Annotated in this window: 83 protein-coding genes, 23 tRNA genes, 2 rRNA genes and 1 other annotated feature; of the genes, 18 read left to right on the top strand and 90 right to left on the bottom strand. The window is 47.9% G+C overall.

Translation table 11 applies throughout. From position 1 onward, the window contains the following. Nucleotide 1: 1 nt before the first annotated feature. Nucleotides 2-115, bottom strand: a sequence feature (23S ribosomal RNA rRNA prediction is too short). Nucleotides 116-353: 238 nt separating this feature from the next. The 10 genes from GCWU000182_RS08280 to GCWU000182_RS10410 form a co-directional block, all read right to left on the bottom strand. After that, nucleotides 354-426 (bottom strand) — tRNA-Ala (locus GCWU000182_RS08280). A gap of 26 nt (nucleotides 427-452) precedes the next feature. Next, a tRNA-Ile gene (locus GCWU000182_RS08285) sits at nucleotides 453-526 on the bottom strand. 89 nt (nucleotides 527-615) lie between these two features. Beyond that, nucleotides 616-2,170: ribosomal RNA gene (locus tag GCWU000182_RS08290) — 16S ribosomal RNA — on the bottom strand. A gap of 365 nt (nucleotides 2,171-2,535) precedes the next feature. Then, nucleotides 2,536-4,464 carry a DUF2207 domain-containing protein gene (locus GCWU000182_RS08295; RefSeq protein ID WP_035364824.1) on the bottom strand — a complete coding sequence of 643 codons (1,929 nt, stop codon included), beginning with the start codon at nucleotides 4,462-4,464 and terminating at the stop codon, nucleotides 2,536-2,538. 14 nt (nucleotides 4,465-4,478) lie between these two features. After that, nucleotides 4,479-5,333 (bottom strand): two-component system regulatory protein YycI, encoded by an 855-nt coding sequence (gene yycI / locus GCWU000182_RS08300; RefSeq protein ID WP_023392371.1) that lies wholly within the window; start codon nucleotides 5,331-5,333, stop codon nucleotides 4,479-4,481. Further along, the gene (gene yycH / locus GCWU000182_RS08305; protein WP_023392372.1) at nucleotides 5,333-6,742 is read right to left on the bottom strand and encodes a two-component system activity regulator YycH; all 1,410 of its coding nucleotides are present in this window, start codon (nucleotides 6,740-6,742) and stop codon (nucleotides 5,333-5,335) included. The genes yycI and yycH overlap by 1 nt, the downstream gene beginning before the upstream one ends. Then, the gene (gene walK / locus GCWU000182_RS08310) at nucleotides 6,742-8,592 is read right to left on the bottom strand and encodes a cell wall metabolism sensor histidine kinase WalK (RefSeq protein ID WP_023392373.1); all 1,851 of its coding nucleotides are present in this window, start codon (nucleotides 8,590-8,592) and stop codon (nucleotides 6,742-6,744) included. Before walK ends, yycH begins: the two co-directional genes overlap by 1 nt. A gap of 13 nt (nucleotides 8,593-8,605) precedes the next feature. Beyond that, nucleotides 8,606-9,310, bottom strand: a complete 705-nt coding sequence (gene yycF / locus GCWU000182_RS08315; protein WP_035364826.1) for a response regulator YycF — start codon at nucleotides 9,308-9,310, stop codon at nucleotides 8,606-8,608. Nucleotides 9,311-9,545: 235 nt separating this feature from the next. Further along, complete coding sequence (locus GCWU000182_RS08320) at nucleotides 9,546-10,925, bottom strand: L,D-transpeptidase family protein (protein ID WP_023392375.1); 1,380 nt, start codon at nucleotides 10,923-10,925, stop codon at nucleotides 9,546-9,548. Nucleotides 10,926-11,006: 81 nt separating this feature from the next. Beyond that, on the bottom strand, nucleotides 11,007-12,695 hold the full coding sequence (locus GCWU000182_RS10410; RefSeq protein WP_023392376.1) for a Cof-type HAD-IIB family hydrolase: 1,689 nt from the start codon (nucleotides 12,693-12,695) through the stop codon (nucleotides 11,007-11,009). 151 nt (nucleotides 12,696-12,846) lie between these two features. Here GCWU000182_RS10410 and GCWU000182_RS08330 point away from each other — a divergent pair, with 151 nt between their 5' ends. Together GCWU000182_RS08330 and GCWU000182_RS08335 are read left to right on the top strand one after the other, a co-directional pair. After that, complete coding sequence (locus GCWU000182_RS08330; protein WP_023392377.1) at nucleotides 12,847-13,224, top strand: nuclease-related domain-containing protein; 378 nt, start codon at nucleotides 12,847-12,849, stop codon at nucleotides 13,222-13,224. An 11-nt stretch (nucleotides 13,225-13,235) separates the two neighbouring features. After that, nucleotides 13,236-13,784, top strand: a complete 549-nt coding sequence (locus GCWU000182_RS08335) for a hypothetical protein (protein WP_023392378.1) — start codon at nucleotides 13,236-13,238, stop codon at nucleotides 13,782-13,784. A gap of 445 nt (nucleotides 13,785-14,229) precedes the next feature. On the opposite strand, the gene GCWU000182_RS08340 is transcribed toward GCWU000182_RS08335, so the two are convergent. Next, nucleotides 14,230-16,902 (bottom strand): cation-translocating P-type ATPase, encoded by a 2,673-nt coding sequence (locus GCWU000182_RS08340; protein WP_023392379.1) that lies wholly within the window; start codon nucleotides 16,900-16,902, stop codon nucleotides 14,230-14,232. A 330-nt stretch (nucleotides 16,903-17,232) separates the two neighbouring features. Between GCWU000182_RS08340 and GCWU000182_RS08345 the strand changes: the two genes are divergently transcribed. After that, nucleotides 17,233-17,643: a (deoxy)nucleoside triphosphate pyrophosphohydrolase gene (locus GCWU000182_RS08345; protein WP_035364828.1), complete on the top strand. Its 411-nt coding sequence runs from the start codon at nucleotides 17,233-17,235 to the stop codon at nucleotides 17,641-17,643. A 49-nt stretch (nucleotides 17,644-17,692) separates the two neighbouring features. Here GCWU000182_RS08345 and GCWU000182_RS08350 read toward each other — a convergent pair whose 3' ends face one another. The 10 genes from GCWU000182_RS08350 to GCWU000182_RS08395 form a co-directional block, all read right to left on the bottom strand. Beyond that, nucleotides 17,693-18,355, bottom strand: a complete 663-nt coding sequence (locus GCWU000182_RS08350) for a redox-sensing transcriptional repressor Rex (protein ID WP_035364830.1) — start codon at nucleotides 18,353-18,355, stop codon at nucleotides 17,693-17,695. Between the two features lie 311 nt (nucleotides 18,356-18,666). Then, nucleotides 18,667-19,695, bottom strand: a complete 1,029-nt coding sequence (locus tag GCWU000182_RS08355; protein WP_023392382.1) for a MupG family TIM beta-alpha barrel fold protein — start codon at nucleotides 19,693-19,695, stop codon at nucleotides 18,667-18,669. Continuing rightward, nucleotides 19,692-21,113 carry a PTS transporter subunit EIIC gene (locus GCWU000182_RS08360; protein ID WP_023392383.1) on the bottom strand — a complete coding sequence of 474 codons (1,422 nt, stop codon included), beginning with the start codon at nucleotides 21,111-21,113 and terminating at the stop codon, nucleotides 19,692-19,694. The genes GCWU000182_RS08355 and GCWU000182_RS08360 overlap by 4 nt, the downstream gene beginning before the upstream one ends. Before the next feature lie 17 nt (nucleotides 21,114-21,130). Continuing rightward, nucleotides 21,131-22,051, bottom strand: a complete 921-nt coding sequence (gene murQ / locus GCWU000182_RS08365; RefSeq protein ID WP_023392384.1) for an N-acetylmuramic acid 6-phosphate etherase — start codon at nucleotides 22,049-22,051, stop codon at nucleotides 21,131-21,133. Nucleotides 22,052-22,223: 172 nt separating this feature from the next. Then, the gene (locus tag GCWU000182_RS08370; RefSeq protein ID WP_023392385.1) at nucleotides 22,224-23,072 is read right to left on the bottom strand and encodes a formylglycine-generating enzyme family protein; all 849 of its coding nucleotides are present in this window, start codon (nucleotides 23,070-23,072) and stop codon (nucleotides 22,224-22,226) included. 2 nt (nucleotides 23,073-23,074) lie between these two features. After that, on the bottom strand, nucleotides 23,075-24,574 hold the full coding sequence (locus GCWU000182_RS08375; RefSeq protein ID WP_023392386.1) for a manganese-dependent arylsulfatase: 1,500 nt from the start codon (nucleotides 24,572-24,574) through the stop codon (nucleotides 23,075-23,077). 205 nt (nucleotides 24,575-24,779) lie between these two features. Further along, nucleotides 24,780-25,277 (bottom strand): hypothetical protein, encoded by a 498-nt coding sequence (locus GCWU000182_RS08380; RefSeq protein ID WP_023392387.1) that lies wholly within the window; start codon nucleotides 25,275-25,277, stop codon nucleotides 24,780-24,782. Next, nucleotides 25,267-25,791: a hypothetical protein gene (locus GCWU000182_RS08385; protein WP_023392388.1), complete on the bottom strand. Its 525-nt coding sequence runs from the start codon at nucleotides 25,789-25,791 to the stop codon at nucleotides 25,267-25,269. Before GCWU000182_RS08385 ends, GCWU000182_RS08380 begins: the two co-directional genes overlap by 11 nt. A 5-nt stretch (nucleotides 25,792-25,796) precedes the next feature. Next, nucleotides 25,797-26,315 (bottom strand): hypothetical protein, encoded by a 519-nt coding sequence (locus GCWU000182_RS08390; protein ID WP_023392389.1) that lies wholly within the window; start codon nucleotides 26,313-26,315, stop codon nucleotides 25,797-25,799. A gap of 125 nt (nucleotides 26,316-26,440) precedes the next feature. Next, nucleotides 26,441-26,953 carry a hypothetical protein gene (locus GCWU000182_RS08395; protein WP_023392390.1) on the bottom strand — a complete coding sequence of 171 codons (513 nt, stop codon included), beginning with the start codon at nucleotides 26,951-26,953 and terminating at the stop codon, nucleotides 26,441-26,443. Between the two features lie 200 nt (nucleotides 26,954-27,153). Between GCWU000182_RS08395 and GCWU000182_RS08400 the strand changes: the two genes are divergently transcribed. From GCWU000182_RS08400 to GCWU000182_RS08410, 3 genes are all read left to right on the top strand, one after another. Continuing rightward, complete coding sequence (locus GCWU000182_RS08400; RefSeq protein WP_023392391.1) at nucleotides 27,154-27,921, top strand: DM13 domain-containing protein; 768 nt, start codon at nucleotides 27,154-27,156, stop codon at nucleotides 27,919-27,921. Between the two features lie 172 nt (nucleotides 27,922-28,093). Continuing rightward, nucleotides 28,094-28,789 (top strand): response regulator transcription factor, encoded by a 696-nt coding sequence (locus tag GCWU000182_RS08405; protein ID WP_023392392.1) that lies wholly within the window; start codon nucleotides 28,094-28,096, stop codon nucleotides 28,787-28,789. Continuing rightward, entirely contained in the window at nucleotides 28,786-29,829 is a 1,044-nt protein-coding gene (locus tag GCWU000182_RS08410; RefSeq protein WP_023392393.1) for a sensor histidine kinase, read from the top strand. The genes GCWU000182_RS08405 and GCWU000182_RS08410 overlap by 4 nt, the downstream gene beginning before the upstream one ends. 31 nt (nucleotides 29,830-29,860) lie before the next feature. Here GCWU000182_RS08410 and GCWU000182_RS08415 read toward each other — a convergent pair whose 3' ends face one another. The 3 genes from GCWU000182_RS08415 to GCWU000182_RS08425 form a co-directional block, all read right to left on the bottom strand. Next, entirely contained in the window at nucleotides 29,861-30,934 is a 1,074-nt protein-coding gene (locus GCWU000182_RS08415; protein WP_023392394.1) for a hypothetical protein, read from the bottom strand. A gap of 124 nt (nucleotides 30,935-31,058) precedes the next feature. After that, nucleotides 31,059-32,816 (bottom strand): alpha/beta hydrolase family protein, encoded by a 1,758-nt coding sequence (locus GCWU000182_RS08420; RefSeq protein WP_023392395.1) that lies wholly within the window; start codon nucleotides 32,814-32,816, stop codon nucleotides 31,059-31,061. Between the two features lie 51 nt (nucleotides 32,817-32,867). Continuing rightward, nucleotides 32,868-33,551: an NAD(P)H-dependent oxidoreductase gene (locus GCWU000182_RS08425; protein WP_035364833.1), complete on the bottom strand. Its 684-nt coding sequence runs from the start codon at nucleotides 33,549-33,551 to the stop codon at nucleotides 32,868-32,870. 146 nt (nucleotides 33,552-33,697) lie between these two features. Here GCWU000182_RS08425 and GCWU000182_RS08430 point away from each other — a divergent pair, with 146 nt between their 5' ends. Both GCWU000182_RS08430 and GCWU000182_RS08435 read left to right on the top strand, forming a co-directional pair. Beyond that, on the top strand, nucleotides 33,698-34,717 hold the full coding sequence (locus GCWU000182_RS08430) for a YeiH family protein (RefSeq protein WP_023392397.1): 1,020 nt from the start codon (nucleotides 33,698-33,700) through the stop codon (nucleotides 34,715-34,717). Between the two features lie 25 nt (nucleotides 34,718-34,742). Then, nucleotides 34,743-35,330 (top strand): hypothetical protein, encoded by a 588-nt coding sequence (locus GCWU000182_RS08435; protein WP_023392398.1) that lies wholly within the window; start codon nucleotides 34,743-34,745, stop codon nucleotides 35,328-35,330. A gap of 45 nt (nucleotides 35,331-35,375) precedes the next feature. Here GCWU000182_RS08435 and thrB read toward each other — a convergent pair whose 3' ends face one another. Together thrB and GCWU000182_RS08445 are read right to left on the bottom strand one after the other, a co-directional pair. Next, a complete protein-coding gene (gene thrB, locus GCWU000182_RS08440) occupies nucleotides 35,376-36,260 on the bottom strand; it encodes a homoserine kinase (RefSeq protein WP_023392399.1) in 885 nt (294 codons plus the stop codon). A 12-nt stretch (nucleotides 36,261-36,272) separates the two neighbouring features. Next, complete coding sequence (locus GCWU000182_RS08445; protein WP_035364835.1) at nucleotides 36,273-37,469, bottom strand: homoserine dehydrogenase; 1,197 nt, start codon at nucleotides 37,467-37,469, stop codon at nucleotides 36,273-36,275. A gap of 159 nt (nucleotides 37,470-37,628) precedes the next feature. Here GCWU000182_RS08445 and GCWU000182_RS08450 point away from each other — a divergent pair, with 159 nt between their 5' ends. Continuing rightward, a complete protein-coding gene (locus GCWU000182_RS08450; RefSeq protein WP_023392401.1) occupies nucleotides 37,629-39,077 on the top strand; it encodes an aspartate kinase in 1,449 nt (482 codons plus the stop codon). A gap of 399 nt (nucleotides 39,078-39,476) precedes the next feature. Here GCWU000182_RS08450 and GCWU000182_RS08455 read toward each other — a convergent pair whose 3' ends face one another. From GCWU000182_RS08455 to GCWU000182_RS08475, 5 genes are all read right to left on the bottom strand, one after another. After that, nucleotides 39,477-41,819, bottom strand: a complete 2,343-nt coding sequence (locus GCWU000182_RS08455) for a glycoside hydrolase family 31 protein (protein WP_023392402.1) — start codon at nucleotides 41,817-41,819, stop codon at nucleotides 39,477-39,479. Next, nucleotides 41,812-42,852 (bottom strand): LacI family DNA-binding transcriptional regulator, encoded by a 1,041-nt coding sequence (locus GCWU000182_RS08460; RefSeq protein ID WP_023392403.1) that lies wholly within the window; start codon nucleotides 42,850-42,852, stop codon nucleotides 41,812-41,814. The genes GCWU000182_RS08455 and GCWU000182_RS08460 overlap by 8 nt, the downstream gene beginning before the upstream one ends. A gap of 23 nt (nucleotides 42,853-42,875) precedes the next feature. Further along, nucleotides 42,876-43,697, bottom strand: coding sequence for a carbohydrate ABC transporter permease (locus GCWU000182_RS08465; RefSeq protein WP_023392404.1), 822 nt, complete (start codon nucleotides 43,695-43,697; stop codon nucleotides 42,876-42,878). After that, on the bottom strand, nucleotides 43,694-44,563 hold the full coding sequence (locus tag GCWU000182_RS08470) for a carbohydrate ABC transporter permease (protein ID WP_035364837.1): 870 nt from the start codon (nucleotides 44,561-44,563) through the stop codon (nucleotides 43,694-43,696). Before GCWU000182_RS08470 ends, GCWU000182_RS08465 begins: the two co-directional genes overlap by 4 nt. A 108-nt stretch (nucleotides 44,564-44,671) precedes the next feature. Continuing rightward, on the bottom strand, nucleotides 44,672-46,000 hold the full coding sequence (locus GCWU000182_RS08475) for an extracellular solute-binding protein (RefSeq protein ID WP_023392406.1): 1,329 nt from the start codon (nucleotides 45,998-46,000) through the stop codon (nucleotides 44,672-44,674). 1,157 nt (nucleotides 46,001-47,157) lie between these two features. Between GCWU000182_RS08475 and GCWU000182_RS08490 the strand changes: the two genes are divergently transcribed. The 5 genes from GCWU000182_RS08490 to GCWU000182_RS08505 are packed head-to-tail and all read left to right on the top strand — an operon-like array spanning nucleotide 47,158 to nucleotide 49,668. Beyond that, nucleotides 47,158-48,444, top strand: a complete 1,287-nt coding sequence (locus tag GCWU000182_RS08490; RefSeq protein WP_035364841.1) for a PTS sugar transporter subunit IIC — start codon at nucleotides 47,158-47,160, stop codon at nucleotides 48,442-48,444. Nucleotides 48,445-48,462: 18 nt separating this feature from the next. Beyond that, the gene (locus GCWU000182_RS08495; protein ID WP_023392410.1) at nucleotides 48,463-48,765 is read left to right on the top strand and encodes a PTS sugar transporter subunit IIB; all 303 of its coding nucleotides are present in this window, start codon (nucleotides 48,463-48,465) and stop codon (nucleotides 48,763-48,765) included. A 1-nt stretch (nucleotide 48,766) separates the two neighbouring features. Next, on the top strand, nucleotides 48,767-49,075 hold the full coding sequence (locus GCWU000182_RS08500) for a PTS lactose/cellobiose transporter subunit IIA (protein WP_035364843.1): 309 nt from the start codon (nucleotides 48,767-48,769) through the stop codon (nucleotides 49,073-49,075). Then, nucleotides 49,075-49,242, top strand: a complete 168-nt coding sequence (locus tag GCWU000182_RS10355; protein WP_023392412.1) for a DUF6050 family protein — start codon at nucleotides 49,075-49,077, stop codon at nucleotides 49,240-49,242. Before GCWU000182_RS08500 ends, GCWU000182_RS10355 begins: the two co-directional genes overlap by 1 nt. A 21-nt stretch (nucleotides 49,243-49,263) precedes the next feature. Continuing rightward, entirely contained in the window at nucleotides 49,264-49,668 is a 405-nt protein-coding gene (locus GCWU000182_RS08505) for a nuclear transport factor 2 family protein (RefSeq protein WP_023392413.1), read from the top strand. Nucleotides 49,669-50,020: 352 nt separating this feature from the next. On the opposite strand, the gene GCWU000182_RS08510 is transcribed toward GCWU000182_RS08505, so the two are convergent. The 22 genes from GCWU000182_RS08510 to GCWU000182_RS08620 all read right to left on the bottom strand — a co-directional run bounded on the left by GCWU000182_RS08510 (nucleotide 50,021) and on the right by GCWU000182_RS08620 (nucleotide 78,705). Beyond that, the gene (locus GCWU000182_RS08510) at nucleotides 50,021-51,049 is read right to left on the bottom strand and encodes a hypothetical protein (protein WP_023392414.1); all 1,029 of its coding nucleotides are present in this window, start codon (nucleotides 51,047-51,049) and stop codon (nucleotides 50,021-50,023) included. Nucleotides 51,050-51,358: 309 nt separating this feature from the next. Continuing rightward, nucleotides 51,359-52,603, bottom strand: coding sequence for a DNA (cytosine-5-)-methyltransferase (dcm, locus tag GCWU000182_RS08515; protein WP_023392416.1), 1,245 nt, complete (start codon nucleotides 52,601-52,603; stop codon nucleotides 51,359-51,361). 41 nt (nucleotides 52,604-52,644) lie between these two features. Then, a complete protein-coding gene (locus GCWU000182_RS08520) occupies nucleotides 52,645-53,628 on the bottom strand; it encodes a phospholipase D family protein (protein ID WP_023392417.1) in 984 nt (327 codons plus the stop codon). Further along, nucleotides 53,629-54,327 (bottom strand): hypothetical protein, encoded by a 699-nt coding sequence (locus GCWU000182_RS08525; protein WP_023392418.1) that lies wholly within the window; start codon nucleotides 54,325-54,327, stop codon nucleotides 53,629-53,631. It abuts the gene before it with no gap. After that, nucleotides 54,320-55,264: a hypothetical protein gene (locus GCWU000182_RS08530; RefSeq protein WP_023392419.1), complete on the bottom strand. Its 945-nt coding sequence runs from the start codon at nucleotides 55,262-55,264 to the stop codon at nucleotides 54,320-54,322. Before GCWU000182_RS08530 ends, GCWU000182_RS08525 begins: the two co-directional genes overlap by 8 nt. Before the next feature lie 11 nt (nucleotides 55,265-55,275). Then, nucleotides 55,276-57,252: a hypothetical protein gene (locus GCWU000182_RS08535; protein WP_051372960.1), complete on the bottom strand. Its 1,977-nt coding sequence runs from the start codon at nucleotides 57,250-57,252 to the stop codon at nucleotides 55,276-55,278. Continuing rightward, nucleotides 57,239-59,968 (bottom strand): Z1 domain-containing protein, encoded by a 2,730-nt coding sequence (locus tag GCWU000182_RS08540; protein WP_023392421.1) that lies wholly within the window; start codon nucleotides 59,966-59,968, stop codon nucleotides 57,239-57,241. The genes GCWU000182_RS08535 and GCWU000182_RS08540 overlap by 14 nt, the downstream gene beginning before the upstream one ends. 191 nt (nucleotides 59,969-60,159) lie before the next feature. Then, nucleotides 60,160-61,479 (bottom strand): phospholipase D-like domain-containing protein, encoded by a 1,320-nt coding sequence (locus GCWU000182_RS08545; RefSeq protein ID WP_023392422.1) that lies wholly within the window; start codon nucleotides 61,477-61,479, stop codon nucleotides 60,160-60,162. 12 nt (nucleotides 61,480-61,491) lie between these two features. Continuing rightward, nucleotides 61,492-62,712, bottom strand: a complete 1,221-nt coding sequence (gene dcm, locus GCWU000182_RS08550) for a DNA cytosine methyltransferase (protein ID WP_023392423.1) — start codon at nucleotides 62,710-62,712, stop codon at nucleotides 61,492-61,494. A gap of 223 nt (nucleotides 62,713-62,935) precedes the next feature. Then, nucleotides 62,936-63,616, bottom strand: a complete 681-nt coding sequence (locus GCWU000182_RS10360; protein WP_023392424.1) for a CHAP domain-containing protein — start codon at nucleotides 63,614-63,616, stop codon at nucleotides 62,936-62,938. Between the two features lie 76 nt (nucleotides 63,617-63,692). Beyond that, nucleotides 63,693-63,926: a phage holin gene (locus tag GCWU000182_RS08560; RefSeq protein ID WP_023392425.1), complete on the bottom strand. Its 234-nt coding sequence runs from the start codon at nucleotides 63,924-63,926 to the stop codon at nucleotides 63,693-63,695. A gap of 48 nt (nucleotides 63,927-63,974) precedes the next feature. Then, nucleotides 63,975-64,334, bottom strand: a complete 360-nt coding sequence (locus tag GCWU000182_RS08565) for a hypothetical protein (RefSeq protein WP_023392426.1) — start codon at nucleotides 64,332-64,334, stop codon at nucleotides 63,975-63,977. Between the two features lie 450 nt (nucleotides 64,335-64,784). Next, complete coding sequence (locus tag GCWU000182_RS08570; protein ID WP_023392428.1) at nucleotides 64,785-65,501, bottom strand: transaldolase; 717 nt, start codon at nucleotides 65,499-65,501, stop codon at nucleotides 64,785-64,787. Nucleotides 65,502-65,505: 4 nt separating this feature from the next. Then, on the bottom strand, nucleotides 65,506-66,885 hold the full coding sequence (locus GCWU000182_RS08575; protein WP_023392429.1) for a PTS ascorbate transporter subunit IIC: 1,380 nt from the start codon (nucleotides 66,883-66,885) through the stop codon (nucleotides 65,506-65,508). A gap of 32 nt (nucleotides 66,886-66,917) precedes the next feature. Further along, on the bottom strand, nucleotides 66,918-67,199 hold the full coding sequence (locus GCWU000182_RS08580) for a PTS sugar transporter subunit IIB (protein ID WP_023392430.1): 282 nt from the start codon (nucleotides 67,197-67,199) through the stop codon (nucleotides 66,918-66,920). Nucleotide 67,200: 1 nt separating this feature from the next. Then, a complete protein-coding gene (locus tag GCWU000182_RS08585) occupies nucleotides 67,201-69,252 on the bottom strand; it encodes a BglG family transcription antiterminator (RefSeq protein ID WP_023392431.1) in 2,052 nt (683 codons plus the stop codon). Between the two features lie 661 nt (nucleotides 69,253-69,913). Further along, complete coding sequence (locus tag GCWU000182_RS08590; protein ID WP_035364845.1) at nucleotides 69,914-71,008, bottom strand: AbiH family protein; 1,095 nt, start codon at nucleotides 71,006-71,008, stop codon at nucleotides 69,914-69,916. Nucleotides 71,009-71,057: 49 nt separating this feature from the next. Continuing rightward, entirely contained in the window at nucleotides 71,058-71,840 is a 783-nt protein-coding gene (locus GCWU000182_RS08595) for a hypothetical protein (protein ID WP_035364849.1), read from the bottom strand. A 777-nt stretch (nucleotides 71,841-72,617) separates the two neighbouring features. Then, complete coding sequence (locus tag GCWU000182_RS08605) at nucleotides 72,618-75,641, bottom strand: glycoside hydrolase family 2 TIM barrel-domain containing protein (protein ID WP_023392435.1); 3,024 nt, start codon at nucleotides 75,639-75,641, stop codon at nucleotides 72,618-72,620. 17 nt (nucleotides 75,642-75,658) lie between these two features. Beyond that, the gene (locus tag GCWU000182_RS08610) at nucleotides 75,659-76,483 is read right to left on the bottom strand and encodes a carbohydrate ABC transporter permease (RefSeq protein ID WP_023392436.1); all 825 of its coding nucleotides are present in this window, start codon (nucleotides 76,481-76,483) and stop codon (nucleotides 75,659-75,661) included. Continuing rightward, nucleotides 76,470-77,357: a carbohydrate ABC transporter permease gene (locus tag GCWU000182_RS08615; RefSeq protein ID WP_023392437.1), complete on the bottom strand. Its 888-nt coding sequence runs from the start codon at nucleotides 77,355-77,357 to the stop codon at nucleotides 76,470-76,472. Before GCWU000182_RS08615 ends, GCWU000182_RS08610 begins: the two co-directional genes overlap by 14 nt. Nucleotides 77,358-77,424: 67 nt before the next feature. Beyond that, on the bottom strand, nucleotides 77,425-78,705 hold the full coding sequence (locus tag GCWU000182_RS08620) for an ABC transporter substrate-binding protein (RefSeq protein WP_023392438.1): 1,281 nt from the start codon (nucleotides 78,703-78,705) through the stop codon (nucleotides 77,425-77,427). 198 nt (nucleotides 78,706-78,903) lie between these two features. On the opposite strand from GCWU000182_RS08620, the gene GCWU000182_RS08625 reads away from it, so the two are divergent. Beyond that, nucleotides 78,904-79,752: a helix-turn-helix transcriptional regulator gene (locus GCWU000182_RS08625; RefSeq protein ID WP_023392439.1), complete on the top strand. Its 849-nt coding sequence runs from the start codon at nucleotides 78,904-78,906 to the stop codon at nucleotides 79,750-79,752. Nucleotides 79,753-80,315: 563 nt separating this feature from the next. Here GCWU000182_RS08625 and GCWU000182_RS10115 read toward each other — a convergent pair. From GCWU000182_RS10115 to GCWU000182_RS08640, 4 genes are all read right to left on the bottom strand, one after another. Further along, nucleotides 80,316-80,420, bottom strand: coding sequence for a putative holin-like toxin (locus GCWU000182_RS10115; protein ID WP_246269769.1), 105 nt, complete (start codon nucleotides 80,418-80,420; stop codon nucleotides 80,316-80,318). A 256-nt stretch (nucleotides 80,421-80,676) separates the two neighbouring features. Continuing rightward, entirely contained in the window at nucleotides 80,677-85,041 is a 4,365-nt protein-coding gene (locus tag GCWU000182_RS08630) for an Eco57I restriction-modification methylase domain-containing protein (protein ID WP_035364927.1), read from the bottom strand. 8 nt (nucleotides 85,042-85,049) lie between these two features. Next, nucleotides 85,050-85,736 (bottom strand): DNA methyltransferase family protein, encoded by a 687-nt coding sequence (locus tag GCWU000182_RS08635; protein ID WP_035364853.1) that lies wholly within the window; start codon nucleotides 85,734-85,736, stop codon nucleotides 85,050-85,052. A gap of 127 nt (nucleotides 85,737-85,863) precedes the next feature. Beyond that, nucleotides 85,864-86,466, bottom strand: a complete 603-nt coding sequence (locus GCWU000182_RS08640; protein WP_035364854.1) for a recombinase family protein — start codon at nucleotides 86,464-86,466, stop codon at nucleotides 85,864-85,866. Between the two features lie 120 nt (nucleotides 86,467-86,586). Here GCWU000182_RS08640 and GCWU000182_RS08645 point away from each other — a divergent pair, with 120 nt between their 5' ends. Next, nucleotides 86,587-88,233: a DUF2075 domain-containing protein gene (locus GCWU000182_RS08645; RefSeq protein ID WP_023392446.1), complete on the top strand. Its 1,647-nt coding sequence runs from the start codon at nucleotides 86,587-86,589 to the stop codon at nucleotides 88,231-88,233. 14 nt (nucleotides 88,234-88,247) lie between these two features. Continuing rightward, a complete protein-coding gene (locus tag GCWU000182_RS08650) occupies nucleotides 88,248-88,535 on the top strand; it encodes a nucleotide pyrophosphohydrolase (RefSeq protein ID WP_156905306.1) in 288 nt (95 codons plus the stop codon). A 279-nt stretch (nucleotides 88,536-88,814) separates the two neighbouring features. On the opposite strand, the gene GCWU000182_RS08655 is transcribed toward GCWU000182_RS08650, so the two are convergent. Beyond that, a complete protein-coding gene (locus GCWU000182_RS08655; protein ID WP_023392448.1) occupies nucleotides 88,815-89,993 on the bottom strand; it encodes an iron-containing alcohol dehydrogenase in 1,179 nt (392 codons plus the stop codon). 71 nt (nucleotides 89,994-90,064) lie between these two features. After that, complete coding sequence (locus tag GCWU000182_RS08660; protein WP_051372961.1) at nucleotides 90,065-91,156, bottom strand: aldose epimerase family protein; 1,092 nt, start codon at nucleotides 91,154-91,156, stop codon at nucleotides 90,065-90,067. Between the two features lie 227 nt (nucleotides 91,157-91,383). Between GCWU000182_RS08660 and GCWU000182_RS08665 the strand changes: the two genes are divergently transcribed. Continuing rightward, nucleotides 91,384-92,199 carry a helix-turn-helix domain-containing protein gene (locus tag GCWU000182_RS08665; RefSeq protein WP_023392450.1) on the top strand — a complete coding sequence of 272 codons (816 nt, stop codon included), beginning with the start codon at nucleotides 91,384-91,386 and terminating at the stop codon, nucleotides 92,197-92,199. 106 nt (nucleotides 92,200-92,305) lie between these two features. On the opposite strand, the gene GCWU000182_RS08670 is transcribed toward GCWU000182_RS08665, so the two are convergent. The 31 genes from GCWU000182_RS08670 to rrf all read right to left on the bottom strand — a co-directional run bounded on the left by GCWU000182_RS08670 (nucleotide 92,306) and on the right by rrf (nucleotide 105,506). Next, entirely contained in the window at nucleotides 92,306-93,553 is a 1,248-nt protein-coding gene (locus tag GCWU000182_RS08670) for an NAD(P)H-dependent oxidoreductase (RefSeq protein ID WP_023392451.1), read from the bottom strand. A 27-nt stretch (nucleotides 93,554-93,580) separates the two neighbouring features. Beyond that, nucleotides 93,581-94,189 carry an NADPH-dependent FMN reductase gene (locus tag GCWU000182_RS08675; RefSeq protein ID WP_023392452.1) on the bottom strand — a complete coding sequence of 203 codons (609 nt, stop codon included), beginning with the start codon at nucleotides 94,187-94,189 and terminating at the stop codon, nucleotides 93,581-93,583. A gap of 27 nt (nucleotides 94,190-94,216) precedes the next feature. Further along, on the bottom strand, nucleotides 94,217-95,137 hold the full coding sequence (locus GCWU000182_RS08680; protein ID WP_172863482.1) for an FAD:protein FMN transferase: 921 nt from the start codon (nucleotides 95,135-95,137) through the stop codon (nucleotides 94,217-94,219). Between the two features lie 305 nt (nucleotides 95,138-95,442). After that, nucleotides 95,443-96,057 carry an SAP domain-containing protein gene (locus GCWU000182_RS08685; RefSeq protein WP_023392454.1) on the bottom strand — a complete coding sequence of 205 codons (615 nt, stop codon included), beginning with the start codon at nucleotides 96,055-96,057 and terminating at the stop codon, nucleotides 95,443-95,445. Between the two features lie 79 nt (nucleotides 96,058-96,136). After that, nucleotides 96,137-97,435: a sensor histidine kinase gene (locus GCWU000182_RS08690; protein ID WP_023392455.1), complete on the bottom strand. Its 1,299-nt coding sequence runs from the start codon at nucleotides 97,433-97,435 to the stop codon at nucleotides 96,137-96,139. A gap of 2 nt (nucleotides 97,436-97,437) precedes the next feature. Beyond that, nucleotides 97,438-98,151: a response regulator transcription factor gene (locus GCWU000182_RS08695; RefSeq protein WP_023392456.1), complete on the bottom strand. Its 714-nt coding sequence runs from the start codon at nucleotides 98,149-98,151 to the stop codon at nucleotides 97,438-97,440. Beyond that, nucleotides 98,132-98,773 carry a GTP pyrophosphokinase gene (locus GCWU000182_RS08700; protein ID WP_023392457.1) on the bottom strand — a complete coding sequence of 214 codons (642 nt, stop codon included), beginning with the start codon at nucleotides 98,771-98,773 and terminating at the stop codon, nucleotides 98,132-98,134. The genes GCWU000182_RS08695 and GCWU000182_RS08700 overlap by 20 nt, the downstream gene beginning before the upstream one ends. Before the next feature lie 926 nt (nucleotides 98,774-99,699). After that, nucleotides 99,700-101,571, bottom strand: a complete 1,872-nt coding sequence (locus tag GCWU000182_RS08705; RefSeq protein WP_023392459.1) for an ABC transporter ATP-binding protein — start codon at nucleotides 101,569-101,571, stop codon at nucleotides 99,700-99,702. Further along, a complete protein-coding gene (locus GCWU000182_RS08710) occupies nucleotides 101,561-103,309 on the bottom strand; it encodes an ABC transporter ATP-binding protein (protein ID WP_023392460.1) in 1,749 nt (582 codons plus the stop codon). The genes GCWU000182_RS08705 and GCWU000182_RS08710 overlap by 11 nt, the downstream gene beginning before the upstream one ends. Nucleotides 103,310-103,490: 181 nt before the next feature. Continuing rightward, nucleotides 103,491-103,561, bottom strand: a tRNA-Gly gene (locus GCWU000182_RS08715). 1 nt (nucleotide 103,562) lies between these two features. Next, nucleotides 103,563-103,638: transfer RNA gene (locus GCWU000182_RS08720), tRNA-Asp, on the bottom strand. Between the two features lie 2 nt (nucleotides 103,639-103,640). After that, nucleotides 103,641-103,713, bottom strand: a tRNA-Met gene (locus GCWU000182_RS08725). 9 nt (nucleotides 103,714-103,722) lie between these two features. Then, nucleotides 103,723-103,812: transfer RNA gene (locus GCWU000182_RS08730), tRNA-Ser, on the bottom strand. A 12-nt stretch (nucleotides 103,813-103,824) separates the two neighbouring features. Continuing rightward, nucleotides 103,825-103,896 (bottom strand) — tRNA-Glu (locus GCWU000182_RS08735). A gap of 25 nt (nucleotides 103,897-103,921) precedes the next feature. After that, nucleotides 103,922-104,010: transfer RNA gene (locus tag GCWU000182_RS08740), tRNA-Ser, on the bottom strand. Nucleotides 104,011-104,033: 23 nt separating this feature from the next. After that, nucleotides 104,034-104,107, bottom strand: a tRNA-Ile gene (locus GCWU000182_RS08745). 17 nt (nucleotides 104,108-104,124) lie between these two features. Beyond that, nucleotides 104,125-104,195, bottom strand: a tRNA-Gly gene (locus GCWU000182_RS08750). A 4-nt stretch (nucleotides 104,196-104,199) separates the two neighbouring features. Next, a tRNA-Met gene (locus GCWU000182_RS08755) sits at nucleotides 104,200-104,272 on the bottom strand. Between the two features lie 9 nt (nucleotides 104,273-104,281). Beyond that, nucleotides 104,282-104,371 (bottom strand) — tRNA-Ser (locus GCWU000182_RS08760). Between the two features lie 24 nt (nucleotides 104,372-104,395). Continuing rightward, nucleotides 104,396-104,469 (bottom strand) — tRNA-Ile (locus GCWU000182_RS08765). A gap of 7 nt (nucleotides 104,470-104,476) precedes the next feature. Continuing rightward, a tRNA-Met gene (locus GCWU000182_RS08770) sits at nucleotides 104,477-104,550 on the bottom strand. A gap of 14 nt (nucleotides 104,551-104,564) precedes the next feature. Next, a tRNA-Ala gene (locus GCWU000182_RS08775) sits at nucleotides 104,565-104,637 on the bottom strand. A 10-nt stretch (nucleotides 104,638-104,647) separates the two neighbouring features. Next, nucleotides 104,648-104,721: transfer RNA gene (locus GCWU000182_RS08780), tRNA-Pro, on the bottom strand. Nucleotides 104,722-104,730: 9 nt separating this feature from the next. Beyond that, nucleotides 104,731-104,804 (bottom strand) — tRNA-Arg (locus tag GCWU000182_RS08785). A gap of 31 nt (nucleotides 104,805-104,835) precedes the next feature. Further along, nucleotides 104,836-104,921: transfer RNA gene (locus GCWU000182_RS08790), tRNA-Leu, on the bottom strand. A gap of 18 nt (nucleotides 104,922-104,939) precedes the next feature. Continuing rightward, a tRNA-Gly gene (locus GCWU000182_RS08795) sits at nucleotides 104,940-105,011 on the bottom strand. Between the two features lies 1 nt (nucleotide 105,012). Next, nucleotides 105,013-105,088, bottom strand: a tRNA-Thr gene (locus GCWU000182_RS08800). A 14-nt stretch (nucleotides 105,089-105,102) separates the two neighbouring features. Then, nucleotides 105,103-105,184, bottom strand: a tRNA-Leu gene (locus GCWU000182_RS08805). A 37-nt stretch (nucleotides 105,185-105,221) separates the two neighbouring features. Next, nucleotides 105,222-105,294 (bottom strand) — tRNA-Lys (locus GCWU000182_RS08810). Nucleotide 105,295: 1 nt separating this feature from the next. Further along, nucleotides 105,296-105,371 (bottom strand) — tRNA-Val (locus GCWU000182_RS08815). 19 nt (nucleotides 105,372-105,390) lie between these two features. Further along, nucleotides 105,391-105,506, bottom strand: a 5S ribosomal RNA gene (gene rrf / locus GCWU000182_RS08820). Nucleotides 105,507-105,603 lie beyond the last annotated feature (97 nt).

Here is a 105,603-nt window from a genome sequence, read left to right on the forward strand (position 1 = left end):
CCCTTAGGTGTGACTAGCCATTACGCTAGCCGGGTTCCCCCATTCGGATATCTCTGGATCTTAGCTCACTTACAGCTCCCCAAAGCATTTCGTCGTTCGTCACGTCCTTCTTCGGCTCCTAGTGCCAAGGCATTCACCGTGCGCCCTTTGTTTCTTAACCACGATCATACTTGATGCATGATACTTTCGCGCTATTTTTTTCTTACTCTGTAATTTCTTACAGACTCGGTCAATTCTCGGTTCATTATTTTAGAAATAATGTGTTTTACCATCCATCCTGTCGGATGATAAAACGGTTTGTTTGGTTATTCAGTTTTCAATGTGCAAGTTCGCTTACCATGAATGATAAGCTATGGAGAATAGCGGGATCGAACCGCTGACCTCCTGCGTGCAAAGCAGGCGCTCTCCCAGCTGAGCTAATCCCCCGTAGCTGGATATTTAATTGTATCCAATGGGCCTAAATGGACTCGAACCATCGACCTCACCCTTATCAGGGGTGCGCTCTAACCAGCTGAGCTATAGGCCCGGATTATTTAAACCCTTATGAGTTTGCTATAGTAGCACACTCAAAACTAAACAAAGATGCAAGCTCTGTGAGGTTCCGTTACTCCTTAGAAAGGAGGTGATCCAGCCGCACCTTCCGATACGGCTACCTTGTTACGACTTCACCCCAATCATCTATCCCACCTTCGACGGCTCCCTCCTAAAAGGTTAGGCCACCGGCTTCGGGTGTTACAAACTCTCGTGGTGTGACGGGCGGTGTGTACAAGACCCGGGAACGTATTCACCGCGGCGTGCTGATCCGCGATTACTAGCGATTCCGGCTTCATGTAGTCGAGTTGCAGACTACAATCCGAACTGAGAATGGCTTTTAGAGATTCGCTTACCCTCGCGAGTTCGCTGCTCGTTGTACCATCCATTGTAGCACGTGTGTAGCCCAGGTCATAAGGGGCATGATGATTTGACGTCATCCCCACCTTCCTCCGGTTTGTCACCGGCAGTCTAACTAGAGTCCCCATCTCAATGCTGGCAACTAGTTATAGGGGTTGCGCTCGTTGCGGGACTTAACCCAACATCTCACGACACGAGCTGACGACAACCATGCACCACCTGTCACCGACGTTCCGAAGAAAAACTCTATCTCTAGAGCGGTCGTCGGGATGTCAAGACCTGGTAAGGTTCTTCGCGTTGCTTCGAATTAAACCACATGCTCCACCGCTTGTGCGGGTCCCCGTCAATTCCTTTGAGTTTCAGCCTTGCGGCCGTACTCCCCAGGCGGAGTGCTTATTGCGTTAACTCCAGCACTGAAGGGTGGAACCCCTCCAACACTTAGCACTCATCGTTTACGGCGTGGACTACCAGGGTATCTAATCCTGTTTGCTCCCCACGCTTTCGAGCCTCAGCGTCAGTTACAGACCAGAGAGCCGCCTTCGCCACTGGTGTTCCTCCATATATCTACGCATTTCACCGCTACACATGGAATTCCGCTCTCCTCTTCTGCACTCAAGTCTCCCAGTTTCCAATGACCCTCCACGGTTGAGCCGTGGGCTTTCACATCAGACTTAAAAGACCGCCTACACTCCCTTTACGCCCAATAAATCCGGACAACGCTCGCCACCTACGTATTACCGCGGCTGCTGGCACGTAGTTAGCCGTGGCTTTCTGGTTAGATACCGTCACACGCATAGCAGTTACTCTATGCGCTGTTCTTCTCTAACAACAGAGCTTTACGATCCGAAGACCTTCTTCACTCACGCGGCGTTGCTCCGTCAGACTTGCGTCCATTGCGGAAGATTCCCTACTGCTGCCTCCCGTAGGAGTTTGGGCCGTGTCTCAGTCCCAATGTGGCCGATCACCCTCTCAGGTCGGCTATGCATCATCGCCTTGGTAGGCCCTTACCCTACCAACTAGCTAATGCACCGCGGGTCCATCTCTTAGCGATAGCTTGCGCCACCTTTCCTCACAGAATCATGTGATCCCATGTCCTATGCGGTATTAGCAGTCGTTTCCGACTGTTATCCCCCACTATGAGGTAGGTTACCCACGTGTTACTCACCCGTTCGCCACTCACCTTGACCAAGTGCAAGCACTCAGTCGCGGTTCGTTCGACTTGCATGTATTAGGCACGCCGCCAGCGTTCGTCCTGAGCCAGGATCAAACTCTCATGAAAAATTTCATAAGTCTACTTGACTCATTTCTTTACTAGCTTGTTTTTTACCCAGCTTGTCTGCTGCCGAATTGTTGGTTGTTCATCAAGTTTCCTCGATGACCCTCACATTCTTGGTGTGTCTTTGTTTAGTTTTCAATGTGCTCCTTGCCACTACGTGACAACTTTTATATCTTACCATCCTCTATTTGAGAAGTCAACACTTTTTTTCGACTTTCTCAAATATTTTTTTGGATAGTTGGTCTGTCTTTTTCAGACGAACATTAATATATCACGCCACTTAGTCAGCGTCAAGTCCAAATAGTAAGAAATTTTCATAAGTTACAAAATCAAAAAAAGACCGGGACAAAGTCCCAGTCTTTGATCTATTAGAATCCACTTGCGCCGCCGCCACCACCGGAACCACCGGAGGAGCCACCACTGAAGCCACCACCGAAACCACCGGAGTTACTACCGGAGTAAGAGTGGTCTTGGCTATAAGCGGAAGCCGAGCTCACGTTAGATGAGATGGATTGGCTGAGCACATGGCTGTAGAGGCCTGTATTATAGTACATTGGATAGTAGGTCATACCTTCTACCAATTCTGCTTGAGTGAATTGAACCTTGAGGGCATCCAAGACCTTATCCGCTATCCCAAAGGCAATGGCATAAACTAGGTATTCTTCCCAAAGAGCTAGGGAAGCAATGTCTCGCATATTCATTTGCCCCACATCTTCTAGCATCTTGGCAAAGCCATGCCACTCTTGATAGAGTTGGTCTTCCTCTGCCGTCCGGAGTGGTCGGACAGAGACAGTAATCATAAAGATCACATTAAGGACGATTTCCAAGAGGGCTAGGCCCAGTGCAATCCAACCTACTTGTTGTAGGAAGGGATGATTGGTGGCCATAAAGCCTGCAAAGAGGGCTGCCCCACCTAAGATGACATTAAGGATAATGGCCCCAATAGCTTGGAAACGTAGGCTATTATTCTTGTCTCGTGCCGATTCCACTAATTGTGATCCGGCGATGCTAGCACGGCTTTGGAAGTTTTCGTAGGCTGCCAAGCGCTTCTTGGCAAAATGCCGGTTCTTCTTCATGCGTTTTTCCAAGTCTTCTAGGGTGACACTGGTTTCATCATCTGGGAAGAGGAAGGTCAAGACTGCCCGTTCATGACCTTGAAGCGGATAGTCGGCTACCTCGTCTGTCAGCTTGGTGACACGCGCGGTCATGGAACTATTGCTGAAGATACCACGATTTTCACGGCGTTCTTCCTCTAACTCCAAGTACCCCTTACGGGCTAAGTCCGCAACCGTTGCAGAGAAGTCATCGGGATTAGGTTCCCCACTAGACCGGAAAACAGCAGAAGTGACAACTGCTGGTGCCGTATGTGAGGGCAAGTTGTAGTTGTGAATTGGCAATTGAACCGGATTCGGATTCAACTCGCGACGTAACTTAAAGTATTTACGCCAGAGGTGAAAGGGAAGCAAGGACATGAGAATCATAGCGCCCCACTGGACTGCGCTAGTGGTATACTTCTGGCTTTCATAGGCCTTGCGGTCTGCCTCAGCTTGGGCAGCTTCCTTAGATTCAATTTCTGCCTTCATATTCTGATTGACGACATTGGTGTTATGTGGCGTCAAGGACGTTGGGAAAATGGTATGCACTTCGACAAAGCGATTGGCTGGTGTTCCATTAGACTTAAGAATCACGACAGAGCGCCCATTTTCTTGGCCCAGTTCTACTGTCCCGCTTCCGGTCCCACCATGGGCCCAGGCTTTAAAACTATCCTTATCGGTAATTTGGCCTGGTGGCAAAATAACTTTGGCGGTGACATCGGTTTTGAAGTCAATGCCTTCCCCAATTAACTTGCGGTTGAATTCCGCCGTATCGGCATAGTTGGTTACGATGTGGTTGAGGGTATACTCGGCCACAAAGGTGACCTTCTTATTGCTGACCGGGTAATAAGCCTTGAAGGTTTTGACATCACGGTTGGATTGGATGTGGAAGGTCTTAGGCCGCTTAGAGTCCAACTTATCCTCAGTGAACTCTTCTAGTTTGTCGCCATTTTCAACACCGACCTTGTAGGCACCTAATTCGAAGCCACCTGTATCCACCTTGAGGAGGGCACCATTCATGAAACTGGCATCAAAGACCCATTTCTGGGTAAATTTGACATTCCCTTCAGCCGTAATTTCGGCAGTGACATCTTGATTGGTAATCTTATAAGATACTTCGGCAGCACGTATCTGGCTAATGGGTCCCGCAAGCGAGAGCACTAGGGCCATCAATGCTAACCAAAAGAATGAGCGTCGCTTCATCTTATTTTCCTCCTTTATGGGCTTGTGACGTTGGTATTGGGCTTGGTCACGACTTGATGTTCCACCGCGTCGACCAAGACAGTACGGCTACTTGCTTCATCTTGACTATAGGTAATCTCCCAAACAGGCGTATAGACATCAAAGTCCTGCAAATTAACCGTACGATAGTAACCTAGGCTAATTTGTTGGATGGTCGAGCCATCCGGAATGTAGGTATCAACCCGGGTCTCCAGAAGTTTGAGGGCATCCTTGACACTAATCAGCGCAATGGGTTGGTCCAAGACCTTAAAATCACTCTGATAGGTCTGGGTGTATTCCCGCAATTGGAAATCCGCATTAAAGCTCAGTCGCAACTCAGAACTCCCATCCAAGACAGGGTAGCCATCATAAGCCACCATGTAGAAGGTTAGAGTCCGAGATTCTGGACTGAAGGACCAGACCGTATATTCTGCCCCCCGAACAAAATATTCGGGCCGGTCCAGGAAATTACGGCGAATGTCTTCTACCTGCTCCTGGGTCAAGGTCTTGCTATCGCGATCAAGTCCGAGACCCAAATCCAGTGGCTGATCAAAGGTCGATTGTAAGACCCCATTATTATAACGGGCGGTCTGACCTTGGAGGGTGCCACGCTCCTTGTCGAGGACTTGGCTAGTTTCCGTCTTAACAACGGGTAGTTGATAGCTTTCGTTAGATAGGGTCTGGTTGATTTTGATGTTACGGTTTTTGAGCTGGGTCTCAATGCTGACATTGGTGACTTGCGCACTATTGGTCTGTCTGACCTGCTGCTTGGTAATCAGGGTAAAGGCCAGATAGGCATCGAAGAAGATGAAGAAGATTAATAGCAAAATCTGGGTTCGTTTAAAATCCATTATTCTTGGCCCCCTTCATCTAGGGTATCTACACCTTGTGGGCTGGTCCCCTCGCTACTTGCTGCATCTGAACTTGAGGCATCCTGGTTATGTCGCAACTCACCACGGTTAAGGCGTTCCAAGGAGATATAGCGTCCCTTGTATTCGACATAGTACTTAGGAATAAAGGTCACCAATTGGAAGTTCTCCATATTGGCCTGCCATTCATAGGCCACAAAAATCTGGTCTAAATCAGTCGTCACCATACCTTGTTCATGTAGCTGGGAGACCAAGCCACTTGCTGAATCTAGGTCGGTTGCTTTACTCTTGTCGTCAATATGCGAGCGCAGGCTCAGGAAGGAGCCGGAAAAGCGTGTCACCTTGGGCGACAAATTAAATTGCAGGCCTAAGTAATAAGGTGAGGCATCCGACATGAGCGGATAGCCGTCTAGATAGCGCTGGTAATAGAGCGTGTTGGTACTATTATTGGTGGTCAAACGCAGGCCTTGGGTCCAGACTCCGTATTTCTTCATTTCGGTAAATGAATCCATGATAATCTGGTCGCGATGGACCGAACTGCGGTTCTGAACGGCTTCGCTCCGCGCAGTGTAGACATGACTATCAGAGTTGACATCGAGTTCTAAGTCCAAGGTCTTGTATTTTTTCTCCCCACTCTCCCCACTATCCGTAATGGAGTAGTTGTCCGAACCGAAGAAGAGACCAATCAGATTGGCTTCTGATTCTTTCTTGAGGGTATAGACCTGACTTGGCAGACTAAAGGCTTCCGTCCGAATCAGGGCCTTGCCCTTGGCTAAAGGCACTTGGGACATGGCCGTCCAAGTACTCAAGTCTTGGATCAGGCTCTGATAGAGGCTAGCAAAGTCCCAGCCATTGAGGGGCACCCGGACATAGGTCTCATCTACCTGATTAACTAAGTAGAGAGCTTGGGGCTCCTCTTTCAAGAGCCAGATTTGGTCAGCTTCAAAATCGAGTGGCGGGCCGTCCTTAGACTTGAACCATTGTCCCCACAAGGAGACTGGCAAGCGGTCAGCAAAACGCAGAATCAAACGAGGACTGGTCGACATGTTAGCAAAAGTCGTTGAAGACTCTACCACATCAAAGTCGCCCCCTAGTTCACTCGGTGTCTGAGCTAAGGCTGCCGTCACCTGGTCCAGATGACTGGCACTAGCCTCCCAGTAACCGCCTGCTTCATAGGCATCTAGGGCTACAGGGGCTAGCACATCGGTTAACTTCATGCCGGCTACTTGCCGATTGAGACTATCCACTTGCTCATTACGAACGGTTTGTTGTGGCGTTTGCGAATTAGCACCATAGAGAAAATCAGGGTTGGTTAGAAGCAACCAAGAAAGGACCCCGCTGGTTAGGACAGCCAGAATTAAAGTAATAGGAATAAAGAGACGGCGAATCATCAATCATCCCACCCTTCATCGTCAAAGTCCATTTGCAGATAAGGGAGATCAAAGCCAAAGGTCGAACCCTTGCCTTCCACACTGGTCGCCCAGATTTTCCCACCATGCAGTTCAATGATTTCCTTGGAAATAGCCAGGCCAAGCCCAGTCCCCCCCTGCTCACGTGACCGTGCCTTATCAACACGGTAGAAGCGTTGGAAGAGATGTGGGATATCCTTCTGCGGAATCCCTAGCCCCTGGTCCTTAATGGACAAGTGGACATGGGAATGGGAGTCTTCAATCTTGACGACGATGACACCCCCATCAGGAGAATACTTGATGGCGTTGTTTAAGATATTATCAATCACTTGGGTCACGCGGTCCTGGTCAATTTCCAGGTAAATTTCCCGTGAGGTGAAATCCCGCTTAAGCTTGAATTTCTTCTGGTCAGGATTCTGTTCCAACATAAATTCAAAGCGGTCCAGAATATGACTGACCATGCGTTTAAAGTCGATGTATTCTAGGTTGAGTTTATATTGACCTTCATGAATCTTGGATAGATCCAGCAGATTACCAATCATCCGCATCATACGGTCGGTCTCCAACTGAATAACGTTGAGGAACTGAGGCGCAATGACCTCGTCCTGCCATGCCCCTTCGCGCAGGGCTTCGGTATAGGACTTAATGGAAGTCAAAGGCGTCCGCAATTCGTGGGAGACGTTGGACACAAAGTCCCGTCGCTCTTGCTCGGTCTTCTCTTGTTCGGTGACGTCTGTTAAGACACAGACAACCCCGGTAACGAAGCCGGTCTCACGGCGAATAACAGAGAATTCCCCCTTGAGGATGGAATACTCCCCGTGGTCTACCCAATCCATAAGGATTTCCCGGTCATCACCTAGCAAATCGGTCAAGGTATATTGATCCTTGAGCCGCAAGAGGCGAATAATGGAAATCCCGATGGCGGATTGTTGGTCGATACCCAAGAGTTGTAGGGCGCGCTCATTGACCAGCAGGACATTACCGCGCCGGTCGGTCGCAATCACCCCGTCGGTCATATAACGAAGAATCCCGTCCAAACGTTGACGTTCGGATTCAATCAATTCTTGGGAGTCCTTAACCTTAACCGATAATTCATTAAGGGTCTTGGCCAGTTCGCCCAACTCGTCATTCCCAAAAATCTTGGCCGGGTAGTTATAAATCCCCTCCGAAATCCGCAGGGCTTGTTGACGCATGTTTTCAATGGGCATGGTTAAGCCTTGAGAGAGCACCAAGGCTAAGATAAAGCTCCCCACAATGGCAATGACAGCCGACTGGATGAAGACACTCATGACACTCTGGGTCTGCTCATAGACCCGGTTCATATTGGCCGTTACTCGGACCGCCCCTACCACCGTATTATTCGACTGACTCAAAATCGGCTTAATCGTGGTGTAGGTATGACGCTTGTTATTGACATCATACTCTGAAAACTTAGAAGAGCGTTGGCTAACCAACGCTTCCCTCACATTATTATCATTGGTCTTGGCCAGTGCTTCTGACTGGTCCAAGGCGTTATTTGACGCGATAATCCCATCCTTGGTATTGATGATTTGGATACGGGTCAAATTACTATTTGAGAAGGTATCAATGACCTGAGTCAGACGGGCGCGTTCATCCGTCTCACTCAAGCGTTCTTCTAAGATCGGCGTCACATTGTTAACCAAGAACTCTACCTGGGTATCAATCTGATCCTGGTAGTTCTTGAGCGTACGACTCTCGTATTGGTTAACGAAGTAGACCCCCACGAATTGGAAAGCAATCAGCAGAATAATAATGATTTGAATCGGAATTTTAAAATGGATCGATTGAAATAATCGTCTGATTCGCTTCATATGCTAGAACTTCCTATTCTTGATCTGGATTCTTCAAGAGGTAGCCGACCCCACGACGAGTCACAATATAAGTTGGGTGGCTTGGAATATCTTCAATTTTCTCCCGCAGACGACGGATGGTCACGTCGACCGTCCGCACATCCCCGAAGTAATCATAGTCCCAAACAGTCTCAAGGAGATGTTCCCGGGTCATGACTTGGCCAATATGTCGGGCTAGGTAGTGGAGTAATTCGAACTCCCGGTGGGTCAGTTCAATTTCTTCCCCATGCTTGGAGATAATGTAGGCATCTTGGTGAATAACCAAATCCCCTACTACAATCTCGTTCTTGTTGACTTCTTGTGGCTCAGGTTCCTTGACTAGATTGCGGCGTAAGTTGGCCTTAACGCGGGCAATGAGTTCACGGTTAGAGAATGGCTTGGTGACATAGTCATCTGCCCCTAACTCTAAACCTAAGACCTTGTCAATCTCTGAATCTTTGGCGGTTAACATGATAACTGGCACAGCGGATTGTTTGCGAATTTCACGACAAACTTCCAAACCGTCCATCTTTGGTAACATGAGGTCTAAAATCACTAAGTCTGGTTGACTCTTCTCGAATACCTTTAATGCTTGTTCACCATCATAAGCTTTTTCAATGGCATAGCCTTCGTTTTCTAAGTTAAAAGAAATAATATCAGAGATTGGCTTTTCATCATCTACGACTAGAATCTTCTTCATATGGTTCATCCTTTCTCATGACGTTCTAGGTTCAAATGGGTGAGCCTTCCCCTTAAGGTCTCACTCCTTTATTATAGCGGGTTTTGCGGGAATATTAAAGCCCTTACGCTCAAGTTTTCTACTTATGTCAAAGCTTGCTCGGACTTGTAATCTAATAGACAAGTATTTGAAAAGAAACCTTAAACAAAAGGTAGGGCCTTTTGTTTAAGGTTTCCAAATTAAAGGCGTTCAATCATTAGAAGATAATAACTGGCATCCCGACTTCCACTAATTGGTAAACTTCTGCCATGGTACCTGGTGGCGTGTTGATACAGCCTAAAGAACCATTAGACAGGTAGGCTTCGCCCCCGAAGGAAGCTTGCCAGTTGGCATCGTGAATCCCTTGGCCAGTGTCATCAAATGGAATCCAGTAATCAACCGGTTGTTGATATTCCTTCTGAGTATGTGGGTTGTAACCCTTGAGGGTTGAAGGAGACTCCTTATTCCAAGAAGCGTAGGCCCCGGGGATAGTGGTCGTCCCAGGGCGACCGGTTACGACTGGTGTTTCCAGTACCTTCTTACCATCCTTGTAAATAAACATCATTTGGTGGGCAATGTCGACTTCGACATAGCTTGGACCGATATCATTTTCCTTGTCGGCATAACCCGTCCCAACAACCGTTGGTTCACGCTTGATGGTGCCACCCTTGTTAAGGTCTGCTACAATCTTCTCTGCCTCTGCCTCAGAGTCAATGGACCAACCTAGGGTCCCTGGTTGCACATCGACCACCCCAGATAAGGTTGAAGCAAATTTACGCGTTTTATTGATGGTCGCGTATTTGGTGTTGAGTTCCTTGACATAGTCTTGGACCTTGCTTTGGTCTACTACCAAGTTATTAGACTCATCGAATTGAATCCAGTCATTAATTTTATCTTTAGGAACGACTTCTTCCTTGCCTGAGATAGTCAAGGTAATTTTGGTATCAGCGACCTTGTTAATTTGATCCATGACTTGGGTAATCTTAGGATCATCACTCTTGATTTTTGGCTCTTGGTAGGCCGAATTGATTTCAACCGAGGTGTTACCTGATTGCACTTGAGAAACAATCAGTTCCTTAACCTTGGCTACATCTAATTGGTTCCCGTCCTTTTCAGGCGTGACATGGTAACCTTGACCGTTAGAATACTCGATCTTAGCATCTTCAGCCGCTGTCCGGTTTTGGTTGTTCAAGCCAAAGCCATCCAAGGTCTTGCTAAGGTTTTCGTCGTTAAAGGCCACGTGATTGAGCAAGACATTCTTATATTCGGTCGTATTGAAGAAGCTACCTACCCAACCAGTTGGGTCTTGTGAATTATAGGCTGATTCCAAAGCCTTGTTGGCATCTACTTGGACACCTGCTTGTTCTAAGGTAAAGCGACCTACTTCCTTACCATTTTCCAGAATGGTCACTTCCTTCTGGTTAAGGTCTTTACCAATCTTATCCTCTGCTTCCGCTAAGGTTAAGTTGGAAATATCCAAGGAGCCAAATTTAGTATTGGCCTGGAATTTCTGGGCGTAGAAGCCTACACCGGCACTGTAGCCCAAACCAGCTAATAATAAAACTGTTGTCGAGCCAATGATCAATCCCTTTTTCATGATTTCTCGTCCTCACTTTTTCTCTTATTCAAATACAGATTTTAGCATCGAATTGTGAATTTTCTTTGACCCTTCCATTAATTATTCTATATGATTTTGTTTCTTTTGTAATATGAGGGTCTCAATGGCATGTGAAACACCGTCTTCTTCATTGGTTAAAGTCACAAAGTCAGCCTTGGCTTTGAGGTCTTCCGAAGCATTACCCATGGCTACGGCGCAACCAGCAAAATCTAACATCTCGGCATCATTGGCCGCATCGCCTAGAGCCATGACTTGCTCAGGACGCAGACCTAAGTGGCGGGTCAGCTGATCTAATCCACTGGCCTTAGAAACACCAACCGGTAGAAATTCTAGGATGACTTTCTGGCTCCGCACCATAGACAAGGCCTGCCAGTCGGTCGCCTCAATAGTCGGAATCCAAGCATCCAAGACTGCTTCCGGCGCCAGAATCATGGCCTTATTGAGCTGGCTATTGGCTAGGAAGTCTGCTTGGGAGATTGGCGTCACGTCTGTTTTAAGAAACTCGGCGTCGCGGGCTACCAAGGCATTAGGTGTGGGATCCCCTACTAGGTAGAGATGGTCGCGGTCAAAGGCCACTAGCTGGGCCCCCTGGTCCTTGAGGGGCGCCACTAGTTCCAGCGCCCGTTGCCGCGCCGCTTGGGTCAAGAAGCGTTGGAAGACCGATTGGAAAGGCGCTTGGGCCGACAAGGTTTGCGCCCCATTTTGCAGAATCATAAAGTCCGACGCAGTTAAGAAAGGCAGCTCTGGCACATAGAAATCCACCCCTGGTAGGGTCCGGCCGGTACAAATGACAATCTTAATGCCGGCCTGGTGCGCTCGAGCCAGAGTGGCGACGTTGGTGGCACTAATGGTCTTTTGGTTGGTCAGGAGGGTGCCATCTAGGTCAATGGCGATTAAGCCAATATCCTGAGCTAGTTCTTGGCCAGATTCCTTGCTGTCTTCTATTTGTTCGGCGGCCATTTGTTGGAACTCGTTAAGGGCAGGCGCCGCCGCTTGGCGTTTGGTCTCGGCTTTTGCTGCTACTTGTTGGCACCAGGTCTTATCCCATTGGGTGGCTAGGAAGTCTTCTACCTCTATTTCCTTTTCCTTGCGGACCATGAGCAGTCCATCGCCTAAAGGCAGGAGGCAGGCCCGTTGGTCTTGATCGGTCAAGACGGCTTGGAAGAGTTCATTGAGCTTGCGATGAATCTTGCGCACCCGCTTAGGCCGAGTGTCTAAGGCATCCATGATGGTGCCCGCTTGCAGGACATCATCAATGAGCAGGACGCCCCCCATCTTAAGCAGACGCATGCAGTAAGGATAGAACTCCAGGTACTTGGCCTTGGCGCTATCCATAAAAATCAAATCATAGTGATTAGCCGGTAAGGTAGGCAGAATATCGGCCGCATCCCCTTCTAGGACCGTCACCTTATCCGCCAGACCAGCCTGTTCAAAGTTAGACTTAGCCCGTTCAAACATGAGGGCGTAGCGGTCAATCGTGGTTAAGTGGCCGTCAGATGCTAGGTGCTGGGCCATGAGACTAGCCGAAAAGCCAATGGCGGTCCCGATTTCCAGGATTTGTTGAGGCTGGGTCGTGGCACAGAAAAAGTCCAAGAACTTGGCAGTCTCGTGAGGCACCACCGGAATCCCATTGGCATTAGCAAAGGCCTCCAACTGACCTACGATTCCTTCAAAAGGAACTTGCCCCTCCCGCATCAAGTCGATTACTTTCTGCATGACCACTGGCCGGTGCATCATCTCATTCAACATAGTCCTGTCTCCTTCTCCTGACTTATTCACTGTCTATTATAATGGAAAAGACTTAAAAGCAAAAGACCCAGCCTTCTCATCAAACTTTTAGGTCTGGATTTGGTGCGAGGAGGAGCCTTTTAGGGTATTTATATAAGAAGGAGGAAGTGCCATGTATCATCAAGAGGCAAGATTTTATCAGCTGGTCAAGCAAAGAGGCCACTTATCCCAGGAGGACGAATCAGACTACCTGCGTCTCCTAACTGGCCTAGAGGGCGAGGCGAGGCTTGCCCAAGTGATTCAAGACCTGGGGCTGTCTACTTTTTATCTGACTGATTTGTGGATCCCCCTGGGAAAGGGCGCACAAATCGACGGGCTTTTGCTGGTGCCCCAGGGACTCTATCTAGTAGAAATCAAGCATTATGGTGGGCATTTTCTCTACCAGGGATTTGCCTCCAGACTCAATGGGCGGCCTTATCAACATGACTTGCTAGGACAAGTGGCCCGAGCCCAGAGCTTGTTGCAGCAATTTCTAAGGACCAGCAATTAGATTGCCAGCTAGTGCCCAAGCTGATTTTCAGTCAGGACCATTTGCAGGTTGAGGGCTTAGATGCGGGGCAATATCTACTGTGGCCGCAGGCGCTAGCCTGGCTTCAGGGGCTGGCCGACCAGATGGCAGGTCAGACTTGCAGTCTACGCCAGCAGCTAGTCTTGGATTTACTGAGACCACTCCAGCATGCCAGCCCCTATCGGCCGCGCCAACTGACTTCCATCGAGCGCCAAACTCTGCTAAGTGGTATTGGCTGCCCCCGTTGTTTGCGGCTGGGCATGACCTGCAGTCGTTATAAGGTCTCCTGCCCGCATTGTGGGTTTGGGGAAGATAAGGCAGCCGCCTGTTTGCGTAGCGCCTGTGAGTGGGCCTTGTTAAATCATGACCTGCCACTGAGTCGCTCGGCAATTTCCCACTATATGGGAAGCAAGCAATTGGACCGCACCCTGCAACGCCAACTAGCTAAATACTTCCACCCACTCCATAAAGGTCACCACGCCTGCTACCAAAATGATTATGCCACCGTTTATCAGTGCCTGTCACAGTATGATGGAGTCTAGCGTGTGGGAGCCATGTCGCGTTGGAGGTCCAACGCGACATGGCGGGGGCCCAATGCGACGTGGCGCGCTCTTTTTGCTCCTTTTTGGGGAGTTTTGGACCCTTTGAGCTAGAGCCACGTCGCGTTGGAGGTTCAACACGACATGGCGGGGACCCAATGCGACGTGGTGCGCTCTTTCGGCTCACTTTTGGGCTGTTTTGCCACCTTGGAGGCGGAGCCACGTCGTGTTGGAGGTCCAACGTGACATGGCGCACTCCCAATGCGACGTGGCGCGCTCGTTTTGCTCCCTTTTTGAGTGATTTGGTGCCTTTGGGGTGGAGCCACGTCGTGTTGGAGCCCCAACGCGACATGGTGCACTCCCAATGCGACGTGACGCGCCTTTTTCTGGGTACTTCAACACATAAAAAGCCACCTCTGAGCTAAGTCAGAGGTGGCAGGCCTAATGCTTATTTGCTTTCTTGTTTGCTTAACTTGTCAGCTAGGCCACTAGCGCGTAGGCCCCACTTAATGAGTTCAACTAGCACGATGATGCTGAAGGATACAGCGAGTACCAAGCCCCATTGTGGCAAGGTAGGCGCGGTCACGTCGAAGAAGTCGTTGATGCCTGGAACAACGATAACGCCTAGTAACATGACAGCCGACAAGAGGGCTGCGCCGTTAAGGAATTTGTTATCGAAGGCTTTCCCTGTGAAGAGAGAAGTGAAGACATACTTGACGTTGAAAGCGTGGAAGAGTTGAATCAAACCTAAGGTCGCAAAGGCCATGGTTTCGGCCAAGTTTTCTTGGTGGTACCATTGACCGGCTAACCAGTAGATGAAGAGGGTCAAAGCACTTTCCAAGACCCCTTGATAGAGGATACTTGGCAAGATGCCGTTAGATAGGAAGCTAGACTCCTTGGTACGTGGCGGACGATTCATCACATCTGGCTCGGCTTTTTCCATCCCCAAAGCGATGGCTGGGAAGACGTCAGTCACTAAGTTTATCCATAAAATATGAACAGGTTGCAAGATAGTCCAACCTAATAAGGTGGCTACGAAGAGGGTAATGACCTCACCCAAGTTAGCTGACAAGAGATATTGGACAGCCTTCTGGATGTTGGCGAAGACCTTACGCCCTTCTTCTACTGCCACGACGATGGTTTCGAAGTTATCGTCAGCTAGGACCATATCAGAGGCACCCTTGGACACTTCGGTCCCGGTAATCCCCATGCCGACCCCGATATCTGCTTGCTTGAGGGAAGGCGCATCGTTGACCCCGTCCCCAGTCATGGACACGGTCTTACCTTTAGACTGCCAAGCCTTGATAATGCGCACCTTGTGCTCAGGCGATACGCGGGCGTAGACTGACAAGTCTTGAACACGCGCTTCTAATTCGTGATCAGAAATAGCATCGAGTTCTGCCCCAGTCATAACGTGATGGTGGTTGTCTTCGTTTGGATTCAAGATGCCCAGACGTTCCGCAATGGCTTGCGCGGTTTCGGCGTGGTCACCGGTAATCATGACGGTCCGCATGCCGGCCCCTTTGGCTACAGCAATAGCATCCGCGGCTTCTTGACGCTCAGGGTCAATCATACCGACTAAACCAGCAAAGATTAAGTCATGTTCTAATTCCTCAGATTCGAACTTGCTAGGCAATTGATCAATAATCTTATAAGCCCCTGCCAAGACACGTAAGGCTTGACGCGCCATGCCTGTATTTTCGGTCAAGATGGCTTGGCGATCAACATCGGTCAAGTCGGTCACTTGGCCACCAAAGTCCTTATGAAGGCAGCGTTTGAGCAATTGGTCTGGCGCCCCTTTGGTGGCTACCAGGTAGCGACCATCCGCTAGCGGGTGGACTGTCGTCATCAATTTACGGGTAGAGTCAAATGGAATCTCGCCCACCCGTGGGAAGCTAGCCAAGCGTTCAGCCAAAGGATAGCCCTTGTCTAAGGCAAACTTAACCATGGCAGTTTCGGTTGGATCCCCAATCAAATTACCTTCGGCGTCCACTTCCGTGTCGTTAGCCAAAACAATGGAACGTAAGAGCGGTAAATCTAAATCTAAGTCTTCAGAGGCATTGTGGAGAACCCCATCATAGTAGGCTTTTTCAATGGTCATCTTGTTAAGGGTCAAGGTCCCCGTCTTATCGGAACAGATAATTTGGGTCCCACCCAAGGTCTCAACGGCAGGCAAGGTCCGAACCAAGGCCTTACGGTCTGCCATAGTTTGAGTCCCGATAGAGAGGATAATGGTTGAAATGGCTGGCAAGCCTTCAGGGATGGCAGCCACGGCCAAGGAGATAGACACTAAGAGCATGTCGGGAATCTGACGGCCACGCAACAAACCAACGATGAAGGTCACAGCCGCAATGACTAAGATCATAATAGTCAAGGTCTTACCCAAACGGTCTTGGTCGCGTTGCAATGGGGTCTTGGTTTTCTCAGCACTGGCTAACATGCTAGCGATATGGCCGACTTCGGTATTCATCCCGGTTGCCGTTACAATGGCTAAGGCACGACCGTAAGTCACATTGGTGCTAGAGAAGACCATGTTATGGCGGTCCCCAATCCCGGCACCTTCTTCTGCAATCACGCTGATGTCCTTATCAACTGGCACCGATTCCCCAGTCAAGGCTGCTTCTTCAACCTTGAGTGAGTTGGCTTCAATCAAACGCATATCCGCTGGTACAATATCTCCAGCTTCCAATAAGACGATGTCGCCTGGCACCAAGTCATGAGACTTAACGGTCATGACATTGCCATCACGGCGGACACGGGCGTCAGGTGAGGCCATTTCCTTGAGGGCGTCAATGGCTTCTTCAGCCTTGGCTTCTTGGACTACCCCCATAATGGCGTTAAGCACCACCACTAGGAGAATGATGACCGCGTCGTGCCACTCGTGGCTGGCCACGAAGGAGACAGCCGCCGCAATCAAGAGGATGATAATCATGAAGTCCTTGAATTGCTCAATAAACTTCTGCAAGAGGGTTGAATGAGCTTCGGCCTTGAGTTCATTAGGGCCGAACTCTTCCAAGCGTTGCGCAGCCACTGCAGCTGTCAAGCCCGTCTCAACATGGCTTTCTAAGCTGTCAATGACGGCTTGCGCCTCTTGGTTATAGGCTGATAATTTTGTTGACATAGTAACCTCCTATTTGATCCATTTCCTCATACTGGCTAGCCCAGCTTGTAAAAAAAGACCTATGCCGCCACCCAACGAGTGAATCAGCATAAGTCTCACTATTTCAGTCAGTACCAGCAGCAGATGCTACATATTTGTTGATACCAACGAGCTAGGCTCTAGTTACTCCCTTATGAAGTCAATGGTTATATTACTCTTACTATTATAGAGATAAGCTGCAAAAAAAGCAAGAAAAAAACACTTGCTTTTTTGGCTCTGACAAGTGCAGCGATCTTGACGATTGAGGTCGGACGCGCTAGGATAGGAGTGAAGAAACGAGGAGGGATTGACATGACAAAGACAGGCAAAATCATTCGTGTAGTAGGTGCCGCCATTATCCAGGATGGCCAGGTCCTCTGCCTACAGCGTGGCCAAGAAATGAGCCTAGCCGGACTCTGGGAATTTCCCGGTGGTAAGTTAGAAGTTGGCGAGATAGAAGCCCAAGCTCTGGCGCGGGAAATTAAGGAAGAACTGACCCTCGAAATTGAAGTGGGTGACTGGGTAACGACAGCAGAGTACGCCTATGAATTCGCCACAATCCAGCTGGCGGTCTACAAGGCTAAGATCCTATCTGGCAGTCTGACCCTGCTCGAGCACCAGGCTAGCCGTTGGGTCCAGCCCCAAGACCTCATGAGCCTAGACTGGGCACCCGTCGATATTCCGGCGGCTCAGCTCTTGGCCCAAGAAGGATCCTCCCTATAAAGATAGACAAGACAAAGGCGACCAGGAACCAGTCCTAGTCGCCTTTATTTTAATGTCTGCGGAAATCAACAAAGTCATCATGCTGATGCATGTTGCTGTCGATGAAATAAATCAAGGTTTGCAGCTCATTGGTTAAGTCCACGTGTTGCATACGAACATGACTTGGCACATCGAAACGCAATGGCGTGAAGTTGAGAATCCCTTTGATGCCTGCTGCTACTAAACGTTCCACCGCAATTGGTGCCTCTTCTTGTGGCACCGTTAAGAGGGCAATTTCAATGCCTTGGGCTTCTAATTGCTCTTCCAACTCATCAATGGAATAAACTGGCACACCTGATTGAATGGTCCCAATCAATTTAGGGTCTACTTCGAAGGCTGCCCCAATCCGCACATTATTGTTCTTGCGGAAGTTATAATGCAGGAGCGCATTCCCTAGATTCCCTACCCCGATTAGGGCCACAGAAGTCAGACGGTCTTGGTTCAGGGTCTTGGTGAAGAAGTCTAATAAGTAATCAACATCATAGCCATAGCCCCGTTTACCCAAGGCGCCAAAGTATGAGAAGTCACGACGAATAGTCGCGCTATCCACTTTCACCGCATCACTGAGTTCAGTAGACGAAATCCGCTTTTTGCCGGCATTCTGTAAGAATCGTAAGTAACGATGGTAAATTGGAAGCCGGTTCACAGTTGCTTTTGGTATTTCTCTACGCATTTGATCACTTCTTTCACATAAAAATATTTCGCTTATTCTCCGGTCGATATCTTTAGTATACCACCTTACTAGGTCAGACTCCATTATTTAGGGGTGAACTTAATACAATTATTATAGTTCAGTAACAATTGTCGTACTCCTGCCTTACCACGCTTTCATTTACGTGATAGCACGAACTTCTCTAGGTGGTTTTTATGTGACGAAGGGAACGATGAGAGTCTTTCTCATAGAGCAAACCTTTTCACTTTGGCATTTTTCCTTAAATATTCAACCCCCATTATGGCCTTATGCTAGCCACAATGGGGGTTGTTTTATTCGCTCAGTGACAAACGAAAGCGAGACCAGTCGCCCCGAATATAGTCCAGGAGGCCTAAATCTGAGCTAGCCACCTGACCGACAATGGCTTGACGATCATCCACTGGCAAGTCTGTCAGGCAAATTTCCAGTTCATTGGCATAGCTGCCATAGTTGGCCCGGCCCAGGACTAGGTCCCCTCGCTGGCGAGGGCCAGGCTGCCCCACCACTTCTTGCCCGCGCAAGGCTTGGCGGGTTTCCGAGGCCCGAATGACCCAATCACTGGCATCCGGACGATTGGACCAGACCTGATCTAGCAAGGCTTGCGGCGCATGGGCCCGCAGGTCCACCAAGCCAACATTGAGGCTGGCCAGACGTCTTAGTTGATCTTGGCTGACATCACAATCCCCTATGTAGACCCGGTCAACCTGGCATTGTGACAGGAGATAAAGAGCTGCCTGCTGACTTGGCCAATGGCGGGTCTGCTCGACTGTACAGAGGCCATCAAAGTAAGGCCCCCTAGCCACCTGGCCACTGATAAAGGCCAGGCAGGGAATGCCTAAGGCATGCAGTCTTTGATTTTGAGCCAGGACATAGGACTGGCTGAGGCCACTATAGATCTTGGGATAATAGTTATGGGCGGCCCAAACCCGGCCCAAATCGACCCCTGATTGAGCTAATTCTTCTAGTAAGGGCTCCGTAAGGGTCGAAGCATTAAGGACCAAGTGACTGGCCTGGCTGAGGACGGCCATTTGCTGGGGACTTAGTCCAGCATCCACCCGTAAGGAGCCGAAGCCCCAGACTTGCAGGCGGTCCAGGCCATAGCGATCCAGACTGGCTTCATTAATGTCCGCCATGACCTGGATTCCTTTTTCATGGCAGTCCGCCATAATTAGGTCAAGCTCAACCGGCTTATACTGTGGGGCCAGGTTAAGACTGGTAAAGGCATGGCCAAAGCCCTGCTGACTAAAACGGTCAATCCGCGCCAGATTATCGTCTAGGGACTGATTACTATAGAAGGAAAAGCCGACTACTTGTCCTTTCATTGACTATCGCCACCATAGACTTGAGCAATCCGAGCTTCATCCACCCCGAAGAACCAGGTTAAGACAAAGCCACCTAGATAAGCGCCTAACATGGCGATGACATAGGAGATTTGTGTACCCGGCACCATAATCAGCAAGCCGAAGAGGCCGGATACCCCTTGGGAGACAGCCCCTAGATGGAAGAGGACTGCCAGGACACCCCCCAGACCTGAACCCAAGCAGGCCGTAATAAAAGGTTTGCCTAGTGGCAGGGTCACGGCGTACATCATGGGTTCGCCGATTCCGAGAATGCCGACTGGCAAGGAGTCGCGAGTCAATTGTCTCAGACGTTTGTTGCGTGATTTGAGGTAGAGGGCCAGACCCGCGCCAACCTGACCACCCCCTGCCATCATCAGAATTGGCAAGAGATAGTTGACCCCGGCCGTTGGTCCTTCCGGATTATTCAACATGGTATGAATTGGCGTTAAGGCTTGGTGGAGGCCCACAGAAACCAGTGGCAAGAAGCCAACAGACAGGATGAAACCACCGAGGGCACCCAATTGGGTATAGAAATAATCTAGGCTAGTATAAATCCCGTCCGTAACCAGAGCTGCCAGCGGTTGAATGACAATAACCGATACTAGCACCCCGACTACGACGGTCAGGAGTGGCGTGAAGAAGGTGTCTAGCAGATCGGGCATGATACGACGAATGGCCCGCTCTAGGTAGGCGAAGAAAATCCCCATAAAGAGAGCTGCTAGGAGCCCTCCAGCCCCTGGTGAGAAGGCCTTATTGGTTATTGGAAGAAGAATTGGTGCATCTGCCACCTTAGCCAAGAGGGGCATGCTTGGAACTACCACGGACAAGGCACCGGCCATGCCACCCAGCACCGCACTACCCTTGAATTCTTTGGCTGCATTCATCCCCACATAAATTGGCAAGAAGGCAAAGAGGGCCCAGCCCATGGTCCGAATGGCTTGGAACCACCATTCGCCGGCCCAGGCATTCTGGTTGGAGACATTGATCACATTAGCAATCCCGTTGATCATACCAGCGGCAATAATCCCCGGTAATAAAGGAATGAAGATATTGGCGATCCGTTGCAAGAAACGTTGCAGGGGCTTGTCATACTTAGCCTTTTGTTGGGCCTTATTAGCCTTAGCCACTTGGTCGGCCGCCAGCTCTTCATAGCCCAGACTGAGACCTGTTAGTTGGGCAAAGGCTGAACCGACCTGGTTGACCTTGCCCGGTCCTAAGATAACTTGCACTTGGTCTTGGACAACTAGGCCCATAACTCCTTCCACTTGCCTGAGGGCCTCTTGGTCCACTAAGGACAGGTCGCGCAGGGTCAGACGTAGACGTGTCATACAGGTTGCATTAGCAAGGACATTGTCCTTGCCTCCCACTAGGGATAGAATTCGACTTGCTAATTCATTCATGGTAATACCTCCTTAAGTTAATCTTGCTTATTTACTGATTGCTGGCTGGCTTGAATGGCTTGGGCAATGTGGTCTTGATTGTCAGCCAAGAGGGCTAGGGCGCCCGCCAAATCACAACCCGTTAGGGCCATCAGAATAGCGCATTTGACCTGACCCTGGGCTGCTTGATAATAAGTCGCTGCCTGCCCCAAGGATAGGTCCGCGGTGGCAGCAATAATACGATGGGCACGGTCAATCAACTTCTGGTTGGTGGCCTGGACATCGACCATGTAACCTTGGTAGACCTTGCCTAATTGAATCATAGCAGTGGTAGAAATCATGTTGAGCACCAACTTTTGCGCCGTCCCCGCCTTAAGTCGGCTAGAGCCGGTAATAATTTCTGGCCCCACTAGGACTTCAATGGGATAGTCGGCCCACTGGCTAATTTCAGCCGCCTCCACACAGGCTAGGCTGGCCGTCAAGGCTCCCTGCTCCTGGGCATAACGTAAACCGGCCACGACATAGGGAGTGCGACCAGAGGCGGCGATACCGACTAAGGCATCTTTGTCAGACAGCTTAAGGGCGGCTAGGTCCTGGACGGCTGCCCCTTGATCGTCTTCGGCTCCTTCAATAGCCTGGGATATAGCTTCAAGGCCACCCGCTATCAGGCCTTGGACACGATCCGAACTGACGCCAAAGGTTGGGGGACATTCCGAGGCATCCAAGAGACCTAGCCGGCCTGAAGTCCCGGCCCCCATATAAAAGAGACGACCGCCTTGGGCCATGACTGGCACCAAAGCTTCTATGAAGGCATTAATCTCTGGCAAGGCTTGCCTAACGGCTAGGGGGACACCCTGGTCTTCCTGATTCATGCGCTGAGTAATTTCGGCTACTGACAGGGTCTCAATAGCCTGCGACAGGGGATTGGCTTGTTCAGTTGCTAACTTACCAAGTTCCATCTTCCTCCCTCCTTCCTACAAGCTCATTATACTCCTTATGTAAGCGCATTACAATATGCTTTGGATATTTTTGGTACGACATTTCTTGTGCTATAACAATTGTCTTCCTGTTCTATATTTGGAAAACAAAAAAGCCACAAGACCCCCTTCAACTTAGAGGTCTTGTGGCAGCTTATTTGATAGAGCGGAAACCAATATGGCTGGCCGTCACCAAGGCGTCAGCCCCATTGCGGGCGCCTAGGCGATAGCGTTGGCAGTAGGAAGCGTGACAGAGGAAGGAACCGCCGCGAATGGCGTACTCCCCTTTCAAGTCAGCTAGGCTTGGAAGAGGCTGAGCCTGCTTAAAGTCCTGCAAAAGTTGATAGCGGGGATTGGCGCACCATTCCCAGACATTGCCGATGACCTGATAGAGACCCCAGTCATTAGGGGCGTAGGTCTTGACCGGCGCCGTGCCTAGGTAGCCATCCGCCTGGCTATTCAAGCGAGGAAAGTCCCCCTGCCAGGTATTGGCGTGATAGATTCCATCGGCTTCTAGTTCCTGACCCCACGGAAAGGTCGTGGTCCGGCCAGCCCGAGCCGCATACTCCCACTGGGCTTCAGTAGGCAAACTCACTCCCGCCCACTGACAGTAGGCTAAGGCATCGGCCAAGGAGACATGGACCACCGGGTGGTCAGCCAAGGCGTCTGTGGCAAGGGGGCCCTCAGGCCCAAAGGGATGCAGCCAGTCGGCGCCCGCCACTACCCGCCACCAAGGCGTGCCCGGCACTCGCGGGGCCTTGGCTTGTAAGTCTTCAGACAGGAGGGCCTCAAAAACCAAGGAGCCTCCCGTCCGACTAGCAATGGTCTCATAGCCCGTCGCCGCCACAAATTCAGCAAACTCTTGGTTGGTAACAGGCGTAGTAGCCGCAGAGAAGGCCGCTACCTGCATGGAGACGGCAGGTGCCTCATAGTCTTCTACAAAACCTTGTCCTAGGGGCGCCCCCATTTGGAAGTGCCCTTTTGGTAAATCAACCCATTCCATAATTAGACCTCCTGCCGTGGATAACCCATGACATCCCCACGTCGGGCGGCTGACAAGGTGGTCACTAGGGCTGACAAGGGCCGCGCCACTAGGCGCCCATCCTCAACAAAGCCCTCTTCACGATTGGCTAAGTATGCCACTAGCTTCTGAGTCAATTCCAAGACGACGGGCGCATAGTCGGCCTGGTCATAGAGATTGACCTGCTCATGAGGATCGGCCACATAGTCGAAGAGCTGATAACGATTCTGAACTGGATACCAGATTAACTTATAGCGCTCATTGAGGACAAATTGACTGGAATCTTGGCCTAGAACATGTTCCCCATGGATATCGGTCCGCCAGCCGTCAATTTGACCTAGCAAGAGCTGGCGTACGCTGCGCCCGTCTGTGGCCACTTGCTGGCCCAAGACCAGGTCCACCAAGGATGGGAAGATGTCTTGAATCTTAACCAGCTGCGGAATGGTGTGATGGTGGGCCGCAAGCAGATGGCCAGGGTCATAGATAAAGGAAGGAATTTGGATGCTGCCCTGATAAGGATAGCCTTTGCGGAGGAGGTCATGCTCCCCTAGTTGGTCGCCATGGTCGGAGACAAACCAGAAGAGAGTGTCCTGGGCATGGCCGAACTCTTCCAAGGCCGTCAGGAAACGACTAATTTGATGGTCCAGATGGGTCACCAAACCATAGTAACCCGCCAGCAAGCGCCGTTGATCGTCGGGCTTGAGGCGCCCTTTCTTACTATCAATGCTAGGCACGGCATCCACCAGCTGCTCCCAGTCGCCTAAGTGGCGGTCCCAGTCTTGACCCAGAAGTTGATAGTACATATCAAAGTAGTACTGAGGCGGATTAAAAGGTGAATGTGGCTTCTCAAAGGACAACTTGAGGAAGAAAGGCACGGTTGGATCCTTGGTCTTGAGGAATTCAATGGCTTCGGTCACCAGCCAGTTGCTTGGATGGAGAGCCTCTGCATAAGGCCAAGGCCGGGCCATCCAGGAATTACAATTGAGGCCGTCGTCCATGAGATCGGCTTGAGGACCCAACTGGGCCTTAAGGAATTTGAGGTAGTCACTGGATTGCTCAAAAGAAGCCCCATAAGCCCCATCATAGTGGCGATCCACGTGCAGATAGCCGTCATGCAGGGTCACATGATCAAAGCCCAGACGCTTGCGAGCTGGGTAGACGTGCATCTTGCCGATACATTGGGTTTGGTAGCCGGCATCCCGGAAGGTTTGGGGCAGGGTCTGGGTGAAATTCCAAGGCATTTGGTCTTCGTAGCCCACCCGTCCTGAATTGGCCTGGTCCAAGCCAGTGAGAAGCGCCGCTCGTGCGGGCACGCAGGACGGCACCGGCGAATAGGCATTGACGAAATTGTAGCCTTGGCTGGCCATCATATCTAAGGTTGGGGTCGAGAGAAAATCAGGCCCCTGGTTAATGCCTAAGGCGTCGGCCCGCATCTGGTCGACGACAATAAGCACCACATTGGGGCGTTGCTTGCTGTTGGTCATGGTAGTGGAGTCCCTCCTCGTTCGGTCGCATGATCAACGACCTGTCTTCGCTTTCATTATACACCCTATGGCATCAAATTGCCTATCTTCTACTAAAAAAGATGAGAATATTAACAAAAATTATAAAGCAGGGCCAAACTTGAACCCGTCTTGACCCTAAGAATTAAACCAAGCAAAAAGCCTGACTCTGGATCAGGCTCTCATCTTAAGATTTTGCTTTTTTTAACTTAGCTTGCATATAGGCTTCCAAATCACTGAGAGGAGCTAGGGGCTGGTCCTTGGTCAAGCGGAAAGAGCGGCTTTCAAAGACTAAGATTAAGTCCACGCTGACCAACTTACCCCGATTGGTGGTTCGATCCAAACGCACCTTGCGCAGGCTAGACCAGGGCAAGAGATAGTGACGGCTGCCCAGCTCAATCCGAACCTTATCTCCCAAATCTTCTATGGTGACGGTTCGTGTCCAGAGAAAATTATAGAAGGCATTGGCCAGGAAAAATAGTAGGAGCAGTAACACAACGAACAATAAGGGTCCATATTGATTATCGCGCGGGTAGAGGTCCAAGTCCAACAAGAAATTGACAAGGTCCTTGATGCCTAGTTGTGCTAGACCTAGTAAGACCAGAATAGAGAGCAGGCGTTGGCCGACAAAGCGACTGACCCTTAGCTTGACTTTATTCAGTAGATACTTGTTTTTACTTGTCATTTTGGCCTAGGCCTCCTTTTTGGGCTCGCTTCAGACCCTTTTCTAAATATTGTATCAGCCACTCTAGCTTAGCTACCTGGTCATCTGAGGTCAGGTAGAAGCTGCGGCCATGAAATTTGAGGACTGCCGTCTTGCTGAAGATTCCACCATGACGTTTGGGTGCGATGAAAGTCTTGACACGACGCAGGCTAGTCCAATCATAGCGATAGAGCTTGTGGTTAATCAGGATTTCCAGGCTTTGGCCCCGATCGTAGATGGTGACTGAGCGTTTCCATAGGCTATTGTAGAGCAACCAGCCCAAAATGACTGCCCCTAGGAAGACCAAAAGAGCTAGCCAACTCCTAGGGTTCAAGTTGAGTCTCTTGGCCAAGTCTAGACTCACAGGCGTCAAGATAGAGTAGACGAGAAGGAAGGATAGGGCCTTAGCGCCCCAAAAATAAGACACCCGACAATCCAAGGTCATGACCAGGTCTTCTTGGCCTGGTGCCAAGGGCTTGCTTTTAGCAATAATCATACAAGTTAGTCCCCTCTCTGATCTAAATAAACCTGTAACTCTTGCCCCAGCTCACTTAGAGCGCCCATGGTCTTATCGGATGAAGACAAGCGGTAGGTGCGTTCCTCAAAGACCAAGACTAGGCTAACCACGACTAGGCGACGTGATTTATTGCGAAGCTGGGAGGGCTTGACGCGGCGGAGCTCCCGCCAGTCATAGCAATCCACTCGGCTACCTACTTGCACCAAGACTTGAGTCCCCAAGTCCACAATACGCACCGTCCGCTTCCAGATCCAATCATAGAGCCAGAAACCTAAGCCCAAGCTCAGAAGTGCTGTCACTAGCACATAGGCAAGGCTCCATTTCTGCAAATCCCGATTCAATAGTCCCCAAGTAACTAGCCAATGTATGCCATAGGCAAATAAGAAGGCCATGAGGATGGCGATGACAACACCGCTATAGAAGCGTAGGCCAAATAAATGGCTGACCCGAAGCTTTCCCTCAAAGAGTAGCTTTTCCTCTCTATTCGAATTTCGATATTGCATCTTATCACCCTTCCTTACCTTCTCATTATAACTTAGCTAACGCCGCTTGAGAAGCCTAGCCCTACTTGGAAAGAATCCCATAAGAAAAGGCCAGGCACAAGGCCTGACCTGCTACTTCTAATGGCTTATCCCTGCTTTAGATAGGCCTGGAGGGCTTGACCTAGCTCGCTCAGGGCCACCATACTCTTATCCGATGAAGAGAAACGGTAGGTGCGACCCTCAAAGACCAAGACTAGGTTATAGGTGCTGACCTGTCCACGTCTAGAGTAGAAGCGATAGGCTCTGACCTTACGGAGGGTCTGCCACTTATAGTAGGCCTGGTCACGGCCGACTTGTAAGCAGACTTGGTCGCCTAGGTCCAAGATACGAACTGATCGCTCCCACAACTTATTGTGGAGCCAGTCACCCAGCATCCAAATCAAGATACCCGAGATGATGAAGGAAGCCACGCTCCAACCTTTCAGGTCCTCCTGCCACAAGCCCACTGCTTGCAAGAAATGTAGGCTGAGGATAAAACCACCGAACATGACCAAGGCCATGAGGAGGCCGCCTAAGAAGCGCACCCCAAAGATATGGCTGACCCGCACCTTGCCTTCAAATAGTAAGTGATTGGCTTCGTCATTCTGTCTAACTTGCATGCTTTCACCCTTTCTAGTCCTTTCATTATAACTTAGCAAGGAGCCCTTGAAAAGCCTGGTTCTATTTACCTAGCCGTCAAGGCGCTCAAATTTAATAAATAGTTAGCGACAAGTTAAGAAAGACTTAATAGTTGTTTCAAAAAGTCTTCAGTTTCACCCTCTATAGTAAGGTCATCAAATAAATCCAAGGAGTGATTTCCATGTCAACCAAACACACACTAACCAAACTCAGCCTTGTTGCCTTACTAAGCCTAGGGCTCGGGGCCGGCAGCTTATCCCAAGTGGTCTTAGCTGAGGAAAGCAGCGCAAGCTCTAGCCAAATGCCAGAAGATAAGCAAAAAGACGAAATGAATCAAGCCCTTGTCGGCCAATTAATGGGTCAAGGAAAACACAAGGTCATGGGTATGGCCAAGGTTACCGCTAAGGAAGTCGTGCTGACTGGTTTTTCAAGTGATGAAGCCCCTGACCTCAATGCCTACCTAACCAAGGATGGCGATGTAGAACATGGCCTCAAATTAGGCAAGGTCGATGCCAAGGGTGCCATCCAAGGCTACAAACTGGACAAAGTCGACCTCAGTCAATACAACACCCTCACCATCCACTGCGACAAAGTCAATGAAACCTTCGGTTCTGCCATGTTGACTAAGTTTTCTGACGGGGCTATGGACCAAGCCATGAAACGTATGGGCGACCTCATGGGCGCCAATGGCAAGATGGTCATGGGTTCTGTTAGCATCGAGAAGAACCAACTCAAACTCAGCAACTTCAAGAGCGACAAGGCACCTGACCTCCACGTCCTCCTTAGCAAAGACGGCAAATTAGAGACAGCCGTTGAAGTCGGTGCGGTAGACAGTGACATGATGGAACAAAGCTACGACCTGAATGGTTTGAAGGCAGACGGCTACAACAAGGTCTTAATCTACTGTGTTGAAGCGCATGAAGTCTTCGGTCAAGCTGACCTTAAATAAGCTTTCGAGCATCCCAACCACCTGAAGTCCTTTCAGGTGGTTGAAGTGCTTTGGGCTCAAGGTCTGCAAGCGTCACTGACCCCTTCCCCTCTCAAGCTATGCTATAATGGCATTGCCCCTGCCTCTATCAGGTAGGTTTTGATTTCAGTCATTAATCGAAAGGAGGGTCCTTATGACCCACATCCTCCTAGTTGACGACGAGCCAGCCATCCTGGATATCGTCACCCGCTACTTAAGTAAGGAAGGCTATCAAGTCACGACCGCTACGAATGGTCAGGAAGCCTTAGACCACTACCGGGCTCAAGCCGTTGATCTGATTATCACGGACATTATGATGCCCCAAATGGATGGTTATGACTTCATTGATGCCGTCTTGCAATTACGCGAAGACCAGCCTTTTATCTTCATCACGGCCAAGGATCAGGCGGTCGATCGCATCTATTCCCTGACCCTAGGAGCCGACGACTACCTAACCAAACCCTTTAGCCCTCGGGAGCTCACCTTGCGGGTCAAGAATCTCTTGCGTCGCATCCAGCCCAAGAAAGCGGGACAGTCGGTCTTAAGCTATGCGCCCTTTGCCATCGATGAAGGCCAGCATCGCGTCACACTCTACGACCAACCCTTGCAACTCTCACTCAAGGAATTCCAGCTCCTGGCCCTCTTCCTTAAAAATCCCGGCCGGGTCTTTGCTAAATCAGAACTCTTCCTTAAGATTTGGGAGACCGATTATATGGAAGATGCCAATACCCTTAATGTCCATATCCACTCCTTGCGCGATAAATTAGCTAAGCTGGCGGGGCAGCGTCCCTATCCTAAGATTGAGACAGTCTGGGGATTGGGCTACCGCTTAGGAGGTGGTGACTCATGAAACTCCGTTCGCTAGTCTTCCTGGCCTTTCTTACTTCCACACTCTGCGCCCTCCTGCTAGTCTGGTGGGGCCTGCAACAAATGTTAGTCTCCCCGAACGTGGCCTATATCATTATCTGGATGACCTTAGGGGCTAATTTGCTAGGGGCCTTAGTGGGCTTCTGCCTACTTCAGCCCAGCGTCAAATCCCTCCAGCAACTGAGCCGAGATGTGAGACGGGTGGCCGACCAGGATTTCCAGCCCGTTCAGACCATCCCATCACCGGCTGAACTGGCCTCGCTGACGGCTAACATCAACCTCATGATTCAAGACCTCAACCAAAGTTTCCAGGCTCTCAGCCAGAGTGAGCAGGACAAGACCCAGCTCATGGCTAGCCTAGGTCACGATATTAAGACGCCCCTAACCGCTCTCCAGCATCAAGTTGAAGCGCTAGAAGATCAGATGGTGTCAGAAGATGAAATGCAAGCCCTTTGGCAGGCCATGGCCCATCAAATCGACCGACTCAAGACCCTGACCCAGCAACTTATGGAAGTTGGCCTCATGGAGAAGCAAGCCAATCAGCAAACTAGTCAAATCCAGGTTCAGACCCTCCAACTGGATGATTTTCTCATTCATCTGCTAACTAGCATCCAACCCCATTGCCAGCAAAAGAAACAAGAACTTGAGCTTAAGCTAGCGCCAGAGCTGGAGACCATCCAGACAGATGGTGACAAACTATCTCGTATCCTCCTCAATCTCTTGGAGAACGCCAGCAAGTACTCGCCAGAGCAGAGTCATATTCAACTCCATATCCAAAAAGAAGGCCAAGGAATCGGCTTCCATATCATTGATCAAGGCATGGGCATTCCCGCCCAGGACCTGCCTCATATCTTTGACCGTCTCTACCGTGTCGAACAGTCCCGTAATCGGGAGACAGGTGGCGCTGGCCTGGGACTCTATATCAGCCAAACTCTGGCCCAACAATTGGGGGGCCAGATTGAGGTCTCCAGTCAAGTCAAGCAAGGCAGCCACTTCAGCTTATGGCTCCCTCTCAAAGCATAGTAAAAAGACCAGGCTTAGCCTGGTCTTTTTCTTATGGTCTAAATAGTTGATGAGCCCGCCAGGTCAAGTGGCTAGAGAGGCGACTGACCGGCTCCCAAGTCAGCCATTTGAGTGAGACTAGCTCATAGACGCCATCTTGGGCATAAGCAAGAAGTGAGCTCCAAGCCTTGTGATCATGGTCATGGTAGACAGCACCAGGCGGCAGGGGTCGGTTTTCTCCAGAAGACTCGGACTCCCGCTGCTGACGGGATTCGGTCTCGTCAGAGGAAGACGGGTCTTGCTGGCTAGAGCCAGATAGTTCACTATCTAGCTCAGCGCCCTCAGGCAAGCGGAAATCTGCAGACTCTAATTGATTATAGCCAAAGAATTCAAATTGGCCCTGCACCTCACCGGACGGATCCAGGCAACGATAATTGAGACTGGTCATTTGGAAGTCGTCCTTGCTGAAGCGAACTTCCATATAGTTATAGATATCTTCTACTGGGGTGTCTTCAGGTACTAAGGTGATTCCCAAAGTCTTAGACGTAAAGTCTGACAAGTCAAAGTTACGTTCTAGGACCTTAAGACGATAATCGTGGGGCCCTTCTTCAAACTGGAAGTCGGCCTCATGGTCCAGAATCCAGTCTAGCATGAGACGGTAGTTAGGTCGCAAGCGAAAATCCTCGGGCATCTGGATGGCAGACCATTTGTTGGTCCGCTCTGAATAGAGATGATACTTGTGGTTGGTATCTCCTAGATAGTAGACCTCCATATGGTTAATCCCCTGACTATAATCCAAATAACCCTGGAGGACCTTGCCAGTCTTGGCTTCATAACGATAGGCTGCTTGATAGCTTGACTGGCTTCTTCGATCGCCAGAGACTCCCTTGAGGGCTACCGAGGTCAAAAGGTCCCGGCTTTTACGTACTTGATTGAGGACATCCTTGCGGTCTAACTGTGCACAATCATGATTCTGCCATTCTTCAGAGGTCTCTTCATGCCCTGATTCCTGGCTACTAGCAGATTCCAGACTGACAGTCGCCTGCCCTTGGAAGCCTGGCCAGCTTAAGGCCAAGGCATTAGCAGTCAGAGCCGAGACCAGCAGGTATTTGAGACTTTTCTTCACGTCACTTCCTCCTTCATCCGAATCTAATCGACTTACTTCTTGTCCCTTCTATTATAACAAAGCGGTCAAGACGACACAAACCCCTGGGGTCAGTCACTCGCTGATTCCAGGGGTTGCTTAATACTTAGTTGGCGTCTAGGGCTACAATTTCTTGCACCCATTGGATGAAGTTAGCCGACGCATGGCCGGTCCGTTCAGCTGTGGTATTACCTTGCCCCCAAACCGTGGCAAAGTCCACTGATTTGACAGTCCCATTAGCTTGATTCTCTAGGGCTAGGGCCAGGTTGGTTTCCACCGTTAAGGCCGTGTCTCCTTGGCTAAGGCCGGAACGAATCCGCCAGTGAGGTGCTGGTTTAGAGGTTTGGTAGCCAGAATAAGCGGACGTCAGATAGAACATTGGATTGTAGAGGTCCTGACGTTCTGCAATGGTCTTACCCAGACTATCGGTCTTAGCCAAGTCAGACTCAAAATCCGTCACATACTGGCTGTTCCAGTCGGTCAAACTCTCATACTTGGCCTGATTGTTCTTGAGCAGGCGAGCCACTAGCTGGTCAAAGTGAAGCTCATTGGCATCCGCTACCCCGAAGACCGCATTCTCCGCTAGACTACGGTCCAAGGCATCGAAGGCAGGCACAGACTTGCTGGCCGTCTTAACATACTTGGCGAAATCCGCCAGGCTGGAAATCTTGGCGGTATTAGTGGCCGCATCATAAGTCACCCATTGGGTCTCAGCATTCAAGCTATCAATATAGGCTTGAGCCGTCTCATAGGTGACAGATTCTGTCGATCCACCCGGACCAGCACCATCGCTGGTATAAGGGAAGCTGGTATCGGCTAGGAAGTTATTGAGGGATTGATTGACGACCCCTTCTAGATAAGTGGCATAGGAGCCTTGGGTATAAATCCCCTCACTAGATTCTGTCAGGGTCAAGGCTTGGCCTTCATGTTTGAGGCCTAGCTGATTGATATAGTTGGCATATTCCTTAGCCAAGTCTTGGGATAAGGCCTGAGTAAAGGTACCCTCTGCCCGCGTATTGCTGTCAGCGAACTGACCCAGGTTCCATTCATAGGCAGCATCCGCATAATCCAAGCTGGTAATGGGACTCCAAGTCATAGTCCCATAAGGTGCATCGGAAATTGGGTTGCCTTCCTTGTCCTTCATGGCTGCCCCTAAGGCTTCCAAGTAAGGATTGTAGAGGGTCGAATCCCCACTAGCCCCTAGGACAGCAGACTGAGCCCCACCGCCACTATGGCCAAAACTCACAATCTTGTCGGTGTCACCTGGCAGAACATCCTTGTTATAACGAACATAACGGATAGCGGCCTTAAGGTCGGTGACACCCCATGGTGCACCGCCCACTACTTCTTGGCCCTGGCTATCGGTGGTGTTGTCGCGGCCACGAATACCAGGTTGCAGATAAATCATCCCGGCCTGGGTATAGTTGGCAATGCCGTCAGCAAGCCAGGTTGGTGCCTGAGAGGCATTAAAACCCGGCGTGTTAACCGGTAGGACATAAGGAGCAGTCGCAGCGGTAAATTGGCCCACTTGGGCGTCAGACTTGACGCTGGCAGTATAGGTCCCATCGCCATTGGCAGTTGCCTCTAAATAGGCACCCGGCACATAAATACCCAGGGTCTCATAGTCCAAGGAAGCAGGGTTGGCGACATAGACCACGCCGACTTGCCAGTAGATATCATTAGCCTCATCGTATTGCCAAGCCGCATTGTCAAAGGCCAAGCTGTATTGGCCGACAGTAGCCCTTTCTTGGCTAGATGAGGCTTGGTCATTGGCCTCTTGGGCTAGCACAGGCGCTTGGCTAGCCAGCAGATTGGCACAAAGTAAGGTCAGGGCGCTTAGTTTCATTTTTCTCGATAGGGTCATATCATTCAGTCCTTTCACTTATTAAGGGCTGGAGAAAATTCATGGGGGGATTTACTTGTCACCCAGCCAGCAAATGACTTCCTGGCGCGGCTTACGTCTACGGGGGTGTTTAGGATCCTTGAGACGGTAACCTAGGGACAACATGCTAGCCACCCCTTCGCGCTCCGGATCCAACCAACCTTTGGCAGCTAGCAAGGCATTGACCGCCTCATAATCGAAGCCTTCGATTGGGCAGGAATCAATGCCCAGCAAGCTAGCACTCAACATCATATTGGCTAGGGCGATATAGGTCTGCTTACCCGTCCAATCAAAGAGGGCCCGCGGACTATCTAGACGCATGTGTTGGGTTTGGAAGGTTTCATAGAGGGGCAAACGACTATTAAGATCCTGGTCAGAAGTCAGGCCGCGACGAATAAGGCTGGCCCGCATAGAAGGACCGTCATAACGGGCGTTCTTCTCCGCTAGGAGGATAACAAAGTGGCTGGCGGTATCCAATTGCGGTTGGGCACCCCAGGCTAGGGGTTGGAGGTCAGGCCGGATGGCTTGAATTTGGTCCCGGTCCAATACCAAAAAGCGCCAACCTTCCAGGCCAACTGAAGAAGGGCTGAGCCAGGCAGCGTCTAGAATGACGTCCATATCCTGGCGGGAAATATCGCGATTTTCATCATAAACCCGCACGGCTACCCGATGGTCCAGGGCTTGACGAATCTGTTCTTGAATGGCTTCTTGTGTCATGGCATTCATCCTCTCTAGGCTTTTGTTTTAGTATAGTCCACTGGTCCCCTTAAGTCTAGACAAACGCTTTCTTCTAGCCCTGACCCAACTAGCGCGCGGGGCGGGACTATGTTATACTAGAGGATGACAAAGGAGCGATATCAACCATGACATTTTCTAAGTTTTCTGACAGCAACTGGGCCTGCTGGGCCAAGATTCTGATTATCACTGCCCTGGCCTATGCCATTGAAAGCCTGGTGCCAGCCCTGGGGGCTTCCATACTGGCCATTCTGCTGGGCATGGCCCTGTCCGCCTGGCGACCCCCTGCCTCGACCAAACCAGCCAAGCAAATTAGCGGCCAACTGCTCAAAATCGGCATTGTCTTTTTAGGCTTTGGCTTGTCCTTTGCTAAACTGCAAGCAGTGGGCCTCAAGGTCTACTTGGTCTTGATTCCCGTCGTGGCGGTGGCCCTTTTGAGCGCCCGCTACCTAGGCCGCTGGATGGGCATTGGGTCGCGCTCAGCCCTCTTAGTGGGTATGGGGACGGCCATTTGTGGTGGCTCGGCCATTGCCGCTGCTGCGCCTATTGTGGAAGCTGAGGACTCAGAGATTGCCTTCGCCATCACCACCATCTTCCTCTATAACACCCTGGCCCTTTTCCTCTTCCCTCTCTTAGGGGCTTGGTTGGGCTATGGCGACCAAAGCTTCGGCCTCTTCGCCGGGGCCGCCATTAACGATACCTCTTCGGTCGTGGCCGCTGGCTTCGCCTTTAGTGAGGCCGCCGGCACCACCGCCACTATCGTCAAGATGGCCCGGACCCTACTCATTGTGCCGGTCTGCCTAGGCCTGGTTGGCGCCCGCTATAAGCAGACAAGCGCGCAATTGGCTGACGGCCAAGGGGCTCAAGTCAGCTTGTGGACACAAGCCCGCCGCCTCTTTCCTAGTTTCATCGCCTACTTCCTCTTGGCGGTCCTGGCTAGCTCCCTCCTGCCCCTTCCAACTTGGCTGCTAGACAGCTTCAAGTTGCTGGCCCGCCTGACCATGATTGCGGCCCTAGCTGGGGTGGGCTTGGCCGTTGATCTCAGACAGTTGCGCCGGGCCGGTAGCCAGTCCATTATCTTGGGTGGCCTCTCTTGGGCCCTGGTCATTGTCACTGCTAGCCTAGCCATTCATTTCTTCTATTCTTAAGACAAGCAGCGAAAGGAAGAGGACCTTGAAGCATCGCGATAAAGTCGACATCTTCTTAACCCTACTAGCCGGCCTGCCCCTCCTGGCCAGTGGCCTTTTCGGCCTTACTTATATCACCAGCCTCATGCTAAGTGACTATCAGCATGCCCTCTGGATTGCCCAGGCCATGTCAGTCCTACTCATTTGGATTGGGGGCTACTTCTGCTATTATGCTTGGCGCAAAAGACGACGCATCTTGAGCGACTATGATATCCTCTACCGCCACTATCCCGAACTGGCCGACGACTGGAGCCGCTTAGGCCAAGAGGCCCAAGCCGGGAATTCCGATCTAGGCCTCTATTGCTACAAGGACCACCTGGTCATCACCGCCCAAGGCCTCTACATTTGCCCCCTCAAGCAAATCGCCGCCGTGGGCTACCAGGTGCAAAAGGTCCCCGTCAGCCGCCACCTCAAGGAAGCCCATCTCCTAGTCTACTGCCGCGACCTGGCTAGTCACAAGGAAATGCGGGACCTAGGCCGACAGACAGGCGACCGCGAACGTGCCTTAGCTAGCTTCTTAACCGACCTTAAGGCGCTTGCGCCCCAGGTCCAAGATGTCAGTCACAAAAAATAAGTTCACACAAGAAAGAGCCCAGCTGAGCTGGACTCTTTTTTCATATTATTTGTCTGCCAAGGCTGGCAGAACCGACACCACTTGGTGCTGACAGTCCACCGAAGCTTCAAGCGCCGCTAGAATGTCGGCCACTCGCTCCTGAGGACAGAGGGTCAAAATGCTAGGACCCGCTCCCGAAATGACGGTGGCATAGGCGCCCTTTTCAAGAGCCGTGGCCTTAACCGCCGGGAACTCTGCAATTAGAGACTGACGGTAAGGTTCATGGAACTTGTCTTGCATCATGAGTTGACCCATGGTCGGGTAATCGCCCTGCATCATGGCCATTAACATGACACTGGTCAGGGCATTCTGGGCAATGGAATCCGGCTTGGAGTAGACCTCAGGCAAGACACTGCGGGCTGCCGCCGTCGACAACTCATAGGCTGGGGTGGAAATAATGACCCCGACCCCTTCCAAGTTGCCTACTTGATAGAAGAGTTGATCCGTCTCCGGCTCATAGTAGCCCACGAAGAGACCACCGGTGATGCAAGCCCCCACATTGTCGGGATGGCCTTCCTTGGCACTGGCCAGGCGCACCTTATCGAAGGTCGACAGACCCAGGTCAGCAAAATCATTGGCTAGCTCAATGCCGGCCACAATGGCTGAAGCCGAGCTACCCATGCCATGGGTCAGGGGAATCTGACTCTTCATGGTCAGATGCAGGGGCGCTAAGGTCTTGCCATAGCGGGCTGCTGTTTCCAGGGCCACTGCCACTACTAGGTTAGTCTCATCCTGGGGCAGGCCAGCCATAAAGTCGGTCTCAAAATCCACCTGCCAGCGCTCAGCCGGACGAGCCATCACCGTTAGATAGCGGTCAACCGCAATCCCAATGGAGTCAAAGCCCGGTCCCAAGTTGGCACTAGAGGCAGGAAAATCCTTTTGCCATACCATGAATTCCGCCTCCTAGACCATGAGGTAGCGGGCTACCACAGTGGCATTGGCTTCTAACTTAGTCAAGACTGCTGGGCTGATGGCTTCGGTCTTAATGGTCAAGCCTGGCGCTTCAGCCAAGGTTAAGTAGCCAATTTCTAAGGTTTGGAGGACAGCGCGAACATGGCTAGCTGGCGCGTCAAAACGCAGGTAGTAGCAAGCCGGCGCTTCCTGGCTGACAATGGCTAATTCTTGACTTGGCAAGACAGCCGGAATGAAGCCACGGTCGGCAATTTGCAAGATGTCAGATACTACGGCAGAAGCTGTCTCCAGACTACCGGCACCTGGCCCCCAGAACATGGTTTGGCCTACCGCATTGCCTTCTACATAGACGGCGTTGAAGGCTTCAGAAACACCAGATAAAGGATGGGCGTTTGGCAAGAGGACAGGCTCAACCCCGACTTGAATGCCGGCCGCTGTCTTGGTGCTCTTACCCAAGAGCTTCATGGTGTAGCCGGCTTGGGCCGCAATGGCGATGTCGCTGGCATCTACTGTGTCAATCCCCTTGACGCTGACTTGATGGAAGTCCACACGGGTGTCATAAGCTAAACGAGACAAGAGGGTAATCTTACGTGCCGCATCAAAACCGCCCACATCATTGGTTGGGTCGGCTTCGGCATAGCCCTTTTCTTGAGCAACAGACAGGGCATGGTCATAGGTCCAGCCGTCTTGAGTCATGTGGCTAAGCATGTAGTTAGTGGTCCCATTGAGAATCCCCATGACGCCAGAAATTTGGTTGGCTGCTAGGCCTACTTGGACCCCGTTAATAATGGGAATCCCACCGGCTACACTAGCTTCATAGAGCAGGCTGACGCCCTTTTCATTGGCTAAGGCTTGCAGCTCATCAATGTGGAGGGCTAGCAGATCCTTGTTGGCCGTGACCACGTGACGGCCTTGGCTCAGGGACTGACGGATAACTTGATAGGCGAAGTCCACGCCCCCCATGACTTCCACCACTAGGTCGATGTCCGCTTCATAAATATCTTCCACTCGGTCAGTGAAGACGGCTGATTCTAAGCCCAGACGGTCCACCTTGTCAGGATCCCGGGTTAGAACATGGGTGATGACTAGGTCTTCTTTGTATTTTGCTTGGAATTGGGCTTGGTTCTCAGCTAAGACCTTGACGACCCCGCCACCTACCGTACCAATACCACATAATGCGATTTTCATTCCTGCTCGCCTCCATTTCAATTCTACTCCTCTAAGTTTAGTGGGAATGGCCTGTTTTTTCAAGTAAATTTCATAAGAAAGTATATCGTTTGGGCAAAATATAGTGTATCATAGTAACTGTTAGGCTCTAGCGCCAATCTGATAGAAGGATGGATAGATATGATGATAGTAGCAAAATTCGGAGGCTCCTCCCTGGCCAACGCCGGCCAGATTAAGAAGGTAGCCGCCATCATCCAAGGCAAACCAGAAATTAAAGCCGTCGTCGTCAGCGCCCCAGGCAAGCGTTTCGCGGAGGACATTAAGGTCACCGACCTGCTCATCGCCCTCTTCGACGCGGTGCAGGCAGTAGGTGGACAAGTAGGACAAGTAGGCCACCAGACTGAGGCCCTATTGCAGGCTGAACCAGTGGCTGAAGCCCGTCAAAAGGTGCTGGACCGCTATGCCAGCATCCTAATTGAGTTAGGCCTGTCGACAGAGCTTTTGGCTTACTTTGAAGATACCCTAAATGGCTACATAGCCGATATCCAGGAGCCTGAGCGCCTACTCGATGCCCTCAAGGCTTGCGGCGAGGACTTCAACGCCCAAGTAGTCAGCCACTACCTAGTCAGCCTGGGCCTTGACGCCCACTATGTGTCGCCTAAGGAAGCCGGCATTTTAGTGACGGACGAGCCGTCTAATGCCCGCCTCTTTGACGAGTCTTACGCCCAAATCGCCAAACTGCGTGACCGGGCTGGCGTCCTCATTATTCCAGGCTTCTTCGGCTACTCCAAGGGTGGCGACATCGTGACCTTCTCCCGTGGGGGCTCAGATATTTCCGGGGCCATCATCGCCAACGGCCTAGGCGCCGACCTCTACGAGAACTACACCGACGAGTCCTTTATCTACTCCATGCATCCGGGCAAAATCGCGCGGCCGCACCCAATTAAGGAGATTACCTATAGCGAAATGCGGGAGCTGTCCTATGCCGGCTTCGGGATTTTCCATGAAGAAGCCCTGGAACCAGTCTACCGCAATGACATCCCCGTCATGATTCGTAACACCAACCAGCCTGAGATTAAGGGCACCAAGATCGTCTCCAAGAAGGAGCTAGATCCTCGCTATCCAGTGACCGGAGTCAGCTCGGCGACCGGCTTTACCGCCATCTCCATCAGCAAGTACCTGCTCAACCGGGAAATGGGCTTCATGCGCCGCGCCATCCGCTTCTTCGAGGAAGCCGGCGTGCCAGTTGAGCACGTGCCTTCAGGTATCGACAGCATTTCCTTGGTAATTCGCTCGGCAAATATCCAATCGCCCGAGCATTTGGCCGGCATCCTAGCCACCATTCAGGACAAGCTCAATCCTGACTCCATCCAAGTGGAAGACGACCTCTGCATCTTCGCCATCGTCGGGGAAGCCATGCGGGAAAATGTCGGGGTGGCGGCCGCAGCCAGCCGGACTTTTGCTGATAACCACATTAACATCCGCATGATCAGCCAAGGCGCATCCGAAATCAGCATGCTCTTCATGATCAAGGCCGAGGACGAAGACATCGCCCTCCAAGGCCTCTACCAAGCCTACTTCCCACGCGAAGCCCTAGCCACCCTAGCCGCTGCCGCCCAAGGAGAATAAGTCAGATAAATGAGAAAAGTGCAGTTCAGGACCTGAGCTGCACTTTTTGTCTGCCGGTTTGTGTTGAGGTTGGCGGCTCGCACACAATTGCGGCCTAATCACCTTTTTTCTGGCCTATGGGCTCGAGCTAGTGGTCCACTCGACGGAGTGGGCCACTGGCTCATCTAATTTCGGCGCAAACCCGCACTTTTCTGGCCTATACACCCGAGCTAGTGGTCCACTGGCTCTTCCATTTTCGGCGCAAACTACCCTTTTCCGGCCTAAAAGCCCGAGCTAGTGGTTCACTCGGCAAAGTGGACCATTGGCTCATCTAATTTCGGCGCAAACCACCCTTTTCTGGCCTAAAAGCCCGAGCTAGTGGTCCACTCGACGGAGTGGACCACTAGCTCGGGGCGAGGGCTAAGGCTCCGTCACCAGCAACTCAATAACGGGCGCCACAAGCTCCGGCTCTAGGCCTAGACCTTGGAGTTCCAGCATCTTATAGGCCAGCGGCAGGTCCTTCTTAACCAGGGCCCAGATTTGGTCCTTGGCCTGGTTTTCCATTTGGGCTTGCTCGATATAAGAGAAAATAACATCTAGACGGACTTGCTGCGAGTCACGTGGCGTCTGCTTGAAGGAGAGGGTCACGGGCCCGTCGGCTTCAAGGCGCACCAGGCTGTCGCCCTGGTCATTGTGACTAACTTCAACTAGGCGACCCTGGCCGGCTAGCTCTAGGTCCGACAAACAAGCCCCTACAAAGGTCAGCTCATAGGTCCGAAGCCCCGTCCCTTGAGGCGCCAACTGGAATGCTTTGCCATCGACAAAGGTCATTCCGGTCGTAAGGAAGGCCGTGCCGTCAGCTACAGTATCACCTTCAGCCTCTTCCACCAAATCAAAGTGGCCATCGGCGCCACTATAAATTCTCAGCTCCAGAACGCTTGGGTTGGCTAGCGAATTATTAGTTGCATCATCACCCGACAGGGGCAGGATGGCGCCCACCTTGGCGAAGAGGCCCATGCGCTCTAGCGGCCGATAAATGGACAAGCGCCGGCCCCCACTATAGGCCAAGCCAGTCTGGATATCATACCAGGTTCCTTCCGGCAGCCAGCCATCGAAACGGGAACAGAGACTGCCCTTATGACGCGGCTGAGTTAGGGGCATGACCATGATTTGACTACCAAAATAATATTGATTAGCAATCTCATAGGCCGCCTCCTCTTCCGGATGCTGATAATAGAGGGGCTCAATCAGGGGCTGAGCCTGATGGGCCGCCCGATAGTTCATAGTACAGAGATAAGGCAGGAGCCGGTGGCGCAGGCGCAAGTAGTCCTTCATGCTGCTGGCATATGGCTCCGGATAGCGCCAGGGTTCTTTGCCTAGGAATTCTGAAGACGAACTATGCAGGCGCATAATAGGAGAAAAGACTCCCAGCTGGTACCAGCGCAAGGCCAGCTCATTGTCGCGGTAGCCGAAGATGTGGCCGCCGATATCATGACTCCACCAACCGTAGCCGATATTGCTGGCTGTCGCCGTGAAATAAGGCTGGAAGTCCAGCGATTCCCAGGTCATATGGCTGTCGCCCGAGAAGCCCACTGGATAGCGGTGACTACCCGGTCCGGCATACCGCGAGAAGGTGATGCCTTGAGGGCCACGGGCCTGGATATCGTGGTAGTGATAGTGGTTGAGCACCCAGAGTGGGTCCACGCCCTTGACGGTCTGGCCTTGTTGCCAGTCAATCCACCAGAAGTCTACCCCCTGCTCTTCTTTGGGATGGTGCAGGTGTTTGAAATAAGCTTCTAGGAAGCGAGGTGAGGTCGGGTCGAAGACCACATATTCGCCGCCCTCCCAGTCTAGGCCCAGCTCTTGGGCCATTTGCTGGTACATAGACTCAAAAGGCCGCACCCCATCGGCCGGATGGACATTAAGGGTAATGCGCAGCCCATGCTGGTGGAGCCAGGCCATAAAGCCCGCAGGATCTGGGAAGAGCTCCTCATTCCAAGTGTAGCCGGTCCAGCCACTGCCATATTGAGGCGGAACGGAAACCACATGCCAATCCATATCGATGACCGCCACGGTGAAAGGCAGACCCTCGGCTTCAAAACGCTCAATCAGCTGGCGATAGGTCGCCTCGCTATAGCGATAGAAGCGACTCCACCAGTTGCCCAAGGCATACTTAGGCAGGAGGGGCTGGGGCCCGGTCAAACGATAGAAGTCGGCCAAGCAAGCCCGGTAGTCATGGCCATAGCCAAAGTAATAGAAGTCTAGGCTGTCGCCCTGCTTAACCTGATACCAACCATCCTGGGTCAGCTGCAGACTCTGGCTGTCATCTAAGACGCTGAAGCCAAAGCGGGACATGAGCCCCCGCTCCAGCGGCACCGCCCCATTGGCGTGGTCCAAGGTTTGAGCCGTCCCGCCCAAGTCTTGGATAGGGTCGCCGTAATGCCAATCACTGTGGTAGATACTGAAGTAACCCCGCAGCTTGAAGACCAAGCCCTCTCTAGAGAAGGCCTGCTTGTCATATTGAATGAGCACATGGTCGGTGATGATTTCCAGGAGGTCCTCCCGCTCCCGAATCTCATAGTGAGGCACAGGAAAGTCCCGGTTCAAGACCATCTGGGTTTGACCGTCATAGAAGGTCCCCGTCGGACTATACTCGGCCCGAATCAAGCGGGAAGTCAGAATAGTGAAGCGGTAATGGGGCCCCTGAATAATGGCCCCCGGCGCCGCCAAGGGCTGATAGTCTCCATAGACAGCTTTAATCATGGCTAGTACTCCCTTCTAAGGATAAATTCTTGTTGATGAGGTTGGCGGGGATGTATTGCTGGCGCTGGTCGTGAGCGGTCTGACCTGACTGTAAGACGCGGCTCAAGCTAGCCATGGCCTCTTCCCCCTTGTGGACTTGATTGAGGTCAATGGTGTTGACCTCGGTCGCCAAATACTGAAGATAAGGAATGTTATCAAAACTCATGAGGCGCCGATTTGGGTCCCACTGGCCTAGCTGGCTTTGGCTGACCTTGACTAATTCCATAGCCAAGACATCGGCGGTCACCATCAGGCCCCGATAGTTGGACAGGTCCTTAATCAAGTCATCCAATTTAGTGTTGAGGTAGATGGGCAAATCCCCCTGGCCGCCAGCCGCCTGATAGGCCGCATTGGCCCCCGCATAACGGGCCTGAATAACCCCCACTTGGTCGGGCTCAAATTGATAGCTTAAGAAGGCTAGGTCCAAGCCCTGGCTGCGGGCTAGCAATTCTACTCCGGCATAGGCTAGGTCATAGTCCTTGGAGTTGAGTAGCTGCACATGGTCAGAAGACTCTACTAGGGCCTGGCCTTGCGCCGTCAAATAGGTATCGATGAAGACCAAGGGCTCGCTGACACTTTCTATCATAGCCGCTGCCATATGAGCATCACAGCCTACCACGATATGACCTGCAAAGGCCCACTGACGTCTGACTTGGTGGACGGCCTCTAGGCTCTCTATATTATGAAGCAGGATGTAGTAGTTCTCTTGCCTGGCAATGCGCTCAATGCCCTCTAGGAGCGAAGCCACAAAAGGGTCGGAATAATTAAAATCCCGTCCACCACTATAGAACAAGACACTGACCAAGCGCGAAGCCTTAGTCACTAGGGCTTTGGCATTGAGGTTGGGCATATATTGCAGTTCCTGGGCCAGGGCTTGAATCTGGGCTACCGTCTCCTGGGAGACCTTGTGGTGGCGGTCATTCAAGACATTGGATACGGTCGCGATACTGACATTGGCGGCTTGGGCTATGTCTTTTAGGGTTGCTTTTTTCATTGGGGTCGCCTCAAATCTGACGATTATTTGCTGGAACCTGTCGCAATCCCGGCAATAAATCGTTTTTGGAAAATAATATAGACAATGACAATCGGAATGATTGAAATGGTCGTGGCAGCGAAGAGGCCGCCGTAGTCGGTGCCATACTGGCCATTGAATTGACGTAACCCAACAGCTAAGAGTTGCTTGGACTTGGTGTTAATCATCAAGTAAGGCCAGAGGAAATCTTCCCAACTCCATAGGAATTGGAAAATGGCTAAACTGGAAATGGTGTTGCGTGACATAGGCAAGATCAGACGATGGAAGATGTAGAAATCCGAACCCCCATCGACCCGCGCCGCTTCAATCAGCTCATTGGAGATACCTGAGATACTTTGTTTGAACATGAAGATCCCGAAGCCGCTGACCATACTTGGGATAATCAGAGACTTATAGGAATCCAGCCAACCGAACTTAACCATCATCTCATATTTAGGAATAATGGTGACGGCCCATGGCAACATCATAGTACTCATGACCACCGCGAACAGCAAGGATTTGCCTTTGAAAGTGAACTTGGCGAAGATAAAGCCAAAGAGCGCGGAGGTATAGATAATAATGGCCGTAATGGTCACCGAAATCATCAAGCTATTCCAGAACATGCCCATGAAATTGAATTTTTCCTGAATATTGGTGTAGTTGTTGAAGGTGGACATGCCTGGGAAGAGACCCCCACCTAACTTGACAATCTCACTATTGGGCGCAAAGGAAGACACCAGCATCCAGATAAAGGGAATAATGGTGATAATGGCCAAAGCCGCCAAAATCAGATTCAAAATCAGGCTTAAGATGCCTTTAGATTTCATTGTTGGTCACCTCCCATATCCATATAGCGGAACATTAAGAGCGTTAGCACGGCAATGACGACGAAGAGAATGACCGCAATGGCCGAAGCCGTCCCAAAGTTATAGTTGACGAAGGCTTCGTCAAAAATTAAGTAGGAGATAACAAAAGTTGAAGTCCCCGGTCCCCCTTCCGTCATAATCAGAACTTGAATATAGGTTTGGAAGTAGGAAATGAGGGAGGTAATGGTAACGAAGAGAGTCACTGGCTTGAGCAAGGGCAGGGTAATATTCTTGAAGGTCTGCCAGCCATTGGCCCCATCAATGCGACTAGCTTCATAGACCTCTTCCGGCAGGCCCATGAGCCCCGCTAGGAAGAGGACCGTCGCATAACCAAAATCTTTCCAGACGGTCATGATGATAATGGCAATCATGGCCCAGTTAGAGTTCTTGAGCCAGTTAATGTCCAGATGGAAGAAGCGATTAATAAGCCCAAACTGAGGATTAAACATCCACATCCAGACGAAGGAGACAGCCACCATTGGGGTGACAGTCGGCATATAGAAGAGGCCTTGGAAGAAGGTCCGCATCTTGGTCATGCGCGAGAAGAGCATGAGGGCCAAGGCCAAGCCCACTGCCAACCGCAAGACGGTCGAGATAGCGGTGAAGAACAAGGTATTAGTCAGCGACTTCCAAAAGAGCTTATCCCCTAATACGAAGCGATAGTTCTCCCAACCAATATAGTTGTACTTCTGGGTCAGCGGATTCCAGTCATGCAGACTCCCGGCAAAGGCCTTATAGATGGGATAGAAGAGGAAAACGGCAAAATAAACTATCAGGAAGAGGACCGACACATTACGAAAGTTGAGTTGTTTTTTCAGGATATTCATCATTTTAACTCCTTTTAACAACGAGAGTGAGTGAGTAGCTGACTACCCCCTCACTCTCAGATTGAGATGCTGCCTCATGCCGAGTGGCCTAGGGCAGATCTGCTATTCTTATTGATAAGCTGATTCCAGCGACTTGAAGGACTCATTGCGCATGTCGCGTTCCATTTGACGCTGCGCATTTTCTAAGGCTGAATCCAAATCCACGCCATTATAGAGCACTTCTTCGGCTGCCTTCTTGGCACTGGTTTCCATGGTAGCAGGGAATGGGCCAGGCCAAATCAACTTCTTAATACGTGGCGCAATGACTGATAAGACAGGGTCTGACTTGAGTGATTGATCTTCTTGGACGCTGTTCTTGGTTGGATAAGAAGCATAGGCTTTGGCTGCTTCTAATGAGTATTGGTCGTTAGCCAAGAGATACTTGAGGAAGTCTTGGGCCACTTTTCTTTGTTCTTCTGATTGGTTCTTGTTAATACCTGGGGTGCTTTCGCCGTTGTAGCGGTCATAAGCAAAAGGCTGATCCGTGCTGAAGGTTGGAGTCGCGAAGACACCATATTCAACATCTGGATACTTGGTCTTAAGCTCGTTAGCGAACCAGCCCCATTTGTAAACCATAGCAGATTGTTGGTTACCGAAACTTTGGGTATCGTCGGTCCCGAAGTCCTTAGAACCCACGCCATCCACTTCATAGAGGTCTACGAGGAACTTGAGGTTTTCTTTGGTGGTCTCGTTATTGTAATTAGGGGTGGTGCCATCTTCTTTGAAGAGCAAGGTCCCCTTTTGGTAGTTGAGGCCTTGATAGAGACCCGCATAGGAGCCATTCCAGTTGAAACCGGCTTGAACTAGGTTGTCGCCTTCCTTGATGGTTAATTTCTTAGCCACTTGGCGGAACTCATCCCAGGTCTTAGGAATATCCTTGTCCGTTAAACCGGCTGCTTGCCACATCTTCTTGTTATAGTAGATGTTACCCGTATTCATGACGATATCGAGATAGTTGACTTTACCGTCCACGACATGAGGCTCTACCCCAGTGAAGTCTGCCTTGAGATCTTCGGTTGGAATATCATAGGCTTCTAGGTAGCTTGACAGCAACTTGTCTTGGGAGTTATGAATATTGAAAATGGCTGGACCATCCGAACCTTGTAAAGCCAATGGCAACTTGGTCCAGTAATCATCCCAAGGATGGTTAACCACTTCAATTTTGACATTAGGGTGTAACTTTTGGTAGGACTCCGCTAACTTGATAGCTGGGTCGCCGTCATTCCAGGTCCAATACTGAATGCTGATATCCTTGCCATCATTAACAGGCGCCTTGGTATCATATTGGACTTTCTGGCCGAGCGTGTCGTTAGCCTGAGCAGAGCTGAGGGGCACCACACTGGTAGCTAACAAAGCAGAAAAGGCCACAAGCAGTGACTTCATCAACGGTTTTTTCATAGGGAACAGTCCTTTCTCGTGTTTAGGTTAAACGTTTAACCTTTACTTGAGTGTAGCACTAGGATTGGAGTTTGTCAAGCGCTTTCTTTTTTGTTTTAGAGGAAATTCCTGATTTGTGTCTAAAGCAGAGGAGCCTTCCCCCCTTTTTCCGGCAAAATCAAAGGAGCTAGTGGTCCACTCCGGAAAGTGGGCCACTAGCTCATACCAAATCGGCGATTTCTCCTGGTTTCCGGCTAAATCTAAGGAGCCAGTGGTCCACTCTGGAGAGTGGACCACTAGCTCATACGAAATCGGGCCTTTTACCCGGCTTCCCGGCCAAATCAACGGAGCCAGTGGTCCACTCTGGAAAGTGGACCACTAGCTCTCACAAAATCGGCGCTTTTCCCCAGTTTCCGGCCAAATCAGAGGAGCTAGTGGTCCACTCTGGAAAGTGGACCACTAGCTCATGCGAAATCGGCGCTTTCCCCGGGTTTCCGGCCAAATCAGAGGAGCCAGTGGTCCACTCCGGAAAGTGGGCCACTAGCTCATGCGAAATCGGGGTATTTTCCAGGTTTCCGGCAAAATCAAAGGAGCCAGTGGTCCACTCTGGAGAGTGGACCACTAGCTGGCACGAAATCGAGGCTTTTCCCTGGTTTCTGGCAAAATCTAAGGAGCCAGTGGTCCACTCCGGAAAGTGGACCACTGGCTCATGCGAAATCGGTGATTTCTCCTATTTTCCGGCAAAATCAGAGTGGACCACTAACGCAAGAGCATACAGCTATTTTTCCAACACTAGTGAGCTGACCGGCGGCAGCACCAAAGCTTTTTTCTCACAAATCTCTCTAGACAATTATTCTTAGCGTGCTATACTTAAGTTGAACAATAAAAGAAAGGAGGACACACCACAAATGGGCGCAGGAGACGTCTTTCAGTCTTATTAAGGTGGGGTCTAGCCAGGAAGCAAGTATCAAGGAATGCTAGCTAGCACATGCCCCACTCTTATCTTGGCTATTTTTGGTACCGCATTCATTATGACGGAACCAGCATTCCGAAGCCCCACTGAAAGGCCACCCACCCTAGCGCTCATCCGCCTCAAGTCCAGCCACTGGTGTCGTCAAGTCAGTCTGGCTCAGGACTTGGCCCTTATCAAACCCAAAAGCTATTTAGGAGGAAAGATCATGGAAAACTCAAAATTCGTTGATAAATTTGCCGCCTTTGCCGGCAAGCTCGGTAACCAGATTCACCTCAAGACCCTGCGGGACGCCTTCGCCACCGTCATGCCCCTCTATATTCTGGCTGGACTAGTCGTTCTGCTCAACAACACCGTCTTCAAATGGCTCTTCACCGGCGATACCCTGACTAATTTCCAATACTGGGGCATCACCATCGCCAACGGGACCCTCAATATCTCTAGCTTAATTATCGCCGTCATGATTGGTTACTATCTGGCCCAAAACCGCAATTACAGTAACCCGCTAGCAACCGCCATGCTGTCACTAGTGGCCCTGGTTGTCATGATGCCTAACACCGTCCAAGTAGCCGTCGACGGCAGTGAGGTCAAGTCGGCAGTCTCCGGCATCCTGCCCTTTGAAAATATCGGGACAGGCGCCATGTTCGCGGGGATTATTGTAGCTCTGGTCGCGACCGAGCTCTTCATTCGCCTGACCAAAGTCAAAGCCCTGACCATCAACCTGGGCGACAATGTCCCACCTGCTGTCGGTAAATCCTTCGCCGTCTTACTACCTGTCATCCTAGTGATCTCCTTCTTCGGGCTAGTCTCTGCCCTACTCTTCAAGATGACGGGCATGAACCTAATCAACCTGATTACCACCTTCATTCAAGAACCAATTCGGCATATCGGGACTGGCCTCTGGGGTGCTATTATTATCTACTCACTGGGCAACATGCTCTGGCTCTTCGGGATTCACCAAGCCGTCATCTACAGCTCCATTCTTGAACCCCTCTTGCTAATTAACATTACGGAAAATATCGCGGCCTACAACAGTGGCCAAGCCATCCCTCACATTATCAACCTGTCTCAAGTCCAATCCTTTGCCCTCATGGGTGGGAGTGGCTCCACCATCTGCTTGCTGGTTGCGACCTTCCTAGTAAGTAAGTCCGCCGTCAGCAAAAATGTGGCCAAACTAGCCTTGGGGCCTGGTATCTTCAACATTAACGAGCCCGTTCTCTTCGGCTACCCAATCGTCTATAACGTCTCCCTGGCCATTCCATTTATTGGCGTGCCGGCCCTAGGTATTCTGATCAGCTATCTGGCAACTTCCCTAGGCCTCATGGGACCATGTGTCATCCAAGTGCCTTGGACTACTCCAGTCTTCTTCAATGCCTTCCTAGCAACCGGCGGTGACTGGCGTGCGGTTGTCGTGCAGGCGGTCATTCTAGCTATCGGCGTCCTCTGCTACATCCCATTCATCAAGGTCAACGACCGCGTGTCGCTAGAAGCCTAAGATAAGGAGTGTTTGATTATGAAGAAAATTCTACTGATTTGTAATGCCGGCATGTCGACCAGCATGCTAGTTAAGAAAATGCAAGAGAGCGCCCAGGAACAGGGCTTGGACCTGGAAGTTGAGGCCCAATCCCTGACCGAAGCTAAGAAACATTTGCAGGACTACCAGGTCATCTTGCTTGGCCCTCAAATCCGCTATGAACTAGCCAATGTGACGGCCGCCGCTAATGGCCTGCCGGTGGCTGCCATCGATATGCGCGACTACGGCATGATGAACGGCCCTAAAGTCCTGGCCCAAGCCCTGGAATTGCTAGGTGATTAAGATGACGGAAGAAATGGAAATGATCTGCTTCCAGCTCATCGCCAACAGCGGCGCGGCTAAGTCTGCCTACCTAGAAGCCCTGGAACTGGCTAAGACAGGTCAGAAGCAAGCAGCCCAAGCCAAGCTTGACGAGGCAGAAGAATGCTTCGTCCTAGCCCACCAGGTCCATAGCGAGCTTATTCAGAAAGAAGCCAGCGGCCAGCAAACCCCGGTCTCCCTGCTCCTCATGCACGCCGAAGACCAAATGGCCAGCGTGGAAGTCGTCCAACTCCTAGTCAGAGAACTCATGGCCGTCCACCAAGCTAAATAATGTTTTTATGGCTGATTCCGGTAAATCATGACTTCACCGCAACCGTAGGAATATTTGCCGTAAATATCATTGTAGGCGGACTGATTGGCTGCATCGTGATTATATGGCAGCTTCTTGTTGCCGCATGGTATATTCCCCTTACAATATACAGGCTTGTAAAAGAATAAAGTGCAGAAAGAAGTGTTTACATGGAAAAAAGAGAGAAAATTATCCGAAGCTGGTTTGATATGTGGCTCTACAAAGAAAATACGAATATTCAAGATTTGTTTGAAGAAAATGCCGTATACATAGAAAGCTGGGGACCGGAATATCACGGAACAGAAAAAATCAAGCATTGGTTCTATGAATGGAATACTCGCGGAGATGTTCTTAAATGGGAGATTCAAAAGTTCTTTCATAATACGGATCAAACGATTGTCTTTTGGTTTTTTGAATGTGAAATGAAAGACGGTATAAAACAGGGCTTTGACGGAATATCGGCTATAACATGGAGTATGAATGAAAAAATAGTAAAGCTTCAGGAATATGGCTGCAATACGGAAAGATATGATCCTTATGCAAATAGTGAAAATCCCGTATTCAGAGATGAATAATCGTTATGGTTCTAAAAAAATAGCGGACACGGCAACCGGAAATTCATGGCTGCCGTGTCCGTTTTTCTTTGGATAATTTTTTTATGTTACGCAGTAAAACCTCATTTTTAAGGGTATAGGTATCAATCCCTGTCTTAAGCTGAAAAGCTCTTAAAAAAACAAGATTCTACAAAGCATTTATACCCTCTATTTCGTAACAAGGCTACGCTTTTTCCTCATACGCTCCGCCGCCTGCTTTCTTGTGATTTTCTTTCTGCAATCAGGACAATATTTCGCATGATTGGATTTTGAAGCAAAAGGGGCACCGCATACTGTACAGCGGCGTTTTTCCTCCCTTTTCCGGCAAAAAGCACTAGGCAGCCTCTTCCGCATCACGGTAGTCCTGGGACTTGCGATAGGAGCGCCACCACAGCCAAGAGATAGTAAGCGACAGCAGACCTAGGCCCAGTAGGGTGGCTGGAAAAAGGACTTTGAAATAAAACATGAGGCTCTTGGTATTCTGTAACTTTACATAAACAAAGTTCATCCAACTAAACACAAAATGAACAAAAAGGTGTAAGGCGTAGAGGGCATCTGATACGACAACGCCCACCAATATCGCGGCTGACTTACGTCCAAAGTGCTCTGATAACAAAACTAACTGCGCAGTGAAGACTAGTGCGAAAAGCACCAAGGGCATCGCTTTAAATTCTTTGATTTCCGCGAGAGCTTGTAGGGCACTTAAGACTATCAGACCAAGGAGAAGCAGATATTTTGTCAGCATATAGAAGGATTTATAGACTAAGCGCTGATTGCGTCGCTTGTCTTCTAGATTAGGCGACACTTCCAATCCTTGAATCAGAAGATAGAGAGAAGCACTTGGGCTATCTTCTATTGCGGACCGTTCCGACTCCCAGACTTCCAATGCAGTGCGACGAACTTTATTAAGGGACGTGACTAGCAGTAGCAAAGATAAAGTAGCTAAACAAGCGCCTATAATTAATCCAAGTATCATGAGTAAGCCATAGATAATCAGCTCAAAACCTAATCCACCCTCACCATAACCATGTCGACCATCCCTATTAAATATCATAGCATAAATCAAAGCAATATTGACTAAATCCCAGACCATGAGAACAACATAGGCACTAGACTGGTAGCGGAAGCGTCCGAAGAGAGACATACCTAAGCCAATTAAAGCCGGTAGCACCACCCAAAGCCATATTCCATATCCCGGTCTATACATCAAAAGTAAGTCGGTTATCCGCCAGAAAAAAACGTAGATAATCAGCATAGTCAGACGAAAGATAAGCGAGACATGGTGAGTGAATTTAAAGCCTCTTATGGCTTGCCAGAAATCCTCGCGATTCTTTCTATCTTTGTCAGAAAGTTGTCTTGTCATCGGAACACTCCTTTATTCAAGTGGCTGGGTTGGCCCCTCTATCTCTAGCTTCCCTAGCCCCACAATGGAAAATCATTAACCTAATTATAGCAAATCTTAGTATAGAAGGTAAACGGATTATTTTAGGAGTTTTAATGGAGGGTGGCGGTTGGCTAGGGCTGGATGCTTTTTCTGCCTGAGCTAGTCTATTGATCTGACTATCTATGGACTGGCTCAGAAATAGATGCTGCGACCCCATTAAATAGAGAAGCCCAGTGCAATTGACTTGCGCTGGGCTTGTTTTTTTGAACTAGTAAAAATTAGTTAATACTAGAGATAGTTCTCATGTAAGTCTCGTATTTGGCGGAAGATTGCTTCTAAGACTTGAACCACAATACTATTTCCAGCCATCTTAACTAGCTTGGTAACGGTTAGAATGGTCCTATCTCTACCAACAGTAATATTCTCTTGAGTTAGGCGATCAAATTGCTCCTCAGAAAAACCCATTAATAAGAAGCACTCTCTTGGGGTCAAGTTACGATATTTAGGATTCTTCTCCGTCAGAGTCGCTGAACCATACGCGATAACCCCTGAATTAGGATTCCTATCTTGCTTAGTTGTGACTGTACGGGCACTTAAATTTTCAAAGACTTGATTACCTTCTGCTAAAATGAGGTTCTCAGCAAAGATCTTTTCTCGTGAAGGTGTTAATTCTGGCGTGCTCTCTATCGCTTCCGCACGATAAACGTCGTTACTATAATCTACCTTTAGGTAAGCCGCCAAAGACTTTCTTTGCGTCTCTGGGCAAGTAATGTGTTCTAGTGAGTTGACTACAAAGTAGTCTTCTATCTCTCTTCGCTTTTCAGCATCCGTTGCAAGAACACTAATCATGTAGGTTCTAATCCGAGATTGTGGCACTCCAAAATTTCTTGCATCTAAAGTGTAGACTTGATTGATATAACCTAAGGAGCTTAGGAAGGCTTGCCATTCTAAGAAGTTGTCGATGTGGCGTGGTGACAATATATTACTTACATTCTCCATTAATAAAAATGGCGGTAAATCTCGTTCACATGCTACATATTCTTTAAGAATACGCTCTACCTGCCATAACAAAGTAGATTTATTATTGGCATCACGGTCAATCCCTCCGGAATCTCTATTATGCCAATAGCCACTTATTGATAAATCCTGACAGGGAAATGAATAAGTTAATATATCAGCTTCAGGCAAGTCTTGCGCATGAATCTTAGTAATATCAACTAAGTTGTTATTGTTGCGAATTGAGCACAAAATAGCCTTAAGATGTAAGATTGATAAGGAGGAAATCGCTCGCTCGCTCATCGGATTCTTACCATCCATGGATAATGTATATTCTTTGAGTTCGTCAATTAGATCTTGCTTCGTATAGTGTCGGAACGCGGACAAATCTTGCTTGCCGTTGTGTAGAATATCGTAGGCATACATAGCATTAACGTCCCACTCAGAGATTGCTACTACCTTGTGGTCGAGGCCAATATTTTTTAGGGCTTGTGTTTGGCTCCCAATCCCACTAAATGTCTCAATCATTCTGAGCATGTCCTTCACTCCTTCCAAACATGAGATATTCTATCATACTTCTAAAAGAGTTTAAAGATATAAAATTCGGTCTCGTTAAATCTCTCAATTTTTAAATGTCTCTTATCTATGTTGCGCAGGTTTCCAACAGTAACCTTATCTAAATTGGCCAATCTCCGATCTAAATATCCTAACAATTCTAGCAAAGCCCTCTCGGGAATACATAGTTTTTTACCGAATTGTCCCGCTAACCTTGCTTCTGTTACATCAGGATTGTTGATATCACCAAAATATAGTCTGAATGATTTTTCTTCTGGAAATTTATAAAGCTGGTTAAACCTAGGTGGAAAGATAATTTCTCCGCTTATATGTGTACTATCTAAGTCACTCAATAGATACAATGGGACCTCAAATTCATTATAATACCTATCTATCCTATTCCGCGGATTGTAGCCCACGTGTCTAGTAATTATAACTTTTGGACTGTCCCCATCATTAGCTATACTATCTTCTTTATCCAAAACTATATCTAGTGGGAGTTCTTCGGAATTCGACTCAACGATGGAATCTACTTCTCTCCCTACAATAGGGACATTAGCTAGAACTCCTATATCATTCGCGAGCATTGACAGACTTGCTTGCTCCAAAAATAGCTCATTTACATTTTCAACAGACTTTATCATCAGCTCTCTCTGAGCAAGGTAGCCGGCCTCGGAAAAATTAGCCGAACCAATAAATACATGGCTACCCTCAGAATGACTAGCTATAAATTCGATTAACTTAATATGTGTACAAGGTTCCTTCACTTGGTAAAAAATTTTTATATTGGGGTAAGTGGACATTAAGGCTAAATAGCCTACATGATCTTCTTTGGGAATCCCGCGAGTCGCCATGCCTATATAAACTTCTAAGTTACGTCCACCAAGGATATTAGCTACACGTTCAATGAATTTCGCGGAACTATAGCCAGTGATGACTCGTATAGTTTCTGCTTTTTCTATGTAACCTTCAATAATATTTTCGTAAATCTCGTCACTAATTAACATCTAGGACCCCTTGATTGAATCAAAAAGATACTGAACATATCCTTCGATGCCACCTTCAGCTAATTCTGGATAAGTGACAGGAAGTAATGCTGTATTTAACTTCAGGATTGAACGAAAGCCGTTCCGGCTGGAGTCCTCTATCAAGGCATATTGCTTCATGATCTCTCTGTATAATTCAACATAATAACCTAGCCCTGGACGTTCCACTAGGTTCATAATGGTATCTGTTGTATTAGAAGCTAGCCTTTCCCTTGTTGCCTCTACACTTCCAGCCCAAGACAAATGGATATACCACCATATTTGCTTAAGCCAGATCCGTCTATTCATCCGGAAAATACGATCCTCATTAGCATTGCCTTGCCAACGCACACGAACAATATCAGGAACTACTCTTACTGATAAATACCGCCATACATCATCATTGGTGGCTATACGGTTATTAAAACCCGTTCTTGGGTTTAATACCTCATACAAAGCAAGGCCAAAATTTAAATCATATAGGTAAGTTGGAATACGATAGAACTGATCAAAACCTTCTCGCTCATACATCTCGTCTCTTTTTGCAAGCAACCGCTCCCTTAATGAAACAAATTCTGGACCAGGCGAGATAGATAGACTTCCATCTTTATTGATGAACAAGCGCTCATAATCTATTGCTGCACTTGATACATCGTAGTTTAATTGTTCCCAATTAATCATCTTTGTTTCCTCCAGTCAAGTTCATTTGCGAAATTGACGCCCGTAGACTATTTAAGACTGAAATGACATCAGAGCGATCAACTGAAAATGTATCGAGCCAATATTGTACAGCTGCAAGCACCGATCCTGGTGCAGCTTCGTCAAGATGTTCATAGTCGATATCCCCTGAAAATAATACCTTATTGATGATCATAGCCATAGCCTCCACCATCACTTCCTGCATTAAACATTGACTGACTTTTTGCTTTTCCTCTTTGACTTTTAAGAATACTGGATGTTTGGTATTAAATAGTACTCGAACATTGTCGTAGTTGAAGATATCAGTATCCGGTTCTGTAAAATATGTCTCTAATCTCCAAAGCGGGCCACCTATCTCTTCATACTCGCCAATTGGAAAACTAGATCCCTCACCATCAACCGAAATAACAAACTCAGCCAGATTGTTTTCTGTGAGTATCATACCCGCTAATTCTGCTTGATCAGGTGACTTTTTCACCGCTTTTTCCAAGTACATAAACAGATGGAAATGTACCTTCCCTCTTAGTGAGCCTTGTGGAAATTCTTTAATTAAAGTCCATTTCTTCTGATCAGAATCCAACTTAATAGAACCTACATTTTCTGAATATTGGAATTTAGCCTCATTTGAAAACACATGAACGCCGAAGCCAATAGTATTCATAAAATTGGTGATCCCGAATGGACCAAATAAGTCGCTAGGTTTATCAATCTTCACCTCTAGCTTTACTTTCAAGTTATTGGAGTCCGGAGCCCACGAAGAGTCTATATCACTAATAACAATTTCTCCATAATTGGTGGTGTCGATAGCAATTTCTTTTCCTTCATAGTCATAACTTAAGAAAGGGCCCTTCACGTCTAAACCAATCTTCTTATAATCTTTAGTCCCTATCTTCTTATATAGGTTGATTATGTTAGCCATTAAAGATCCCCCTACTTACTCTCTATAATAATGTTTGGCATAAATTTATTAGATGTCTTACGCATTGCTAGTACCATATGATATGTCTGTGGTTTATTAGCAGCAAGGAAGTGAACAGCCGTCTGATTCATAGCAAAATTATAGGCTACATTTCGACCATCCTGGAACCGAAGCTTAGTGAATTTAAATGGAAATGGCACATCAGTAATTTCTTTTTGCCAAGACGCATAGTCAAGGTTGCCTGCTTGACTCACTACCGCAATCTTCAAGCGACATTCCTTGTTGATTGGGATCGCAACTTCTACTTCAATTTCAACTTGGTCTTCCCCTACTAACTTGCTTCCAAGAATGCTTACCGTAGCCTTATGTTTTGGCCCGTTTCTTCTATCACCAGATGGTCTTGAAGGGCGATCCTTGCTAGCGCTAGATCCCTTGCCAAAGCCAGTTGGTGGCATAAGTAAGGTACCATACTTTTTAGCCAATCGGCTAGTTGCAGAAAAACTGTTGTTAGATGTTTCCGTCTCAAAATATTCTTGAATCGCCTTACGAGAGTTACGTATGATTCGCTTCACTAAAGTAAACTTATCACCGTCAACCCAATCTGCGTGGTCTGCATTCTCTGAAGCTCTTAAATACTCCTCTAAACTATCATGCTCATAATATAGAGGGGACAATTTTACAGCTGACCTTGGAACAAACATACCTAATAGCATATGTTTTTCACTTTGAATAGGACCTGTTGGAACCCACGATTCGTCTATCGCATATCGCACAACCATACCTGGCATTCGAGAAAAGGCAAGTACCCTAGAGTTATGCGATTCAATTTTATCCTTGGAGTAATTTCCAAAATATGCCAATGGTGATTGATAATAATCTGGTGGCCCCATCTTCAGTTCTTCACGACTCGCTTCTATAAATGCTACATATCCAATCTCTTCAGCAGTATTAGCTAAGTCTTTGCGATGAATAGCAACTGGTTTGACTATTATCTTTTCAGATACACTGTTTCCTATTAATGCAGAATTATAGAGATCTTGCATCAAACGGAAAACAGGGAGCATGGTGCTTTTTAGAATCGGACGATCATTTACCCTACACAATAATTGAGCTCTCTTAAAGTGAGTACTGTAGGATTTGTTATTTATACGCGGATAGTACCATCTTTGAACAGCAACTTCTATCTCACTTGAAAGTTTGTTTAGCCAACCACACTTTTCTTTTATTGGATCATTGCTGGTCTCATGATTAATAAACTCTTTCTTAAGATAAGGAATTATAATACTAGTACCTGTTTCATCCCCACTATAGCGTCGCAGATTGAAAATCGAGAGAAATTCCTGTATAGTTTCGGGATCTACGATAGGATATATTCGATTACCATTTTCGCTTTCTACACCCCACCAGGCGATCCCTCTATTACTCTTCGTCAATAAGCGATATGGTTGCTTATTATCTTCTATCAATGAAGCAATAAGACGTTCTTGATAGCCACTTTTTCGCTTAATGCGTGTGTAGTAAATAACTAGTCCTACTCCAACACGAAAATAGCTAGTCTTACCTAGACCCCAACTACCACCCGCACCTTCAACGTCCTGATTCTTTCCTATACCAAAGACTAACTTATGGAAGTTAGACTCATTTAATACTTCAGGCACTTCAGATGTGAAGCTCCCAGTCAAACCTGTAGTTCCACTATCTTCAATGGATAAATAATGTTGAGTTCTAGGAAATCGTCTAGTAAGTTCTGGACCGACTTCTTCAAACCATCTACTTAGTTCTTGAGATTCAAACTGTCCAACATGATAATCCACATAGGTGAATCCATTAGCACTTCTGTCAATCGAAGCATCTAAACTATTCTGTATAGACTCACGAACAAGTAAATCAACCATAGGTAAGCTTCTATTCTGTAAAGACCTAAGAATGGAAGACCCGTCTTGCGCCATACTTTGAGGATCTTCAGGCGCCAATTTAATCCTTAACATCATTTTTCTCCTCATCATCACTAAAATTACTTACATTCGGACTCACATACTCTACTGTAGAAGTATTTTCACTAGAGCCCGGAATCCAAATACTAATACCGATCGCATCATGGTCTAACCCAAGAGATTCCCGATTATCTCCCATATTCGGTGTTACGCCATCTTTTGCAATTCGATAAATGAGCAACTGTGGCACATTATCAAAATGATGCTTTCTACGAATTGCTCGTATTGCAACTGTCTCACTTTTCTTATTTTCTATAGATTCACAATTCGGTATATCTGCCAACAAATCATTAGGACTTCTTAGCGTCCCGATAGAATAGATCTTGTCTGTGCTTCTAGCTTTGTGCTTGGTACGGATCACACTATGCGGATCATAGCCATATATATTCCAATCACTATTACTATCTGCTGGCTCAACTTGACCTTTAGAGGAGAATACAACCGACCAATTTTCTAATTTGTGTTGATTCTTTTCACACCATTCCACCAATGAAGATAGCATATCAAACGTGTTATTTTCTCGCACCACATAATACTTACTTAAGTACTTAGCAACATCAACAAAACTAACATCTCGCCAAACCATGTATTTTCCTGTTACTTCTGGAACGCTTAATGAATTTAAGAACTCTTCAGTCAGTCTGAAGTTTTCTTGAAGTTTCTCGACGTTATTATCATAGTAGATTACTTGCGGACGGAATCCATTAAAATTAAATTCTGTACTTATGGCTTGCTGCATGCGATTAGATGCTGTTAAGCGAATCAGACTTAAATTAGGCGACTGCTTCAATCTCACACCATAATCAGTTGGCTTTAGGTTATTTTTCGCTAATACTTCTATTTCCTCGCGTAATTCTTCATTCATTTGAGATAGAAACTGATATTTTATGTGGGTATCCGTATCTAGCCATATCCGAGGAAATAGCTCATACCCTTTACGGTAGCCAAACCACCGTGCCATTTGCATTAAAGTATCAGCTGTTTTACTTTGCCGTAAGAAATATGTTGATACTAAGCCTTGGATCGTAAGGCCACGCGCTAGTGTATTACCTCCCACCACTATAAAGGCAGGTGCTTGAGGCATTGCTTTATCTGGATACACTAAACGAATATGTTCATCGCTATGTCTGTTGGCATTGCCTCGACTATTATCTATCGCTAAATGAAAGCCCTTATGGTAGGATAAAGCCCCATTATCATCAATCCTAATATGGCTAATATACTCTTGGTCATCATACCGTAAAATACGTTGGACCCATCCCTTTATATTCTCCCAACGCGGATAGACCGGGATGTTCTCAGGGTGTGGATAATCAGGGAATCCATCTAGAAACATTTCTTTATTAAAGTCTAAGGTCTCATTTTCATATTGAATTTTCAGCTCTTTAATTACGCTACTACTGTTATTTTTTAAGCTCTTCATATATCCTTCGATAGCTTCTGCTATGATCTTATGATCATCAACTTTAAAGCTAGTGTGCACCAACATGCTAATTGGCTTACGGTAGTTTAGACTACGCAAAGCTGCTACGCTAATTATGAACCAATTGACTGCTTCCCTCAGTGACTTTGGAAACGGGACTTCTTCACCAGAGCATAGGCGAATTATATTATTTCTATCTTCAGATGAGATTTGTCTCACAATATCAACACTAGGATTTTGCTCAGGCTCTGATGTCCCGAAAATCTCACTAGGCCCGATATATTCAGGTGATTTTGGTAAGACAATGATATAGTCTTTGGGGTATAAAGATTTTTCCCCTACTTCATTGAGGATATTCGCATAAGGAGTAGCTGTATAAGCAACATAATTCATTGACTTAATACCCTCTTGATGTACTAAGCTCTTTATGATCCGATTAATCACAGTTGGTGACTCATCAGATGCAACATCATTTGTATTAATACTTGCTTGATCAGCCTCATCATCTATAATTAGGATCTTCATTTGCTTCATCTTTTTACTATCGGCATATAGCCATCTTTTCAGAGACTCTAAACGCGCTTTATTTTTCAAACATACCATCATATAGCGCTCACGAGAACCATCTTCTAAAGAAAAACGGCTCATGTCATAAGCCGGGTTGGAAGAACGAGGAGAAGGCTTGTCTATATGATTCCATACCAAAGCCCCCCCAGGTACATGTAAGTCATGAAAAAGGCGAGAAGATGTTTGTTGTCTTAAAGATTCAATGGTACCGCTTAAAACAATAAATATATTAAAACCCTGATCTGCAGCCATTGCCATTACACCAGCCATATTAGCTGTCTTCCCAGACTGAACATTACCCACTACTAACCCTTTAGTTGGCCCATCTTCTTGTGAGTCTAATGTCATATTCTGTAATATAGATACCGCCGATTCCTCTAGTTGTTTAACAGTCTCATACGACCATCCTTGTCTCAACAACCCTTTAGAATATTTTTGCCATGAGGAGGACTCATTCTGAGATATTTCTACATTCATGCGCTTATTATTCGTAAAGCATTGAACTTCTTGTCCATTTTCTGAGGAATAGATCCTTTTGACTAGATCATCAAAAATTTTTTCATCTATATTATTATTAAGCATTTTTATAAATGACTTATCCATACCCGCGTTAGTGAAATAGGAACCATCTATTAAATGTTGCATTTCTACTTGTTCGTTCATCTTTGCCTTTATCCATTCAATAACAAATGAATAGCTAAAATCATCATAATTTTCCATATGTGCTCCCCCAATCTTGTTTCGTAATTAAAATCACATAACCGCTAATATTATATCATTATTCACATAGATTTGCCTTATTATTTTGTATGTTCTAAAATAAAATTTCGATTAGAATATTTGAACAAATCCAATAAAAAGTGGACATGGATGTTAGTCACATCCATGTCCACTTCTACCATATTCTATCTTCACTCTACTCCGTCAACATCCTGTGGGATATCCTGCATAAACCTTTCGAAAGCTCCTACAGGTGCAAAATCAATGTAGATTGTAGAGTAATCATCCTTCTTACGCCACAAGCGTACAGAATCAGTTCCTCGCTTCATTAGCCATTCTTTTGTAACTAGTTTTCGCTCACTTAGGCCTAATACATCAACTAATAGCCACTGACCTAAAGCACTTTGCCCATATAGAACTCCATTTTCGTCGCGCTCTGTCCGACTACCTGATTGGAAGGCCTTCATTCCTTGCTGAGTTATTAGCCCAGGAATTACCTTACCATTTGGCAACACGATATGAAATCTCAAGATCGGTTTTTCGTCTTTTGAATATTTTGCTTGATCAGCTTCAAAGCTAAAAATATCTTTAACAAAGAAGTCAGGGCACTTTCTATGAAATTCTTTAGGAATAGGAATATAAACTTCATTTAGCGGTCTCAAACGGTCAGAGCCCTTATTTTTTGACGCTGCATTCCACATATTCAAACCTGATTTCTCAGGAACCTCCTTATCCCGATAGGAATAAAGAGGCAAGTATGCTTCCACATATTCTTCTTGAGATGTCTGGTATACACTTTGCGTTTCTTCAACAAGGCTTAAATAAGCATTTAGCAAGAATTCGAACGGATCATCTATAATATTCACATCAAACTGATTCACTACTAAAGAATCAGGAGTGTCTGAATCAAAGTATTGGAAGATCTGCGAATCCCCATAAGTGTACTTATATTTTTTCAACCCATCTGACCACTGGAAAGAGGTACTAGTTCGACTGAAGTCTTGTAAGTTATTTAAATCCACTAGTGGGTATGAGCACTCTTGTATTCGGAATCTTCCAGCGTCTCGTGTGATATAGTGATAGATATTGCTGTCTTCTTTAAGACCCAAGCGCATATAATCTTGTTGCATACGTCGATTCTTAATGGCTGATATCTTATATGCAATAGCCTCAAGATCTTTTCCATATAACACTTGATCAATTTCTGCCTTATAACTCTTCAGTTGCATTACTTTTTGGAAAGATGGCGAAGACTTCATCCACGTTTTAAGGCCTATCCCTATTCGTTCTTGGCCAAAGACCGATAGAATATCATGCGGGGTATTCCCAATATCAACATTCTCGCTTTTAAATACTCGGGCATAGATAGTCTCTTGAAACTTTGAATCTAGATAGGGAATTTCATCCCCATGTTTCTGGCGAAAAAGGTTGGATAAGGCACCATATACTTTCAAAAACTTAATATACTGTTCGCGTTCTTCCTTCGAATATCTTTCCCACACAGACATCATAATCACCACACATTATTCTTGTACAATACTATAAAATTCTAGACTTGCTCGTTTCTTGATTAGTGCTAAGTACTCCTCATCTGATAGGAGTGGTATATTTTCGCGTAACTGATGTGCCTTTTCTTCAGCCTCTTGATAGGTACTTGCTAAATCAACGACATAGCTCTCACCTTCGAATTTACCATGTAAAACCGTATAGGTGACTGCATAAGGTCCGTCCATCATATCTTGATTCCTTTGGCTATCCCCGGCTATGTCTAGGGCTAGGGCAATGTTTTCCGCAATCCGCTTTATAACAGGAACCACTACACTGTTTCCTGCTTGTTTATAGAGATGACTGTCTGTTATTTCAGGTAATTTAAAATCTTTAGGGAAGCCCTGAACATTAAAAGTCTCTCTTGGTGTTAACTTTCGAATCCCGGTATCTGATAAAATCAGCGGTACATTGTGCCCGCCCATCCCCATATTAGCAGTCAAGGTCGGAACAACACCAGACTTATTCTCTCTTACATATTGGCGACGCCATTGATAGACTGTTTCCTGGCTTGTGATAGTGTCAGCTAGCTCACGGTAGAAGCGTTGCTTATCAGATGTGTAATAGTACTTAGCATTTTCAGCTATGTGGAAGTCAATAACATCATCTAACTTAGTAGTTAGATCTACTGATTCTGGAAATTGAAACGCATCGAAGGCCTGTTTGTCTCGGAATCCTACAATATAGATACGTTCTCGGTTCTGAGGGATATTACCGTGATCCTTACCATTAAGAACTTTCCACTTAATATAGTAACCATTGATCGTTAGTGCCTCACGAATTACCTTGAAGGTATTACCATGATCATGAATCACCATGTTCTTAACATTCTCAACAAAGACAGCCTTTGGCCGTCTTGCAATCACCATACGTAGTAGTTCAAAAAATAAGTCGCCTCGTTCATCTTCAAAACCTTTACGGTAACCTGCGATACTAAAGGCCTGACACGGAAACCCACCCACAACAAGATCCACTTGCTCGCCTATCTCGTCTGGGCTTACTTCGTGAATGTCACGCGGGTCCAGAAATGTATCAGGATAATTCAAAGCATAGGTAGTACGTGCATTGGCGTCAAACTCATTCGCATACACTGTATGGAATTTTCCAGTTTGCTCGAAGCCAAGCTCAATGCCACCGACACCACTGAAGAAGGCTGCGATATTATATTTTGCTGTTTTCTTTGTTTGTTTCTTAGGCATAAACTTACTTCCTGTCTGAGATCATTTGATTTCGAAAAAGGCTACGACCTATTTGTCGGTCATAGCCTACGAGATAATATTTGCTAGGCAAACTTCTGTTCTATTTTAGCATAATTAACACCCTTTGTATAGAATTACGAGCCACTCTCAGGCTAAGAATTCACAGCATAAAATAAGCTCGTACGAGAAGAAAAAGCGCCCTGGCGGCGCTCTTTTCTAACCTCTAACTTGCCAACTTCTCATTCACCAATTCCTGCACAACTTGAGCATCATAACCCGCATCAGTCAAGCGTTCCACTCGTTCCTGTCCATTGCCCCAATCACCTCGGATAACTGATAAGGCTATGTCATCTAGGTTGCTAGCTGCATCGACACATCCATTAGGATGATTAGCTCCCCCAGCTTCACTGCCAGTGGCTAGACTCCCAGCCCTCGCATCATAGCGAGGCCGGGCATAGCCTAGGATGCGCCAGTCGTCACTAGCATAATGGCGGCGAACAACCTGTTTGAGCCAGTTGCCCTCAATGGTATTGATGGTCTCGCTGTCGCCGTCCACACTTTCTACAATGCCGATGTGGGAGGCAGGGCCACCACCAAAATCGAAGAAAATCAGATCGCCGGCTTGAGGCCAGACATGCCCTAGCCAAATGCCCTGCTCTTGGCACCAGGCCAGATGGCGGGGCACGCCACATTCACGACCAATCAGGTGTGCGATACCGGCCTGGTCGCCCATGACGGTGACGAAGACATCGCACCAGTCATCGGCGTAGGTCACGGCGTAGCCGACCGGCAGAGGGTCAACAGCGTTATAGGCATCAATGAGGGCCTGATGGGCGGGGCTACCGCCTTGGACACCTAGGTAGGCTTGGGCCTTGGATAGAAGTGCTTGTATTTGTGGCTTCATGGGTGGGTTCCTCCTTTGAATGAGATGAGATGGGTTTCGAGCGTGGGATGGGTGGCTTGGGGCGTGATCGGTGGGCCTAAGCGGACTTTTCCTTGGTCTTAGTCTTGCGCCGGCCATAATGCCAGCCTTGAATCAGAGCTCCTAGGAAGACGCCGACTAGGTTGAGGGTGCCAACCAGGCGACGAGCCCAGGGCTCGGGCCAGGCATAGAGTTCGGCTAGGCCTTGAACTAGGACGGCTAGCGCCGGAATCAGGATGAGTGCCATCCATTGAATCGTCGTATAAGCCTTGCGACTAGTGGGAAGATGCATAATAAGTGCCTCACTTTCTTTGCTTAGAGATAGAAGTACGCGGGTGCGTCAAGCCAGACTGTGGGCCCGCTTGTCCTCCAGCCGCCCCAGACGTTGGCGGACGCGGGACAGGTCCTGAGCGACTGTTGTGACCTGGGTCTGGGTCGCGCCTAGGTCGGTCTGAGTGACTTGGAGCTGGGCTTGGGTCGTGACTAAGTCATTTTGCGTGGTATGCAAGCTATCCTGAGTTGTCGCCAGACTGGCTTGCGCGCCTTGCAGGTTACTCTGCGTGCTCGCCAAGTCCGTCTGCATGCGCTCAATTCGAAGAATTAGCGTCTGGATCGCCGCAATCAGGCGCACCAACTTACCCAGGAGGGTCGCGCCCGCGACTAGGCCGGACGCCAGCGTCGTAAGCTGTAGCCATGTCATGATGTAAGCTCCTTTCTGAATAATGATGGGGTGGCTGAGTTGCTGAGTGGCTAGCGCCAGTCCATTGTTCCCCCTATCTATGGACTGGCTCGTAAGATACTAGGTGTCTCTGGCTGAGCCATGGCGTGTTGGAGGCCCAATGCGACGTGGCGCCTCCCCAATGAGACGTGGCGGGCGCTTTTTCGCCCTTTTCCAGGCTAAAAGAGGGAGTTCTGCCTCAGCCATGGCGCGTTGGACTCCCAATACGACGTGGCGCTCCTCCAACACGACGTGGCGAGGGATTTTTGCCCTTCATATGGGGAGGGCTTCTTTACTTTTTAGGGGAACTACCAATAATGCTAGTGCTTTCCCTAATACAAAAACAGAGCAATCCTCCTATCCCAGAAGATTGCTCTATTCTGTCTACATTGTATGATTGTACTAGTAATTGATAATGTTGAATATCTCTGCTTACTCTAAAATTGTAAATCCTAAGCTAGAACTATCTCTTAAGAACATTTGAACTGTTTCCAGGGAGTATTCAGTCAAGTCCTTGTCCTTCAATTCTAACTTCTTAATCAAGTCTGAAGTACAGGTGATGATGTCTACTCCTAAGGAATCCGCTTGATAGATGTTGAATGTCTCGCGCGGACTAGCCCATAATAGTTCAACGCCTTCTTTTTGGCGGCAAATAGCAAGAGCCTCTCGCATGATTGGCATTGGATCAACACCCGTATCCGCAATACGTCCTGCAAATACGGACACCACTGCTAGGGTTCCGCTCTTGAGTGCATCCACTACTTCTCGAACTTGTTCAACCGTAAAAATAGCAGTTACATTGACTTTGATTCCTTCTGCAGTCAATCTATCAATTAATGGAGCGGTAGACTCACCCTTAGAGTTGGTGACCGGAATTTTAACGTAGACATTATCGCCTAAGGCCGCAATTCTACGCGCTTCTTGCTCCATTCCTTCTAAATCATCTGCAAACACTTCGAATGATACAGGATAATCCGTAATCTCTTTTAAGACATCTTTAGCAAAACCAATGTAGCTAGTAATTCCTGCTTTTTTCATTAAACTAGGATTGGTTGTAAAACCTGTCACTAAGCCTGAATTTAAATCATGCAGCATCGTTTCCAAGACAGCGCCGTCCGAAAATACTTTAATTGATAATGCTTTGCTCATTTGCCTATTCCTCCTCCGTTACATTATTCAATGCTTCCTTAGACTTGGTTAGGATAGATGGCAGAATCAACACGATCGCCAATACGGCAGCGACAACATAGATACCGACTGAACCGACAGACTCTCCTACGCGTCCTAATAAAATCCCAAAGATCCCAAAGTCAAAATCTCCGAAGGTGGTATTAGCGAAACCTAGTTGGCCTAAGACTGGTAATAGAGTAGCAGGCAGGAAGGCAAGGAATAAACCATTAACAAATGAGCCAATAACCGCACCTTTGCGCCCACCAGTTGCATTACCATAAATACCTGCCGTTGCTCCACAGAAGAAGTGCGGCACCATACCAGGAATAATTAAGACGCCACCGATTGCACCCAGAATGAACATGCCGATCAGGCCTCCGAGGAAGCTGAAGGCGAAGCCGATAATAACGGCCGTTGGGGCATATGGGAAGAATACCGCACAGTCTACCGCCGGAACTGCATTCGGAATGATCTTGGTTGCGATACCTTGGAAGGCTGGAATTAAGTCTGCCAGAATCATACGTACACCTGAGTAGACAATGGACACACCCACTGCAAATGTTAGACCACTAATAACTGCAAAGATAAATGGATTCTTACCTCCAGCTAATTCTTGTACTGCCTGTGGGTTACGAACTAAACATGCTACTACTCCGACTAGATAGAAGGCAACCATTACAATCCCCGTAGAAATTGTGGTGTTTCTGAGGAAGCTCCATTTTTCGGAGATTTCTAATTCCTCAGTACTTCTGCTGTCTTTACCTACTTTCTCGCCAATCCAAGCTGATAAATAGTAGCCAAGGCTTCCAAAATGCCCCATGGCAATTTCATCACCGTCTGTCACCTTGAGCGTGTATCGTTGTCCGATAGCTGGTGAAATTGCAGACCAAGCACCTAGGAAGAAGCCACCGACAAAGACAAGTGTTACACCTTTAAATCCGATGGCCCCTAACACTGCCGATAACAAGCAAGCCATGAAGAAGCTATGATGACCGGTTAAAAAGATATACTTAAAGCGCGTGAATCTTGCAAATAAGAGGTTTAAGACAAGGCCCACAATTAAGATAGACATGGTTTCTACACCTAAAATTTGTTGCGCAACACTGGTAACAGCCTCGTTATTAGGCACCACCCCAGTGATGCCAAAACCTTCTTCAATTAATCTTGCTAAAGGTCCTAAGTTAGCTTGAATAACGCCAGCACCTGCCGCTAACATCAAATAACCTAAAACAGGTCCTAAGGTACCAGTTAAGACCTTATGTCCAGGCGTTTTTAATGCTACCAAGCCAATAAAAGCAATTAAACCCATTAAGAAAGCCGGTTCACTTAAGATGTTTTGTAAAAATGTCAAAATGCCATTCATTGTACTTCCTCCTTCTTTTAATGCTAGTTATATTATTGATTCGCCATCTCTTTTAAGATTGGAACAAGTTCCGTTTCAATTTTCTTGCGATTGGTATAACTTGGCACGAGGCAAACTTTCGTACCTTCTGGGAATATATCTTTAAATTCCTTTACGGTTACATACAAATCTGCATTCTTACCAACTGCTGCATTGGAATCGCATGATTCCACATCTACGTCAATCCCTAAATCCTTAGCAATTGTTTCTACCTTGAAACGTAGTAATAAGCTACTACCAATACCATTACCACAAACAGTGACTACCTTAATCAAGTTACTCTCCTCCTTCCTCTATGATTTTCTCAATAATAGCCAATATTTCCCTAGGGTCAGAAGCTGCAATTAAGGAATCAATTGCCTCTTCATCATCTAAAATTAAGGCCAACTCTTGTAAGGCTCTTAAGTGCGCAGTTGAATCTACTGCAGCTAAGACAAAGATTAATTGAACCTTCTTGTCATCATCATCATCTTCAGAGAAATCGACAGGTTCTTTTACTTGCAATAAACTAATGCCTAGTTGATGCACGCCTGCATCAGGTGATGCATGAGGTACAGCTACTTTGGGCGCCAAGACAATATATGGCCCTGTTTCATTAATGGACGCTATCATGGCCTGAATATAAGATTCTTCAATATAGCCATGGGCAAGCAGTGGCTGAGCCGCCAGACCAACGGCATCTTGCCAGGTACTCATGCTGTCTACTTGCTGAATCAATTCTTCTTTTAATAGATCAGTCAAAGAATCACCTCCTAATAATTGTTGATTGTTTTGAGCAAAAAGATAATGGATTAACTCATTTTTTAAGCCTTCTTCATTCTTGATAGTGGTATATTTGGCCACAATCCCCATCAATTCGTCTATCGATACCACATCCTCTTTTTCCAGGTGCAAGTATTCATACACCCTTCTTTTTAAGAGAATTTTTTCAATAGAAGTCATTAAGGGTTTAACTAGGAAGACCTTGTCTTGACTTTCTAAATGAGTGGTTGAAAAAATAACTTGAACATCATCCCTCTCCATATTATCTACAGTCTTAAAATGACTCCTTGAGATTGCCTGGAATTCCATCCTTGGAAAGATTTTCTCCAATTCAGATTGCAGTATCAATGATGTACTGACCCCGTTGGGACAGACGATCATTGCCCTTAAATCCTTCGCTTCTCTACGCTTGACTTTGGCTTGTAAATACCCACCAAAATGTATAGTGAAGTAGGCAATTTCGTCGCTAGATAATGGTTTGCCCGTCATCTCTTCTAGAGGTTTTAAACTGCGTCTAATTAATTCGTATAGCGAACGGTATTCTCTCTTGATCTGATGGGTTAAGGGATTATGCAAAGAAATATTGAACAAAAGACGATAATAAGACGGATACAAGTGGGCAAATAAATTCTTCCTGAAGTGAATTCCCATCGGGAACTCAAGACCCGTATTGGCTTTTACTTGCTTGATAATTTCGTCCATGATTTGCACTACAGTCGGATCAGGGTTTAAATCCAAGTTGCCTTGTAGGCATCCTGCAAGTCTCGATAGAATATAATCTCTTTCTTTAGTCAGCTTCGGGTATTCTTCTTCAAGTTCCTCCACTAGCTTCAATAGGGCTGTTGCCTTAATATTACGGTAGTCCTCTTGCTTTACTTGATAGTCGCCTTCAATCTCGATTTCATTCAGAATAGCCATCACGAGCGAAACTATTTTCACGTTTTCGAAAATAAAGGTAAGCTGATATTTTTCACTCAGCGTTCGGATATGAGAGAAGATGGCTGCGTCCTTAGTTGCTATGCGACATTCCTTGAGCACATAATCTAAGATAAATCGTCCACTCTCTAGACGCATTAACTTCTCAATCGTGCGTTCTAGTAATTGCCTTAGCTGACTTCCTGTGCCTTCCAAATAATAGCCCTCACTACGCGTGTATTGTAATGAGATTGATTGATTTTTTAGAAATTCCCGAATATCTTTCAAATCAGCTACCACTGAGTTTTTGCTCATTCGTAACAAGTCTTGCAAATGATAGTTGGATATGTAGTCTGGATACAATACCAAATAGAGCACAATCATATCCAGCCGTTCATGTTGAAAAGTATAGGATCTGCTTATATCTACATGACCTAGTAGCTCTTTGCTTGAAATGGCAGGTACTCTGATTAGGTCATTCTCAATTCTTATGGTTGGAAGTAATAAGTGACTCAGCGCTTCATTGATTTTCAGAATATCTGAAAGGATGGTTCTCCTACTACTATTGGACAAATTCTCTAACTCCCCAATTGAAGAATTAGTGTAATTCAGGAAAAATTGGTATTTCTTTATGAGCTCATTTGTAAACACGTTTTCCCTCCTATTTCTATTATACTTAGGCTTTCTCTTGCCTTAAACAGCCTTTGAGCACAATCTCATGCCTAATACAGAACAGCAAATTGTGCTCAGTGTATCCCCTTTCATTTAGGGGTGTGTCTTGGCTTATTTTTAAGCCAAAAAGGCCCTGTATGTGTGTAAACAGAAAAAGCCAGATAATCCCTAGCACAATGTAATGGTCCGAAAACATTGAAAGTGGAGATTAATCTGACTTATCTCAATTTTAACCTAAAAGTTGAATAATTAACAGTGGAAGATTGAGTTAGCAACATAAATATGTTAATAGTGTATTAAAATAAGCCCTGCATCACCATTCATATCTTCTTAATGCCGCTACCATCCTCCTGAAAGAAATTTGACTTCTCCCAAACCTGTACAGTATAATAAACATAGAAGGAGTCGAGTTAGCCCTCGACTCCCATGCAGAGCCGTATAAGACGGTGATGCGGTTTTGACTAGAAATAGCCGTCCCGCGTGTCAAAGTGGGGACGGCTATTTTTTGTATTTATTGAAGAGTTTGTGGCAGAGCGAATCTTAACTTATGTTCACAAAATAAACTCCCCCAACATGGACAAACAATCTAAATTTTGCGAGTAGTTTATTTACTATCGATAAAACATCTAAAGACGAAGTCTCAAATAGTATCCTCTTCTTCCATTACTTGCTCTTCGTCGACTTGCTTACGTACTTCCTCCGTTTTACTCTTTATATGGGAAAATAAGTCCTTACTACATTCAACAATAATTCGATTCCCTATAGAAACAATGTTTTCTGAGCTACTACATAGTTTACTTATGACCTCTTTCCGGACATTCTCTACCTGGCTATCATGCCTTCTTCGAAGTGTTTGATAGCTAAAAACAATCGCGATTGAGTTTTTATATTCTAAAAGTCTCTTTTCAATCGCCTCCCACCAAACTTTGTCCGTCTCACCGAAAGACATCCCATATATTATGATTATATCAGCCATGGAGATTCGTTCTAGAGCATCCTCATATTGACTATCTTGTCCATACTCTGTTTTTCTGGGTTTAATCAGATATTTAGCAGTCTCTTCCTCCAAAACACTTTCACCTTCTTTATAACCTAATAACTGAGTCTCATCATTCACTCCAATTGTAGTACTAATTTTAGCATTCCCATGCGGATGTAGAGGAGAGTATATATTGAAGCTTATTCCAAGTCCTAATTCATCAACGTTTGTTGTTTGAAGTAGAGAAAAGAAAAAATCCGTATAATTAAAACTTATAGTATGAAAATATAAGTATTCTCCATCTGTATTCTGATGTTTTTTTAAAACAACTTGATCTTTATCAATCACTGGAGAAAAAAAGCGTTTAATCCCTTCACCCATATCTCTTTTTATTTCGTCATCAATCTGAATTCTATCGAATATCTGTTTTTCTTGTTCGAGATGCTCCATTAAGTCATCAATAAGATTTTCCCTTGATTCATTGATTAAAAACTGTAATTCCTCTCCGTTTATAATAGAATCAGAGCTTTTAAAAATCCCTTCCCATGTAGATTTCTTGAATATTTCCCCTAGTTTTTTCTCTAAATCACTCCAATTGTTCTTCGTATGCTCTTCGAGAGCTTTATAAAGCAGATTTTTAGACATTTCACTCCCATACTTAACCTTTATGAAGTTTCGAAAATCCGTATATGATGTTCTGAGACCCAGAGCTAAATCAAATCCATTACCTATAAGACAAACTACTTCTTTTCCCATTATCATTCCCCTAATTTTGAAATTTGAAATCCTTGAATTGCATATAAATCTATATCTCTAACTCATTAATTAGTGCTGAAAACTCCTCCACTGTTCCATCTGCTTTAACTTTAAGCACATAGTTCTTCAAATTCCCTACACCTTCTACATTTGTCCACTTCTCAAGCTCCTGGTTAGATTTTATCTCTACAAGTACCAATTGAATCTTCTCCTCTGGATATTTACCTAGAAAGAAATCTTCTTTTGACATATCTTTACGCGTACTACTGAAGTCTTCAATAATCTGAAAATCTTCAATTGGCTTATCTCCTAGATAGACAAGATAGGTGCCAAAGTACTTGCCATCCATCTGTTTTTGAGGTGGACGCGCTATGTCAACCACTTTCCCTTTGATTGTTACATCACGTCCAATGATATCGAAGTCATCTTTCAATTGCGTTCCTTTTTTGTGCCCAAATAAGATTACTTCCTTGAGCTTCTCGTCTTCAAGCTTAATTAAGTCTTGCGTAAATTCTGAGAGTGTTCGATCCTTTAGATGCTCATCTATCCACTGTTTACTTCGTTCCTCTATGGTCACTGATGATGGTGCTGCAGCAATAAAAGACGTGCCCCCAATTACTAGGCTAGCGCTAATCAGGAAAGGTAAAAGGCAGCCAACTGTCGTTTTACGATAGATTTTGTTATACAGTGCTTTCCGAGGGTTGGTAAGCCACCCTCTCCCCCTACGCCCATAGCCGGGAATCAAAGCTCTTTTAATTTTTCGCTTCATCGCGCCACTTGTTCGGGCCGAGAGGCGTTTTTTTAAACTTGGTGTTCGTAAACCAAACTTCATACTTAAACTCCTAACATTCTCTTGGTATTTTGGGGTTGCATAAGTTACCGCCAACCTGTGCATTAATCCACTAACTCCATTATACTCTTGCCTTCGGTCTTCTCCAATAATGGCACAGTATTATTTTTAAACAATAGTTTATCTATTTTAGTGATTTGCCTCCTTCTTGCACCTATATGCGCCAAAAAGCACGCTATTCGCGACTTTGGGGTTTCTTCCTCACCTTTTTCAGCTTAAACCCAGCTTACATTCTGAGCCACGCCGTGTTGGACCTCCAACGCGACATCGCTACCTCCCAATACGACGTGGCTCTCGCTTTTTCGCTCTTTTTGACTCAAATCCCCCACTTTTTTGCCGTGCCACGTCCTGTTGGACCTCCAACGCGACATCACTACCTTCCAATACGACGTGGCTCTCGCCTTTCTTCTCTTTTTACCACAAAATGTCCGCTTCCTTGTCTAGCCACGTCGCATTGGACCCCCAACGCGACATCGCTACCTCCCAATACGACGTGGCTCTCGCTTTTCCTCTCTCTTTGCCTCAAATTACTTGCTTCCTAGTTAAGCCACGTCGTGTTGGACTCCCAACGCGACATCGCTACCTCCCAATACGACGTGGCTCACGCTTTTTCGCCCTTTTTGACTCAAAATACTCGCTTCCTAGCCGAGCCACGTCGCATTGGACTCCCAACGCGACATGGCTGCCTTCCAACACGACGTGGCGCCCCTTTTTACACCAAAAAACCACCCGCGCTATACGGGTGGTTGCCTATCTTCTTTATCTTAACTCAAAAGTCCAATCTAGTTTAAAGCTTGATTCATCAAAGCGGTGTTCTGGCAAGAGGCGCGGACCACATGAGTTGGAGCCGATGCCTGCCTGTCTATAATCTAAATGGAGGTAATAGACGTCCTCTTCCACTAGTTCGTCTCGATGGCGCGCCTGACTTAGTTGGCGTGTTGAATATGGCGAGAGGTTGAAGGATAGGGAATGAGACGAAGCCACACTCAGTTCTAACGATCCTTGTTGGACTTCTAGCTTGGTCACTTGGTGGGCGCCATTCTCTTGCGGAGTGACATAAGGCTCGTATAAGTCTTGAGCAGACTGCTCGAAGTAGCCCCAATAGCTACTGTGATGCTTGTCCACATAATTCTCATAAGGTCCATAACCAATATAGGAAACCCGGTCTGCCTCCACCATCGGTAGGACTAAGCCAAAGCGTGGCAATTCCACCATTTCCTTAGGTCGCTGCCCTTCCAGGCTCAACTTCAGGCGACCATCTTGATCTAAGCACCAATGCCCTTGGAAACTAAGGGCTGGCTGACGACCAACTCCGGCAATAACGGCTTCAAAGTGCAGGCAGACTTGATGATGGAGGGTCTCAGCTCTTAGGCTATGCACCCGAACCTGGCTGTGGTCATAGTTGGCCTGGCGCCATTCTGCCACAATCACGCGGTCATTATCCGTTGGCGCCCGCCAGATGGTCCAGTCACCCGGGCCCGCCAAGATTTCTTCTTGGCCAGCCTGCCATGAGCTTGGGGCGGCATTGCCCTTACTGAAGGTCACTGCCTGATTCCGCCAATGCATGGTGAAATCCGTAAGGGTCTCGGTCAGCCAAGGTGTCTCAGGCTCGTGACCAAGCGACTTAGCCTGTGGCCATTCAATATCCCGCACCCGCACTTGGTCTTGGCCCAAGCAGACGTCGTCTCCTTGGCGCAAATAACGTAGGCGAATGTGGGACACTTGGGTCAAGTCCCAGTCCTTAGGCAGGAAGACAGTCGCTTCTTGGCCTGGCTCAGCCTGCCAGTCAGTGACCCTCACCCCTACTAGGGGTTGCCCGGCTACATCATAAGGGGTCATCTCCAAGCAGACCTGATCTTCTAGCTTGGTGAAGTGGTAGTGATGGCAGAAGGTCAGACACCCTCTCTCTAGATCACTATCTACCAAACGAACTGGCCGATGGATTTGAGCGTATTCCAGGGCCCCGGTATGTGGCCGACGATCCGGATACATTAGGCCATCCATACAGAAGTTACCCGCATGAGGGTACTCACCGTGATCCCCACCATAACGGTAAACTGGTAGACCTTGGTTCCAAGCATCTTGATTAGTCACGCCTTGGAGTTCGATGGCGTGGTCCGCCCACTCCCAGACAAAGGCCCCAATAAATTCAGGATGGCGCATCATACAGTCATAGTAATGAGCCAAATCGCCTGGCCCATTCCCCATGGCATGCGCATATTCACAGAGGATAAAAGGCCGGTCCAGTGGCGCATAGGCGCCCCCTTCATGGAAATAGGTGGCCTCTATTTCTTCGACGCTAGGATACATACGGCTCCAAACATCCAGATACTGGGTGTCATAGGTGACATCAGGCTTGTGATACCAGTAGGCTTCATAGTGGAGCGGCCGGCTTGGATCTTCCTGTCTGGCAGCCTTCAACATGGCTTCAATGTTAGGGCCATAGCCGGACTCATTCCCGGCCGACCACATAATAATGGAGCTGAAGTTCTTAAGGGCTCGAACATTGGCTATCATGCGCGCGAGACAGGCCTGCTTGAAGCGTTCATCGTAGGCTAGTAGGTTATAGTTGTCGTTCCCGCCCATGCCATAGAGATCCACGACCCCATGACACTCTAAGTCCGTCTCGCTAATGACATAGAAACCAAGCTGGTCACAGAGCTCATAGAATTCTGGTGACTTAGGATAGTGTGCTGTCCGCACAGCATTAAAGTTCAGGCTCTTCATAAGAAGCAAGTCTTGACGTTGACGTTCCAGGGTCACAGTTGCCCCTGTATCCGGCCAAGAGTCATGATGGTTGACACCCAAGAGCTTAACTGGCTGATGATTGATATAGAGACAATTGTCTTGGATAGCTAGCTGACGAATCCCTACCTGGTGGCAGTAGTACTCCTCCCCGACCTGCCAGTAAAGGCTGTAGAGATGTGGTGCCTCTGAGGACCAGATCTGAGGGTTTGGAATTTCGATTTGCCAGTCTTGCTGTCCTAGGGGCAGACTCCCCTCACCCACTAAGCCTCCATCAGGGGCATAGAGCTCATAGTGACCTTGCGCCAAGCCCGCTGTGGCCGCGACAGACAAGCCTAAGTAGCCAGTCTGACTATCAGGGGATAGCTGAGTCGTGAGGCTGAAATCTAGCATACGGGCCTGATGCCGCTTAAGTAGGTAGACATCGCGGAAAATCCCACTATTACGGAACTTATCCTGGTCTTCTAGATAGGTCCCGTCAGACCACTTAAGCACTAAGACGCTTAGTCGATTGCTGCCGGCTACCAGATAGTCGCTGATATCGAAGATAGAAGTCGAATGGGATATTTGATCATAGCCCGCAAAATGGCCATTGACCCAGACATAGAAAGCCGAGTCTACCCCTTCAAAGACTAGTTCATAAGTAGTCGCTTGAGTCCAATCTGCTAAGTCTAGCTGACGTTGATAGAGCCCCGCCGGATTGTCATAAGGCACATAGGGTGGATCATAGGGAATCGGGAATTCTGTGTTGGAGTATTGAATCTGATCGTAGCCCTGCATTTGCCAACAGCTGGGCACCGGAATTTGGTCCCAGTCCAGGCCTTGAGCTTGCTCCCAATAAGGGGCCTCAATCGTCCGCACATTAGGGAAATACTTAAAGTTCCAGATGCCATTCAGGTCAAGATAAGAGGTAGACTCCCGTCGATTGCTGGCCTGCTTAGCCTGGTCCAAACTAGCATAAGGAATGGTATAAGCCCGTTGGTCTAGGGCTCCCACACTGACTAATTGAGGGTCTTCAAAATATGGATGGATTAACATGCTTGAGCTCCTTTCCCTTATTTGACAGAACCTAACATACCTGCAACGAAGTGACGTTGTAGGATGAAGAAAATCGCAATGGTTGGCAGGGTCGCAATACTAATCGCCGTCATCATGAGACCGAAATCTGGCGAATAAGAGGACCCTAAGTTGGAAATTAAGAGGGGCACGGTCTGTTTGTCAGGCGTCTGCAAGACAATCAAGGGCCAGAGATAGTTGTTCCAGCTAGACATGAAGACAATAATCCCAGCCGCGGCGTAGGTGTTCTTCATGGTCGGCATGAAGATTCGGACGAAGCAGCCTAGCTCAGATAAGCCGTCAATCCGCCCTGCTTCTAGCAATTCCTTGGAGAACATCTTGGTATTCTGTCTGAAGTAGAAGATGAGGAAGGCAGTCGCCACAAAAGGCAGATAAACGGAGGCATAGGAGTTAATCCCAATGGCCGAACTAACCGAAGACAGTTGGCTGAAGAAGCGGAAGAGCGGGATAATGATGGCCGCAAATGGCAGCATCATGGAGATCAAGAGGATGTTAAAGACAATGTCCTTAGCCCGTGAGCGATAGACTTCAAAGCCATAGCCCGCTACTGACCCTACTAAGAGGGCTAGGACTGTCTGCCAGAGGGCCACAATAGCAGAGTTAATTAAGGCGCCCCGCATCTGGGTCTGGCTGAATAAATTAGTCAGATTCTGCCACAAGGCATTACCCGGCAGGAGCCGACCGTTAGTAACATCTAAACTGGTATTGGTCGCACTGACCAAGAGGAAGTAGAAGGGGAAAGCAAAGATGATGGAGGCTAGCCCCAAGAAGAGGTAAGACCCAAGATGTTTAGTTCTTTTCATGTTGATTCCCCACCTTTAGCTGAATAATTGAGAAGATAACCACCAGAAAGACAATGGCATAGGAGACAGCGGCCGCATAACCGAAGTCGGGTGTGAACTTGAAGCTAATATTGTAGATATACTGGGAGATGGTCAGGGTGGCATTCCCTGGCCCACCCTTGGTCAAGTTCATAGGTTCGTCGAAGAGTTGCAGGGTCCCGATGGTGGAGGTAATCGAAGTGAAGAGAATGACCGGTCTTAAGAGGGGAACGGTCACGCTGAAGAAGGTCCGCCATTTGGAGGCCCCATCAACATCCGCTGCTTCATAAATTTGCGGGTCGATATTTTGCAGGGCAGCCAGGAAGAAGATCATATTATAGCCAGTCCAACGCCAAGTAATGGCAATAATGACCAGGACCTTGGCCCAGACCGGATGAGATAGCCACATAATGGGTTCACTGACAATATGTAAATTCACCAGGAGCTGATTGACAATACCCTCATTCCCGAACAAATACTTGAAGATCAGGGAATAGGCAACCAGGGAGGTGACACAGGGCAAGAAGACGAGGGTCCGGAAAACGCCCCGCCATTTGAGTGTTTTCTGATTGAGCAAGACCGAGAAGAAGATGGCCAGAATGACCATGAGTGGCACTTGGAAAACCAGAAAAATCAGTGTGTTACCGAGGGCCGTCAAGAAGACCGGGTCACTGAGTAAGCGTTGATAGTTGGCTAAACCGACGAATTTGAGTTGGTTCCCCTTCCCTGCCGATAGGGACAAGAGGAAGGTCTGTACCATAGGATAGAAGTAAAAGAGGCCAATCAAGAGGGTGGGTACTACGATAAAGCACCAACCCAGAATCTTGGTTCGGGCGAAGTGATTGAGTTTGAACATCCTACCTACCTCCTTAAATAGAAGAGGCAACAAGTCTGTAGGGATGCCTTGTTGCCTCTGGATGTCATTATTGAATTTGATTCTCTGCTTGTTGTTGGGCTTCAGTCAGCACTTGGTCTAGGTCTGCACCATTGAGGTATTGGTTGAAGGCATCAACAACAATACTTTCCATAGCGTAAGTATGTTCCCCGTAGTTAACGGCAGGAATCTTAGTAGACCATTCAGCGAAGTCCTTATAAATCTTCTGATTACCGAAGTATGGTACCGCTTGGTCGTAGGCATCCGTCTTAAGGAGTGGTTGATAGGTCCCTAGGGCACCGACTTCCTTCATAATACGGCGGTAGAATTCTTCGCTAGAGCCGAAGGTCTTGCCTAGGAAATCAGCAGCTGCTTCCTTGCCCTTGACATTGAGGACATAGAAAGAAGAACCACCTAAGTTAGAGGCATTGACTGAGCCCGACACATTTTGGCGAGGCCAAGGCACTACCACCCATTGGCCAGATTGGCTAGCTTCAGCTGTCACAGATGGTGTAATCCAGTTACCTTGTGGCACAGTCGCAACGGTTCCTTTGTTGAAGGCTTGCAGCATTTGGCTCCAGTCATTGTGGACATTAAGTAAGCCCGCATCATTCATGGATTTGAGGGTACGGAAGGCTTCCTTAAGGGCTTCATTGTCCTTGAGGTTAGGTGCCTTGCCATCTTCCGTCGTATACCAGCTACCACTAGCATTAATCATGGCCCGGACTAGGCCTAGGTCTTTGAAGTCAACGGAAAGGAGTTTGGTCCCTGTCTTATCGTAGATATCTTGACCAATCTTTTGGAGTTGGTCCCAAGTGATGTTTTGCAGTTCTTCCACCTTGTGGCCAGACTGTTCTAAGAGGTCCTTGCGGACATAGAGGCCAGTCACCCCAGTATCAAAAGGCACCGCATAGTGGGTATCCCCAATAGAAGTAGCTGCCACCTTATATGGTGCGAAGTCTTCTGCCTTGAAGAAATCAGAGAGCGGGAAGAAGCTATCTGGGTAAGCAGCTAGGAAGCTCTTAGCCCGGTAGTCTTCAATCAGGACGATTTGTGGTAAGCCATCGGTCACCCCAGAGCTGAGGGCTGTATTCAACTTCTGCACAATATCGTCTTGTGCATTCTCAACGATATTGAGCTTGAAATCTGGGTGGTCTTTCTGATAGAGTTCTTGGGCGATTTCTAGGGCCTTAATGTTGAACTTAGGGTCCCAGGCCCAGACCGATACCTCATCCGAAGCATGTGCGGTATGGCGTGGAGCGACTAGAAACGTGGTAAAAGTTGTCAAAAGCACCGTCAAGGTCATCATGATACGTGTAAACTTCTTCATCTTTCGTTAATCCTCCTCAATAATTGGGCGCCTTAGCCGACACACCTCGAGTCTGGTCAACCAGGCACCTGAAATGGTAACGCTTTATATTTACAGTGTATAGTCTTTTGGGTTTACAAGATATAGTGAAAGCGTTAAACTCTATGTCATTTTGTTGCAACATGTCTCTGCTATACTAGAAGTAAGGAGGCGATACCTATGCGACAATTATGGCAACATTTCGACTATGGACTGACGGATCTGCAGTTTGACGAGTGTGGCATCCAACAGTTCGAACCCTATCAGGTCTACCAATACACCGTCTATCAACCCTACATTATTCACTGGATTGCCTCAGGTAAAGGCAGCCTAGAAGTCGACAACCACTGTTACCCTCTGACTGCCAATCAGGGATTCATTCTCAGACGCGGTCAGCAAGTCAAATACTATGCCGATGGCAAGGAACCCTGGCGCAACTACTGGATTGGCTTTAGTGGCCAACGTTTGGAAGAATTCCTGCAATTTACCCAGTTGGCTGATGCCCACTGTATTCAGTTCCAGGATGAGGGGCAGTGCCAGGCCATCATTCAAGATATCTGCCACTTTAACCTGTCCCAGACTCAGGATGCTAATACCTTCTATTGGCAAATGATGAAGATCTTCGACTTCCTCTACCACGCCCACCTAGAGCTAGTCAGCCTGTCAGCCCCCCGCCAGCAAAGTAACTCTTCGCCCGCAGAGGTAGCCGCCGCCTACATCTACGCCAACTATGCTCGCCCCATAACAGTTGAGTCTATTGCCCAGTATATCGGTATGAGTCGCAGCGCCCTCTTCCGTCTCTTTCGACAACACTATCGCCAGTCACCTAAGCAATTCCTGATGGAGACTCGCCTGCGTCAAGCTAGGCAACTCCTAGTTGAAAGCCAAGACTCTATTAAGACCATTGCCGCTAGCGTAGGCTACTCTGATCAGCTAGTCTTCTCCAAAATCTTCAAAAAAACCTTCGGCCTCAGCCCCAGCGACTACCGCGACTGCGCCGGCGAACCAGATTATATGGGGAAAGGATGAAGGTTGGGCTAGTTTGGTGATTTGTCGGTGGCTTCTGGCTGAGCTAGTGGTCCACTTTCGAGAGTGGACCACTAGCTAACTAAGTTTTGGCCTTTTTATTGCCTTTTTCCGGGCTCCTGGCCGAGCCAGTGGTCTACTTCCAAGAGTGGACCACTGGCTAACTGAGTTTTGGCCTTTTTGGGGCTTTTTCCAGGGTCCCGGCCGAGCCAGTGGTCCACTTTAAAGAGTGGACCACTGGCTCAGAAAATACCGTCCCCTTAAAAATGCGTAAAAAAAAGCCAGGTAATCTCTAGTACAATGTAGTTGTCCGACAACATTGAAAGAGGAGATTACCATGACTTACCTTAAGTTTAACCTAAATCTAGGAGAATTAACAGAGGGAATTTTAAGCCCTAACCAAAAGCTTTCTTTCCCGAGAAAGAGATTTGACTTCTTCCAAACCTGTACAGTATAATAAACATAGAAGGAGTCGAGTTCGCCCTCGACTCCCATGCAGAGCCGTATAAGACGGTGATGCGGTTTTGACTAAGAAATAGCCGTCCCGCGGGTCAAAGTGGGGACGGCTATTTTTTGTCGTGTTTATTGAAGAGTTTGTGGCAGAGCCCAATCAAGGCAATGACAAAAGTGCCAAATTCCAAGATAAGCCTTACCACAGCTTCAGCTGACAAATTCAGTGTCCTCCTTCCCTCTAGATTTTGATGGATGCACATAGGGCACCACCTCCTCCTGAGTGGGAGTCACCACCGTCTTCACTTCTCTACAATGTTTATTATACGCCTATTGCAAGGAATATGGAAGAGCAAACACGAACTATAGTTCGTACTTTCGTTATGAATAGAGCCCACCATTTTTGTGGGCTCATCTAGAAATATACTCATTATACCACAAGTTCGAAATATGCTTATCTACTTTCCTTAATTAGATCTAGTTCATATCTTTTATTTTATCTTCTATAAAAGCTATTTCCTTCTCATCTAACCTATACTTCTTATACAATTGCTCATCTATGTCCGCCAAAGATTGAGACCAATCAATATCAGTATTCTCCCTAAAATCTTGTAGAGGGATAAATTTATAAGTATTTCGTGTAGCATCGTGGCTAGATTTAGCCACTCCATGTAGTAATCTAGCAAACTTTGTTCTTAAATATCTTGATAAGTTATTCGCAGACAACTCATTTAGACTTAAATCTGCACCAATCACAAGATACGTTTCAGTACAGATAGAACCTGGCTTCCCAATGATTGTATTGAAATTGTCATCATTCAGTTCGGTTCCTATATTATTAGCCCTTGCCGTAAAGACTTTCCATCTATCGATCCATTCAGTTTTGATTTGAACATCGGACCGTTCAACATAACCTAATACGCCTTTTCCGTAACAAAGAATTGGGTTATCCAAACCACTTGCTTCTGCATGGAATCTCTTGTCTTTGGTAAAGAAACCTCTAAATCCATGCGGCCTAAGTGGTGATACAAACTCAGATATTCTCCCCTCACTAAGCGGTGTTAGCATATTTACTTTTTCAAGTATCTTTATAGAAGTGTAGTCTCTAATGAATATTTCGGAGTCTCCATATCTCATAGGACGGTATATATCCTCATTAATTTCTCCGTTTTCATATGTTACTACTCGAGTTAAATCTCTCTTTGAATCCCAATTTTTATCCCAGTTCACCACACAAACCCCACCTCGGATATTTGTATTTGGAAAAACATCTTCGGGATTCTGAAAATCGTATAGCTCTCTGATATTAAAGTCATTTAACATCTCGTCTCTAAATCTATCCAGGCCTTTTCCTCCACTATACCAACGACTTGGCATTATGAGAGATATATAATTAGGATTCAAGGATTTCGATAGCCCAACAAAATATTGGTAAGTGGGACTTGCACTCGCATTAGCCCCTCCATCCGTTTCTTGATACGGCGGATTCCCCACCACAACATCAAATTTCACGTGACCAAACGCCTCCTCTACTTTTTCTTTCCCCTTGTCTATATCCTGCTTTAGGACGTCCGTTAGCCCCGGAATATAAACCACATTCGTCTTATAAGCTCTGTATCCTGCTAGGGTCCGCTCCGTAATGGTTTTGGCCATTGGAGTTTGGGCAATGACATAGATATTTTTCATTAGGATCGACTGATAAACTTGTCTATCAATAAATCGTTTGTCTTCATTGGCTAACATGGCCTGATAGTATAAGCTCATCGCAGCATGCAAGGGATATAGGCCTGTCTTGGAGTTAATATCAATAATCTTAGTTTCTGGGTGATAGATTTCCTTAGTCACTTCACGCTCTACCCAATGTAGGTTAGGCCTTCCGCCATCCGTCATCGCATGGAAATCATCATCGTAGAAGTTCAAGCCACCTATTCCCTTGGCAATTTGCATGTTAACAACACGCCACGGGGTGAGGACGGTTTCCTTATCGGGGTTCTTGAAACTGCCAAATAATTCAGCAATCCGCTCTGCACGTTCAATAAAGTCCAGCTCGTCTAGCTCTTTGGCACGGTGTCGAATAATTCGACCTGCTTCTACAAAGACTTCCGCATCATAGAATTGTGCGATGTCATGGAACAGCTCCTTAGTAAAGCCCTTAGGCATAAACTCCTTCCAAGACTTATCATCCACCTGCTTGACGAATTCCTCAATCGAGATATCCTCTTGAATATCGACATCCATCCCATAGATCATGAGAGGGATCTTAGTTGATACCCCTCGCAGGATTGAAATCATGGTCTTACGCTGTTGCTTAGCCTTCTTAATTTTATCAATTGCTTCTTGCTCTTCAGGGGTGCGATCTCGTTTTTTCTTTTTCTTGCTCTTCTCACCCTTCTCGTATTCTTCATCGGTCAAACCATTGTCATTCACCGTAATCGTTTTAGGTGTTTTCTGTTTGCTCGTTTTACCTACAATCGCATTCAAGTCTTGGAACAACTTAGCATCGCCCTCTGTTAGGGTTAGAAGCTTATCATTGTAGAGACTATCGTCTTCAAATCCAGATCGTACAGCTTTTTCTGCATATACCTTCTTCAATTGAGTTAACATGCGATCAACATCATAAGTTTTCATGCCATTGTCTGCTTGACCAAGAATTGGCAAGAAATTCAAGAGGTGAGACATGGCTTTCTTCTGCTGATGTGTATTTTTCTTACCCACACCAGAATTGATCTGCGCACTCTCAGCCATCACGGTCAGAGCTCGATCTGGCGCAAAATCAAAGATATAACAATGTTTCTTCATCCCTAATTTTTCATGAGCAAACGGTGTTTGAGCTCGAAAAGCGGCCTGTAGATAGTTCATAGCAGAGTTAGTATTGGATAAAAATATAACGGCCGTCCATTCAGGAATATTGACACCAGTTGTTAACTTACGAACCGTTAGGGTAATGGTTTTTGTCTGCGAAGGGTCATCTGTTATCGCCTTACGCACTTTTTCCAGGTCCGCCTCATTGGCAACGCCATCGTCACTATCCCGCTCGCTTCCTCGAACTACATTAACAATTTGGTACTCCTTACCAAAAATTGGATGCTGCTTCATAAGGTCTTCTAAGGCGTTGGCTTCTTTAACTCCTGGTAATAACCAAAGTGTGTGTCGCAATTCTTCTCGGTAGGCCTTGGTCGAGAAAGGATAGTTTGTTCGGCTATCAGGATTGGTAATATTATCAAGAAAGGCTCGAACCTCTTGCTTATGGACTAGGCAACCTGAGTCATCTGTACGGAAGAACTCCCTGAAATTAAAAGATTTCCGTTCGTCTAAAAATTTCTTATTCTTCATCTCGAAGGTATACATAGATACCTTCGGCAACTTCTCATAGGGGTTTGGTTCATTTGGTTTCTCGAGCGCCCACTTAAGCTTAGCCGTCTGTTCCATGGTATAGTCCCAGGTATAAACTTGATCTTCTTCAAATTTATCCAAAAGGTTAAAGGGGGTCCCAGAAAGCTCCAAAACTTTGGTTTTGTCTTTGACTAGCTGTTCCATTACAAGCTCACTTAGCTGAGTCTGGGTACCTTCATGGGCTTCATCAATCAGAATGAGATCCCAGTCTACCTCAGCAAACTGGCTCAAATTCGTTTGCGCATTATTATGACGTAAGAGTTGAATGGAAGCAAAATAAACAAAAGGCTTGTTTCCCTTTTTGAGTGATTCAAGTGAGGCGCCTTGGGTCACTGAACCATATTCATAACCTTCTTGGTTCATCATCATTTTTTTAAAGTCCTGGAACCAAGAATCTGATACAACGGGACGATGCGTCATAATCAGCACTTTTTGGAAGCCCTCTTCTTTGACCAACTGAAGAGCCGTTAACGTCTTACCAAAGCGCATTTTAGCATTCCAGAGCATTGTATTCTTAGTCTTGAAGGCCTGACGCGTCTTCGCTACTGCTTCTTCTTGTTCTGGACGTAAAACGACAGCCGTCTTCTCTTCTACCGACTCATTGATATATTCACGACCATCTTTTACAGCTTGAATAGCTGATTTAGCTGTCTCCAAATCCGTATCAAACCACTCATTGCCTTCTAGCAATTCCGCATGCTTAATTCCAGAACGTCTTAATACATTATGGACATCATAATCATGAAACCAGGTCTTGTCTGATTTGCGATAGGCTAGTTCAACCCATCCCAACATAAAAGGCAGACCTGAGGTCTTCATGTATTGTTTAATTCTTTTAGGAGCTAACTTCCGTAAGAAACTGCTATTCGGACTCCAGTCTCCCTCGACTTCGTCTTCTGGAACGGTTCCTTCGCCAACTTTGTAAGTACCATCAAAAGCAGGAAATTGGCCACTCGCATTGTCAACAGTCTGAACATAGATAAATTTCCTTTCAGCTGTTTTGTAGAGGGCTTGAGCTTTAGGTTCTAAAAATTCATCGAATAAATTAGCTTGAATTTCATCGTCAACATAGTTAATAACGAACCAGACTAAGATATAGAACATATGCTCTAAGGCTCTAAGCGCATTCTCTTGCGTTGCGTCAGAGGGGTTCAGAACGTGGGCAGAATTATTGCCCTTCCCTTTGATCTCGTAAAAATAATCCACAACATGTTTATCATTAATCGAGTACTTAATTTTTCGAAGAATCTCATTGAAAGTATCCCGCTCCCCCAATTCAATGTAGGCACGATCAGCAAATAACTTAGCTGTATTTTCCGCGACTTTACGGACTTTGGTCAAGGTCCCTTCATAGTCTTTCTGAGCGTAGTTTTCTTCCGCCATATTGATAGTCGCATACAATTCCGCTGTGTCTAAATCGACACTTAGAAAATCAAAATTTGAAACCACACTCATCCTTAATCCCCCAATAAGTATACTTTTTGTATTTCAATTTCTGTTATGACTCTTTCAACCTCTGGCTCGCTAGCAACCTCATCCTCCCATTCAAAGAGGCTAAGTTGTTCCATTACAAGTTTTTTCTCCTCTTCCACTTCTTCACCGAATAATTCAGCAAAGGCAAAAGGAACAGCTCGAACTTTGCTCGGATATCCCGGAACTTTCTGCCATTCAATCATTCGAATTGGCTCTTCAGTTATGGGGTGACGTTTGGTTAAGGTATTCCCTCTTACAATATTCTTGTGGATGATATAATTCGCCGATTTGTAGATATTGGTCTGACTATTGAGTCGCTCACCAAAAGCCTCTTCATACCAATCGAGATAGTAATTAAACATCCTCGAGCGTGCTACATCAAGATTGTCTGCAAGATACTCGATGCCATAAATTGAGGCTAGAGCTACTAGTGCCTTGGTCTTCCAATTACGTTTATCATACTGTTCTCTTACAGCCTTCAGCTTCCGTTCTAGAATTGCTAAGAGGAAGTTGCCATCTCCTGCTGCCGGCTCTAGAAAAGTAGCATAAATATTTTCGCAGGCTTCTTTTATGCCTGGAGTATCTAGCATCTTCTTCACCATCCAAGCAGGAGTAAAGACTTCCCCATGCTGCTGGACGCGTTTCTTACTTTTTATTAATCCCTCTGACATGCACTCACCCAGCTCCCATTCCCAGTCCACAAACCCGAGGTTTTTCGGACTCTTTTTTTATCATTTAATGAAGGCGGTTTTAGGCGCCTTCTCACAAGACTTATTATACCATTTTTTGGACTTTCTGCTAGAGGTTAAGATTGCCTTTTTTTAGTTGGTTTAGGTAGTAGTAAAACTTGGATTTTTTAACCTGGGTCAGTTGAAGAATTTCTTGGATTGACAATTGATTTTGCGGCCGATTTAGATATAGCTCTAGTGCCCTTTCAATTCGGTCATAGTGTTCTCGTGGTCGGCCTAACTTAATACCATTCAGTCTTGCTTTCTCAATTCCTGCCCCTGTACGTTCGATAATCAAGTCACGTTCGAACTGAGCAAATGCCCCTAATATGTTGAACATCAGCAAGCTTAAGGGACTTGGTTTTTCGTGAGCTTCGAAGATCAAATTGTCTTGTAAAAACCTCACTTGAACACCTTTACTGTTGAGAGTAGTCACTATTTGATTAAGGTCGATAATGCTACGTGCTAGTCGGTCAATTTTGGTAACAACCACCTCATCTCCGCGCTGTGCTATCTCCAAAAGATTCTGCAAAGCTTCCCGATTCTCAGTTGTAGTGCCACTTGTCTTGTCGACGAATATTTGGCAGACGCCGTAGTGCCGCAGTTCTTCATATTGGATATCCGTTTTCTGCTGAGCAGTCGATACCCGTACATAGCCATATTTCTTTGTCATTTTCATACTCCTTTTTGCACTCATCTAGTTAGTAGTGCTGGCTTCACCATAGCATAGGTCACCTCTAGTCCGAAAAACCTCGGTTTCTCGGACCCATAGCTCAGACAAGGCGGTGGCCTAATGGCGGATTTTATACTTGAAGAAGTACGATTTGACAAGGACTCGATTGGACAAATTACAGAAGAGTTACTTACAAACTACCCCATTATCTATATTCTACATAATACGGACAAGCGTCGCCCTGATGCCTATATTGGTGAAACAGACCAGATGCCTAAGCGCATGAAAGCGCACCTAAAAGATCTGCGTCGCTGCAAGATGACCCAGACACTTCTAATTGGGAACCAGGACTTCCATAAGTCCGCTACCTATGACTTCGAAACCAAACTCATTAACTATTTCCTAGCGGATGAGAAATATAAGTTGCAGAACCGGAGTCAGACCAAGCAGAAGAAGACAGCTAATTATGCTAACAAGGCCTACTTCCAGCAAGAGCTCTTTCCCCGACTATGGGAAACTTTACGAGCCAAGAACCTTGTCAACCACACCATAGATGAAATAGAAAATAAGGACATCTTTAAGTTGTCGCCATTCAAAACACTGTCTACTGCCCAACAAGCCATTAAAGATGAAGTGCTCAACTTCTCCCAACAAGCACTCTCCGACAACCAGCATCATCTCTTCCTAATCGAAGGCGAGGCTGGAACTGGCAAGAGCGTTGTCCTCTCAGCCATTATGCATCGGCTGGCAGATTTGGCTGCGGATAAGAGTTCTCCTTTCCATGGGGTGAAGAGCCGGCTCCTAGTCAACCATAGCGAGATGCTGAAGACCTATAAGGCTATCGCTGCCGGCTTGCCCAATCTCAAGAAGAATTCCTTCGACAAGCCCACCCCCTTCATTAACAAGGGTCAGGAAGTCGATATTGTCCTGATTGATGAGGCTCATTTGCTCTTGTCTCAGTCTGATGCCTACAATAATTTCAGGCAGGACAACCACCTAAGCGAGATTCTCAAGTTAGCCAAAATAGTGGTCTGTATCTTTGACTCTAAGCAAGTTCTCAAGGTGAAAAGCCACTGGGACAAAGAACGCCTCTCTGCCGTTATAGGGAGCGAGCTCAAGCTCCATCATTTCCATCTGACCGACCAGTTCCGTATGCAGGGGGCTGGCGCTGTCATTGATTGGATTGATGACTTAGTGGACCAGCGCCGTCTGTCGCCTTGGCCAGAGAGGGATGGCTTTGACTTCCAGGTAGTAGCGGATCCAAGTCGTTTCAAGGATATGATTTGGGAGAAGGACCAAATTCTAGGGCTGTCTCGCATCATTGGTACTTTCGACTATGAGCATAAGAAGGATGGCAATAGTTATCTAGTTGATCCAGGTGGGATTAACCTGCCTTGGAACTCAACTGTAGATAACAAAACTTGGGCCGAGCGTCCTGAAACCATCCGTGAAGTAGGCTCTATCTACACCATTCAAGGCTTCGACCTCAACTATGCTGGCGTGGTGATTGGTCCTTCGGTCGACTATGATCCTGAGATGGACCGGATTGTCGTGGACCCTAACCGTTACATGGACCGTGGCGCCAAGGTCCGGCGGGCTGATATGGACGATGACACCTATGCCCAGGCCTTGGAACAGATGATTCTCAATTCCTTGAATGTCCTGCTCAAGCGCGGTGTCAAAGGTCTCTACCTTTATGCTGTTAATCCACGACTACGAGACAAATTACTGGCTCTACAAGCCGCAACAAAATCCACAGAGGAGTGATATCAATGACCATTATGGACGAAATCAACGCCTTCCGTGATGCACGCAACTGGCGTCCCTTTCATAATGAAAAAGACCTAGCCATGTCGGTTGCTATTGAAGCAGCTGAGCTTATGGAAATTTATCAGTGGCGGGCGCCCGAGGACGTCAACGGCCCTGAGTTGGAACATATCAAAGAGGAGTTAGCGGACGTCCTCATTTACACCTATATGTTAGCCGATAACCTAGGCCTCGATATTAATCAGATTATCCGGGAAAAGTTAGTTAAGAACGCTGTTAAGTATCCGGCACCGAATGAATAAAAGAAGCAGCTAGCTGTCAGGGCTAGCTGCTTCTTACTTTGTTTATAAAACTCGCAAAGGAGCTAGTGGTCCACTCAACAAAGTGGACCACTAGCTCCCTTCTTTTCTACCTTTTTAGTGGCTTTTTGGCGCTTCCTGGCCTAGCCAGTGGACCACTCGACGGAGTGGACCACTAGCTCCCTAGTTTTCTGCCTTTTTAGTAGCTTTTTGGCACTTCTTGGCCTAGCCAGTGGTCCACTCGGCCGAGTGGACCACTGGCGCCAAACATGTCACTTGCTCCTAACTCCGATAGGTCACGCTAGGTGTCAGGCAGTCTTCTAGAATAGCCCGTACATCTTTCGCTGCTAGCGGCACATAGCTAGCCGTCAGGCGAGGCGCCACACGTTCAGAGATGACATCGAATTTGGCGTCATCGATGCCGACTTCTGGCAGGGTCATGGGCAGGTGGGCCAGGTCTTCGAAGAATTGGTAAGTAGCTTCGATGCCGGCCTTGGCCATTTGGTATTTATCGGCCTGCTCGGGCACTAGCCAGACGGTGCGGGCATAGTGGGCGAAGCGGTCCACTGTCTGGTCATTTAAAACATAGGCCATCCAACGCGGGGTCAGAATAGCTAGGCCGACTGCGTGGGTAATGTCATAGTAGGCCGACAGCAGATGCTCAATCGCGTGACAGGTCCAGGCACCGGCCCGGCCTTTGGAAGTCAGGCCGTTGAGGGCCATGGTGGAAGCCCACATGAGGTTGGCCCGGGCCTCGTAGTCATCAGGATTCGCCAACGCGACCGGCAGATAGCGGATGCAGCAAGACAGAATAGCCTCGGCTAGGCGTTCTTGGATGAAGGCTTCTTGATGTTGGAAATAATTCTCGAAGGTATGGGACATGATATCAGCAGTCCCGGAAGCCGTCTGGTAGGCTGAGACCGTGAAGGTGTAGGTCGGGTCGCAGATCGAAGCGTAAGGATAGAGGACATAGGCGCCCGTCCCCTTCTTATCATCTGTCTCGAAATTCGTAATGACCGCCCCCGTATTCATCTCGGTCCCGGTCGCTGACAGGGTCAAGACATCAATGAGCGGCAGGGCTTGTCTAATCTTGCTTGGGTCTAGCACTAGGTCCCAGGCATCCCCCTCATAGCAAGCGGCCGCCGCAATGACCTTGGAGCAGTCAATAGTAGAGCCACCCCCTACGGCCAGGATAACCTCAATGTCGTGCTCCTTGCAGAGGGCTGCCCCTTGGCGAACGGACTCAATGCGGGGATTAGGTTCCACGCCAGCTAGCTCCACGATTTGGCAGTCGGACAAGAGCTCCAAAATGGTATCATAGAGGCCTATCTTCTTAATGGAGCCTCCGCCGTAGACCAGGAGGACGCGCCGGCCCTTGGCCTTGACTAGTTCTGGCAGATGGGAGATTTGGCCACGGCCGAAGTAGAGCTTGGTCGGAATGTCGTAAATAAAGTTATCCATAAATTTCTTCCTTTCTAGGGTAAAGCTGGGGGAAGGGAAATGAGGAAGCTAGGCTGGCAAGCTCAGTTAGCCTACCAAGTTAATTTGAAACAAGTCTCGCTCAGGGCGGGCTGGTCTGGCGTCAGGACAATCGAGCCCATGTCGGGATGGTGAGGGGCGTCAGGCGCCACCTGGGTTTCGAAGCTGACACCGATATAAGGCACCTGCTCCTTGCCACCCAAGATAAGGCCTGGAACTTGGTGGTTATGGGTATAGATGACCGCGCATGGCCGGTCGGTCCAAACCTTGACCTGGCGACCGCTAGCCGGCTCGATTAAAGTGCCTTGAGGTGCGACTTCCTGGCCATGGCCCAAGGCATGGGCCTGGCCGACTGGCACCGGGGCATCCAAGACATAGGCATGGTCCAGCCCATTCCCCCGGATGGCTAGCTGCTCTTCCTGAGGGTGGCGGTCATTGACCTGGCCTAAGGTCTGGTCCGCTAAACGCAAGTCCAAGCCTGGATGCTGATCCAAGGCCCAAGTCCCCCCTAGGGGCAGGCCAGCTGGGGTCAGCGGAATCATGTGGCTGGCCTCAACTTGTAAGATATGGTTAGTGATGGGCGCTTGAGCATTGCCGTTGAGATTGAAGTAAACATGGTTGGTCGGGTTCCAATAGCTAGGCGCATCGATGCTAGCCTCATAGCGAACGGTCCAGCAATTGTCCTGGTCCAGGCTATGGATGACCCGGGCTGACAAGTTACCTGGATAGCCATTGTGGCCAGCTGGGTCCACTAGGCTGAAGATGACGGAGACTTGGTCCGCTCCCTCTTCAATTTCATAGTCCCAGTTAGCAAGATCTAGGCCCTCTGGTCCCCCATGCAAATGGGTAGTTCCTTCGTTAGGCGTCAAGGCCAAGGCTTCCTGCCCTAAGCTCAAAGGCTCAGGCCCAATGCGGCCGGCTACCCGTCCCACTGTGGCCCCATAATAGGTATGGTAAGTGGCTTCGTCCTCTAAATGGGTCAGACTGAGAATCAAGGATTCCCGCCCATTTTGACTAGGAATTGACAGGTCACTAATTCGGGCGCCCAGGGTGCAGAAGCTTGCCCGTAAGCCCTGCTGATTTTCTACCAGAATTTCCGTGACTTTTTTATCTGTAAAATTTTTTGATATTTCCTTTACATACATCTTGAATTCCTCCGTTAAACCGTTTACAATATAACTATACCACTTTTTAGCACCATGAGACAACAGCAAAAATCATGGAACTTGGCCTGCTAACCAATATTTTGGAGAAGTTTAATTAAAATTTAATGGGAAACTCAATGGTACGGGTTCCAATTTTAATTTAAATGGTGTATTATTATAGTAGAACATTGCACGTTCGCTCAAAAACAGAAAGGAGATTGCTTTTTATGTATATTTCGAATGTAAATTCTGCATCAGTCAAGCTAACTTCGATTACAACTCAGCAATTACCTGCCAACGAGCATCACAAAATAGCATCAGAAGATTTATTAATTTTCTATGTTAACAAAGGCGCGGGTATTTGTCACTCAGAATATGAACAACACGAGATTAAGAAGCGTGATGTCATTATCCTGAACCCAGGCACCACCATTACCCTTGATCCAATTCGGAAGATTGACTGGATCTGCATTGCCCTATCCGGTGTTGTCTTCACTTCCTCACAGGAAGCCAACTCTAGCTCACAATTATTTGTGGCATCCCATCCTAACCCAACTCTCAAGTACTACTTGGACTTGGCTCTGATTGAAGAGTCCAACCGTTTCCGCGGTTCCGACCTCATCATGAAAAAGTTGATTGAGTGTGTGATGATTCATCTCTTACGTCACAACGAATTATCAATCAAGGACGCCAGCCTCCAAGCTAAGCATAATGAGATTGACGTGCTCCAAAATTATATCCGCAAGAACTACTCTAAGAAGATTACCTTGGAAGAGTTGTCTGACTTGGTGGATATCAATAAATACTACCTGATTCGCCTCTTCAAGCAACAAACTGGCTTGTCACCAATTGACTACCTGATTCACGTTCGCTTAGAAGAAGCAGAGAAGCTATTGGCTAAGTCTAACATTACCGTCTCTGATATCTCAGACCGGGTTGGCTTCCACTCACCTTCTCACTTCTCCAAGACCTTCAAGGAGAACAACCACTGTACGCCTTCTCAATACCGCAAACGCTACTCAGCTAACACGGTGCCATTATAAGGCTAAATTTGACTTTTATCCCTGCTGCGGCAGGGATTTTTTTTATGCCACAAATACAAGAAGAGCGCCCGACTGAGTCGAGCGCCCTTGTCATTAATAGGCTTAATTAGTTGCTGGCGCCAGAAGTAGCGTCAGCATGGCCGCCGCCGCCACCGTGGCTGTCTGGCGCATCAGAAGCACCAGAAGTCGCATCGGCATGGCCGCCACCGTGTGGGCCAGGGGCAACAGTGCCGTTACCGCCAACGAGGCGTTGACCAGTAGATTGTAAGTACCAGTCTAACCATGGTTGGAAGTTGAAGACAATCTCGTTGATCCCAGCGTAAGACCCATCTGGGTAGTACATAGCTTGGTAGTTGTGGGTGTTAATAACCCCTTCAGGTGAACCCGGTACGATAGTCCGTACGTATTCTTGGTCCCCGTTACGGAGAACCCCAACTACCCACTCAACGTTCTTCATCCGCGCAGCAGGCAAGGAGTTGTGAACGGTTGATAAGCGGCTACCTGATTGAGATGGCACGCGTTTAGCGAACATGGTGTTAGGATCTTGGTGAGCGTTGTTGTAGTAGAGGAATTGGTTGTTATCATCGGCATAAGTCAGCTCGAAAGGCATAGCCTTAAGGAACATGTCGATTTGGTTAACGGTCAGAATCCCGTGGTCTAACTTGACGTAAGTATCGCCAGAGACTGCCCCTACAAGCTCAGCTGCTTTTTCTACCCATTCTGGATCATCTGGATCCACCCCTTGGATGGTAGTCGCGATTGGGTTAGTTACATCTAAGTCTTCAGGCTCGATTGGTTTTGGTTTCTTCAATTTAGAAACGACCTCCACATACTTAACGAAGTTATCCAAGCAAGAGCCTAAGAACTTAACCGTGCCTTCGTTGGTGATGTTACCGTTCAAGTCGAAGGCTTCTTTGGCTTTACCTAATAGGAATTCATTCCCTGGTAAGGTATAAGCGTTCACCCCTGGCGCGTCCAAGATCTTGCGTAGGTGAACTTGGGCACGTGAAGTCCCTTGATCATGGTAGGAAGCCCCTACGATCATGACAGGTTTGCTTTCAAATGGGTGTACTTCATAAGACAACCATTCCAAGACATTCTTCAAAGCTGCCGTAATGGTGTGGTTGTGTTCTGGGGTTGCGATAATGACCCCATCCGCACGTGTGATTTTGTTGTATAAGAAACGAAGTTGGAAGCTATCATCCCATTTGCTTTCTTGATTGAAGAGAGGTACTTCATCAATTTCCAACACTTCTAATTCGAATTTGAGTTTGAATTCCCGGCGGATAAACTCTAATAATTTACGGTTATAGGATTGTTCAGCGTTTGAACCAACAAGTCCGACAAATTTCATAGTTTTCTTCCCTTCTCGTCACGTATGTTATAGGTTTTCCCAGTCAAAGTTTTCCGCTTCTTTGTGGAGCAGATCTTGCGCGCTTTTCAGCTTTTGCGTAATCTTCACGAATAAACGGAAATCATCGAAGATGGCGTCTAATTTCTTAATGGTGTCTAGGTCAATCAGGTTGCCCTTCTTGTCAAAGGCCTGTAAGGAGTGTGACAAGAGGAATTCTGAACCAGGCATCACGTTAGCCTTCAATTCTGGGGAGTCCAGGATTTGGCGTAATTGTAATTGAGCCCGTGAAGAACCTAAGGTCCCGTAAGAAGCCCCGGTAATCATAACTGGTTTATTCAAGAGTGGGTAAATCCCATAAGAGAGCCAAGCCAAGGCGCTCATTAAGACCGCTGGAATAGCGTGGTCGTATTCAGGTGTCCCGATGATAACCCCATCAGCTGCATCGATTTTAGCCGCAATTTCCTTAACGAGCTCTGGAACTTGCTTGTCAGCTGGTTTGTTGAAGAGTGGGATATCTTGAATCTCAACGAGTTCGATTTCTGCCTTATCAGCAAAATGCTTCTGCATGTATTGAAGCAAACGACGGTTAGTGGAACGTTGGAAGTTAGTCCCAACAAGTGCAATAAATTTTGTCATAAGTGTTCCTCTCTATACTTAGAATGTTCAGTCTCGCTTGAGACCGGAAGTATGGTAGATGTGTTGGTCTTGGGTGACTAAGACAGCCTCTAGACCGGTCTGAGCCTCGACCTGGGCCAGGATATCCGCTGGCATGTCGCCAAAGAGGCGAGTTGTCCAGATTTCGCAATCGACGGAATGCTGGGCAATAATGGTCAGGCTGGCAATGGGGCTGGTCATAGGATAACCCGTCTGGCGATCCAGTATGTGGTGGTAGGTCTGACCTCCGCGCGATAGGGTCCGCTCATAGATGCCTGAGGTCACCACCGATTGGTCCACAATAGGCAAGACCATGAGGTGTTGGCCCCGTGCCGCCAAGGGATTCTGAATGCCAATCTGCCAAGCTTGCTGCCGGTCTTGATTCTGGCCAATGGTCAGAATATTACCGCCTAAGTCAATCAAGGCTGATTGGACTCCCTGCGCTAACAAGAAATCCTTGAGGCGGTCGGCGATATAACCTTTGGCTAGGGCGCCAAGGTCCAGCTTCATGCCGGGCAAGGCCAGCTGGACTTCCAACTTGTCCTCATCCATGAGGATATTGGCTGGGTCCGTGAGGGCCAAGGCCGCTTGAATTTCCTGTGGGCTTGGGACGCGGGCATCTTTAAAGCCAATCCGCCAGGTTTGGACCAAGGGCCCTATGGCGATATTGAGATGGCTACCAGGGGCTAGGCTGTGGGTCCGTCCCAGTTGAATGAGCTCGAAGAGCTCGGGATGAACGGTCACTGGGGCCAAGCCTGCTTGCAGGTTGACCTGCATGAGCTCCGAGCGCGCATCATTGGCACTAAAGCGCATATTATAGGTATGTAGACGTTCTTCCACCGCATCGAGGAGGCTCGGATCTTCCGAGTCTGCCAGTGAAATGGCAATTGTCGCACCCATCAAATGAATGACACGTTTGATATAAGGCAATTCACCACTCCCCTCCGTGTTATACAAACATCCACTCCTATTATAGCACCCTTACAGCGTTTTCACAAGTTATTCTAGAACCAATCCTGAGGGTGGGCTAATCTGCCACCTAGCTGAGCTAAGTCCTTGCTTGCAAGGGGGGCCGAAGGTGGCGCTAGTTAGAGTAGAGAGCCACTAGGAATCCTTCGCCCATCAGCTTAAATTTAGGGCTAGAGCGACTTTGTCCTTAAGCATTTTTAGGCAAAGAAAAACAGTAAACCGAATGGTTTACTGTTCTGTCTTTGCTTTAATCAGTTGGGCCTTGCCTACTGGCGATAGTCTTTTATCTTATCTTCGTAGTCCCTTAAGAGATTGCTTGAATAGATTTTTTCCTTGTCCGAATCTCTGACTTCTTTCCAGAGAATGGCCGCTACTTTTAACTTGTTTGAGTAGTGGCCACTGTTTTTATCGGCGCAGAAATCCTTTAAAAACTGATTCCATTGACAAACAGAATGATCATACTTGGCATAATCTGATTGGCCATAATAGACCTTCAGCAAGTCCTGGATGGTAAAGTTGCGGTCTTTTTCGCTTTTGACTTTCCGCCAGGCAGTCGCCATATCCGCCGTAAATTTAAAGGGCGAGACGCCCGTCACAGTAGCGAAATATTCTCTGAACTTGGCATTAAAGGAAAAACCACATTCAAGTAAGGGACTATCTAAGCTAATATTTTCAACCTGCTTCTTGACCTTTTTTCTTGGTGATTTCTTAATGAAATGGCCTTTGAAGTAGGCTTCAATAATGTGGTTGAGTTCTTGTTTGGTCCCTCTGTATTCTAATCCTAAGGACTTGCAGATCTGTGACATTTCTTCACGGTACCAATAGTATTTATTAAACTGATCAAATGATGCAATTTTATCAAAGTCGGGTCTCGATTCCATCCGTTCTTTAGCTCCTCAACACTAATTTGCTTTGTCATCTCTCCATCATGTCCTTAGGCAAACACACTCAATAGGCGCTTTAGAGGCTGACCACAAAGCGGATGACCCCGTCCTTGTAATGGACGCTGATTTTGCCCCGATGCAGGCTGACAATGTTTTGGGCCATGGACAGGCCGATGCCGTAGCCTTGGGCGGGCTTGGCCTCCCCTCCTGCTGGCGCCGAGTCTGAGTCTGACTCCTCTGGGCTCGCCACTTGTCGGGTGCGGGACTGGTCGGACCGATAGAAGCGGTCGAAGAAGAGACGATAGTCCTGGCCCTGGCCGGCGGCATAATCGTTGGAGACGGTTAGAACCGCCCGCCCCTTTCTCAGCCAAGGCTTGTAGTTGGCCAGTTGCAGGCGCACAGTCCCCTGAGGGTCGCAGTACTTGCGGGCATTGTCCAGAAGGATGCTGACCAGTTCATAGAGGTCGTCGGGCACCCCTTGCAGGCTGATGCCTTCTTGAATGTCGGCCTCATAATGCAGGCCTTCTTGTTCCCAAAGGGCCGACATGTTGTGGGAGACCCGTTGGACTAGTTGGCTAAAGTCCACCGTGACAGGTGCCTGGTCCTTGCGTTCTTCTAGCCGGGCCAGGCGGATTAATTTAGCAATCAAATGATCTAGGCGGACGACCTGATCCTTGGTGCTCTGGGTCCATTCGGTTTCGCCAGTCAAGAGCTCCTGCAGCTCATTATTGGCCGCAATGACCGCCAGTGGCGTCTTGAGCTCATGGCCGGCATTAGTAATGAAGGCGCGTTGCTTGTCATAATTGCGGACAAAGGGCCGGATGGCCAGGCCCGAGAAGATGGTCACCACCACCACAAAGGCCAGCCAGCTGATGGCTGCGATTTGGATGGAGAGGACCAGGAGGGCCCAACGGTCACGGAAGGCCTGAGTGGTCTCGAAGAAGACGACCAGGCGCTCCGTCTCGGAGACGGGACTAATGCGATAGGAGAAGTAGCGCCCATCTTCTTCCAGATAGCCCCGGTCGCGGAAGGATTGCAGGCCCGACTGATCCACAAAGCCTTGAATTTGTTCCGAGGTCAGGTGGTTGGCCGTACCCGGATTAATAATGGCCTCGTTGGCCTTGATGCGGGCGCTAAAGTAGTTAAAGTTATAGAGGGTCCCCTGGCTGACAAACTGGCGGTCAAAGGTCTGGCGGTTCTCATTGGTGTCGGGGATGGTCCCATTATTTTCCGTCAATAAGTCTAGCACGGCCTGAATATCGTGCTCGGTCTGCAGGTAGCGGACCGTGTTGATGACGCCGACTAGGGTCATGAGGATGAGGGTAATAGCCAGAGTCGTAATGGCGATAAATTGGAAACGCAGCTTGCGGAACATGGCTAGTCACCCCCTTCCAGGCTCTGGCTAGGCTCGGTTGGCGCGGCTTCCACTAGCAACTGGTAGGGTCCGCTTGGTTGGCCCACAATCTGGAGATTGGAGCGGATACTGAGTAGCTTTTGGACCAAGTAGGCCAGATAGACATTGACTAGCTCATAGTCGGCTGGGCCTGCTTCATCGGCCCAGACATGGTCATAGATATAGGTTTGGGACAGGGCCTTGCCTGGATTCTTCATGAGTAGGGCTAGGAGTTTGGCTTCCTTGCCGGCCAGACGAATGGCGTTGTTGGCTGATACTTCCATTTCTTCTAGCTTGAGTTGGGTGTTGCCTAGGGCCAGTTGCGGCGCCTCATAGTGATCCACCCGGCGAGACATAGAGCGTAGGCGGGCCAGGAGTTCTTTGAGTGAAAAGGGTTTGGTCAGATAGTCGTCGGCTCCGGCGTCCAGGCCAGTCACCCGGTCGTCGACTTCGGCCATGGCCGTCAGCATGATGACGTGATTGGTGTGGCCACTGGCTCGAATTTCCTTGAGGGCCTCAATGCCGTCCTTGACTGGCATCATAATGTCCAGAATCATGAGATCATAGACCGTCTGCTGGGCCAGTTGGACCGCTTGCTGGCCGTCCTTAGCCCAGTCCACCTGATAACCTTCATGGGCTAAGGCCGTCATCACGACCCGGGCCAATTGTTGTTCATCTTCAGCTAGCAGGATCCGCATGGACCTCACCCCCTTGGATTAAGTGTCGTATGGTCTGCATGGTCAAATCACAGGAGGCTAGCTCGTCGGCGCAGCGTTTGAGCTCGCGACTGATGCGCTCCGGATTGGCAATATCATGCTTGTATTTCATCTGATGCTCTAGGCTGGCCCAGGAATCCATGGCGATGGTTCTGAGCTGAACCTCGATGTAATAGCGACCCGGCGTCTGCCCCTGACAATCCGGATAGTCGGTCTCCACCTCTAAAATGACATGGTAGGAGCGGTAGCCGTTGGGCTTGACCTGGCTGATGTAGTCCTTCTCCTCCACCACCTTATAGCCGGCTTCCTGGCGCAGGCGGTCGACTAGGTGATAGATATCTTCGACAAAGCCCGTGACAATGCGGACGCCAATGGCATCGCGAATAACCTTAAGGGCTGACTGTGGCGTCTGATCTAGGCCTTTGCGCTGGCACTTGTCTCGCATCGAGTCCTCGGCCTTGACCCGGTAAATCAGGTGCTCATAGAGCTTGAAGCCCGTGGCAGCCTTGTTCTCCTTATTATAGTCTTCCAGTTTTCTAATCAAGTCTTGCATTATCGGCGCTAGGTAGGCCCCGTAGTCGCCATATATTTCCTGATGTGACATGACGTCACCTCCTCGCAAAGCTTCTTGCCCCTATTATAACATCTCACTAGCCTTTTGTGCTTTACAACACATTTTCTTCTAAGAAATTTACATCTTAAGATAAATCTTGCGAGAAGTGGCTGGCATGATTTGTTGCGCGGCTGGCAATATTGTGCTAGCTAGGCTGGCCATTGGCTCATGCCTTTTTGCCTAGTTTGGCGCCTTTTCCTAGGTTCCAGACCTAGCTAGTGGTCCACTCGACAAAGTGGTCCACTGGCTCACGCTTTCATCCCAGTTTGGGCCCTTTTACCAGGTTCCCGACCTAGCTAGTGGTCCACTCTTCAAAGTGGACCACTGGCTCGCGGCTTCTACCCCGGTTTGAGCCCTTCTCCTAGGTTTCCGGCCCAGCTAGTGGTCCACTCTCCAAAGTGGTCCACTAGCTCGAGGCTTCTACCCCGGTTTGCACCCTTTTACTAGGTTCCAGACCTAGCTAGTGGTCCACTCCAAAAAGTGGTCCACTGGCTCACGACTTCCACACCGGTTTGGGCCCTTTTCCTGGGGTGCCGTCCCAGCCAGTAGTCCACTCGACAAAGTGGTCCACTAGCTCTCAGCTTCTATCCCAGTTTAGACCCCTTTACCAGGTTTCCGGCCCAGCTAGTGGTCCACTATCCAGAGTGGTCCACTGGCTCTCGGCTTCTACCCCAGTTTGGCGCCTTTCCCGTTCCCGACCCAGCCAGTGGTCCACTATCCAGAGTGGTCCACTGGCTCTCGGCTTCTACCCCAGTTTGGCGCCTTTCCCTTGGTTCCCGACCCAGCTAGTGGTCCACTCTCAAAAGTGGACCACTAGCTCACAGCCTTCTACTCGTTTTGGCTCTATTTCCAAGCTCCCCAGCCCATTTCCCCACACAAAAAAGCAGGGAAGCTGCTTCCCTGCTTACTGACTGCCTTTAGTCGATTTCTAGGCCGCCGGTGTAGAGGCGGTAGTAGGTGCCTCGCTCGGCCATGAGGGAGGCGTGGTTGCCGCGTTCGATAATGCGGCCGTGGTCCATGACCATGATGACGTCAGAGTTGACGATGGTGGACAGACGGTGGGCGATGACGAAGACGGTGCGACCGGCCATGAGGCGGTCCAGACCTTCTTGCACCATTTTTTCGGTCCGCGAGTCGATGGATGAGGTAGCCTCATCCAGAATGAGGACAGGCGCATCAGCCAAGGCCGCACGGGCAATGGCAATCAACTGGCGTTGGCCGTTGGAGAGGCCGGCCCCGTCGTCCGTCAGCATGGTTTCATAGCCCTGATCCAGATGCTTGACGAAGGAATCGACGTTGGCGATGCGAGCCGCCTCCAGAATCTCCTCGCGACTGGCGTCTTCTCGACCGTAGGCGATATTTTCTGCGATAGTCCCGGTAAAGAGGTGGGTATCCTGCAAGACGATGCCCAGAGACTTACGCAGGGAGTCCTTGTCAATCAGCTTGACGTCGATGCCGTCATAGGTAATAGAACCTGACTGGATATCGTAAAAGCGATTGATCAAGTTAGTAATAGTCGTCTTACCTGCCCCAGTTGCCCCGACGAAGGCCACCTTCTGACCCTTGTCAGCGTAGAGCTTGATGTCGTGCAGGATCTGCTTCTTGCCATCATAGGAGAAGTCTACATTGTTGAAGACCACCTTCCCTACCAAAGGCACCAACTCGTATTGGCCTTGTGGACGCGGATGTTTCCAAGCCCAGCGCTTAGTCTTCTGATCAGTCACGACCAGCTTACCGTCGACTTCTTCTGCATTAACCAGGCTTACCTTCCCTTGGTTGACTTCAGGCTCCTCATCTAGCAAATTGAAGATGCGGTCTGCCCCAGCCGATGCCATAAGGACAAAGTTAAGCTGTTGGGAGACCTGAGCAATCGGTCCGATAAAGGAACGGTTGAGTTGCAGGAAGGACATAAGGCCACCAATGGTCAGGCCGCCTACCCCATTCAGAGCCATAAAGCCCCCTGCAATGGAAGTCAAGACGAAGGAGACATTACCCAAGTTCCCTAGGATTGGCATAAGGACGTTAGAAAAACGGTTGGCCAGGTAAGAAGATTGGAAGAGTTGCTCGTTAATTTGGTCGAAGGATTCAATGCTGGCTGCTTCATGGACAAAGGCCTTAATGACCTTCTGACCGGCCATCATTTCTTCAATAAAGCCATTCTCAATCCCTAAATTCTTCTGTTGCTCGCCAAAATAGCGACCAGACTTACTGGAAACGGTCTTGATGACCCAGACCATAATGGCCAGCATGACGGCCACCACTAGGAAGAGCAAGGGACTGACTACCAACATGGAGACCGTGACCCCAATCATGGTGATGGCAGACGAGAAGAGCTGGGGAATAGACTGCTCGATAGCCTGACGCAGCGCGTCGATATCGTTAGTATAGATAGACATAATATCCCCATGAGGATGGGTGTCAAAATACTTAACTGGTAGCTTCTGCATACGCTCAAAGAGTTGATTGCGTAGGGAGCGCAGGGCATCCTGAGAGATAGTAGCCATCATAATGGAGAAGCCGTAGTTGGCCATGACCCCAACTAAACAGAAGAGGGCTAAGCCCAACAAGAAGTCACGCAGGGGCCCGAAGTCACTAGAGCCCGTCTGCAACATAGGTTGGACGAAATTGTCGACCAAGGAGCGAATAGAACTGGTCAGGTTAACGGTCACTAGGGCTGATATAACAATCAGGACAGCGGAGACTAGGAGGACCCACTTGTAGTCCTGCCACATGAATTTGAGGAGTCGGATAATAGACGACCAATCTCCACGTCTTTTCTTATTCTCCATCTGAGGCCGCCTCCTTTCCTTGGGTTTGCATTTGATAAACTTCTTGGTAGATGGCATTGCTTGCTAGCAGCTGCTCATGATTGCCAATGGCATCGATTTTGCCGTCATTCAAGACCACAATGCGGTCGGCCTCTTGAATCGACGAAATCCGCTGGCCGATAATGAGCTTGGTGGTCTCCTTGAGACTAGAAGCCAAGCCCTGACGAATCAGACTGTCGGTCTTGGTATCCACGGCTGAGGTGGAGTCATCCAGAATCAGAATCTTAGGATTCATGAGTAAGGCGCGGGCAATACAGAGCCGTTGGCGCTGACCACCGGACACGTTAGCCCCGCCCCGTTCAATCATGGTGTCGTAACCATCCTTGAACTCGGAGATAAATTCGTGGGCCTGAGCCAGCTTGCAGGCTGCTTCAATTTCGGCGTCGCTAGCATCCTTCTTACCCCAGCGCATATTTTCCTTAATGGTCCCGGAAAAGAGCACATTGGTCTGCAAGACCATGGCTACTTGGCGACGCAGGCTATCTAGGTCGTAGTCACGGACATCCTGCCCGCCCACCTTGACAGCACCGGCTTCCACATCGTAGAGGCGCGGAATGAGTTGAACTAGACTGGATTTACCGGACCCGGTTCCCCCTAAAATCCCGATGACCTCACCAGACTGAATGCTGAGGTTGATGCCTTCTAAGACATGGGCCTTGTCGCCATTTTCATCCGTATAGGCAAAGCTGACCTCTTGGAATTCAACACTGCCATCGGCCACTTGAGTCAAGCCATTTTCAGGCGATACAATGGTAGACTGGGTCTTGAGGACTTCATTAATCCGTTCAACTGACGCAATAGATAAGACTAGCATGACGAAAATCATCATGAGCATCATGAGGGACATGAGAATGGTCATGGTGTAGGAGAACATAGAAGTTAATTCCCCGGTCGACATGTTGCCGACCACAATGAGATGGGCCCCCATCCAAGAAATCATAAGGAAGGATGCATACATGGACAACATCATGGCTGGCGTGCTTAAGACGCTGACATTAATAGCCTTCATGAACATGCGGTAGATTCTGCCAGAAGCAGTTTGAAACTTAGTAGTCTCCTGGGCTTCCTTAACATAGGACTTCACCACCCGCATATTGGTGATGTTCTCTTGGATACTACTATTGAGATTATCGTAAGCCTTAAAGACCTCGGTAAAGAGTGGATAGACAATCTTAAGAATAAGGGCTAGTATACTCCCTAAGAATAGAGCTACCCAGACAAAGATCATAGCCATCTGACCATTAATGAGGAAGGTCGCCCAGATGGCAAAAATCAAGTTAAGCGGTGCCCGTACGCCAACCCGGATAATCATTTGATAGGAATTCTGCACGTTGGTCACGTCAGTCATCATACGGGTAACCAGGCCCCCTGAAGAGAAGCGGTCGATATTCTCGAAGGAGAAGGACTGCACCTTGGCGAAAAGGGCCTTACGCAAGTTCTTGGCAAAGCCAGCCGAAGCAAAAGCTCCATAGCGGGCAGACTGCATGCCACAGAAGAGGGATAAAAAGGCGCAGACCAGCATGAGGCCACCATAAAAGGCCACCTGCCGCATATCCCCCATCTGCACGCCCTTGTCTAAGAGTAGGGCCATGACAAAGGGAATGGAAATCTCAAAAATGACTTCCAGAAACATATAAAAGGATGCTAAGAATGAGGGTTTCTTGTACTCCTTAATCTCAGCAAGCAAAGACTGAAACATAACTACCTCCTAGTATCGGATACCGAGTATCCCTTCATTAAAATAGAAAAGCCCCTGACAGCCTAGCTGTAGGGAGGTCTCAAACTATTGTACATACTTATTATATAGAATCTTCCATTCATGTGCAAGAATAGAGCCAAGAACATAAAAAAAGAGCAGCTCAAGCTACTCTAGTATGCGAAGCGGGTGACGAGAATCGAACTCGCGACGACAGCATGGGAAGCTGTAGTTTTACCACTAAACTACACCCGCATGGCGGTCCCGACGGGATTTGAACCCGCGATCTCCTGCGTGACAGGCAGGCATGTTAACCCCTACACCACGGAACCTATTGCGGGGGCAGGACTCGAACCTGCGACCTTCGGGTTATGAGCCCGACGAGATGCCAACTTCTCCACCCCGCGATTTTATTAAGGAGGATAAGGGATTCGAACCCTTGCACGCTTTTACACGCCTGACGGTTTTCAAGACCGTTCCCTTCAGCCGGACTTGGGTAATCCTCCGAGATATGATAATGATCCGTACGGGATTCGAACCCGTGTTACCGCCGTGAAAGGGCGGTGTCTTAACCACTTGACCAACGGACCAGCTAAGTTAAGGCAATAAAAAGAACGGAGAAGGAGGGATTTGAACCCTCGCGCCGGTTTACCCGACCTACACCCTTAGCAGGGGCGCCTCTTCAGCCTCTTGAGTACTTCCCCACCATTCTAATATTTTATTGCAATGGGCCTAAATGGACTCGAACCATCGACCTCACCCTTATCAGGGGTGCGCTCTAACCAGCTGAGCTATAGGCCCTTCATTATATAAAGTTAAGCGGGTGACGAGAATCGAACTCGCGACAACAGCTTGGAAGGCTGTGGTTTTACCACTAAACTACACCCGCAATATTGCGGAGGCAGGACTCGAACCTGCGACCTTCGGGTTATGAGCCCGACGAGATGCCAACTTCTCCACTCCGCGATAATGGAAAGGAGGATAAGGGATTCGAACCCTTGCACGCTTTTACACGCCTGACGGTTTTCAAGACCGTTCCCTTCAGCCGGACTTGGGTAATCCTCCATTATGCCCAAACTGGCAAGAGAATGGACCTTGTAGGACTCGAACCTACGACCGGGCGGTTATGAGCCGCCTGCTCTAACCACCTGAGCTAAAGGTCCATGTCTATAGCGGCGAAGGGGATCGAACCCCTGACCTCCCGGGTATGAACCGGACGCTCTAGCCAGCTGAGCTACACCGCCAATATATAAAAAAATGGAGCCTAGCGGGATCGAACCGCTGACCTCCTGCGTGCAAAGCAGGCGCTCTCCCAGCTGAGCTAAGGCCCCATTAATATAATCGGGAAGACAGGATTCGAACCTGCGACCCCTTGGTCCCAAACCAAGTGCTCTACCAAGCTGAGCTACTTCCCGTTTATATAATACACCCAGCAGGAGTCGAACCTGCAACCGCTTGATTCGTAGTCAAGTACTCTATCCAATTGAGCTATGGGTGCCTATTCAGTTATTTCCAAGCCTAAGCTTGAATGCCGAGGACCGGGGTCGAACCGGTACGGGTATCACTACCCGCAGGATTTTAAGTCCTGTGCGTCTGCCAATTCCGCCACCCCGGCAAGGGCCATTATTGGCTAAGCGGAAAACGGGATTCGAACCCGCGACCCCCACCTTGGCAAGGTGATGTTCTACCTCTGAACTATTTCCGCGTGGTGCCGGCTAAAGGACTTGAACCCTCGACCCTCTGATTACAAATCAGATGCTCTACCAACTGAGCTAAGCCGGCTATTAAGTTGTTAATGCGGATGAAGGGACTTGAACCCCCACGCCCTAAGGCGCCAGATCCTAAATCTGGTGCGTCTGCCAATTCCGCCACATCCGCTGGCTTTTTCATTCTCTAAGACGCATTTAATAGAGAATGAGTCATACAGGGCTCGAACCTGTGACCCTCTGATTAAAAGTCAGATGCTCTACCAACTGAGCTAATGACTCATGGTGGAGGTTAACGGGATCGAACCGCTGACCCTCTGCTTGTAAGGCAGATGCTCTCCCAGCTGAGCTAAACCTCCATCAAGACAAGTTCACCCAGCATGGCAACGACCTACTCTCACAGGACCAAAGGTCCAACTACCATCGGCGCTAAGAAGCTTAACTACTGTGTTCGGAATGGGAACAGGTGTGTCCTTCTTGCCATAATCACCACACTTGGGTGTTGTCTTCTATTGAGTGCTTGCACACTCAAAACTGAATAACCTCAAACCTAACCTCAAATCTTGTGGTTAAGACCTCGACCGATTAGTA

Source organism: Abiotrophia defectiva ATCC 49176, from assembly GCF_000160075.2.
Classification (GTDB): Bacteria; Bacillota; Bacilli; order Lactobacillales; family Aerococcaceae; genus Abiotrophia; species Abiotrophia defectiva.

Bases quoted from the DNA above. Each gene is read 5' to 3' on its own strand.
- GCWU000182_RS08295 (WP_035364824.1), bottom strand. From the start codon at position 4,464: ATGAAGCGACGCTCATTCTTTTGGTTAGCATTGATGGCCCTAGTGCTC.
- yycI (WP_023392371.1), bottom strand. From the start codon at position 5,333: ATGGATTTTAAACGAACCCAGATTTTGCTATTAATCTTCTTCATCTTC.
- yycH (WP_023392372.1), bottom strand. From the start codon at position 6,742: ATGATTCGCCGTCTCTTTATTCCTATTACTTTAATTCTGGCTGTCCTA.
- walK (WP_023392373.1), bottom strand. From the start codon at position 8,592: ATGAAGCGAATCAGACGATTATTTCAATCGATCCATTTTAAAATTCCG.
- yycF (WP_035364826.1), bottom strand. From the start codon at position 9,310: ATGAAGAAGATTCTAGTCGTAGATGATGAAAAGCCAATCTCTGATATT.
- GCWU000182_RS08320 (WP_023392375.1), bottom strand. From the start codon at position 10,925: ATGAAAAAGGGATTGATCATTGGCTCGACAACAGTTTTATTATTAGCT.
- GCWU000182_RS10410 (WP_023392376.1), bottom strand. From the start codon at position 12,695: ATGTTGAATGAGATGATGCACCGGCCAGTGGTCATGCAGAAAGTAATC.
- GCWU000182_RS08330 (WP_023392377.1), top strand. From the start codon at position 12,847: ATGTATCATCAAGAGGCAAGATTTTATCAGCTGGTCAAGCAAAGAGGC.
- GCWU000182_RS08340 (WP_023392379.1), bottom strand. From the start codon at position 16,902: ATGTCAACAAAATTATCAGCCTATAACCAAGAGGCGCAAGCCGTCATT.
- GCWU000182_RS08345 (WP_035364828.1), top strand. From the start codon at position 17,233: ATGACAAAGACAGGCAAAATCATTCGTGTAGTAGGTGCCGCCATTATC.
- GCWU000182_RS08350 (WP_035364830.1), bottom strand. From the start codon at position 18,355: ATGCGTAGAGAAATACCAAAAGCAACTGTGAACCGGCTTCCAATTTAC.
- GCWU000182_RS08355 (WP_023392382.1), bottom strand. From the start codon at position 19,695: ATGAAAGGACAAGTAGTCGGCTTTTCCTTCTATAGTAATCAGTCCCTA.
- GCWU000182_RS08360 (WP_023392383.1), bottom strand. From the start codon at position 21,113: ATGAATGAATTAGCAAGTCGAATTCTATCCCTAGTGGGAGGCAAGGAC.
- murQ (WP_023392384.1), bottom strand. From the start codon at position 22,051: ATGGAACTTGGTAAGTTAGCAACTGAACAAGCCAATCCCCTGTCGCAG.
- GCWU000182_RS08370 (WP_023392385.1), bottom strand. From the start codon at position 23,072: ATGGAATGGGTTGATTTACCAAAAGGGCACTTCCAAATGGGGGCGCCC.
- GCWU000182_RS08375 (WP_023392386.1), bottom strand. From the start codon at position 24,574: ATGACCAACAGCAAGCAACGCCCCAATGTGGTGCTTATTGTCGTCGAC.
- GCWU000182_RS08380 (WP_023392387.1), bottom strand. From the start codon at position 25,277: ATGACAAGTAAAAACAAGTATCTACTGAATAAAGTCAAGCTAAGGGTC.
- GCWU000182_RS08385 (WP_023392388.1), bottom strand. From the start codon at position 25,791: ATGATTATTGCTAAAAGCAAGCCCTTGGCACCAGGCCAAGAAGACCTG.
- GCWU000182_RS08390 (WP_023392389.1), bottom strand. From the start codon at position 26,315: ATGCAATATCGAAATTCGAATAGAGAGGAAAAGCTACTCTTTGAGGGA.
- GCWU000182_RS08395 (WP_023392390.1), bottom strand. From the start codon at position 26,953: ATGCAAGTTAGACAGAATGACGAAGCCAATCACTTACTATTTGAAGGC.
- GCWU000182_RS08400 (WP_023392391.1), top strand. From the start codon at position 27,154: ATGTCAACCAAACACACACTAACCAAACTCAGCCTTGTTGCCTTACTA.
- GCWU000182_RS08405 (WP_023392392.1), top strand. From the start codon at position 28,094: ATGACCCACATCCTCCTAGTTGACGACGAGCCAGCCATCCTGGATATC.
- GCWU000182_RS08410 (WP_023392393.1), top strand. From the start codon at position 28,786: ATGAAACTCCGTTCGCTAGTCTTCCTGGCCTTTCTTACTTCCACACTC.
- GCWU000182_RS08420 (WP_023392395.1), bottom strand. From the start codon at position 32,816: ATGACCCTATCGAGAAAAATGAAACTAAGCGCCCTGACCTTACTTTGT.
- GCWU000182_RS08425 (WP_035364833.1), bottom strand. From the start codon at position 33,551: ATGACACAAGAAGCCATTCAAGAACAGATTCGTCAAGCCCTGGACCAT.
- GCWU000182_RS08430 (WP_023392397.1), top strand. From the start codon at position 33,698: ATGACATTTTCTAAGTTTTCTGACAGCAACTGGGCCTGCTGGGCCAAG.
- thrB (WP_023392399.1), bottom strand. From the start codon at position 36,260: ATGGTATGGCAAAAGGATTTTCCTGCCTCTAGTGCCAACTTGGGACCG.
- GCWU000182_RS08445 (WP_035364835.1), bottom strand. From the start codon at position 37,469: ATGAAAATCGCATTATGTGGTATTGGTACGGTAGGTGGCGGGGTCGTC.
- GCWU000182_RS08450 (WP_023392401.1), top strand. From the start codon at position 37,629: ATGATGATAGTAGCAAAATTCGGAGGCTCCTCCCTGGCCAACGCCGGC.
- GCWU000182_RS08455 (WP_023392402.1), bottom strand. From the start codon at position 41,819: ATGATTAAAGCTGTCTATGGAGACTATCAGCCCTTGGCGGCGCCGGGG.
- GCWU000182_RS08460 (WP_023392403.1), bottom strand. From the start codon at position 42,852: ATGAAAAAAGCAACCCTAAAAGACATAGCCCAAGCCGCCAATGTCAGT.
- GCWU000182_RS08465 (WP_023392404.1), bottom strand. From the start codon at position 43,697: ATGAAATCTAAAGGCATCTTAAGCCTGATTTTGAATCTGATTTTGGCG.
- GCWU000182_RS08470 (WP_035364837.1), bottom strand. From the start codon at position 44,563: ATGAATATCCTGAAAAAACAACTCAACTTTCGTAATGTGTCGGTCCTC.
- GCWU000182_RS08475 (WP_023392406.1), bottom strand. From the start codon at position 46,000: ATGAAAAAACCGTTGATGAAGTCACTGCTTGTGGCCTTTTCTGCTTTG.
- GCWU000182_RS08490 (WP_035364841.1), top strand. From the start codon at position 47,158: ATGGAAAACTCAAAATTCGTTGATAAATTTGCCGCCTTTGCCGGCAAG.
- GCWU000182_RS08495 (WP_023392410.1), top strand. From the start codon at position 48,463: ATGAAGAAAATTCTACTGATTTGTAATGCCGGCATGTCGACCAGCATG.
- GCWU000182_RS08500 (WP_035364843.1), top strand. From the start codon at position 48,767: ATGACGGAAGAAATGGAAATGATCTGCTTCCAGCTCATCGCCAACAGC.
- GCWU000182_RS10355 (WP_023392412.1), top strand. From the start codon at position 49,075: ATGTTTTTATGGCTGATTCCGGTAAATCATGACTTCACCGCAACCGTA.
- GCWU000182_RS08505 (WP_023392413.1), top strand. From the start codon at position 49,264: ATGGAAAAAAGAGAGAAAATTATCCGAAGCTGGTTTGATATGTGGCTC.
- GCWU000182_RS08510 (WP_023392414.1), bottom strand. From the start codon at position 51,049: ATGACAAGACAACTTTCTGACAAAGATAGAAAGAATCGCGAGGATTTC.
- dcm (WP_023392416.1), bottom strand. From the start codon at position 52,603: ATGCTCAGAATGATTGAGACATTTAGTGGGATTGGGAGCCAAACACAA.
- GCWU000182_RS08520 (WP_023392417.1), bottom strand. From the start codon at position 53,628: ATGTTAATTAGTGACGAGATTTACGAAAATATTATTGAAGGTTACATA.
- GCWU000182_RS08525 (WP_023392418.1), bottom strand. From the start codon at position 54,327: ATGATTAATTGGGAACAATTAAACTACGATGTATCAAGTGCAGCAATA.
- GCWU000182_RS08530 (WP_023392419.1), bottom strand. From the start codon at position 55,264: ATGGCTAACATAATCAACCTATATAAGAAGATAGGGACTAAAGATTAT.
- GCWU000182_RS08535 (WP_051372960.1), bottom strand. From the start codon at position 57,252: ATGTTAAGGATTAAATTGGCGCCTGAAGATCCTCAAAGTATGGCGCAA.
- GCWU000182_RS08540 (WP_023392421.1), bottom strand. From the start codon at position 59,968: ATGGAAAATTATGATGATTTTAGCTATTCATTTGTTATTGAATGGATA.
- GCWU000182_RS08545 (WP_023392422.1), bottom strand. From the start codon at position 61,479: ATGATGTCTGTGTGGGAAAGATATTCGAAGGAAGAACGCGAACAGTAT.
- dcm (WP_023392423.1), bottom strand. From the start codon at position 62,712: ATGCCTAAGAAACAAACAAAGAAAACAGCAAAATATAATATCGCAGCC.
- GCWU000182_RS10360 (WP_023392424.1), bottom strand. From the start codon at position 63,616: ATGAAGCCACAAATACAAGCACTTCTATCCAAGGCCCAAGCCTACCTA.
- GCWU000182_RS08560 (WP_023392425.1), bottom strand. From the start codon at position 63,926: ATGCATCTTCCCACTAGTCGCAAGGCTTATACGACGATTCAATGGATG.
- GCWU000182_RS08565 (WP_023392426.1), bottom strand. From the start codon at position 64,334: ATGACATGGCTACAGCTTACGACGCTGGCGTCCGGCCTAGTCGCGGGC.
- GCWU000182_RS08570 (WP_023392428.1), bottom strand. From the start codon at position 65,501: ATGAGCAAAGCATTATCAATTAAAGTATTTTCGGACGGCGCTGTCTTG.
- GCWU000182_RS08575 (WP_023392429.1), bottom strand. From the start codon at position 66,885: ATGAATGGCATTTTGACATTTTTACAAAACATCTTAAGTGAACCGGCT.
- GCWU000182_RS08590 (WP_035364845.1), bottom strand. From the start codon at position 71,008: ATGGGAAAAGAAGTAGTTTGTCTTATAGGTAATGGATTTGATTTAGCT.
- GCWU000182_RS08595 (WP_035364849.1), bottom strand. From the start codon at position 71,840: ATGAAGTTTGGTTTACGAACACCAAGTTTAAAAAAACGCCTCTCGGCC.
- GCWU000182_RS08605 (WP_023392435.1), bottom strand. From the start codon at position 75,641: ATGTTAATCCATCCATATTTTGAAGACCCTCAATTAGTCAGTGTGGGA.
- GCWU000182_RS08610 (WP_023392436.1), bottom strand. From the start codon at position 76,483: ATGAAAAGAACTAAACATCTTGGGTCTTACCTCTTCTTGGGGCTAGCC.
- GCWU000182_RS08615 (WP_023392437.1), bottom strand. From the start codon at position 77,357: ATGTTCAAACTCAATCACTTCGCCCGAACCAAGATTCTGGGTTGGTGC.
- GCWU000182_RS08620 (WP_023392438.1), bottom strand. From the start codon at position 78,705: ATGAAGAAGTTTACACGTATCATGATGACCTTGACGGTGCTTTTGACA.
- GCWU000182_RS08625 (WP_023392439.1), top strand. From the start codon at position 78,904: ATGCGACAATTATGGCAACATTTCGACTATGGACTGACGGATCTGCAG.
- GCWU000182_RS08635 (WP_035364853.1), bottom strand. From the start codon at position 85,736: ATGTCAGAGGGATTAATAAAAAGTAAGAAACGCGTCCAGCAGCATGGG.
- GCWU000182_RS08640 (WP_035364854.1), bottom strand. From the start codon at position 86,466: ATGACAAAGAAATATGGCTATGTACGGGTATCGACTGCTCAGCAGAAA.
- GCWU000182_RS08645 (WP_023392446.1), top strand. From the start codon at position 86,587: ATGGCGGATTTTATACTTGAAGAAGTACGATTTGACAAGGACTCGATT.
- GCWU000182_RS08650 (WP_156905306.1), top strand. From the start codon at position 88,248: ATGGACGAAATCAACGCCTTCCGTGATGCACGCAACTGGCGTCCCTTT.
- GCWU000182_RS08655 (WP_023392448.1), bottom strand. From the start codon at position 89,993: ATGGATAACTTTATTTACGACATTCCGACCAAGCTCTACTTCGGCCGT.
- GCWU000182_RS08660 (WP_051372961.1), bottom strand. From the start codon at position 91,156: ATGTATGTAAAGGAAATATCAAAAAATTTTACAGATAAAAAAGTCACG.
- GCWU000182_RS08665 (WP_023392450.1), top strand. From the start codon at position 91,384: ATGTATATTTCGAATGTAAATTCTGCATCAGTCAAGCTAACTTCGATT.
- GCWU000182_RS08670 (WP_023392451.1), bottom strand. From the start codon at position 93,553: ATGAAATTTGTCGGACTTGTTGGTTCAAACGCTGAACAATCCTATAAC.
- GCWU000182_RS08675 (WP_023392452.1), bottom strand. From the start codon at position 94,189: ATGACAAAATTTATTGCACTTGTTGGGACTAACTTCCAACGTTCCACT.
- GCWU000182_RS08685 (WP_023392454.1), bottom strand. From the start codon at position 96,057: ATGGAATCGAGACCCGACTTTGATAAAATTGCATCATTTGATCAGTTT.
- GCWU000182_RS08690 (WP_023392455.1), bottom strand. From the start codon at position 97,435: ATGTTCCGCAAGCTGCGTTTCCAATTTATCGCCATTACGACTCTGGCT.
- GCWU000182_RS08695 (WP_023392456.1), bottom strand. From the start codon at position 98,151: ATGCGGATCCTGCTAGCTGAAGATGAACAACAATTGGCCCGGGTCGTG.
- GCWU000182_RS08700 (WP_023392457.1), bottom strand. From the start codon at position 98,773: ATGTCACATCAGGAAATATATGGCGACTACGGGGCCTACCTAGCGCCG.
- GCWU000182_RS08705 (WP_023392459.1), bottom strand. From the start codon at position 101,571: ATGGAGAATAAGAAAAGACGTGGAGATTGGTCGTCTATTATCCGACTC.
- GCWU000182_RS08710 (WP_023392460.1), bottom strand. From the start codon at position 103,309: ATGTTTCAGTCTTTGCTTGCTGAGATTAAGGAGTACAAGAAACCCTCA.